Source organism: Pseudomonas sp. MM213, assembly GCF_020423045.1.
In the GTDB taxonomy this organism is placed as follows: Bacteria; Pseudomonadota; Gammaproteobacteria; order Pseudomonadales; family Pseudomonadaceae; genus Aquipseudomonas; species Aquipseudomonas migulae.
Genome location: NZ_CP081943.1, coordinates 5,959,200 through 6,072,337, shown reverse-complemented (window position 1 = coordinate 6,072,337; position 113,138 = coordinate 5,959,200). Strand labels below are relative to the sequence as shown.

Annotated in this window: 112 protein-coding genes, 2 tRNA genes and 1 pseudogene (2 of these 115 cut by a window edge); 47 read left to right on the top strand and 68 right to left on the bottom strand. The window is 58.8% G+C overall.

Annotated features, from left to right (window positions below; translation table 11 throughout):
• The 3 genes in view from K5R88_RS27615 to K5R88_RS27605 are tightly spaced (at most 13 nt apart) and all read left to right on the top strand, a layout consistent with a single transcriptional unit that may run on beyond the window.
• Positions 1 to 420 carry the 3' portion of an ABC transporter permease gene (locus K5R88_RS27615; RefSeq protein ID WP_008030066.1) on the top strand. 291 nt of this gene lie to the left of the window's left edge, so 420 of the gene's 711 nt are visible here — the last part of the coding sequence; its start codon lies off the left edge, out of view; its stop codon occupies positions 418 to 420.
• A 12-nt stretch (positions 421 to 432) separates the two neighbouring features.
• Positions 433 to 1,551: a succinylglutamate desuccinylase/aspartoacylase family protein gene (locus K5R88_RS27610; protein WP_226298729.1), complete on the top strand. Its 1,119-nt coding sequence runs from the start codon at positions 433 to 435 to the stop codon at positions 1,549 to 1,551.
• Between the two features lie 13 nt (positions 1,552 to 1,564).
• Positions 1,565 to 2,329 (top strand): ABC transporter ATP-binding protein, encoded by a 765-nt coding sequence (locus K5R88_RS27605; RefSeq protein ID WP_008030062.1) that lies wholly within the window; start codon positions 1,565 to 1,567, stop codon positions 2,327 to 2,329.
• A gap of 131 nt (positions 2,330 to 2,460) precedes the next feature.
• On the opposite strand, the gene K5R88_RS27600 is transcribed toward K5R88_RS27605, so the two are convergent.
• A complete protein-coding gene (locus K5R88_RS27600; RefSeq protein ID WP_084321795.1) occupies positions 2,461 to 2,670 on the bottom strand; it encodes a hypothetical protein in 210 nt (69 codons plus the stop codon).
• A gap of 107 nt (positions 2,671 to 2,777) precedes the next feature.
• Positions 2,778 to 3,344, bottom strand: coding sequence for a dCTP deaminase (gene dcd, locus K5R88_RS27595; RefSeq protein ID WP_008030058.1), 567 nt, complete (start codon positions 3,342 to 3,344; stop codon positions 2,778 to 2,780).
• Between the two features lie 353 nt (positions 3,345 to 3,697).
• Between dcd and K5R88_RS27590 the strand changes: the two genes are divergently transcribed.
• Complete coding sequence (locus K5R88_RS27590; protein WP_002554837.1) at positions 3,698 to 3,907, top strand: cold-shock protein; 210 nt, start codon at positions 3,698 to 3,700, stop codon at positions 3,905 to 3,907.
• A gap of 211 nt (positions 3,908 to 4,118) precedes the next feature.
• Here the strand turns inward: K5R88_RS27590 and K5R88_RS27585 are convergent, their stop codons facing one another.
• Positions 4,119 to 5,126 (bottom strand): DUF481 domain-containing protein, encoded by a 1,008-nt coding sequence (locus K5R88_RS27585; RefSeq protein ID WP_008039264.1) that lies wholly within the window; start codon positions 5,124 to 5,126, stop codon positions 4,119 to 4,121.
• 258 nt (positions 5,127 to 5,384) lie between these two features.
• Between K5R88_RS27585 and K5R88_RS27580 the strand changes: the two genes are divergently transcribed.
• The 4 genes from K5R88_RS27580 to K5R88_RS27565 all read left to right on the top strand — a co-directional run bounded on the left by K5R88_RS27580 (position 5,385) and on the right by K5R88_RS27565 (position 10,158).
• A complete protein-coding gene (locus K5R88_RS27580) occupies positions 5,385 to 5,738 on the top strand; it encodes an MGMT family protein (protein WP_008030054.1) in 354 nt (117 codons plus the stop codon).
• 43 nt (positions 5,739 to 5,781) lie between these two features.
• Positions 5,782 to 7,341 (top strand): AmpG family muropeptide MFS transporter, encoded by a 1,560-nt coding sequence (locus K5R88_RS27575; RefSeq protein ID WP_226298728.1) that lies wholly within the window; start codon positions 5,782 to 5,784, stop codon positions 7,339 to 7,341.
• Positions 7,342 to 7,471: 130 nt separating this feature from the next.
• The gene (locus K5R88_RS27570; protein WP_207285789.1) at positions 7,472 to 9,187 is read left to right on the top strand and encodes a proline--tRNA ligase; all 1,716 of its coding nucleotides are present in this window, start codon (positions 7,472 to 7,474) and stop codon (positions 9,185 to 9,187) included.
• A 17-nt stretch (positions 9,188 to 9,204) separates the two neighbouring features.
• On the top strand, positions 9,205 to 10,158 hold the full coding sequence (locus K5R88_RS27565) for a hypothetical protein (protein ID WP_008030049.1): 954 nt from the start codon (positions 9,205 to 9,207) through the stop codon (positions 10,156 to 10,158).
• 110 nt (positions 10,159 to 10,268) lie between these two features.
• Here the strand turns inward: K5R88_RS27565 and dinB are convergent, their stop codons facing one another.
• The gene (gene dinB, locus K5R88_RS27560) at positions 10,269 to 11,330 is read right to left on the bottom strand and encodes a DNA polymerase IV (protein WP_223553062.1); all 1,062 of its coding nucleotides are present in this window, start codon (positions 11,328 to 11,330) and stop codon (positions 10,269 to 10,271) included.
• Positions 11,331 to 11,631: 301 nt separating this feature from the next.
• Between dinB and K5R88_RS27555 the strand changes: the two genes are divergently transcribed.
• From K5R88_RS27555 to K5R88_RS27535, 5 genes are all read left to right on the top strand, one after another.
• Positions 11,632 to 11,708 (top strand) — tRNA-Met (locus tag K5R88_RS27555).
• Positions 11,709 to 12,117: 409 nt separating this feature from the next.
• A tRNA-Met gene (locus tag K5R88_RS27550) sits at positions 12,118 to 12,194 on the top strand.
• Between the two features lie 278 nt (positions 12,195 to 12,472).
• A complete protein-coding gene (gene mprF / locus K5R88_RS27545; protein WP_223453226.1) occupies positions 12,473 to 15,115 on the top strand; it encodes a bifunctional lysylphosphatidylglycerol flippase/synthetase MprF in 2,643 nt (880 codons plus the stop codon).
• The gene (locus tag K5R88_RS27540) at positions 15,115 to 16,410 is read left to right on the top strand and encodes a virulence factor family protein (protein WP_008030041.1); all 1,296 of its coding nucleotides are present in this window, start codon (positions 15,115 to 15,117) and stop codon (positions 16,408 to 16,410) included. Before mprF ends, K5R88_RS27540 begins: the two co-directional genes overlap by 1 nt.
• Before the next feature lie 688 nt (positions 16,411 to 17,098).
• Positions 17,099 to 17,404, top strand: a complete 306-nt coding sequence (locus K5R88_RS27535; RefSeq protein ID WP_226298727.1) for a DUF3077 domain-containing protein — start codon at positions 17,099 to 17,101, stop codon at positions 17,402 to 17,404.
• A gap of 239 nt (positions 17,405 to 17,643) precedes the next feature.
• On the opposite strand, the gene K5R88_RS27530 is transcribed toward K5R88_RS27535, so the two are convergent.
• Positions 17,644 to 19,545, bottom strand: coding sequence for a potassium transporter Kup (locus K5R88_RS27530; RefSeq protein ID WP_008030040.1), 1,902 nt, complete (start codon positions 19,543 to 19,545; stop codon positions 17,644 to 17,646).
• Positions 19,546 to 19,832: 287 nt separating this feature from the next.
• Here K5R88_RS27530 and rimO point away from each other — a divergent pair, with 287 nt between their 5' ends.
• The 6 genes from rimO to tsaA all read left to right on the top strand — a co-directional run bounded on the left by rimO (position 19,833) and on the right by tsaA (position 25,097).
• Entirely contained in the window at positions 19,833 to 21,170 is a 1,338-nt protein-coding gene (gene rimO, locus K5R88_RS27525; RefSeq protein WP_008030039.1) for a 30S ribosomal protein S12 methylthiotransferase RimO, read from the top strand.
• A 113-nt stretch (positions 21,171 to 21,283) separates the two neighbouring features.
• On the top strand, positions 21,284 to 21,757 hold the full coding sequence (locus K5R88_RS27520; protein ID WP_226298726.1) for a GNAT family N-acetyltransferase: 474 nt from the start codon (positions 21,284 to 21,286) through the stop codon (positions 21,755 to 21,757).
• A 188-nt stretch (positions 21,758 to 21,945) separates the two neighbouring features.
• On the top strand, positions 21,946 to 22,656 hold the full coding sequence (locus K5R88_RS27515; RefSeq protein ID WP_226298725.1) for an rRNA pseudouridine synthase: 711 nt from the start codon (positions 21,946 to 21,948) through the stop codon (positions 22,654 to 22,656).
• A 75-nt stretch (positions 22,657 to 22,731) separates the two neighbouring features.
• Positions 22,732 to 23,202: a DUF1456 family protein gene (locus K5R88_RS27510; protein ID WP_008030033.1), complete on the top strand. Its 471-nt coding sequence runs from the start codon at positions 22,732 to 22,734 to the stop codon at positions 23,200 to 23,202.
• Positions 23,203 to 23,411: 209 nt separating this feature from the next.
• Positions 23,412 to 24,182 (top strand): SDR family oxidoreductase, encoded by a 771-nt coding sequence (locus K5R88_RS27505; RefSeq protein WP_226298724.1) that lies wholly within the window; start codon positions 23,412 to 23,414, stop codon positions 24,180 to 24,182.
• A gap of 216 nt (positions 24,183 to 24,398) precedes the next feature.
• Entirely contained in the window at positions 24,399 to 25,097 is a 699-nt protein-coding gene (gene tsaA / locus K5R88_RS27500; RefSeq protein WP_223453222.1) for a tRNA (N6-threonylcarbamoyladenosine(37)-N6)-methyltransferase TrmO, read from the top strand.
• Positions 25,098 to 25,229: 132 nt separating this feature from the next.
• On the opposite strand, the gene fpr is transcribed toward tsaA, so the two are convergent.
• Positions 25,230 to 26,009, bottom strand: a complete 780-nt coding sequence (gene fpr, locus K5R88_RS27495; protein ID WP_003443014.1) for a ferredoxin-NADP reductase — start codon at positions 26,007 to 26,009, stop codon at positions 25,230 to 25,232.
• Between the two features lie 122 nt (positions 26,010 to 26,131).
• Between fpr and K5R88_RS27490 the strand changes: the two genes are divergently transcribed.
• Positions 26,132 to 27,058: a LysR family transcriptional regulator gene (locus tag K5R88_RS27490; protein WP_008030029.1), complete on the top strand. Its 927-nt coding sequence runs from the start codon at positions 26,132 to 26,134 to the stop codon at positions 27,056 to 27,058.
• Here K5R88_RS27490 and K5R88_RS27485 read toward each other — a convergent pair.
• The 3 genes from K5R88_RS27485 to K5R88_RS27475 form a co-directional block, all read right to left on the bottom strand.
• Positions 27,055 to 27,417 (bottom strand): diacylglycerol kinase, encoded by a 363-nt coding sequence (locus K5R88_RS27485; RefSeq protein WP_008030027.1) that lies wholly within the window; start codon positions 27,415 to 27,417, stop codon positions 27,055 to 27,057. The two genes, K5R88_RS27490 and K5R88_RS27485, sit on opposite strands and share 4 nt — an antisense overlap.
• Before the next feature lie 75 nt (positions 27,418 to 27,492).
• Entirely contained in the window at positions 27,493 to 28,143 is a 651-nt protein-coding gene (erdR, locus tag K5R88_RS27480) for a response regulator transcription factor ErdR (RefSeq protein ID WP_192228519.1), read from the bottom strand.
• A 209-nt stretch (positions 28,144 to 28,352) separates the two neighbouring features.
• A complete protein-coding gene (locus tag K5R88_RS27475; protein WP_226298723.1) occupies positions 28,353 to 29,096 on the bottom strand; it encodes a tRNA-uridine aminocarboxypropyltransferase in 744 nt (247 codons plus the stop codon).
• A 186-nt stretch (positions 29,097 to 29,282) separates the two neighbouring features.
• On the opposite strand from K5R88_RS27475, the gene K5R88_RS27470 reads away from it, so the two are divergent.
• Positions 29,283 to 29,711, top strand: a complete 429-nt coding sequence (locus K5R88_RS27470) for a PA3611 family quorum-sensing-regulated virulence factor (RefSeq protein ID WP_008030019.1) — start codon at positions 29,283 to 29,285, stop codon at positions 29,709 to 29,711.
• Here the strand turns inward: K5R88_RS27470 and K5R88_RS27465 are convergent, their stop codons facing one another.
• Both K5R88_RS27465 and K5R88_RS30745 read right to left on the bottom strand, forming a co-directional pair.
• A complete protein-coding gene (locus K5R88_RS27465; protein ID WP_008030018.1) occupies positions 29,712 to 29,906 on the bottom strand; it encodes a hypothetical protein in 195 nt (64 codons plus the stop codon).
• A 108-nt stretch (positions 29,907 to 30,014) separates the two neighbouring features.
• A complete protein-coding gene (locus K5R88_RS30745) occupies positions 30,015 to 30,140 on the bottom strand; it encodes a hypothetical protein (RefSeq protein WP_259331695.1) in 126 nt (41 codons plus the stop codon).
• A 132-nt stretch (positions 30,141 to 30,272) separates the two neighbouring features.
• Here K5R88_RS30745 and K5R88_RS27460 point away from each other — a divergent pair, with 132 nt between their 5' ends.
• Positions 30,273 to 31,391: a TIGR00730 family Rossman fold protein gene (locus tag K5R88_RS27460; protein WP_008030016.1), complete on the top strand. Its 1,119-nt coding sequence runs from the start codon at positions 30,273 to 30,275 to the stop codon at positions 31,389 to 31,391.
• A gap of 45 nt (positions 31,392 to 31,436) precedes the next feature.
• Here K5R88_RS27460 and recX read toward each other — a convergent pair whose 3' ends face one another.
• The 24 genes from recX to K5R88_RS27340 form a co-directional block, all read right to left on the bottom strand.
• Positions 31,437 to 31,904 carry a recombination regulator RecX gene (gene recX, locus K5R88_RS27455; protein ID WP_223553049.1) on the bottom strand — a complete coding sequence of 156 codons (468 nt, stop codon included), beginning with the start codon at positions 31,902 to 31,904 and terminating at the stop codon, positions 31,437 to 31,439.
• A gap of 8 nt (positions 31,905 to 31,912) precedes the next feature.
• Positions 31,913 to 32,971, bottom strand: coding sequence for a recombinase RecA (gene recA / locus K5R88_RS27450; RefSeq protein WP_008030012.1), 1,059 nt, complete (start codon positions 32,969 to 32,971; stop codon positions 31,913 to 31,915).
• An 83-nt stretch (positions 32,972 to 33,054) separates the two neighbouring features.
• Positions 33,055 to 33,555, bottom strand: coding sequence for a CinA family protein (locus K5R88_RS27445; RefSeq protein ID WP_192228516.1), 501 nt, complete (start codon positions 33,553 to 33,555; stop codon positions 33,055 to 33,057).
• 79 nt (positions 33,556 to 33,634) lie between these two features.
• Positions 33,635 to 34,171 carry a lysis system i-spanin subunit Rz gene (locus K5R88_RS27440; RefSeq protein WP_226298722.1) on the bottom strand — a complete coding sequence of 179 codons (537 nt, stop codon included), beginning with the start codon at positions 34,169 to 34,171 and terminating at the stop codon, positions 33,635 to 33,637.
• Positions 34,153 to 34,716: a glycoside hydrolase family 19 protein gene (locus K5R88_RS27435; protein WP_008039295.1), complete on the bottom strand. Its 564-nt coding sequence runs from the start codon at positions 34,714 to 34,716 to the stop codon at positions 34,153 to 34,155. The genes K5R88_RS27440 and K5R88_RS27435 overlap by 19 nt, the downstream gene beginning before the upstream one ends.
• 60 nt (positions 34,717 to 34,776) lie before the next feature.
• Positions 34,777 to 35,790, bottom strand: a complete 1,014-nt coding sequence (locus K5R88_RS27430; protein ID WP_226298721.1) for a phage late control D family protein — start codon at positions 35,788 to 35,790, stop codon at positions 34,777 to 34,779.
• A 9-nt stretch (positions 35,791 to 35,799) separates the two neighbouring features.
• On the bottom strand, positions 35,800 to 36,012 hold the full coding sequence (locus tag K5R88_RS27425; protein ID WP_207285797.1) for a tail protein X: 213 nt from the start codon (positions 36,010 to 36,012) through the stop codon (positions 35,800 to 35,802).
• The gene (locus K5R88_RS27420; RefSeq protein ID WP_207285798.1) at positions 36,005 to 36,388 is read right to left on the bottom strand and encodes a phage tail protein; all 384 of its coding nucleotides are present in this window, start codon (positions 36,386 to 36,388) and stop codon (positions 36,005 to 36,007) included. Before K5R88_RS27420 ends, K5R88_RS27425 begins: the two co-directional genes overlap by 8 nt.
• Complete coding sequence (locus K5R88_RS27415) at positions 36,388 to 37,920, bottom strand: hypothetical protein (protein WP_226298720.1); 1,533 nt, start codon at positions 37,918 to 37,920, stop codon at positions 36,388 to 36,390. The genes K5R88_RS27420 and K5R88_RS27415 overlap by 1 nt, the downstream gene beginning before the upstream one ends.
• Positions 37,921 to 38,048: 128 nt before the next feature.
• Positions 38,049 to 38,633, bottom strand: coding sequence for a phage tail assembly protein (locus K5R88_RS27410; RefSeq protein ID WP_223453215.1), 585 nt, complete (start codon positions 38,631 to 38,633; stop codon positions 38,049 to 38,051).
• A gap of 159 nt (positions 38,634 to 38,792) precedes the next feature.
• Positions 38,793 to 39,299 (bottom strand): phage major tail tube protein, encoded by a 507-nt coding sequence (locus K5R88_RS27405; protein WP_192228509.1) that lies wholly within the window; start codon positions 39,297 to 39,299, stop codon positions 38,793 to 38,795.
• Entirely contained in the window at positions 39,299 to 40,465 is a 1,167-nt protein-coding gene (locus K5R88_RS27400; protein ID WP_223414422.1) for a phage tail protein, read from the bottom strand. The genes K5R88_RS27405 and K5R88_RS27400 overlap by 1 nt, the downstream gene beginning before the upstream one ends.
• Before the next feature lie 2 nt (positions 40,466 to 40,467).
• On the bottom strand, positions 40,468 to 40,677 hold the full coding sequence (locus tag K5R88_RS27395) for a hypothetical protein (protein ID WP_008029992.1): 210 nt from the start codon (positions 40,675 to 40,677) through the stop codon (positions 40,468 to 40,470).
• 104 nt (positions 40,678 to 40,781) lie between these two features.
• On the bottom strand, positions 40,782 to 41,162 hold the full coding sequence (locus K5R88_RS27390; RefSeq protein ID WP_008039313.1) for a phage tail assembly chaperone: 381 nt from the start codon (positions 41,160 to 41,162) through the stop codon (positions 40,782 to 40,784).
• Positions 41,159 to 42,889: a phage tail-collar fiber domain-containing protein gene (locus K5R88_RS27385; protein ID WP_226298719.1), complete on the bottom strand. Its 1,731-nt coding sequence runs from the start codon at positions 42,887 to 42,889 to the stop codon at positions 41,159 to 41,161. Before K5R88_RS27385 ends, K5R88_RS27390 begins: the two co-directional genes overlap by 4 nt.
• Entirely contained in the window at positions 42,890 to 43,525 is a 636-nt protein-coding gene (locus K5R88_RS27380) for a phage tail protein I (RefSeq protein ID WP_223453212.1), read from the bottom strand.
• The gene (locus K5R88_RS27375; RefSeq protein ID WP_223453211.1) at positions 43,522 to 44,517 is read right to left on the bottom strand and encodes a baseplate J/gp47 family protein; all 996 of its coding nucleotides are present in this window, start codon (positions 44,515 to 44,517) and stop codon (positions 43,522 to 43,524) included. The genes K5R88_RS27380 and K5R88_RS27375 overlap by 4 nt, the downstream gene beginning before the upstream one ends.
• Positions 44,514 to 44,846, bottom strand: coding sequence for a hypothetical protein (locus K5R88_RS27370; RefSeq protein WP_008029983.1), 333 nt, complete (start codon positions 44,844 to 44,846; stop codon positions 44,514 to 44,516). Before K5R88_RS27370 ends, K5R88_RS27375 begins: the two co-directional genes overlap by 4 nt.
• 10 nt (positions 44,847 to 44,856) lie before the next feature.
• The gene (locus K5R88_RS27365; RefSeq protein WP_008039320.1) at positions 44,857 to 45,468 is read right to left on the bottom strand and encodes a phage baseplate assembly protein V; all 612 of its coding nucleotides are present in this window, start codon (positions 45,466 to 45,468) and stop codon (positions 44,857 to 44,859) included.
• Between the two features lie 3 nt (positions 45,469 to 45,471).
• Entirely contained in the window at positions 45,472 to 45,996 is a 525-nt protein-coding gene (locus K5R88_RS27360) for a hypothetical protein (protein ID WP_226298718.1), read from the bottom strand.
• Positions 45,997 to 46,084: 88 nt separating this feature from the next.
• On the bottom strand, positions 46,085 to 46,432 hold the full coding sequence (locus K5R88_RS27355) for a phage holin family protein (RefSeq protein WP_008039324.1): 348 nt from the start codon (positions 46,430 to 46,432) through the stop codon (positions 46,085 to 46,087).
• Positions 46,433 to 46,649: 217 nt separating this feature from the next.
• On the bottom strand, positions 46,650 to 46,838 hold the full coding sequence (locus K5R88_RS27350; RefSeq protein WP_226298717.1) for a hypothetical protein: 189 nt from the start codon (positions 46,836 to 46,838) through the stop codon (positions 46,650 to 46,652).
• A 105-nt stretch (positions 46,839 to 46,943) separates the two neighbouring features.
• Positions 46,944 to 47,126, bottom strand: coding sequence for a Com family DNA-binding transcriptional regulator (locus K5R88_RS27345; protein WP_226300290.1), 183 nt, complete (start codon positions 47,124 to 47,126; stop codon positions 46,944 to 46,946).
• A gap of 494 nt (positions 47,127 to 47,620) precedes the next feature.
• Positions 47,621 to 48,355, bottom strand: coding sequence for a LexA family transcriptional regulator (locus tag K5R88_RS27340; protein WP_226300289.1), 735 nt, complete (start codon positions 48,353 to 48,355; stop codon positions 47,621 to 47,623).
• Positions 48,356 to 48,875: 520 nt separating this feature from the next.
• Here K5R88_RS27340 and K5R88_RS27335 point away from each other — a divergent pair.
• The 7 genes from K5R88_RS27335 (at position 48,876) to fdxA (ending at position 56,198) form a co-directional block, all read left to right on the top strand.
• Positions 48,876 to 49,868 carry a glycosyltransferase family 2 protein gene (locus K5R88_RS27335; RefSeq protein ID WP_223453207.1) on the top strand — a complete coding sequence of 331 codons (993 nt, stop codon included), beginning with the start codon at positions 48,876 to 48,878 and terminating at the stop codon, positions 49,866 to 49,868.
• Between the two features lie 48 nt (positions 49,869 to 49,916).
• Positions 49,917 to 50,486, top strand: coding sequence for an acyltransferase (locus K5R88_RS27330; RefSeq protein WP_329959890.1), 570 nt, complete (start codon positions 49,917 to 49,919; stop codon positions 50,484 to 50,486).
• On the top strand, positions 50,483 to 51,469 hold the full coding sequence (locus K5R88_RS27325; RefSeq protein ID WP_226298715.1) for a class I SAM-dependent methyltransferase: 987 nt from the start codon (positions 50,483 to 50,485) through the stop codon (positions 51,467 to 51,469). The genes K5R88_RS27330 and K5R88_RS27325 overlap by 4 nt, the downstream gene beginning before the upstream one ends.
• A 38-nt stretch (positions 51,470 to 51,507) precedes the next feature.
• A complete protein-coding gene (locus tag K5R88_RS27320; RefSeq protein ID WP_226298714.1) occupies positions 51,508 to 51,948 on the top strand; it encodes a GtrA family protein in 441 nt (146 codons plus the stop codon).
• Between the two features lie 114 nt (positions 51,949 to 52,062).
• Positions 52,063 to 52,527: a class I SAM-dependent methyltransferase gene (locus tag K5R88_RS27315; protein ID WP_226298713.1), complete on the top strand. Its 465-nt coding sequence runs from the start codon at positions 52,063 to 52,065 to the stop codon at positions 52,525 to 52,527.
• Between the two features lie 637 nt (positions 52,528 to 53,164).
• Positions 53,165 to 55,732, top strand: a complete 2,568-nt coding sequence (mutS, locus tag K5R88_RS27310; protein WP_223453239.1) for a DNA mismatch repair protein MutS — start codon at positions 53,165 to 53,167, stop codon at positions 55,730 to 55,732.
• A gap of 142 nt (positions 55,733 to 55,874) precedes the next feature.
• Positions 55,875 to 56,198 carry a ferredoxin FdxA gene (gene fdxA / locus K5R88_RS27305; protein WP_007908827.1) on the top strand — a complete coding sequence of 108 codons (324 nt, stop codon included), beginning with the start codon at positions 55,875 to 55,877 and terminating at the stop codon, positions 56,196 to 56,198.
• 1,321 nt (positions 56,199 to 57,519) lie between these two features.
• Here fdxA and rpoS read toward each other — a convergent pair.
• The 8 genes from rpoS to K5R88_RS27265 form a co-directional block, all read right to left on the bottom strand.
• Positions 57,520 to 58,527 carry an RNA polymerase sigma factor RpoS gene (rpoS, locus tag K5R88_RS27300; RefSeq protein ID WP_008029016.1) on the bottom strand — a complete coding sequence of 336 codons (1,008 nt, stop codon included), beginning with the start codon at positions 58,525 to 58,527 and terminating at the stop codon, positions 57,520 to 57,522.
• Positions 58,528 to 58,632: 105 nt separating this feature from the next.
• Complete coding sequence (locus K5R88_RS27295) at positions 58,633 to 59,490, bottom strand: peptidoglycan DD-metalloendopeptidase family protein (protein ID WP_223453202.1); 858 nt, start codon at positions 59,488 to 59,490, stop codon at positions 58,633 to 58,635.
• Between the two features lie 202 nt (positions 59,491 to 59,692).
• Positions 59,693 to 60,328, bottom strand: a complete 636-nt coding sequence (locus K5R88_RS27290; RefSeq protein ID WP_226300288.1) for a protein-L-isoaspartate(D-aspartate) O-methyltransferase — start codon at positions 60,326 to 60,328, stop codon at positions 59,693 to 59,695.
• A gap of 38 nt (positions 60,329 to 60,366) precedes the next feature.
• The gene (gene surE / locus K5R88_RS27285; protein ID WP_008029009.1) at positions 60,367 to 61,116 is read right to left on the bottom strand and encodes a 5'/3'-nucleotidase SurE; all 750 of its coding nucleotides are present in this window, start codon (positions 61,114 to 61,116) and stop codon (positions 60,367 to 60,369) included.
• Positions 61,104 to 62,162, bottom strand: coding sequence for a tRNA pseudouridine(13) synthase TruD (truD, locus tag K5R88_RS27280; RefSeq protein WP_226298712.1), 1,059 nt, complete (start codon positions 62,160 to 62,162; stop codon positions 61,104 to 61,106). The genes surE and truD overlap by 13 nt, the downstream gene beginning before the upstream one ends.
• Positions 62,159 to 62,632, bottom strand: coding sequence for a 2-C-methyl-D-erythritol 2,4-cyclodiphosphate synthase (ispF, locus tag K5R88_RS27275; RefSeq protein ID WP_008029005.1), 474 nt, complete (start codon positions 62,630 to 62,632; stop codon positions 62,159 to 62,161). The genes truD and ispF overlap by 4 nt, the downstream gene beginning before the upstream one ends.
• A gap of 54 nt (positions 62,633 to 62,686) precedes the next feature.
• Positions 62,687 to 63,532 (bottom strand): S-formylglutathione hydrolase, encoded by an 846-nt coding sequence (gene fghA / locus K5R88_RS27270; RefSeq protein ID WP_008029003.1) that lies wholly within the window; start codon positions 63,530 to 63,532, stop codon positions 62,687 to 62,689.
• An 8-nt stretch (positions 63,533 to 63,540) separates the two neighbouring features.
• Positions 63,541 to 64,653, bottom strand: coding sequence for an S-(hydroxymethyl)glutathione dehydrogenase/class III alcohol dehydrogenase (locus tag K5R88_RS27265; RefSeq protein ID WP_008029001.1), 1,113 nt, complete (start codon positions 64,651 to 64,653; stop codon positions 63,541 to 63,543).
• A gap of 106 nt (positions 64,654 to 64,759) precedes the next feature.
• Here K5R88_RS27265 and K5R88_RS27260 point away from each other — a divergent pair, with 106 nt between their 5' ends.
• On the top strand, positions 64,760 to 65,656 hold the full coding sequence (locus K5R88_RS27260; protein WP_008028998.1) for a LysR substrate-binding domain-containing protein: 897 nt from the start codon (positions 64,760 to 64,762) through the stop codon (positions 65,654 to 65,656).
• A 164-nt stretch (positions 65,657 to 65,820) separates the two neighbouring features.
• On the opposite strand, the gene ispD is transcribed toward K5R88_RS27260, so the two are convergent.
• The 23 genes from ispD to rpsB all read right to left on the bottom strand — a co-directional run bounded on the left by ispD (position 65,821) and on the right by rpsB (position 91,943).
• Positions 65,821 to 66,528, bottom strand: a complete 708-nt coding sequence (ispD, locus tag K5R88_RS27255; protein ID WP_008028996.1) for a 2-C-methyl-D-erythritol 4-phosphate cytidylyltransferase — start codon at positions 66,526 to 66,528, stop codon at positions 65,821 to 65,823.
• A complete protein-coding gene (ftsB, locus tag K5R88_RS27250) occupies positions 66,525 to 66,803 on the bottom strand; it encodes a cell division protein FtsB (RefSeq protein WP_008028992.1) in 279 nt (92 codons plus the stop codon). The genes ispD and ftsB overlap by 4 nt, the downstream gene beginning before the upstream one ends.
• A gap of 171 nt (positions 66,804 to 66,974) precedes the next feature.
• Complete coding sequence (eno, locus tag K5R88_RS27245) at positions 66,975 to 68,264, bottom strand: phosphopyruvate hydratase (protein ID WP_008039408.1); 1,290 nt, start codon at positions 68,262 to 68,264, stop codon at positions 66,975 to 66,977.
• 156 nt (positions 68,265 to 68,420) lie between these two features.
• On the bottom strand, positions 68,421 to 69,266 hold the full coding sequence (kdsA, locus tag K5R88_RS27240; RefSeq protein WP_226298711.1) for a 3-deoxy-8-phosphooctulonate synthase: 846 nt from the start codon (positions 69,264 to 69,266) through the stop codon (positions 68,421 to 68,423).
• Positions 69,267 to 69,271: 5 nt separating this feature from the next.
• Entirely contained in the window at positions 69,272 to 70,903 is a 1,632-nt protein-coding gene (locus K5R88_RS27235; protein WP_008028989.1) for a CTP synthase, read from the bottom strand.
• A gap of 274 nt (positions 70,904 to 71,177) precedes the next feature.
• Positions 71,178 to 72,506, bottom strand: coding sequence for a tRNA lysidine(34) synthetase TilS (tilS, locus tag K5R88_RS27230; protein WP_226300287.1), 1,329 nt, complete (start codon positions 72,504 to 72,506; stop codon positions 71,178 to 71,180).
• 133 nt (positions 72,507 to 72,639) lie between these two features.
• Positions 72,640 to 73,587 (bottom strand): acetyl-CoA carboxylase carboxyltransferase subunit alpha, encoded by a 948-nt coding sequence (locus K5R88_RS27225; protein WP_223453197.1) that lies wholly within the window; start codon positions 73,585 to 73,587, stop codon positions 72,640 to 72,642.
• Between the two features lie 140 nt (positions 73,588 to 73,727).
• A complete protein-coding gene (dnaE, locus tag K5R88_RS27220) occupies positions 73,728 to 77,249 on the bottom strand; it encodes a DNA polymerase III subunit alpha (RefSeq protein ID WP_008028986.1) in 3,522 nt (1,173 codons plus the stop codon).
• Positions 77,250 to 77,325: 76 nt separating this feature from the next.
• On the bottom strand, positions 77,326 to 77,964 hold the full coding sequence (rnhB, locus tag K5R88_RS27215; protein ID WP_008028985.1) for a ribonuclease HII: 639 nt from the start codon (positions 77,962 to 77,964) through the stop codon (positions 77,326 to 77,328).
• Positions 77,961 to 79,091 carry a lipid-A-disaccharide synthase gene (lpxB, locus tag K5R88_RS27210; protein WP_008028984.1) on the bottom strand — a complete coding sequence of 377 codons (1,131 nt, stop codon included), beginning with the start codon at positions 79,089 to 79,091 and terminating at the stop codon, positions 77,961 to 77,963. Before lpxB ends, rnhB begins: the two co-directional genes overlap by 4 nt.
• Before the next feature lie 2 nt (positions 79,092 to 79,093).
• Entirely contained in the window at positions 79,094 to 79,870 is a 777-nt protein-coding gene (lpxA, locus tag K5R88_RS27205; RefSeq protein ID WP_008039405.1) for an acyl-ACP--UDP-N-acetylglucosamine O-acyltransferase, read from the bottom strand.
• On the bottom strand, positions 79,867 to 80,307 hold the full coding sequence (gene fabZ, locus K5R88_RS27200; protein WP_008028982.1) for a 3-hydroxyacyl-ACP dehydratase FabZ: 441 nt from the start codon (positions 80,305 to 80,307) through the stop codon (positions 79,867 to 79,869). The genes lpxA and fabZ overlap by 4 nt, the downstream gene beginning before the upstream one ends.
• A gap of 108 nt (positions 80,308 to 80,415) precedes the next feature.
• Positions 80,416 to 81,471 carry a UDP-3-O-(3-hydroxymyristoyl)glucosamine N-acyltransferase gene (gene lpxD / locus K5R88_RS27195; RefSeq protein WP_008039404.1) on the bottom strand — a complete coding sequence of 352 codons (1,056 nt, stop codon included), beginning with the start codon at positions 81,469 to 81,471 and terminating at the stop codon, positions 80,416 to 80,418.
• 3 nt (positions 81,472 to 81,474) lie between these two features.
• The gene (locus tag K5R88_RS27190; protein ID WP_226298710.1) at positions 81,475 to 81,978 is read right to left on the bottom strand and encodes an OmpH family outer membrane protein; all 504 of its coding nucleotides are present in this window, start codon (positions 81,976 to 81,978) and stop codon (positions 81,475 to 81,477) included.
• A gap of 45 nt (positions 81,979 to 82,023) precedes the next feature.
• Positions 82,024 to 84,399, bottom strand: a complete 2,376-nt coding sequence (bamA, locus tag K5R88_RS27185) for an outer membrane protein assembly factor BamA (RefSeq protein ID WP_008039402.1) — start codon at positions 84,397 to 84,399, stop codon at positions 82,024 to 82,026.
• Positions 84,400 to 84,473: 74 nt separating this feature from the next.
• A complete protein-coding gene (gene rseP, locus K5R88_RS27180) occupies positions 84,474 to 85,826 on the bottom strand; it encodes a sigma E protease regulator RseP (RefSeq protein WP_226298709.1) in 1,353 nt (450 codons plus the stop codon).
• A gap of 52 nt (positions 85,827 to 85,878) precedes the next feature.
• The gene (gene ispC / locus K5R88_RS27175; RefSeq protein ID WP_008028975.1) at positions 85,879 to 87,069 is read right to left on the bottom strand and encodes a 1-deoxy-D-xylulose-5-phosphate reductoisomerase; all 1,191 of its coding nucleotides are present in this window, start codon (positions 87,067 to 87,069) and stop codon (positions 85,879 to 85,881) included.
• Positions 87,066 to 87,872, bottom strand: coding sequence for a phosphatidate cytidylyltransferase (locus K5R88_RS27170; protein ID WP_008039396.1), 807 nt, complete (start codon positions 87,870 to 87,872; stop codon positions 87,066 to 87,068). The genes ispC and K5R88_RS27170 overlap by 4 nt, the downstream gene beginning before the upstream one ends.
• The gene (uppS, locus tag K5R88_RS27165; protein WP_008039394.1) at positions 87,872 to 88,627 is read right to left on the bottom strand and encodes a polyprenyl diphosphate synthase; all 756 of its coding nucleotides are present in this window, start codon (positions 88,625 to 88,627) and stop codon (positions 87,872 to 87,874) included. The genes K5R88_RS27170 and uppS overlap by 1 nt, the downstream gene beginning before the upstream one ends.
• A 13-nt stretch (positions 88,628 to 88,640) precedes the next feature.
• Positions 88,641 to 89,198: a ribosome recycling factor gene (frr, locus tag K5R88_RS27160; protein ID WP_008028968.1), complete on the bottom strand. Its 558-nt coding sequence runs from the start codon at positions 89,196 to 89,198 to the stop codon at positions 88,641 to 88,643.
• Positions 89,195 to 89,938, bottom strand: a complete 744-nt coding sequence (gene pyrH, locus K5R88_RS27155) for a UMP kinase (RefSeq protein ID WP_003172271.1) — start codon at positions 89,936 to 89,938, stop codon at positions 89,195 to 89,197. The genes frr and pyrH overlap by 4 nt, the downstream gene beginning before the upstream one ends.
• A gap of 210 nt (positions 89,939 to 90,148) precedes the next feature.
• On the bottom strand, positions 90,149 to 91,012 hold the full coding sequence (gene tsf, locus K5R88_RS27150) for a translation elongation factor Ts (protein WP_008028965.1): 864 nt from the start codon (positions 91,010 to 91,012) through the stop codon (positions 90,149 to 90,151).
• Between the two features lie 193 nt (positions 91,013 to 91,205).
• Positions 91,206 to 91,943, bottom strand: coding sequence for a 30S ribosomal protein S2 (rpsB, locus tag K5R88_RS27145; protein WP_008028964.1), 738 nt, complete (start codon positions 91,941 to 91,943; stop codon positions 91,206 to 91,208).
• A gap of 373 nt (positions 91,944 to 92,316) precedes the next feature.
• On the opposite strand from rpsB, the gene map reads away from it, so the two are divergent.
• From map to dapC, 3 genes are all read left to right on the top strand, one after another.
• Positions 92,317 to 93,099: a type I methionyl aminopeptidase gene (gene map, locus K5R88_RS27140; protein ID WP_008028962.1), complete on the top strand. Its 783-nt coding sequence runs from the start codon at positions 92,317 to 92,319 to the stop codon at positions 93,097 to 93,099.
• A 45-nt stretch (positions 93,100 to 93,144) separates the two neighbouring features.
• On the top strand, positions 93,145 to 95,847 hold the full coding sequence (locus K5R88_RS27135; RefSeq protein ID WP_226298708.1) for a [protein-PII] uridylyltransferase: 2,703 nt from the start codon (positions 93,145 to 93,147) through the stop codon (positions 95,845 to 95,847).
• 155 nt (positions 95,848 to 96,002) lie between these two features.
• A complete protein-coding gene (dapC, locus tag K5R88_RS27130; protein WP_008039390.1) occupies positions 96,003 to 97,202 on the top strand; it encodes a succinyldiaminopimelate transaminase in 1,200 nt (399 codons plus the stop codon).
• Positions 97,203 to 97,242: 40 nt separating this feature from the next.
• On the opposite strand, the gene K5R88_RS27125 is transcribed toward dapC, so the two are convergent.
• The gene (locus K5R88_RS27125) at positions 97,243 to 98,874 is read right to left on the bottom strand and encodes a Na+/H+ antiporter (protein ID WP_008039389.1); all 1,632 of its coding nucleotides are present in this window, start codon (positions 98,872 to 98,874) and stop codon (positions 97,243 to 97,245) included.
• Between the two features lie 628 nt (positions 98,875 to 99,502).
• On the opposite strand from K5R88_RS27125, the gene K5R88_RS31100 reads away from it, so the two are divergent.
• The 10 genes and pseudogenes from K5R88_RS31100 (at position 99,503) to K5R88_RS27075 (ending at position 107,119) form a co-directional block, all read left to right on the top strand.
• Positions 99,503 to 99,886, top strand: a complete 384-nt coding sequence (locus K5R88_RS31100) for a phage protein NinX family protein (RefSeq protein WP_226298707.1) — start codon at positions 99,503 to 99,505, stop codon at positions 99,884 to 99,886.
• A gap of 275 nt (positions 99,887 to 100,161) precedes the next feature.
• A complete protein-coding gene (locus K5R88_RS27115) occupies positions 100,162 to 100,980 on the top strand; it encodes a hypothetical protein (RefSeq protein WP_226298706.1) in 819 nt (272 codons plus the stop codon).
• Positions 100,981 to 100,982: 2 nt separating this feature from the next.
• A complete protein-coding gene (locus K5R88_RS27110) occupies positions 100,983 to 102,011 on the top strand; it encodes an acyltransferase family protein (protein ID WP_226298705.1) in 1,029 nt (342 codons plus the stop codon).
• Positions 102,012 to 102,860: 849 nt separating this feature from the next.
• Positions 102,861 to 103,306 (top strand): annotated as a pseudogene (locus K5R88_RS27105) (hypothetical protein).
• An 83-nt stretch (positions 103,307 to 103,389) separates the two neighbouring features.
• Positions 103,390 to 103,632 (top strand): excisionase, encoded by a 243-nt coding sequence (locus K5R88_RS27100; protein ID WP_226298704.1) that lies wholly within the window; start codon positions 103,390 to 103,392, stop codon positions 103,630 to 103,632.
• A complete protein-coding gene (locus tag K5R88_RS27095; RefSeq protein ID WP_226298703.1) occupies positions 103,613 to 103,810 on the top strand; it encodes a phage integrase Arm DNA-binding domain-containing protein in 198 nt (65 codons plus the stop codon). The genes K5R88_RS27100 and K5R88_RS27095 overlap by 20 nt, the downstream gene beginning before the upstream one ends.
• Positions 103,811 to 103,910: 100 nt before the next feature.
• Positions 103,911 to 104,273, top strand: a complete 363-nt coding sequence (locus tag K5R88_RS27090; RefSeq protein ID WP_226298702.1) for an ArsC family reductase — start codon at positions 103,911 to 103,913, stop codon at positions 104,271 to 104,273.
• Positions 104,274 to 104,306: 33 nt separating this feature from the next.
• Entirely contained in the window at positions 104,307 to 105,341 is a 1,035-nt protein-coding gene (gene dapD / locus K5R88_RS27085) for a 2,3,4,5-tetrahydropyridine-2,6-dicarboxylate N-succinyltransferase (protein WP_008039387.1), read from the top strand.
• Positions 105,342 to 105,506: 165 nt separating this feature from the next.
• Positions 105,507 to 106,712: a cysteine desulfurase gene (locus K5R88_RS27080; RefSeq protein ID WP_226298701.1), complete on the top strand. Its 1,206-nt coding sequence runs from the start codon at positions 105,507 to 105,509 to the stop codon at positions 106,710 to 106,712.
• The gene (locus K5R88_RS27075) at positions 106,709 to 107,119 is read left to right on the top strand and encodes a SufE family protein (RefSeq protein WP_226298700.1); all 411 of its coding nucleotides are present in this window, start codon (positions 106,709 to 106,711) and stop codon (positions 107,117 to 107,119) included. The genes K5R88_RS27080 and K5R88_RS27075 overlap by 4 nt, the downstream gene beginning before the upstream one ends.
• 94 nt (positions 107,120 to 107,213) lie before the next feature.
• Here K5R88_RS27075 and tcdA read toward each other — a convergent pair whose 3' ends face one another.
• Entirely contained in the window at positions 107,214 to 108,026 is an 813-nt protein-coding gene (gene tcdA / locus K5R88_RS27070; protein WP_226298699.1) for a tRNA cyclic N6-threonylcarbamoyladenosine(37) synthase TcdA, read from the bottom strand.
• Positions 108,027 to 108,243: 217 nt separating this feature from the next.
• On the opposite strand from tcdA, the gene K5R88_RS27065 reads away from it, so the two are divergent.
• The 4 genes from K5R88_RS27065 to K5R88_RS27050 form a co-directional block, all read left to right on the top strand.
• Entirely contained in the window at positions 108,244 to 110,835 is a 2,592-nt protein-coding gene (locus K5R88_RS27065) for a glycosyltransferase (protein ID WP_032829235.1), read from the top strand.
• A gap of 198 nt (positions 110,836 to 111,033) precedes the next feature.
• Positions 111,034 to 112,185: a succinyl-diaminopimelate desuccinylase gene (dapE, locus tag K5R88_RS27060; RefSeq protein WP_226298698.1), complete on the top strand. Its 1,152-nt coding sequence runs from the start codon at positions 111,034 to 111,036 to the stop codon at positions 112,183 to 112,185.
• Positions 112,185 to 112,997 (top strand): putative RNA methyltransferase, encoded by an 813-nt coding sequence (locus tag K5R88_RS27055; protein ID WP_226298697.1) that lies wholly within the window; start codon positions 112,185 to 112,187, stop codon positions 112,995 to 112,997. Before dapE ends, K5R88_RS27055 begins: the two co-directional genes overlap by 1 nt.
• 75 nt (positions 112,998 to 113,072) lie before the next feature.
• Positions 113,073 to 113,138: the 5' end (the start) of a hypothetical protein gene (locus K5R88_RS27050; protein WP_008035469.1), read on the top strand. 312 nt of this gene lie beyond the right edge of the window; only the first 66 of its 378 coding nucleotides appear in the window; its start codon is at positions 113,073 to 113,075; its stop codon lies off the right edge, out of view.

Here is a 113,138-nt window from a genome sequence, read left to right as displayed (position 1 = left end):
TTTCGCGACGCGATGAACTGCACCATCCTCGCCTTCGCCCTGAACACCTGCGCCTACACCACGGAGATTTTCGCCGGGGCGATTCGCAGCATGGCCCACGGTGAAGTCGAAGCGGCCAAAGCCTACGGCCTGACCGGCTGGAAGCTGTATGCCTACGTGATCATGCCGTCAGCCCTGCGTCGCTCGCTGCCTTATTACAGCAACGAAGTGATCCTGATGCTGCACTCGACCACCGTGGCGTTCACCGCGACCATCCCGGACATCCTGAAAGTCGCGCGGGACGCCAACTCGGCGACCTTCCTGACCTTCCAGTCGTTCGGCATCGCCGCGCTGATCTATCTGACCGTCACCTTTGCGCTGGTCGGCCTGTTCCGCCTCGCCGAACGCCGATGGCTGGCGTTCCTCGGGCCGACCCACTAGGACTTTTCGCACATGCGCCACCAGATACATGACTTGCTGGCCCCCCTGCCGGGGACCGCACGACAGATTCACAGTTTCCACTTCGGCCCGACGTCGGCCCAGGGCAAGATCTACATCCAGGCGTCCCTGCACGCCGATGAAATGCCCGGCATGCTGGTCGCCTGGCACCTCAAACAACGCCTGGCCGAGCTGGAAGCCGCCGGCCACCTGCGCAGCGAAATCGTGCTGGTGCCGATTGCCAACCCGGTCGGCCTCGAACAAGTGCTGATGGATGTACCGCTGGGCCGCTACGAGCTCGAAAGCGGGCAGAACTTCAATCGCTGGTTCGTCGATTTGAGCGAGGAAGTCGGCAATGAGATCGAAGGCCAGCTCGGCGACAATCCGCAGCACAACCTCGAACTGATCCGCAACAGCCTGCGCCAGGCTCTGGCGCGACAGACTGCCAGCACTCAACTGCAATCCCAGCGCCTGGTCCTGCAACGACTGGCCTGTGACGCGGACATGGTGCTGGACCTGCATTGCGATTTCGAAGCGGTCGCGCACCTCTACACCACGCCCGAGGCCTGGCCACAGGTCGAGCCGCTGGCCCGCTACATCGGCGCCGAAGCGAGTCTGCTGGCCACCGATTCCGGCGGTCAGTCGTTCGACGAATGTTTCACCCTGCTCTGGTGGCAGTTGAAAGAGCGCTTCGGCGAACACTTCGACATTCCGCTCGGCAGCTTCTCGGTCACCGTCGAATTGCGTGGCCAGGGCGACGTCAATCACCCGTTGGCCAGCCTCGACTGCCAGGCGTTGATCGATTACCTGATTTACTTCGGCGCGATTGCCGGCGAACCGGCGCCACTGCCGGAACTGCCGTATCCCGCCACGCCGCTGGCGGCCGTCGAACCGGTGGCCACGCCCGTGGGCGGTTTGCTGGTGTTCACGGCGCTGCCGGGGGAATACCTGGAGGCCGGGCAACTGATCGCCGAAATCGTCGACCCGATCAACGATCTCGTCACCCCCGTTCACTGCACTGTCGCCGGGCTGATGTACGCCCGCTCGCTACGGCGCATGGCCACTGCCGGCATGGTGATCGCCCACGTCGCGGGCACCGAAGCCTATCGCAGCGGCTACCTACTTTCGCCTTGAGGATGCATGCCCCATGTACAAACTGACCATCGAAGGCCTGCATAAAAGCTATGGCGATCATCATGTGCTCAAAGGCGTTTCACTCAAGGCCAACACCGGCGACGTCATCAGCCTGATCGGCGCCAGCGGCTCGGGCAAAAGTACCTTTCTGCGCTGCATCAACTTTCTCGAACAGCCCAACGACGGCGCCATGAGCCTGGACGGCCAGAACATCCGCATGATCAAGGATCGCCACGGCATGCACGTGGCCGACGCCGATGAACTGCAACGGATCCGCACCCGCCTGGCCATGGTGTTCCAGCACTTCAACCTGTGGAGCCACATGACCGTGCTGGAAAACATCACCATGGCTCCGCGCCGGGTGCTGGGTTGCAGCAAGCAGGAAGCCGAGGACCGCGCACGTCGTTACCTCGACAAGGTTGGCCTGGCCGCACGCGTGGCCGACCAGTACCCGGCGTTTCTTTCCGGGGGCCAGCAACAACGGGTCGCCATTGCCCGCGCATTGGCCATGGAGCCGGAAGTCATGCTGTTCGACGAACCGACCTCGGCGCTCGACCCGGAGCTGGTGGGTGAAGTGCTTCGAGTGATCCAGGGCCTCGCCGAAGAAGGCCGGACCATGATCATGGTGACCCACGAAATGAGCTTCGCCCGCAAAGTGTCGAGTCAGGTGCTGTTTCTGCACCAGGGCCTGGTCGAGGAAGAAGGCGCGCCGGAAGACGTGCTGGGCAATCCGAAGAGTGAGCGGCTGAAGCAGTTCCTCAGCGGCAACCTCAAGTAACACGCAGCCCTTGTAGGAGCGAAGCTTGCTCGCGAAGGCGGTGGGTCAGGAGAGAAAGATGTCGGCTGACCCACCGTCTTCGCGAGCAAGCTTCGCTCCTACCAATACAAGCCATTCATTCGCGTGGTTGATCACACAACCGGCGCGGGAGGCGGCTCATCCGGCAGGGTCGGCTCACCGGGTTCGGTCGGTTGTTCGTTGGGGGTATCGGGATCAGGCTGGCCGGGGATGCCCCCCGCCATGCTGATGGGCGGATGTGCCAGCAACGACCAGGCCAAAACGCCAACCTGATTGGGCTCAAGCCTTGCCAGTTCGGCACTTATACGCGGGTCGATCTTCATATAGCACTCCTGAGCGATGGCCCGATCCGCCTTGCGCAGATCGGAGCAGTACACCCCATAGAGTGTACGCTCGCCCAGGAATTCCCACGGTTTGTCAGACGGTTGACTCAGGTGCGTGGCAGCGTCACGCCGCGTTGGCCCTGATACTTGCCGCCACGGTCCTTGTAGGACACTTCGCACTCTTCGTCGGACTCAAGGAACAGCATCTGCGCCACGCCTTCGTTGGCGTAGATCTTCGCCGGCAGGTTGGTGGTGTTCGAGAATTCCAGGGTCACGTGGCCCTCCCACTCAGGCTCAAGCGGGGTGACGTTGACGATGATGCCGCAGCGGGCATAGGTGCTTTTGCCCAGGCAAATGGTCAATACGTTGCGCGGAATACGGAAGTATTCGACGGTGCTGGCCAGGGCGAAGGAGTTCGGCGGGATGATGCAGACGTCGCTGTGGATATCGACGAAGCTGCCGGCATCGAAGTTTTTCGGGTCGACGATGGCCGAATTGATGTTGGTGAACACTTTGAAGTGATTGGTGCAGCGAACGTCGTAGCCGTAACTCGACACGCCGTAGGAGATCACTCGGCTATCGTCGCTGCCGCGCACCTGGCGCTCGACGAACGGTTCGATCATGCCCTGCTCTTGCGCCATGCGGCGAATCCACTTGTCCGATTTGATGCTCATGGCGGGTGTCCTGAATAGCGAGGTGGAAAAAATCTGTCCGGCATCTTACCGGGGCGCGCCGCCGGTTCAAAGTCCGGGGCACAATTCTTGGCGATCCCCCTTAAATTCCGGACCTCGACGGCAATACAATGCACCGTCAGTCACGAAAACAGAGAAACCTTCGCAGGAAGCATTGGCACGTTCCGGAAAAAGGGTTAAGGTGGCGCCACTGTGCTGCTTGTGTCACTGAGAATCTCTACACGATATGTTGAATTTCGATCCAACCATCTACAAGAATTTTTCCTGCTCTTTGCACTCAGTCTCGGCCAGGGTTCTTCCTGAGTCGCAGTTATCTTTGTTCAAGGAGTTACACCATGTCTAATCGCCAAACTGGTACCGTTAAGTGGTTCAACGATGAAAAAGGCTTCGGCTTCATCACTCCACAATCCGGTGACGACCTGTTCGTTCACTTCAAAGCTATCCAATCCGACGGCTTCAAAAGCCTGAAAGAAGGCCAACAGGTTTCTTTCATCGCTACCCGCGGTCAGAAAGGCATGCAAGCTGAAGAAGTTCAAGTTATCTAACTTGTACTTGCTTTAGTAAAAAGCCCCGCCCTTAAAAGCGGGGCTTTTTTGTGGGCGGGTGTTTTGTAGTGATCCAAACGCTATGGACAGTACTGACGCCTTCGCGGGCAAGCCTCGCTCCTACAGGTTTTGCGTCGATCGCGATTTCCGATACCGACGCAAAACCTGTAGGAGCGAGCGGTGCGGCGATCCGACTTGCCCGCGAATGGTTTTACCAGGCCACGCCGAACCCAGCGGTGTAACGGGTCTTGTCCAGATCGGCATCGTCTGTACCGCTGATGATGTCTCGCTCGGCCTTCAGGTTAAGCGACGCCCACTCGGTCACTTTGTAGCGCAAGCCCATTTCGGCATCGAGCGCATAATCCGCCACACCCGACAACGGCTTGCCCACTTCGCCATTGGTGAAGAACTCCACCTTCTTGCCGATCAGGTAGCGGTTGTAATCCCACTTCATCGCCAGGGAATAGAAGTTGTCCTTGCTGCCGTCGGAGAACTGGTAGTCCGTGTGATTGAACAGCGAGCCGAGCGAGAATGCGCCTAGCTCGTCATCCCAAAACTGGTAACCCGGACCGGTACCGACGGTGCGCTGACGGGAGAGCTCTTCAACCTTGTCGCGCTTATAAACCGCACGGCCCTGCCAGAACCACTTCTCGGTCAGGAAGCGGTCGAGCGAGTACTCGCCCCGCCAGTTGTCGGTGGTGACCACGTCATCCTGGAATTCACGGTTGTACTCGCCTTCGGCGATATGCCGCCATCTGCCATGGCGCGCAGTGGTCTTGAAGTCGACATCGTAGTCGTCGGTATCCTTTTCCGCCCGCTGGTAATCCAGCGCCGCATCGATATTGCCTTTCCAGACCAGATCTTCGACCACCGGCTTGGGCTTGAGAATCTGCTGGATACTCGCCAGCTCGACGGTCTTCGGTGCCTCGCCGTTTTCCAGCGTCACCTTGCCGTCGTCCGCCGCGTGCAGCGACTTGGCCTTCTCGCCACTGTAGGCATCCTGCTTGACCAGCAACTCCTGATCGCTCTCCAGGGTTTTGACCTGCTTCCAGTCGATCGGAACCGAACCGGCGTATTCGGTCTGGATCACCAGCTTGCCGCCGTCGAACAGAGTGATCTTGCCACTCAGCTTGTCACCGTTCTTTAACCACACGGTATCGGCGAGCAAGGGCGTGGAAGCACTCAGGACAGCGAGGCACAACAGGGTTCTGGACACCATAAGCAAAGACAGGCTCAAGTTTGCGAAAAAAGTCGGCATTATCCATAGGAATAAGGCCCTAACAAGGACTGACCCGCCCATCTCTATGGAGTTCATTTCTCAATTACTGATCGAGGATTAACCCTACAGACGGTCAGCCACTGTAGGTGCGAGCCTGCTCGCGATAAACTCAAGATCGACACGTTTTCCCAGACAGCTCGCGTTATCGTTAACGACCATCGCCGGCAAGCCGGCCTCGCTCCTACAGGGATCCCGGATGTGACCGACGCCGATGCAGAAACCGAAAGCCCTGCGCAAATCCGACGCACGGCGCTGTACCTCACTCTGGCGCAGGTGCCCGAGGGCAAAGTCGTGAGTTATGGTCAACTTGCCGAACTCGCAGGACTGGGTCGCGCCGCGCGCTGGGTCGGTCGTACGCTCAGCCAGTTGCCCGGCGACACCAAACTGCCCTGGCACCGGGTGCTCGGTGCCGGCGGTCGGATCAGCCTGCCCGTGGGCAGTCCTTCAGGGGACGAGCAACGCGCACGATTGCGCTCCGAAGGCGTCAGTGTCCTGAACAATCGTGTTGATATTCAGCGCCATGGCTGGCGCCCGGTAGAGCACAGCGGTTAGAGTGCGCGCTTTGTTTCCGTAATCTTGAGGCAGACTTCAGCCCATGCCCCGTAAAACCTGGCGCGCCGCGCTCGCCGCCTATGCCAGCCCATCGACACTTGTGCTGTTGTTGCTTGGTTTCGCCGCCGGCCTGCCCTACATGCTGGTGTTTTCGACACTGTCAGTCTGGTTGCGTGAAGCCGGTGTGGCTCGCGAAACCATTGGCTATGCAAGCCTGATCGGTCTGGCCTACGCCTTTAAATGGGTCTGGTCACCGTTGCTGGACCAATGGCGCCTGCCATTACTCGGCAAGCTCGGTCGCCGTCGATCGTGGCTGGTACTTTCCCAGGCACTGGTAATCCTCGGCTTGATCGGGATGGGTTTCTGCGACCCGCAAAAACACCTGTCCTGGCTGATCGCCATCGCCGTAGTCGTGGCCTTCGCCTCGGCGACGCAAGACATCGCGGTCGACGCCTATCGCCTGGAAATCGCCGAAGACAGCCGCCAGGCTGCCCTGGCCGCCAGCTACATGTCCGGCTATCGGATCGCGGCACTGCTGGCCACTGCCGGCGCCCTGTTCTTTGCCGAAGGTTTTGGCTCCACCGGTTTCAACTACAAGCATTCGGCATGGGCCGGCACTTACCTGCTGTTCGGCGCCCTGATGGTTCCGGCGCTGCTGACCTCTTTCTTCATGCGCGAACCGCCGGTGCCATTGCGCACGCAACTGCAGGCCGGGCGCTACAGCTTCGTGCATCAACTGGCCTCGGTGTTCGTACTGATCGTGCTGCTGGTTTCCGTGCCGGCCATGTTCACCCAGCTCTACAACACCGACTTCGCCAGCGTGCTGTTTGACGGCGTCAGCCTGCTCGACCTGCTGCTCCAGGACCGCGCATTCCTGCGGGCGATCCTCTACACCTCGCTCACCGCGATGTGCCTGTCGGCCATAGGCCGTCGTGGCCTGGCGCCGGTGCTGACACCGGTCAACGACTTCATTCTGCGTTACCGCTGGCAAGCGCTGCTGCTGCTCGGACTGATCGCCACGTATCGGATGTCGGATACGGTGATGGGCGTGATGGCCAACGTGTTCTATATCGACCAGGGCTTCACCAAGGATCAGATTGCCAGCGTCAGCAAAATCTTCGGCCTGATCATGACGCTGGTCGGCGCCGGCATGGGCGGCCTGCTGATCGTGCGATTCGGCATCCTGCCGATCCTGTTCATCGGCGGCGTGGCGTCAGCGGGCACCAATTTGCTGTTCCTGATGCTCGCCGACATGGGCGCCAATCTGAACATGCTGATCCTGACCATATCCCTGGACAACTTCAGCTCGGGCCTGGCGACCTCCGCGTTCGTCGCCTACCTGTCGAGCCTGACCAACCTCAAGTTCTCCGCCACCCAATACGCCCTGCTCAGCTCGATCATGCTCCTGCTGCCGCGCCTGATCGGTGGCTATTCCGGGGTCATGGTGGAAAAATTCGGCTACCATGATTTCTTCCTGATCACCGCGCTGCTGGGTGTTCCGACGCTGGTGTTGATCGCCTTGCACTGGTTCCAGGAGAGCCGCCGCGAAGGCCCAACCCCAAAGCCTGAGCCGGTTCCAGCCCAGGTCGCGGAAGAATCGTAGGAAGCATCGCAAAGGGCGTGGAGAATCCCGCCCTCCTGCCACACCACCGACCGCGCGCCTGTACGCCAGCAGATCTCGCCCGTACAATGCTCCGTCATTTCTCGTCATCAGCAACCGACAACGGCCAACCATGCGCACCAGTCAATTTTTGCTCGCCACACAGAAAGAAACGCCTTCCGACGCGGTCGTCATCAGCCATCAGCTGATGCTGCGCGCCGGCATGATCCGCAAACTCGCCTCGGGCCTGTACACCTGGCTGCCGATGGGCTTGCGAGTAATGCGCAAGGTCGAAGCCATCGTTCGTGAAGAAATGAACGCCGCAGGCTCTCTTGAAGTGTTGATGCCGAGTACACAACCGGCTGAGCTGTGGCAGGAATCCGGTCGCTGGGAAGAATACGGCCCTGAATTGCTGCGCTTCAAGGATCGCCACGGTCGCGACTTCTGCGCCGGCCCGACCCACGAAGAAGTGATCACCGACCTGATGCGCAACGAGTTGAGCAGCTACAAACAGCTGCCGATCAACCTGTATCAGATCCAGACCAAATTCCGTGACGAAATCCGCCCACGCTTCGGTTTGATGCGCGGCCGCGAATTCATCATGAAGGACGCCTACTCGTTCCACGCGGACCAGCCTTCGCTGCAGGTCACCTACGACCGCATGCACCAGGCGTACTGCAACGTGTTCACCCGCCTGGGCCTGAAGTTCCGCCCTGTCGAAGCCGATAACGGCTCCATCGGCGGCGCCGGCTCCCACGAATTCCACGTACTGGCCGAATCCGGCGAAGACGATATCGTCTTCAGCAACGGTTCCGACTACGCAGCGAACATCGAAAAAGCCGAAGCGGTACCGCGTGAAACCTCCCGCGCCGCACCGACTGAAGAGATGCGCCTGGTCGACACGCCAGATACCAAGACCATCGCCGCGCTGGTGGAAAAATTCAATCTGCCGATTGAAAAGACCATCAAGACCCTCGTGGTTCACGCTGAAGAGAAAGGCAAGCTGATTGCCCTGATCATCCGTGGCGACCACGAGCTGAACGAAATCAAGGCCGCCAACCAGCCTGGCGTTGCCAGCCCGCTGGTCATGGCGTCCGAAAGCGAACTGCGCGACGCCATTGGCGCCGGCGCCGGTTCCCTCGGCCCGTTGAACCTGCCGCTGCCGATCATCATCGACCGTTCCGTCGAGCTGATGAGCGACTTCGGTATCGGTGCAAACATCGACGACAAGCACTACTTCGGCGTGAACTGGGAGCGTGACCTGCCGGTTCCGACCGTTGCCGACCTGCGTAACGTCGTGGCCGGTGATCCGAGCCCGGACGGCAAAGGCACCCTGGAAATCAAGCGCGGCATCGAAGTCGGGCACATCTTCCAGCTGGGCAACAAGTACAGCAAAGCGATGAAGTGCGAAGTGCTGGGCGAGAACGGCAAGCCGGTCACCCTGGAAATGGGTTGCTACGGCATCGGCGTTTCCCGCGTGGTAGCGGCGGCCATCGAGCAGAACAACGACGCCAACGGGATCATCTGGAGCGACACACTGGCGCCATTCCAGATCGCGCTGGTGCCGCTGCGCTACGAAACCGAACAGGTTCGCGAAGCGACCGACAAGCTGTACGCCGAGTTGACTGCGGCCGGCTTCGAAGTGCTGCTGGACGATCGCGACAAGAAAACCAGCCCGGGCATCAAGTTCGCGGACATGGAGCTGATCGGCATTCCTCACCGGATCGTGGTCAGTGACCGCGGCCTCGCCGAAGGCAATCTGGAATACAAGAGCCGCACCGAGCCCGAGGCGCAAGCGCTGCCGGTCGCTGACGTGCTGTCCTTCCTCCAGGCCCGTATCCGCCGCTGACACCAGATAGAGAAGTCATGTTCAAGCGAAACACCTTAGGCCTCGGTGGTGCCGCCCTGTGCGGCACCCTGCTGGTCAGCGGCTGCGCCAATCACATGTCGCAACGCAGCGAGCACGAGGCTCGTGTCGAGCGCAAATTGCTCGATCACAGCCTGCAGATCGATGTCGGTGAGCCCAAGGTGCTTGAGCTGCCGCAACGTCGGGTGAAGATCCACGAGCAGAAGACCTTCGAAGTCACCGAGTTCGAAGTCACCCGTCATTACGATCGCTACACGCCTTACCAACCCTGGCGGGAGGTCTACGAGATCCCGCTGGGTGCGGTGGCCGTGGTGGCCGGTGTCGGCGCGAACGTGGTCAACGTGTTCGCCCTCGGCAACCTGCCGGATAGCGTGACCAAGGACTGGTTCAGCTACGGTTTCGCCGGGCTCAACCCGTTCATGAACGCGCCGTCCCACGGTCGTGCACAGCAGAACCTCGCCGGCATCGACGAAGTCCAGCTCGACAAGCGCACCGAATACTCGAGCCTGCCCTGGAGCGAGCGCCCGGTGGAGGTCAAGGCCGGCAAGGAAACGTTCGAGCTGAGCACCGACAAAAACGGTGTGTTGCGCTTGAACCTGCTGGATAGCCCGTTCGCTGAACATGACATCAATCACCTGAGTCGCCTGCTGATCAAGGTCGAAGATAGTCAGGACGATGTGCACACGGACTCGACCCTGGCGGTCAGCAGCTCGTTACGCGGCAAATTGCTCGAAGCCCACGGGCTGATTTACGACGATCTTGAAGACGACGAAGTGAGCCAGTGGGTACACCGGGTCAAGCGCCTGTCGGAGCTGGGTCTGGAAGAAGAAGCCAGTGAGCTTGAACAGAGTTTGATTGAGCTGACGCGTAACGATCCTGAGTTGCAGACCGAATTCCTCAAGTCGTTGACCAAGGATGCCGGGCGGCTCGTCGCGGATCCGGGACCGAACTAAAAGCTTCGCGGGCAAGTCGGATCGCCGCACCGCTCGCTCCTACAGGTCTCGCATAGTCCCTGTAGGAGCGAGGCTTGCCCGCGAAGAGGCTCTGATAGTCACCGCAAAAACTACCGCTCAAACAACTCCATCTGCTCAAACCCTCCGCGCAAATCCTCCAGCCTCACCCCGACCCCCAACAACCGCACCGGTTTCCCGCCGCGATTGAACGCCTGGGTCAGCAGCAACTGATAACTCCCCAGATCCCGCCCTGCCCCGGCCTGCTCCAGCGTGGTCTGGGTAAAGTCATGGAATTTCACTTTGACGAACGGCTTGCCCGGCCGATAGCTGTTGTCGATTCGCGCCATGCGGCCCGCCAGGGTTTCCAGCAACTCGGGCAATTTATCCAGACAGCTCACCAGATCCGGTAGATCCACGTCATAGGTGTTTTCGACACTGATCGATTGCCGCCGACTGTCGTTGTGCACCAACCGATCATCGATCCCACGGGCCAGACTCCACAATCGCTCGCCAAAGCTGCCGAATTCACGCACCAGCGCCAACTTGTCCCATTCGCGCAAATGCGAACAATCGACAATGCCGAGCCTGCCCAGCTTGTCGGCAGTCACTTTGCCAACGCCGTGGAGCTTGCTGACGGGCAAACCGCTGACGAAATCCTCGACCTGATCCGGCGTAATGACAAACAAGCCATTGGGCTTCTTCCAGTCGCTGGCAATCTTGGCCAGGAACTTGTTCGGCGCCACGCCGGCGGAAACCGTGATGTGCAACTGATTGGACACCCGACGACGGATGTCCTGGGCAATTCGCGTGGCGCTGCCGCCGAAGTGCGCACTGTCCGACACATCGAGGTAAGCCTCATCGAGGGAAAGCGGCTCGATCAGGTCGGTGTAATCGCGAAAGATCGTGTGAATTTCCTTCGAGGCTTCCCGGTAGGCGTCCATGCGCGGCTTGACGATGGTCAGGTCAGGGCACAACTTCAAGGCGTGCCCCGACGACATCGCCGAACGCACGCCATACGCCCGCGCTTCATAGTTACAGGTGGCAATCACCCCGCGCCGATCCGCCGAACCACCCACCGCCAGGGGTTTACCGGCGAGGCGCGGGTCGTCGCGCATCTCGATGGCAGCGTAGAAGCAGTCACAATCGACGTGGATGATTTTTCGCTGGCTCATATAAAAGCGGTGTTCATGGCGTAGAATTGGAGTCAAGGCGTGCCGGATCTGCAGTATCTCACCGACACCTGTATATAGCACCAGTAGTCTGAATGTTCTTACCCAATGGTAGGAAAAGTTACAGATGAATTTATTTTCTCAATCGAAAGTGCCCCTGCGATAGAGCTGCAAGCCTTGCCAGGCCTGACTCACAGCCGATCACACCGCCCTCTTTCAGAGCTAAGCGATTGAACCAGAACAGGTTTTATCTGGATTGAAGGTTGACAGCCCGGCGATCCTCTGTAGAATGCCGACACACAGACGCGGGATGGAGCAGTCTGGTAGCTCGTCGGGCTCATAACCCGAAGGTCGTCGGTTCAAATCCGGCTCCCGCAACCAAACATCAAAAAAGGCTACTCGAAAGAGTGGCCTTTTTTGTGCGCGCGTGTTTTGCCATGCGATTCGATTTCAATTCATGCACGCTTTCCTGTAGGAGCCGGCTTGTCTGCGGGCGGCGCTCCGACGATGGTCGTTAACGATAACGCGTGCTGCCTGAATCAACGCGGCGCACTCGAGTCCATCGTCGGAACGCCGCCCGCAGACAAGCCGGCTCCTACAGGTAATGCGCATCGGTGCGTCCCCCAACATTCCGTGAGTAATTTGTTTTTTGACAGCACGGAGAAATCGTTCTGATTCCGAAACTTAACGCTCCCCTGCGACCGTTCGCCGCTTATTTACGCTTATTTGACCCGGCGCCGGATTAACGGTTGACACACTGGCGTATCTCTATAGAATGCCGCCACACAGACGCGGGATGGAGCAGTCTGGTAGCTCGTCGGGCTCATAACCCGAAGGTCGTCGGTTCAAATCCGGCTCCCGCAACCAAACATCAAAAAAGGCTACTCGAAAGAGTGGCCTTTTTTGTATCTGTTGAAAAAGTCCTTTCGCAACAATGACCTGTCACTGTGTAGGGAAGCGTTCGGGATCACCTGAGTTCTGAGTTCAGACTATGCTGAATCGCAGACCGCCCCCCCTACGACGGATGCCATGCCATCGCCGCTGATCGGTGAGAGGCGTTAATATTTGTGATTATTTTTTTCTACAGGGATTGGTAACTTGGCTGGATACCCCCATCCTGTCGCGCACAATCCAAGAGGTGATTGATGCGCGCCAACTCGTCTGATTCACAAGACACCGTCACAGCGACACAACCGATCAAAGCCGAGCGTCTGCGCTTGCTTGATCTGGTCAGCAAGTACCGTCAGCCCATTGGCCTGGCGGTCACCCTGCTGTTGTTCGCTATCGCGCTGATTGCCTGTCGCCACCTGTTGAGCGAACTCGATCTGTACGCTCTGCACGACTCCATTCTCGACGTACCGAAACCGGCACTGCTCGGCGCATTGGCCGCAACCGTGGTCGGCTTCATCATCTTGCTTGGCTACGAATGGTCGGCCAGCCGCTATGCCGGCGTGACCCTGGCGCCGCGGATTCTTGCCCTGGGCGGGTTCACAGCATTTGCCATCGGTAATGCCATTGGCCTGTCGATGCTCTCGGGAGGCTCGGTTCGCTACCGTTTATATGCGCGTCATGGCCTGGGGGCTTCCGATGTCGCGCACATGACGCTGTTTGCCAGCCTCTCGCTCGGCTGCGCCCTGCCCCCGCTGGCCGCCCTCGCCACGCTCAGCAACCTGCCTGCCGCCTCTGCCGCCCTGGGCCTCTCTCAGATGCTGCTGGGTGCGATTGCCGCCGCTGTATTGCTGTTGTTTACCGTATTGGCCGTCGGTATCTATCGCCGGCGCCTGCCAGAGCAGCCTTATGCAGACAACCTGTTGGTCAAGGTCGGCCGTCGCACCCTGCGCCTTCCGGGCCGTCGCCTGACGTTCCTGCAACTGGTCATTACCGCCCTCGACGTAGCCGCCGCCGCGACCGTGCTATATCTGTTGCTGCCGGAAGCACCGCCCTTCGGCGCATTCCTGCTGGTGTACTTGCTGGCGTTGGCCGCAGGTGTGCTCAGCCATGTTCCCGGTGGCGTCGGCGTATTCGAAGCCATTCTTTTGGCCGCCTTCGCCGACAAACTTGGCGCCGCGCCGCTGGCCGCCGCGTTGCTGCTCTATCGCCTGATCTACGTGGTGCTGCCGCTGCTGGTCGCGTGCTTGCTGCTGTTGGTCAATGAAGGCCAGCGTTTGTTTCAGACGCGTCAATCCTTGCGTGCAGCCTCTGGCCTGGCCGCTCCGATTCTGGCGGTGCTGGTGTTTCTGTCCGGCGTGGTGCTGCTGTTCTCCGGCGTGACCCCGGAAATCGATACGCGCCTGGAACACATCGGTTTCCTGATTCCTCATCGACTGGTCGACGCTTCACACTTCGGCGCCAGCCTGGTCGGCGTGCTTTGCCTGCTGCTGGCCCAAGGCCTGCGTCGACGCCTGTCGGCCGCGTGGATGCTGACCACCATTCTGTTGCTGGTCGGTGCCGTGCTTTCTCTGCTCAAGGGTTTCGACTGGGAAGAAGCCTGCCTGATGACCCTGACCGCGAGCCTGCTGGGGGTTTTCCGGCGCTCGTTCTATCGCCCGAGCCGCCTGACCGAACTGCCGTTTTCGCCGCTGTATCTGGTGTCGAGCCTTTGTGTACTCGGTGCGTCGATCTGGCTGCTGCTGTTCGCTTATCAGGACGTTCCCTACAGCCATCAACTCTGGTGGCAGTTCACCCTCGACGCCGACGCCCCGCGTGGCTTGCGCTCGCTGCTCGGCGCCGCCGTGCTGCTGGTTGTGGTGTCCCTGACCTGGCTGCTGCGCACCGCACGCCCGGTGATCCACCTGCCCACGCCGGACGAACTGGACCGCGCGGTAAAAATCCTGATGGCTTCCGCCCAACCGGACGGTGGCCTCGCCCTGACCGGTGACAAGGCGCTGCTGTTTCACCCTAACGACGAAGCGTTCCTGATGTACGCCCGCCGTGGACGCAGCCTGGTGGCCTTGTATGACCCGATCGGCCCGACCCAGCAACGGGCGGAAATGATCTGGCAGTTCCGCGACCTCTGTGACATCCACCACGCCCGCCCCGTGTTCTACCAAGTACGCGCCGAGAACCTGCCGTACTACATGGACATCGGCCTGACTGCGATCAAGCTCGGCGAAGAAGCCCGGGTCGATCTGCAGCGCTTTGATCTCGAAGCCAAGGGCAAAGAGATGAAAGACCTGCGCTACACCTGGAACCGTGGCACCCGTGATGGCCTGTCGCTGGAGATCCATGAGCCAGGGCATGCGCCGATGGATGAGCTCAAGGTGATTTCCGATGCCTGGCTGACCGGCAAGAACGTGCGCGAGAAAGGCTTCTCCCTCGGTCGTTTCGGTGATGACTACCTCAAGCATTTCCGCATCGCTGTCATCCGTTTCGAAGGGCGCCCGGTGGCGTTCGCCAATTTGCTCGAGACTTTCGGCCATGACCTGGCCAGCCTCGACCTGATGCGCGCACACCCGGACGCCCCCAAACTGACCATGGAATTCATGATGGTCGGCCTGATTCAACATTATAAAAATCATGGATACGCGCGTTTCAGCCTGGGCATGGTGCCGCTGTCGGGGTTGCAACCCCGTCGTGGCGCACCACTGACCCAGCGTCTGGGCTCGATGGTTTTCCGCCGTGGTGAGCAGCTGTACAACTTCCAAGGCTTGCGCCGCTTCAAAGACAAGTTCCAGCCTGACTGGGAACCCCGTTATATGGCTGTGCCCGCCGGACTCGATCCGCTGGTTGCCCTGGCCGACACTGCTGCCCTGATTGCGGGCGGCTTGACTGGATTGGTGAAACGCTGATGATTCAACGCTCCTTGCGGTACGTACTGGGCACACTGGTAGTGCTGGCCCTGATTCTCGGTGGCGGTTACTGGTACCTCAAACGCCCGGCGCCAGAACCGACGCTCGAACGGCTGACACCGGCCGACGGCGCCGCGATGACCCGCGTCATCCCCGGCAACACGCCGCGCGCCCAGGTGCTGGTGGCGGTCAATGACGACCAGAAGCTCAGCGACAAACAATTGATGACCCTGAGCCGCAGCGGCTCGGCGCAGATCGTTCAGGTGATCCTGCCCAAGGACTGCCTGTTGCAAAGCCGCGCCCTGCAATCCGGCCTGAGAGAACTCAAAGGCCCGGCGACGCTGGTCAGCGGCATCGGCCCTGGCGCCGTACTGGCATGGCGCTGGTTGTCCGAGCAGAAGGACGACAAGTCCCAGGCCGTGTCGGTGGACCTGGCCCTGGAAAAACCCGGCTGCACCCACCTGCTGCCGAAAAGCGCCGCTCACGGTCACTGGCTGGTGGCATGGAACGACAACCCGGACGACACCAGCGCCGGCTTCGTGCGCGACCAACCCAACGCCGAAACCAGCATCAGCGACTACGACATCAACCTGCCGCAAGTGCTGAACAACGAACTGCGCAAGCTCCTCGTCGGTGGCGACAAAGCCGCTGGCGGCCTGCAAATCCCAGTGGTTGAAGTCCCGGCCGGCCAGGCCAAGGACACCGTCACCCTGTTCCTCTCCGGTGACGGCGGCTGGCGCGACCTCGACCGCGACGTAGCGGGCGAAATGGCCAAGATCGGCTACCCGGTCGTCGGCATCGACACCCTGCGCTACTACTGGCAGCACAAAAGCCCGGAGCAAAGTGCCCTGGACCTCGCTGAACTGATGCAGCACTACCGGCAGAAATGGGGCACCAAGCGCTTCATCCTGACGGGCTACTCATTCGGCGCCGACGTCCTGCCGGCGATCTACAACCGCCTGGAAGCCTCGGAACAGCAACGCGTCGACGCAATCATCCTGCTGGCCTTCGCCCGCACCGGCAGCTTCGAAATCGAAGTCGAAGGCTGGCTCGGCAACGCCGGCAAAGAAGCCGCCACCGGCCCGGAAATGGCCAAGCTGCCGCCGGAGAAAGTGGTGTGCATCTTCGGTGAAGAAGAAATCGACGAAAGTGGCTGCACCGACAAAACCGCCGTAGGCGAAGCCATCAAACTGCCCGGCGGCCACCACTTCGACGAGAACTACCCGAAACTGGCCCAACGGTTGGTGGATGTGATCGAGAAGCGCCAGGCGAAGGAGACGGCGGCTCAGGAGTGACCTGAACCCGCCCACAAAAAAGCCCCCGCTGCCTTACGGTAGCGGGGGCTTTTTTATGGTTCTTCACGGATTACCGGGAAACACAGAACCTGTAGGAGCCAGCTTGCTGGCGATGGTCGTTAACGATTACGCGTACGGACTGGTTCACCGCGGTGCACTTGAGTCCATCGCCAGCAAGCCGGCTCCTACAATGGACCGTGTAAACGTTGAAAATGAATTGCTCTTCAAGTCAAAGAAAGTTGGATGCTCCTTAGAAACACGTCATACCCTGCTCCTTCAGCCTTTCCTGGCGTGCCGTACCCGCATATCGTCGTGGCCCGCTCGCGGCGTTTAGTTTTTGTTTGTTTCAGACGGCGCGATATCGGATGACGCCCGCAGACCTTGTAGGCAAACTCCGAATCGTGTTTTTTGGGCACTTTGATGCCTTGTTGCGCTTTTCTTTGACGGGATAGTCTCCGGACGTCGCTGACCATTCAGCGATCGGGCTTGGAAACCCGTCGAATCGAACGCTACGCCATCCTTCATGAATGCAGCGGATTTCACGGCAGTATTCTTGAGTAATGGCGGCTGTGCGTGGGACGCCCTCGGGCGTGCCGGTTCCATGGTTCCCGGTTTCCAACCTGCGCATAGCTGCCACCCATTCGCTTGGAAACGAATGTGGCAGCTCCTCGAACCCTGGAGTAAAACCATGACAAATACAAAACAGTCCGAAGCCTCAGAACTAAAAACCATCGGCCTCACCCCCGTCCTCTACTGCTCAAACCAACCCCTATTCCATGTCACGCGAGACGTTCCCCTCAGCGATGCGTTAGCCATGGCCTCCGATTTCCTGTACCTGGCCAAGGAGCTGACCAAAGATGCTGCCTACGCCCGAGACACCGACCGACACGCCTGGGCCGCGCATTATTTGACGGCGATGAGCAAGGCAGTGGTTGATGATGCAGTGAAGGTGCTGGAGCGGCCGGTTTGGTCAAAAACCGAATCAAAAAAATAATGACCTGAGCGCAACTAAAAACGACGGGCCACACTCACAAAAAAGCCAGCAACACGGTCCCTGTAGGAGCAAGCTTGCTCGCGATAGCGGTCTGTCAGGCAACATTAATGGTGCATGTCAGTCCGCCATCGCGAGCAGGCTCGCTCCCACAGGGGATCGTTGTTAGCCAGCGTCAGGCGTCGGGCAATAAAAAGCCCCCGCTGCCTTCACGGCAACGGGGGCTTTTTGATGTCGCGGGCTTACATCTCGACCTGCGTCCCCAACTCAATCACCCGGTTCAGCGGCAGATTAAAGAACCGCAAATTGCCATTCGCATTCTTCAACATGAACGCAAACAACGCCTCGCGCCAGCGCGCCATCCCCTCAAGTTTGGAGGCGATGACCGTCTCGCGACTGAGGAAGTAGGTGGTGCGCATCGGGCTGAAGTCGAGGTCATCGAGGTGACACAACTTCAGCGCTTGCGGCACGTCCGGTTCGTCGATAAAGCCAAAGTGCAGGATCACCCGGAAGAACCCTTCGCCGTGGGATTCCACCTCGAAGCGCCGTGTCGTCGGTACTCGCGGGATGTCTTCGTACACCACCGTCAGCAGCACCACTTGCTCGTGCAGCACCTGGTTATGCAGCAAGTTGTGCAACAACGCGTGGGGTACGGCGTCTGGCCGCGCGGTGAGGAACACGGCGGTGCCCTGGACGCGATGCGGCGGTTGCACGGCAATACTGCTGATAAAAATCGGCAGCGGCAGCCCGCCTTCGTCCATGCGCTCCACCAGCAGTTGTTTGCCGCGCTTCCAGGTAGTCATCAGCACGAACAGCGCAATACCGGCGATCACCGGGAAGGCCCCGCCCTGTACGATTTTCGGCACGTTGGCGGCGAAGTACACGCCATCGACCAGCAAAAATCCCAACAGGACCGGCACCGCAAGGACCGGCGGCCATTTCCATAGCAGCAGTATCACTGCCGACACCAGAATGCTGGTCATCAACATGGTCCCGGTCACCGCAACGCCGTAAGCCGAGGCCAGGGCGCCGGAAGATTCGAAACCCAGCACCAGCAGCACAACGCCGACCATCAGCGCCCAGTTCACCGCACCGATGTAGATCTGGCCTTGCTCGGCGCTGGAGGTGTGCTGGATGTGCATGCGCGGAATGTAGCCGAGCTGGATCGCCTGGCGGGTCAGGGAGAACGCGCCGGAAATCACCGCTTGCGAAGCAATCACCGTGGCCAGGGTCGACAGGCCGACCAGGGGAATCAACGCCCAGCTTGGCGCCAACAGATAGAACGGGTTGCGCGCCGCTTCCGGGTCACCGAGCAGCAAGGCGCCCTGGCCGAAGTAGTTCAGCACCAGCGCCGGCAGCACGAGGATGAACCAGGCGCGGGCAATCGGCTTGCGTCCGAAGTGGCCCATGTCGGCGTACAGCGCTTCGGCACCGGTCAACGCCAGCACCACCGCGCCGAGGATCGCCACGCCCATGCCCGGGTGAACGATGAAGAAGCGCACGCCCCAGACCGGGTTCATCGCTTGCAACACTTCCGGATGCTGCATGATGCCGTAGACGCCCAGTGCGCCCAGGACCAGGAACCAGGTGACCATGATCGGCCCGAACAGGATGCCGATTCGCGCGGTGCCGTGGCTCTGGATCAAAAACAGCGCCACCAGCACGATCAACGACAGCGGCACCACCCAATGGTCGATGCCTTCGAAGGCCAGCCCGAGACCTTCAATCGCCGAAAGCACGGAGATCGCCGGAGTGATCATGCTGTCGCCATAGAACAGCGCCGCGCCGATCAGCCCGCAGACCACCAGCAACGTGCGCAACTTCTTGTGCCCCGCCGCTGCCCGCCGCGCCAGCGCGGTCAACGCCATGATCCCGCCTTCGCCCTGGTTGTCGGCGCGCAGGACAAACATCATGTACTTGATCGAGACGACCCAGATCAGCGACCAGAAGATCAGCGCCAGGATGCCCAACACGCCGTCATGGTTGACCGGTACGCCGTAACCACCGGAAAACACTTCTTTGAGGGTGTACAGCGGGCTCGTGCCGATATCGCCGTAAACCACCCCGACCGCCGCGACCAGCATACCGATCGGCTTCGCCGCCGAATGCTCGGCACCCGCCGCCTGACTACTTGCCTGACCCATCCAACACTCCTACTACCCAGACCGGACTTCTTGGAAGAAGCACTATGCTTTGTCACGCAGCATGCGCTGTTTTACATGACGTTACAGACGTTTTGTTGACTGTAAAAAATCGGTAACGCGTAACGGCGCGAAGCATAGCGCAGCACTCGTCGTATTTCCCTCCATAAAGCTGGTCAAGTGCGTCTCTCATCGCTAGAATTGCGCACTTTTTGATCAGAGGCGCAACAAGCGCCCGTCTGTCGCCTTGCCGTCTTCGGCTGGAGGCGTCACAAATACCGAGGTTAGACATGTCCACCACTCCTGCGCCGGCCAATCCAAAGGTTGGCTTCGTATCCCTGGGTTGCCCCAAAGCACTGGTCGACTCCGAGCGCATCCTTACCCAGCTGCGCATGGAAGGTTATGACGTTGTGTCCACTTATCAGGACGCCGATGTCGTGGTGGTCAACACCTGCGGTTTCATCGACTCGGCCAAGGCAGAATCTTTGGAAGTGATCGGCGAAGCCATCAAGGAAAACGGCAAGGTCATCGTGACCGGCTGCATGGGCGTCGAAGAAGGCAACATCCGCAACGTACACCCGAGCGTGCTGGCCGTGACCGGTCCGCAGCAGTACGAGCAAGTGGTCAACGCCGTGCACGACGTCGTGCCGCCGCGTCAGGATCACAACCCGCTGATCGACCTGGTGCCGCCGCAAGGCATCAAGCTGACCCCGCGCCACTACGCGTACCTGAAGATTTCCGAAGGCTGCAACCACAGCTGCAGCTTCTGCATCATCCCGTCGATGCGCGGCAAGCTGGTCAGCCGTCCGGTCGGTGACGTGCTCGACGAGGCCCAGCGCCTGGTCAAGGCCGGCGTCAAAGAGCTGTTGGTGATTTCGCAAGACACCAGCGCCTACGGCGTCGACGTGAAGTACCGCACCGGTTTCTGGAATGGCGCGCCGGTGAAAACCCGCATGACCGAACTCTGCGAAGCCCTGAGCACCCTCGGCGTCTGGGTTCGCTTGCACTACGTTTACCCGTACCCGCACGTCGACGAGCTGATCCCGCTGATGGCCGCCGGCAAGATCCTGCCGTACCTGGACATCCCGTTCCAGCACGCCAGCCCGAAAGTCCTGAAATCGATGAAACGCCCGGCGTTCGAAGACAAGACCCTGGCGCGCATCAAGAACTGGCGCGAGATCTGCCCGGACCTGATCATCCGTTCGACCTTCATCGTCGGCTTCCCGGGCGAAACCGAAGAAGACTTCCAGTACCTGCTGAACTGGCTGACCGAAGCCCAGCTCGACCGCGTCGGCTGCTTCCAGTACTCGCCGGTCGAAGGCGCACCGGCCAACGACCTGGACCTGGACATCGTCCCGGACGACGTCAAGCAAGACCGTTGGGACCGCTTCATGGCGCACCAGCAAGCCATCAGCTCGGCACGTCTGCAAATGCGCGTCGGCCGTGAAATCGAAGTGCTGGTCGATGAAGTCGACGAGCAAGGCGCGGTTGGCCGCTGCTTCTTCGACGCCCCGGAAATCGACGGTAACGTGTTCATCGACAACGGCAGCAACCTGAAACCGGGCGACAAAGTCTGGTGCAAGGTTACCGACGCCGACGAATACGACTTGTGGGCTGAACAGATCTAAACGCAAAAAATACGCAAAGCCCCGCTCTCTTGACGAGATGCGGGGCTTTTTTACGTCTATCGTTTTGTGGGAGAAAGGACTCGCGCCATCCACTGCAAAAGGGGCATTCGGCCATGCGCCAACATTCGGTCATCCACACGCCGAAACAGAGCGACTACCAGGAACTGACTCGGATCTGGGAAGACTCGGTGCGCGCCACCCATGACTTTCTGCCGGACAGTTACATCGAACTGCTGAAGAATCTGGTGCTGACGCGCTACCTCGACGCGGTGATGCTGATCTGCACCAAAGACTCGCGCCAGCGCATCACCGGGTTCGCCGGCGTGGCAGCGGGCAAAGTTGAAATGCTCTTCATCGACCCGGCCCACCGTGGCCAGGGCCTGGGCAAGCAGTTGCTGCGTTATGCCATGGAACACCTGAACGCCGATGAACTGGACGTCAATGAACAGAACCCGCAGGCGCTGGGGTTCTACTTCAAACAGGGCTTCGAGGTGATCGGCCGCACCGAGCATGACGGCATGGGGCAGCCTTATCCGTTGTTGCATATGCGGCTGCGCCAAACCCGGCAACAGTCGAGCAACGGCTGACCTGTGTAGGAGCCGGCTTGCTGCGGGCGGCGCTCCGACGATGGCATCACCTCGGTACAAATGACACACCGCATCGCCTGCATCGCCAGCAAGCCGGCTCCTACAAAAAGCCCAACGGTGAAATGGAGCCGGGATTAACCGGCGCCCAGCAGGTACAATGCCCACCCCTTTTTTGTTACGGCCCTGTCATGACTGACCCGATACGTCTCTCCAAACGCCTCATCGAACTCGTCGGCTGTTCCCGTCGGGAGGCTGAGCTGTTCATCGAGGGCGGCTGGGTCACCGTGGACGGCGAAGTCATCGACGAGCCGCAGTTCAAGGTCGACACTCAGAAAGTCGAGCTCGACCCGGAGGCCAAGGCCACCGCACCAGAGCCGGTAACCATCCTGTTCAACGTGCCGGCTGGCATGGACGCGGACACCGCGATGGCCACCATCAGCGCCGAAACCCTGAGCGAAGAACATCGCTTCAGCAAACGTCCACTCAAGGGCCATTTCCAGCGCCTGACCGCCAGCACCGACCTGCAGGCCAACGCCAGCGGTCTGCTGGTGTTCACCCAGGACTGGAAGATCCTGCGCAAACTCACCGCCGACTCCGCGAAAATCGAACAAGAGTATGTGGTCGAGGTTGAAGGCGAGATGGTGGCTCACGGCCTCAACCGCCTGAACCATGGCCTCACCTACAAGGGCAAGGAACTGCCGCCGGTCAAGGCCAGCTGGCAGAACGAAAACCGCCTGCGTTTTGCGATGAAGAACCCACAACCGGGCGTGATTGCCCTGTTCTGCCAGGCCGTCGGCCTGAAGGTCGTCGCTATCCGCCGCATCCGCATCGGCGGCGTGTCCATCGGCAAAGTGCCGTTGGGCCAATGGCGCTACCTGTCCGGCAAAGAGAAGTTCTAAGACTTTTCACGCCGCCACACATTCTGGCGCCGCGGCTTATGCGGCGCCCACTGCCGACTATCAGGATTGCACACCATGATTCATAACGACGTACTGCGCAGCGTGCGCTACATGCTCGACATCAGCGACAAGAAAGTCATCGAGATCATCAAGCTCGGCGGCATGGACGTGTCCCTGGAAGCCCTGCTGACCTACCTCGACAAGAAAGAAGAGGACGAGGAAGGCTTCGTACGCTGCCCGGACGAGGTCATGGCGCATTTCCTCGACGGCCTGGTGATCTTCAAGCGCGGCAAGGACGAAAGCCGTCCGCCGCAGCCAATCGAAGTGCCGGTGACCAACAACATCATCTTGAAAAAACTGCGCGTGGCCTTCGAGCTGAAAGAAGACGACATGCACGCGATCCTCAAGGCCGCCGAGTTCCCGGTGTCCAAGCCTGAGCTGAGCGCGCTGTTCCGCAAGTTCGGCCACACCAATTATCGCCCGTGCGGCGACCAGTTGCTGCGCAACTTCCTCAAGGGCCTGACCCTGCGCGTTCGCCCGCAGTAACCCCCACAGACCTTGGGCCACCACCGCCCCCTGTAGGAGCCAGCTTGCTGGCGATGGCGATTTTGAGGACGCCATCGCCGGCAAGCCGGCTCCTACAGGTCGGGGTGGCAGGTCTGGCTGTATGAATCCCCATTCCGCACAAAAATAGTGGCTCCGCTTCCAGCGGCTGACGACTAGGGTGTATGCACCCTCAGCTCTCAGGATTCGCCATGCACCCGTACTTTTCCCTGCAAGGCCGCACCGCTCTGGTGACCGGCGGCACCCGTGGTATCGGCAAAATGATCGCCAAGGCCTATATCGAGGCCGGCGCCACCGTGTACGTCTGCGCGCGCGATGCCGAAGCGTGTCAGCAAACGGCTGACGAGTTGAGCGCCTTCGGAACGTGCCACGCGGTGGCCGCCAACCTGGCCACTGAAGAAGGTGTACTGCAACTGGTCACGGGGTTGGCCGAGCAGATCACCCATCTGGATATCCTGGTGAACAACGCCGGCACCACGTGGGGCGCGCCGTTGGAGAGCTATCCGGTCAAGGGCTGGGAAAAGGTCATGCAGCTCAACGTGACGTCCGTGTTCAACTGCATCCAGCAGTTCTTGCCGCTGCTGCGCAAGGCCGGGTCAGAAGCCAATCCGGCGCGGATCATCAACATCGGCTCGGTGGCGGGGATTTCTTCCTTCGGCGAGCAGGCTTATGCCTACGGGCCGAGCAAGGCTGCCCTGCATCAACTGTCGCGGATTCTGGCGCGGGAACTGGTGAGCCAGCACATCAACGTCAATGTGATCGCGCCGGGGCGCTTTCCGAGCAAGATGACCCAGCACATCGGGAACGATGAGCAGGCGTTGGCGGAGGATACGGCGTTGATTCCGATGAAGCGCTGGGGCCGGGAGGAAGAGATGGCGGCGTTGGCGATCAGCCTGGCGAGTACGGCCGGGGCGTATATGACCGGGAATATCATTCCTCTTGATGGTGGCTTCAGTCTCTAGATCGGTGGTGCGGCCTTCGCGGGCAAGTCGGACTGCCGCACCACTCGCTCCTACAGGTTCTTTGGCGTACACAAACTCTGTGTTCGCTCGAGAACCCTTTAGGAGCGAGTGGTGCGGCAGTCCGACTTGCCCGCGAATAGGCCCGCTCAGCCACCACCAGTCTTGAGGCCCGTCGGGGTATCATGCCCGCCTCAATCCTGCTTCGACCCTAAACCAATGACCTACAGCGTTTCCCCCATCGGCTTCGTGCGCTCCTGTTTCAAGGAGAAGTTCGCCATCCCGCGCCAGCCGCAACTGGCACCCGCCGCTCGCGGCGTGCTGGAACTGGTGGCGCCGTTCGATCAGGGCGACGCAGTGCAGGGTCTGGAGCAGGTCAGCCACGTCTGGCTGCTGTTCCTGTTCCATCAGGCCCTGGAAGAAAAACCACGCCTGAAAGTCCGCCCGCCTCGCCTCGGCGGCAACAAATCCATGGGCGTGTTCGCCACCCGCGCGACGCACCGGCCCAACGGCATCGGCCAATCCGTGGTGAAGCTGGACAAGGTCGAGGCCAATCGCCTGTGGATATCCGGCATCGACTTGCTGGATGGCACACCGATTCTCGACATCAAACCTTACGTGCCTTATGCCGACATCATCGACACGGCGTCCAATAGCATCGCCAGCGCTGCGCCGCAGCTGATTCCCGTGCAGTGGACGGACTCGGCGTTGCAACAGGCGCATGGGCACGCTCAGCGTCTTGAAGAGCCTTTGGTAGAGCTGGTTGAACAGTGTTTGGCGCAAGATCCGCGGCCGGCTTATCAGACGCCCGCGCCTGAGCGGGAATATGGCGCGCAATTCTGGGATGTGGATGTGCGCTGGCACTATCCCGAAGCAGGCATGATCCGCGTTCTCGAAGTCATTTCGGCGAAGGTCTGAACACCAAAAACAACTGTGGGAGCGAGCCTGCTCGCGATGGCGGTGTGACAGTCAACATTGATGTCGACTGACACTCCCCAATCGCGAGCAGGCTCGCTCCCACAGGTAGAGCAGAGCGGTTGAGCGGTATTCTTATTTCTCGACGAACGCACGCTCGATCAGGTAATCACCCGGCTCGCGCATCCGCGGCGAAACTTTCAGGCCGAAGCTGTTCAGCACTTCGCTGGTTTCGTCGAGCATGCTCGGGCTGCCGCACAGCATGGCGCGGTCGTCCTGCGGGTTGATCGGTGGCAGACCGATGTCGCTGAACAGCTTGCCGCTGCGCATCAGGTCGGTCAGGCGGCCTTCGTTCTCGAACGGCTCGCGGGTCACGGTCGGGTAGTAGATCAACTTGTCACGCAGGGCCTCGCCGAAGAATTCGTTCTGCGGCAGGTGCTCGGTGATGAATTCGCGGTAGGCGACTTCGTTGACGTAACGTACGCCGTGGCACAGGATCACTTTTTCGAAACGCTCGTAGGTTTCCGGGTCCTGGATGACGCTCATGAACGGCGCCAGACCGGTACCGGTGCTGAGCAGGTACAAATGTTTGCCAGGCTTCAAGTCGTCCAGTACCAGCGTGCCGGTAGGCTTCTTGCTGATGATGATCTCGTCGCCTTCCTTCAGGTGCTGCAACTGGGAAGTCAGCGGGCCATCAGGCACCTTGATGCTGAAGAACTCGAGATGCTCTTCCCAGTTCGGGCTGGCAATCGAGTAAGCGCGCATGAGAGGCCGGCCGTTGGGCTGTTGCAGGCCGATCATCACGAACTGACCGTTCTCGAAGCGCAGGCCCGGATCGCGGGTGCACTTGAAGCTGAACAGAGTGTCGTTCCAGTGGTGAACACTGAGGACACGCTCGTGGTTCATGTTGCTCATGTACGTGGGACTCCTGGAGATTTTGCCTGCGCCTGTGGTCTGCGCAATTGCATCGCATTCTAATGGCAGCGACAATATCTGTTAAATGGATTATTAAGATAAGGGTTATCGGTTATATCGATATGCGATTTACTCTCCGTCAACTTCAAGTCTTCGTCGCCGTCGCCCAGCAGGAAAGCGTATCCCGTGCTGCGGGCCTGCTCAACCTGTCGCAATCGGCGGCAAGCACCTCGATCACCGAACTGGAGCGCCAGTCCAGCTGCCAGCTGTTCGACCGCGCCGGTAAACGGCTGAGCCTCAACGCCCTCGGCAAGCAATTGTTGCCGCAAGCGGTGGCGTTGCTCGACCAGGCCAAGGAAATCGAAGACCTGCTCAACGGCAAATCCGGTTTCGGCTCGCTGGCGGTCGGCGCGACCCTCACGATCGGCAACTACCTGGCCACGCTGCTGATCGGCAGCTTCATGCAGCGCCACCCGGAAAGCCAGGTGAAGCTGCACGTGCAAAACACTGCCAACATCGTGCAACAAGTTGCGCATTATGAAATTGATCTGGGTCTAATCGAAGGCGACTGCAGCCATCCGGACATCGAAGTGCAGAGTTGGGTCGAGGATGAGCTGGTGGTGTTCTGCGCGCCACAGCATCCGCTGGCCCTGCGCGGCACGGCGACCATGGAAGAACTGAGCCACGAGGCGTGGATTCTGCGTGAGCAAGGCTCGGGCACGCGCCTGACCTTTGACCAGGCCATGCGTCATCATCGCAGCGCGTTGAATATCCGCCTGGAGCTGGAACACACCGAAGCGATCAAGCGCGCGGTGGAATCAGGATTGGGGATTGGCTGCATTTCACGGCTGGCACTGCGCGACGCGTTTCGCCGCGGCAGCCTGGTGCCGGTAGAGACGCCGGATCTCGATCTGGCGCGGCAGTTCTATTTCATCTGGCACAAACAGAAATTTCAGACTCCGGCGATGCGCGAATTCCTCGACCTGTGCCGCGCTTTCACCGCCGGGGTTCAGCGCAGCGACGAGATCGTGCTGCCCACCATCGCTTAAAGCAGGATCACCGCCCACACCAGCGCGATCATGGTCAACGCCACCAGCTGCGCGGCGCTGCCCATGTCCTTGGCGTTCTTGGACAGTGGGTGCAGTTCCAGGGAGATGCGGTCGATGGCCGCTTCCACCGCTGAATTGAGCAACTCGACGATCAACGCCAACAAGCAGACGGCTATCAACAGCGCCTGCTCGACGCGGCTGACGTTCAAAAAGAACGAAATCGGAATCAGGATGACATTGAGCAACACCAGTTGCCGAAAGGCCGCTTCGCCGGTGAAGGCTGCGCGCAGGCCGTCCAGCGAGTAACCGGAGGCGTTGAGGATGCGTTTCAGGCCGGTCTGGCCTTTGAAAGGGGACATAAGCGTGGCAACTGACCAAAAAGGAGTGGGAAAGCTAGATCAACCAAAGTCAAAAAAGCGTGAAGACGCCAACCTTCAGTGGCTTGAAATTGACTCAAGTTGTTGCAGGAGCAACGCCGCCTGGGTTCGGGTCCGTACATTCAGCTTACGGAAAATCGCCGTGACGTGGGCTTTGATCGTCGCTTCGGACACGCTCAGTTCGTAGGCAATTTGCTTATTCAGCAACCCTTCGCAGACCATGGTCAGCACCCGGAACTGCTGCGGTGTCAGGCTGGCGAGGCCTTCACTGGCGGCCTTGGCTTCATCGGAAACGCTGACCGCCTCGAACGCCTGAGGCGGCCAGAACACATCGCCATCCAGTACCGAACGCACGGCTTTCTGGATCACGCTCAGGTCACTCGATTTAGGAATGAAGCCGCTGGCACCGAACTCACGGGACTTGACCATGATCGAGGCTTCTTCCTGGGCCGACACCATCACCACCGGAATTTGCGGGTACTGACCACGCAGCAGCACCAGCCCGGAAAAACCGTAGGCACCCGGCATGTTCAGGTCCAGTAACACCAGGTCCCAGTCGGATTTTTCGTCGAGGCGGGTTTCCAGCTCGGCGATGCTCGCCACTTCCACCAGACGGACTTCCGGGCCAAGGCCCAGGGTCAACGCTTGATGCAAGGCGCTACGAAAGAGTGGGTGGTCATCGGCAATCAGGATTTCGTATGTGGCCATTTTTCAAATGATCCTGTTCTTCTAACAGCTCAAGGCGCAGCCACGGAGCTGCACCAACAGGGCACGTTCAACGCCAACGACGTGGCAATCACGTAAAGAATACGGCGTCTGAAACTACAGCCGCGCCCCAATCGGCGCCAAGCATGCCCAGCGAAACCGGGGTGGTCAAGGTGCCTGGCCGCTACAGTTCTTTGCAGTATGGGCGACAATCAGGCCGTGACGACGGCCGTTTTCGGTACGAAAGGCATCAGCTCGGCATGTGCCGGTGTTGCGACGTTCATTTCCAGCTGATGCTTGGCGTCGAGGTAATGTTGGCTGAACACGTCGAAATAAGCGTCCAGTGCCGATGCAGCTTCGACATCGCCTGCCAGATCAAGGCAAAGCGCCGCCACTTCCGCCGTGCACAAATGCTCGCTGCGGGTCGAGCGGCGCAGACGATAGCGCGACAGTTTCTCGGGCAGCAGGCTCAGGATCGGCAATGTTTCAAAATACGGGCTTTTGCGGAAAATCTTCCGGGCTTCGGTCCAGGTCGCGTCCAGCAGAATGAACAGCGGTCGCTTGCTGCTATCCACCTCGACGGTGTTGGTCACGCGCTCAGGCGCGACGTACTCGCCCGGAAACACCAGATACGGTTGCCATTGCGGGTCGGCGAGCAACGCCAGCAGCTGCGGGTCGGTTTCCGTGCGCGACCAGATGAACGCATGGTTGTCGCGCACTACGTCAGCGATCAGCCACCCCGTGTTACTCGGCTTGAACACTTCCTTGTTGGTCATGATCAGGCACACGCCCGAGCGGGTCTCGACCTGCGGACGCCAGGCACACAGGCAATGGCTCTCGATCACGCGGCAGGCACGGCAACGCGTCGCCCTCCAGCCTCGGGCCTGAATCGGCTTGATGCCCTCCTCTTCGCGCTGGTCGCGCAAGCGGGCTACGGCGTTGGGGGCGTGGTTCATCGTGGGCAACACCGGCAGACAGGAAAACTCGACACGAACGGCACTCAGGGCGATAAAGGCCGGCAGTTTACCAGAGCGGCCGGCACAAGCCTGTACCGTCCAGACGGGCTCCCCTATAATTCGCCGCCAATGAACGCACAGCCCTGTGGCTGGTCGAACCACCAGTCACCGAACCAGGAGAGTTTCATGCTGCGCCTTATCGTTCCCACCGCTGCCATCCTGCTGGCGTCGTCCTTCAGCGCTCAGGCTGCGTCCTTGAGTGAGCAGAATCTCAACAGAGAGCTGCGAAACGTCGCCGCACAAAGCAGCGTCGGCACGCCACGGGCGATCAACGAAGACATTCTCGATCAGGGCTACACCGCCGAAGGCAATGTTCTGATCAACCACTTGAGCGTGCAAAGCAGCCACGCCAACAAGATGCGGGCAGATCCGAAAGCGGTGTACTTCCAGCTTGGCGCCTCCGTCTGCAGAAACGAGGGGTTCCGCAAGCTGATGAAGAAGGGCGCGATCATGCGTTACGACTTTACCGAGGTGAAAACCAATCGCGCGGTCGGCTCCGCCAGCTTCGAGGAATCGGATTGCCCGAAAGCCACGCCGCCGGCAAAGAAAAAGTAATCAATGGGAATTGGCGCGCCGCTGTTCATCCTCGGCGCGCAGTTCGGCCAACAACGCCTGTAAATAGCGCGAGCGCCGCTCGGCTCCCTCCAGACGCCGGCAACACTCCTCTTCGAGACTCAAATGATTGGTCTCGGCCGATGACTTCAATAATCGATACAGTTGCGTATCGATCTCCAGAATGACTCTGGCCATAGCATCCCGCCTCCTTGCACTTCGCCCTTGCTTGAGCGACAAAATCCTTGAACCGCTTGTACCGTGCGCCCTGCCTTTGACGCAAAGCTGTCGTGTCACGTCTGTAATTTAGTAAATCAGAGTGCCGGACACTTGGCGCAGGTTCAGACGAGCGGTGAAATCACCTTGCAAATCGTCAATAAGCGGTTGCCAGGAAAGACTTTGCAGCGCAATGATCAAGTCAGCGAAAACCATCTAGAGGGTCTAGATTCATAGTGTTCCCGTTCACTTTTCAGGGCAGAAAAGGGGCTGCCTGGTTTGCGTTTTCCGATGCGAATGTTTCTTTCATCCAAAGGAACAACAGAGCCTGTACGGAAGGAGAAGTTGATGCCTTACCAACCGAATGACCTCCTCAGCCGTCATTTCGAAGAAAGCGGCCACGACCTCATCAGCAAGGTCGAAGAGCAACTCAACCTGGTTTCACCCAACAGCCCGAATATCCCGATCTACCGCGACATGATTCTGACCGTGCTGCGCATGGCCCAGGACGATCACAACCGCTGGAATGCCAAGATCACCCTGCAAGCCCTGCGCGAACTCGAACACGCCTTCCGTGTGCTCGAACAGTTCCGGGGCCGGCGCAAAGTCACGGTATTCGGCTCGGCCCGCACACCGATAGAACACCCGTTGTATGGCCTGGCCAGAGAACTCGGCGCCGCACTGGCACGCTCCGACCTGATGGTGATCACCGGCGCAGGCGGCGGCATCATGGCGGCCGCCCACGAAGGTGCCGGCCTTGAACACAGCCTGGGATTCAACATCACCCTGCCCTTCGAGCAGCATGCGAATCCCACCGTGAACGGCACCACCAACTTGCTGCCGTTCCACTTTTTCTTTACCCGCAAGCTGTTCTTCGTCAAGGAAGCCGATGCGCTGGTCTTGTGCCCTGGCGGTTTCGGCACCCTTGATGAAGCGCTGGAAGTGCTGACACTGATTCAAACCGGTAAAAGCCCGCTGGTACCGGTGGTGTTGCTGGACGCTCCAGGTGGCACGTTCTGGCAAGGCGCACTGGACTTCATCCGCAATCAACTGGAGGAGAACCGCTACATCCTGCCGACCGACATGAAGCTGGTGAGCCTGGTCTACAGCGCCGAGGAAGCGGTGGAGCAGATCAATCAGTTCTACAGCAACTTCCACTCCAGCCGCTGGCTCAAGCATCAATTCGTGATCCGCATGAACCACAAGCTCAGTGACGCGGCGCTCGAACACATGCAACAAGCGTTCGCCGACCTGTGCCTGAGCGATCACTTCCATCAGCATGCCTACAGCGGCGAGGAGCACGACGAACCGCAGTTCAGCCACCTCGCTCGCCTGGCCTTCACCTTTAACGCCCGTGATCATGGACGACTGCGCGAACTGGTGGACTACATCAACCTGCCGGAAAACTGGGCGCAGTCCAAACCCCAGGCGCAACAACGCACGCGGGAACCGTCAAAGGTTACGTGAGGCAAAAAAAAACGGCCCGCTATCGAAATAGCGGGCCGTTTTTGTTTAATCATCCATTCCTCGACCGCTGAACAAGCGGCTGATCATTTCCATGGAGTAGCCCCGATAACTCAGGAACCGCCCTTGCTTGGCGCGTTCCCGTGCGTCTATCGGTAAATGCCCGGCAAACTTGCGCCGCCAGGTATCTTCCAGTTGTTCCTGCCAGTTGATACCGCTCTCACGCAGTGCGAGTTCGATGTCATTGCGTTGCAGGCCACGCTGGCTCAACTCTTCGCGAATACGCAAAGGGCCATAGCCGGAACGGGAACGGTAGGAAACGAAGCTTTCGAGGTAACGGGATTCGGACAACAGGCCCTCTTCCGTCAAGCGGTCGAGTGCTGTGTCGATCATTTCAGGGAGAGCGCCGCGCTGACGCAGTTTACGCGTCAGCTCGACTCGACCGTGCTCGCGTCGCGCGAGCAGGTCCATTGCGGTTCGCCGCACCGCGACGAGTGTATCGAGTACGGCAGTCATCGGATCAATCAGATATCAGCGTCAGCCAGGTCATCTTCAGTCTCTTTGACCGCAGAGGCTTTGGATTCCGCTACCGATGACGGAGACAGCAACTTGTCACGCAATTGCTTCTCAAGTTTCGCCGCGATTTCCGGGTTGTCCGCCAGGAACTTGGCCGAGTTGGCCTTGCCCTGACCGATCTTGGTGCCTTCGTAGGCATACCAGGCACCGGACTTCTCGACGAAACCGTGCAGAACACCCAGGTCGATCATCTCACCGTTCAGGTAGATGCCCTTGCCGTAAAGAATCTGGAACTCGGCCTGACGGAACGGCGAAGCAACCTTGTTCTTCACAACCTTGACGCGGGTTTCGCTACCGACGACTTCATCACCTTCTTTCACCGCGCCAGTACGACGGATGTCCAGACGAACCGAAGCGTAGAACTTCAGCGCGTTACCACCGGTGGTGGTTTCCGGGCTGCCGAACATCACGCCGATTTTCATACGGATCTGGTTGATGAAGATCACCAGGCAGTTGGCGTTCTTGATGTTACCGGTGATTTTACGCAGCGCCTGGGACATCAGACGGGCTTGCAGGCCCACGTGCATGTCACCCATTTCGCCTTCGATTTCAGCCTTTGGAACCAGGGCGGCTACGGAGTCGACGATGATCACGTCAACCGCGTTGGAACGCACCAGCATGTCGGTGATTTCCAGGGCCTGCTCACCGGTGTCCGGCTGGGAAACCAGCAGGTCGTCGACGTTGACGCCAAGCTTGCCGGCGTATTCAGGATCGAGGGCGTGTTCGGCGTCGACGAATGCGCAGGTCGCGCCGGCTTTTTGAGCCTGAGCGATCACCGACAGTGTCAGCGTAGTTTTACCGGAGGATTCAGGACCGTAGATTTCAACGATACGGCCTTTTGGCAGACCGCCAATGCCGAGCGCGATGTCCAGACCCAGAGAGCCAGTGGAAATAGCCGGGATCGCCTGACGGTCCTGATCGCCCATACGCATTACGGCACCCTTGCCGAATTGACGTTCGATCTGACCCAGGGCCGCAGCCAAGGCTTTCTTCTTGTTGTCGTCCATTAAAGTCCTCACGTAATCAATAAGGCCTGACGGCCAACACCTGTATAAGTAGCCAGTATTATTCCACAGCGATTCAGGATCGCCTACCCCTGATTTGAGATTTCTCCCGAGGCATGGCGCAGCAGCCCCTCTAGCGCGGCCTTCACCGTTTGTCGGCGAACCTCATCGCGGTTGCCGGGGAAGTGCTGCACCTCGCTGAACACCCGCTCCCCCACACCCCAGGCCAGCCAGACCGTGCCGACCGGCTTGTTCGGCGAACCGCCATCCGGCCCCGCCACACCGCTGACCGCCACGGCAAAATACGCCCGGCTTTTTTCCTGCGCGCCACGGACCATGGCCTCGACCACTTCGCGACTGACCGCCCCCACCGTCGCAAACAACCCGACCGGGACATTCAATTGCTCGGTCTTCTGCCGGTTGGAATACGTCACATAACCGGCCTCGAACCACGCCGAACTCCCCGGAATCCGGGTGATCGCCTCGCAAATGCCGCCGCCGGTACAGGATTCGGCTGCGGTGACGTGAGCATTGAGAACCTGCAGGCGTCTGCCCAGTTCAGCGGCCAGTTGGGTGATTTCTTTCACGGTCATCTCCTGAGCGGGCGGAATGGGACTACCGTACACGAGCGGATCACGCTTGCAAGTTACAGGATCGATCAAAATGTTAGCGACCGAGCGCCCTGATATAGGCCTGACAGGCCTGCAACGCAATCAGTGCACGGTCGCCGGCGTCGGTGATGGCGATAATTCGTTGAGCATGCGCCGGGTCAAGTCGGGCTCGAACGGCGCCATGATCCACGCTGCCGGTGCTGGCGGCGGTTGGCACTGCACAGGCTGAGGCAGCGTCATGGGCATCGAGGAGGACTGACAGCCGCACATCAGCAGTGGCAAGACGATCGCGCAAGCGACCTTGATCACGTTGGGCATCGCTCAGCGCTCGATAATGGGTGTGTTCGCTGGCCGATAGCCGCTGTTCCAGCGCCAGCCGTTTATCCTGCTCGGTCTGTTGTCGAGTGGCGGCCGCCAGGGTCAGTTGGTTGAGCATCTCGGCGTGCGCCCTGGCCTGTTCCGCCAGTTGCCGCCCATAACGCCCATCCTGAAATCGCCAGGTCAGCGTTGCCGAGCCACCAGCCAACACAGCCAGCAACACAACAACGCCAACCACCCGCCACGACCCCGGGATCAAACCGAAGGCTGGCATAACACCGCCCTCGCCCGCGCCCAGAGCTGCAAACGATCCTGCAACCCGTTCAGCCCCCCGTTGATCCGGCGGGTGATGCTGTTGAACTGGTCACGATCAGCCAGCTCGTTGAGGCCGTTTTGCCGCCAGAACCAGGCGGCGGATTCGGCGGCCCATTGCGGTTGCTCCAACAGTTCCGGCAACTGCAACAGACGCTCGTCGCCGAACAATCCGAGGCTGCACTGCTGGTAGTTATGGCGGCCGGTAATCTGGATCAGGCCACGGCCTCGGTACCTTTGGCCATCACCGTCGGGCATGGGTGTATTGCCCAAACGAGCGGCCAGGGTGCCGGTGTCGTACTTGCTCAAATACTGATCACCGCCGAGTTCGCGCACGTAGTGCAACTGCCCGGATTCGTGACCGACTTGCGCAAGGAAAGCGGCGCTGCGTTTGGGCGTGTTGATGTCATGGCCATCCATGGCGCTATTGAGAGCAGAAATGAAAACGCCCGCTTGGCTGCGGGCGTTGGGAAGTATTTGCTGTAATTGCAGGACAGTAAGCGGCATGAGTGATGTTCCGTTCGCCATTGATCCGCCAGACCGGCGCCAGTGCATTTGATTGCGTTATTACGTGGCATCCGGACACTTCGCCTCGATCATGCAGCGATAGCTTTGATATTTGTCACCGCTGGCAATGACCTTTTCGATCGACCAGTACCCGCGCAGGAAATCCGGCCAGGACTGGTCGAGCAACAAGACACCCTCGGCGGACAGCGCCGGATTACCCGGGCAACTGATTTTCACCTTGAGCTTTTCACGCAGCAATTTGCGCACTTCACCCTCGCCGATATCCCTGGCCTCCGCTTCATTCTGGCAGAGCCGACCGATGACCTTGAACGGCGCGCTACCGGTTTCAATCACCCGCACCACCCCCGCTGCCGCGTCCCACCAACTCGTCTTGCAGCCCTGGTTTTTCGCCCGGACGGAGTCATCGAGCGTGGCGGAAATGAAGGCGCGATCGCCGGGTCGATTGTTGGTGGTCACCGACAGTTTCACCTGGGGCAACACCTTGCCCGACAGTGACTTGGTCTGACTTGGGAGCGCCAGCACATACAGCTCATTTATCGGTTTGGCGATGGCCTTGTATATGCCGGCGAGGCGAGTCAAAAACGCCATGTCACTTTCGTTGGACTGATCGATGTGGTCGATTTTTTTCAGTGCCAGTTGGGGTGCCACCCGTGGCGAAAAACCGTGCCGCTCAGCGATCTCGCGAAACAACGCACCCAGGGTGGTCGGCCCATGACTGGCCGATCGACGCTGCAGGAAGCCGGTCTTGTCATCGGCACTGAACGGCGCTGCGGTTGCCACCAGCGTCAAGCGCAGCGGGAACAACGTCGGCGTCAGGCGAGACACCGTGAACTGGCCCTTATCCACCAGACTGGACTCCGCGTAACCGACCTTCAGGCCAATCTTGCCGCCCAGGATCGGCAGCCCCTCAAGCCCTTCCAGATCGAGCGTCAATGTCAATTGATCGGACTCGGTACCGGCGGCATCAATGTGCTCCCAACTGATCAGGCGCTTGTTGATCAAGTCCTTATTGGCCCCATAAATCTCTACCTCTGGCGTGAAACCCAATGTCATGGAACCTCCTTAATCCCACGCGGTAACCAGCGTGGTCACCACAGGTTGTGAGTCAATTTCCGGCAGGACTACCCAGATACCCGCAGGTAATACCGCCCCCTGTTCTGCCAGCGTGGGGTTGAGCCGCCACAGTGCCTCTTCGACGGCATCGTCACAGCGACCCAGTTCGCGGTACAGCAACAGGTTCACCGAATCACCGGCCACACTTCGAACTCTACGCATGGATGAACTCCGACAGGTCTATTGCCCAACCGACGACCATCGCCGTGCCGTCATCGATGATCACGCTTTGGGTTTCCGTCACCGTGTTGATTCGCCAAAGCCCCCAGTTGCGTCCGATGCCATCCACCAACGGCACCGGCTTGCGCTGTTCCTGCAACGTGCGCAGTTCATCGAGCCGCTCCATGGCCACCGCGTACATCGACGTCCCTGTAATCTTCATCGTTTGGGCTTTCTGCCCGGTCTGACTGGATTTCGGCTTGCCGGTCACAATGTCCAGTTCCACCCAGCCACCGTCCGATGTGTGCACGATGTTGTGGTAGGCGAAGTTGCGGGACAGGCCGAAAATGAAACTGCCCAGGATCATTTGCTGGCGCATTACCTGCCTCCATCGGTCAGGGCCGCACCACGTCGGGTGGCGAGGGCGTTGGTGGACATCAGTGGAACAAACTCGCCGTGGAACTGCGTTTGCAGCTGCTGCGCCACGATCGTCCGGATGTGCTCGGAGCTCTCCCCACCGGTGCAGGTGACCTGAATCGACGGTGAGTAATTGATCTGCTGGTTTTGTGTCGGCGCGCTGGTCAGTTCCTTGTTGATCTGCTCTGGCGAGGCCAAACGATCGGCTGTCGGAGCGGCCAGCTTGTCGCCCAGTGCCGCACCCGATTCACTGCCCAGCCAGCCACCAATCAGGCCACCGAGAACACCGCCAATGGCGGTGCCGATCACTGGAACAACACTGCCTAACGTGGCACCCACCGCAGAACCGGCGGTCGCACCCGCCCAGCCGCCACCTGCTGCACCAAGACCGGCACCGAGCATGCGGCGATTGCCGGTCATTACGCCGCCGACGACGTCCATCGCCGCACCGACGGCTTTCAGCGGCCCGGGTGCGCGGCGGGTCAGCGAGCGCATCGAGGCCCCCATCGCCATCAGACGTGAAGCTCCGCGCGAGCCTCGTGGACTGACACGCACGGTCGGGCCATCTCTAGGTCCAGGACGCGAGACTGCCTCGCTTGTGTCCGCTTTCTCCGCTTTCTCCGCTTTGTTCGCTCGATTCTTTTCTCTGAAATCTTCGGAAAACACCTGACCGAACTGTTTTGGAAGCCGGGCAGATACCGCTCCCAAAAGCCGCTTGGCCATCTGATTTTTCATCTCGTCGAGTACGGGTGTGAACAGGGCTACCAAATACGGAAAGACTGCCGTGGCAGTGTCCTTCAGACCACTGAGCCGAGGGCTGAGGGAGGCAGGTGTGCTTTCTGCCGCCACGGGCGGTGTATTGCCGGTGGCCACGGGTAAATGATTGTCGCGAACGCTGTCGATGTTCGACTGTTGCTCGCCGGGTATTTTCCCAGGGCGATTGATGATCTGCGGCTGATCAATTACCTCGTGACTGTCGAGCCTCAAAGGTATCCGCCAGCCGGTCTGCTTCTCTGCCTCCATCATGGCCGGCGTTCTGAACGCCGACGCAGAGATTGCGGCAGCCATCAGCGGGACACTGGCGACGCTCTGGTTTGACTCCATCACCGTCTCGCGCCGACGCTCGGGTGAACGATCAGCCTCACCAGTGCTCTTCACGCCGACCGACTTGAGCAGCGATGGCCGCTCTATGGCACCACCCGCTTCGCCCACATTGTTTTGCCCGCTGGCCAACGCAGTCTTCGCGCTGGAACCTGTTGCCGGCATCAACGAGCGCGGCGAGGAAAACGTCAGGTTCAACGATTCCAGTGCCGTGGTCAGCAGACTGATTTTGAGACTCAGTGTGGCCAGCACCTGGCTGAAACCGGGCGCCAGATCCTCTGTGCCCTCCCCCGTCACCAGCGATGACACGGCACTGCTCAGGCCCACCTCGCGAAACTTCAGCCAGTCTTCATTGATGGCTGTGTTCTTGAGCGAATATTTATCGTCCGCCATCCCCCTCTACTCCTGTTTGACGCCAAGGCGATTGATCGCAATGTCGTAGCGGCGCAAGGCCTTGCCGACGTCCCATTCCAGAATGTCCGCTTCACTTATCGGATAAATGAGCGGCACCACATCGAGGATTACTTCGATGTCGCGCTCCGAAAGAAGGCCGCCGGTTTGTTTAAAAAATCGTCGATTCGCACCTGCAATTGTGTCCAGTCAGGCACGGTCAAACTGGCCAGATCGGGCAGCATCAGGCCGGTGCAATGGGCCGTGATGAATTCGGCGCGTTCCTTGGCGGTCTTGAGTTTTTTCATCGCCTTGGTCGCACGCAGCACCGGCATTTCCAGGGTCAGCGTGGTCAGGGCTCGACCCGCCACGGTGAGCGGTTGCAGCAAGCTCACTTCGTCGGGATCGGCCGACGGTTGTTCACTCTCGTCCGCTTGTTCAAGGAAATGCGACGTCGGCAAGGTCGACATCTCATGCACGTACTGCGCGATGCTCACGTAGTCCGGGCGTTTGAGTTGATCGAGTTCCTTGACCGACAAACCGGTGGCCAGCAGCGCCAGCTCGAAGAACTGATCGTCCTCATCATCACCAGCACGGGCAAGGGCCTCTTTCTGTGCGGCGTAGTACAACGGTTTGAGTTGAATCTGTTCGATCTCCGACTGATCGTCAGCAGTAATCGGCGACAACAAGGCGTGAACGGGTGGAGTCCAGGACATGAAATGAATTCCTTGATGAATCATGAAAAGGGATTGAGCAATGCTCCTTGTGGGAGCGAGCCTGCTCGCGATAGCGGGTTCACATTCAAAAGTGATGTCGACTGACACAATGCAATCGCGAGCAGGCTCGCTCCCACAGTTCGGTGCTCGCAGTGCGACTTAAGGGATCAGCACCGCGCGACGGGCGCCGCCGAGAATGTCGACGCCGTTGAGCACGAACTTCTGGGTGCGCACGTCGATGTCGATCACCGGGATGCCGTTTTCCAGGCGGTTGTAGGTGCGGCAGGACAGCTCAAGCGTGGTGAGGGGTTTTTCGCCCATCTTCAGCTTGGCCTCGGTCAGCGATTTGAGCTTGCCGCCGACGGTGTGGTAGGTGAACCAGGTGTTGCCATCCTGATCCTGACCGGCTTCACGGACGTTCAACAAAATGTCGTCGCCCAGCTTCACGCCGAGGGAGAGCATCACTTCGGCGCCAACGCCTTGCAAAATGAGGGTCGCGCCCAGCACTTTGCCGCTCTTGATCATTTCTTCGGCGATGAAGCGCCCGCCCGCCATCGCTTCCATATCGAATTCGATCTTCGGCGGGGTGAACTCTTCCACGGTCGCCGACAACGGCAAGCCTTGCAGGGTGGCCGCGATGGCCTGTCTTACGCGGTTGGTAAACATTAGAGAACGTCCTCCAGGAACTGCTCGATGATTTCATCGCGGGCATTGAGTTGATAAACCATGTGTTCGTTCGGCGCGTAGCGGCCGTAGTCGATGACCACGTACCAGGTGCCGTTCTTGTACTTCTCGACGCTGTTCAATTCCGGGTGCAGGTACACGCTGCCGCCGGGGATGGTTTCGTCGGCGACCAGGGTTTGCAGCCAGTCGTTGATGCGCTTGACCTCCTGGTCCATGAACGACTTGGTGAGGTTCTTGGCCATGGCTTTCTGGCCGGCCTTGACCAGCTTGCGGCTGATCGCATCTTCCAGGCCGACGTAGCTGATGAACTTGCCGGTGATGGAACGGTTACCCAGCAGCGAGAAGCCGCCGAGAATGGTGCGGGCGTAGTAGCTGATGCCGTAGCGGTTGAGCAGATCGCCTTCGGTGGATTTGTCGAGAATGTTGTATTCCACGACGCGCGAAACGTCCTCGGCAAAGGTCACCTGATTGCCCGGGCTCTCCCATTGCTTGACCTTGGCCAGGGCCGCGATGGCCAGGCTCGAAGGCGACAGGAACACGTTTTTCTTCGCTGCCTTGGAGTACACCGACGGCATGTTGTGCACCAGCAGGCAGCGGTCGAAACCCAGTTCCGCGCCGCCCAGTTCCTGGCTGTAAGTCACCTGGTCGGCGACCGCGGCATCCTTGCCGTCGAGCACCACACGGGCCTTGATGCGCTTGCCGAACGAGGCGAACTCACCGGCCACGGCTTTGGTGCTGGTGAAGCCCGGCGCGCCGATGATGGTCAGGTCTTCGGGCACGCTGCCCAGTGCCGCGAGGCCGAGTTTGCGGCCGGTCAGCGGATCGACGCCGCCGATGACGTTGTTCAGCGTGTCCGCCGGGGTCGCGCCCTCTTCGACGATGACCACGTAGACCGGCACCTTGACCACTTTCAGGATCTGGAAGACCGCGTGATACAGCGTGCCTGCCTCGGTGCCGGTCGGGTCGAGCAGCGCCTGGGTGGTGAAGCTGTTGATGCGGAATGGCGCATTGCGTGGAATCAACGGGTCTGCCTTCGGCGCGGTGCCGATCAGACCGATGACGTTGTCACCCAGGCCACCCATGGCCTCGGGGGATTCGGTGGCATTGACGGTGATGCCGTTGTGCTCGAAGTTCAAAACCTCAGCCATGGTTATTCAGCCTTCTTGGCAGCAGCTTTTTTCGCTGCGGTGGATGGAGAGGCCGAATCGGCAGCCTCGGCTTTTTTCAGCTCCAGACGACCAGCGCTGCGTAGCGCACTGGCCTCCACATCGAGCAGTTGCAGTTCCTGGCCGATGCTCGACCAGTGACCACCCCCGGTAGGGAATGGAAGGAGCACGGTGTACGTTTGGCGTTCTGCCATTTCTGTTTCTCCATAAACGAAAAAGCCCCTTGGGTAAGGGGCTGTCGGGTGTTGTGTGTGTGTTTGTGTTGCGGATAAGAAAACGCCCCGGCGGTGCGGGGCGTTTATTGGGTGTGCTCGGCGATCCAGGACGGAGCGACCGGGCGATGCTGGGTATCGGGGAAGTCCGGTGATTGAGGCCAGTCGCGCAGTGCCTGGATGTACACGAGCAACTCACCGAACTGCTCTGCGGTCAGCGTGGTATGCCCTCCGATTTCACGCTGATCGCGATGACGCTCACGTAACCACATCAGCGAAACCAGTTCGGCATCGCGCCACTTTCGCTCATCGTCCGCTTTCGTGGTCGTGGGCGCTGTTGCGCTCTGGATGTACGCCTGAACCTCTTCATCAGACATAGGCACCAACCCGGCAGAGATGAAGTGCGCGGGAGCGTCATCTTCGTAAGCATTGACGTTACCGGTCTGTGGATTGTGGAAATACTTCATGGGCGCAGCTCCGACCAGACAGCATTGACAGGGCTTGAGAGAGTCACGGAGTAGGTTGTTCCGACCGGGACAACGAAGGCGGCGTGAAAGCCCGAGGTCGTGAGAGTTACACCACCACAGGTGGCTGTGACCGAGCCGGACTGGATTGCAACTTGAACCTGAATCGGTCGACCAGTGGTGTTGGTGTAGACGGTGCCACTCACGCGACTGGCGGTGACGTTCTGCCAGGTCTGGCCATCACCTACGCCGCGTGGTCTGGCTTCCAGGCCTCCCACTTGTGCCGCCAGGCCCGCCACGTCGATGGTTCCCTGATTGACCGGGGCGTTCCAGGCCTTGATGCACCACATCACGGCAAGGTTTCGTGGCCGGGTCTCACTTCCTCCATATTTGGAAACCGCACCGGTCGACAGCGAGCTACCGACGGAAGTATTTGCGAACGCTACGAGTGCATTGCTTCCTGTTCCGGTAATCCCCAAGCCGGACCTTGCCCCGTGCTCGTGCTCTTCCAGTTGACCAAGCTGGCCGCTACCCAAGACACGACCAACGTCCACCCCGCGTCCATGGTCCCAACCGCGCAAAAACTCGCCACGCGATTCAGGAAGGCGAAAATTCCCTGCACCTTCGTTGCCCTGGTTGAACGCCGTCCCAAGGAACGCGGCCAAGTCAGGAAAGGTCGCAATGCTCCGAACACTGCCGTCAAGCTCAAGAAAGCCGGGCGGAACCTTGTTCACCGGCAACCCGAGCATACTCCCGACCGGCAGCGCCGAGACCTGCGCAATCAGCGCTTCGACTTCAGGCTTGGTGTAAGTGTCCTTGATCCCAAAACCGGCCAGCGTTTCTGGATTGGTACCACCCGTGGCGCGGCCGTACTTATCGACCGTCAGACTCTTGTAAGTCCCCGCCTGAATCCCCGTCCGCCCCGCAAGCATTTCAAAGCTCAGCGCCGTAGTGCCCAGCGTGATCGGCCCATTCGTGATCAGGTGCCAAAGCGAATCACCATTCGCCGTGCCCTCCTCGACCATCACGGTCAGGCTTGGCGTCACCTTGGCGCTGGCATTGGCATCCGCCGCTCGCACCCAGGCACCGTTGGCCGCAACATAAATGCCGTTGTCCTTCGCCAGCGTTTGCGCTGTCACCAGCACTCGCTGCCCGGAAAGCACCGCGACGCCGTCGATTTGCTGCGCACTACTGAGCACGATGTTTTCAGTGGTGGCCACGCGAACTGATTGCTTGCCATCCAGCTTCGCCAGTTCGTCGGCGAGATACCCCATCACCCACGCCCGCGTCGCTTTGACCACGGTGTCGTCGATCAACAGCGTCACGAGCGACGCGTTGCTGGTCTCGAAAATCGAGCGAATGTAGAACTCTTTGCCCGAGCCCGACGTCGCCAGCACCGGCTTGAACGACTCCGGGTATTTGACGATGGCGTAGAGGATGCCGGTGTCGGTCCAGAGCCCGGCTTCACGCACATACCAACCGCCCTCTTCTGGCGGGATGGTCACTTCGGCGAGCAGCCAGCTCGGATTTTTCTCGTCCTGGAACAGCGCATTCAGTGGCCCGCGCCACACTTCTCGTTTAAGCGCCGTGGCGGTTGCCGCCGGGTTGTAAACCGCGCCGCCGCCGTCACCGACCGAAATCTGCGACAGTTTGATCGGCACGCCCGCCGCCTTGCAGGCAGTTTCGTAGGCGATCCCCGCATTGGTAAGCAGGGTGTAATAGTCGGCCATTTAGGACCCCTGAGGATAAATAGTGGATGTTTCAACGGCGTAGAGCCCGGCGGCCATGAAGGCCTGCCCCGAGGCTTCAAGCCCTTCGATGACAATCGGATACACCGTGGTGAGTTCGCCGCACACCGTCGCCGCGCCAATGACGTGACTGCCGAATGCGCTCAAGCCGACGGACACCGACAGAACGTCGCGCTCGCTTTTGGCGTCCGCCAGACGCCGGTCGAGACGAGCGTCGATTTCTTCGCTGTAGGGTTGCTCGGTAAATGCCCTGACGGAAAAGCTGTAAGGCGCGCCCGGCGGTGTCTGCTCGTACCAGGCACGCACCTCAGGCATTAGCCGCAATCCTTTCGCGGCGTTTTCCAGGGCCTGGCGTGTCCCGGCCTGCCGTGCGGTGGGCCAGGCCAGTTCAACGGTCAAACGCTTTTCCGCCTCGGCGGCCTCGGTGCTCCATTCGCTGACACCACGATCCGCGGCGAGATAAGGCAGAAATACCTGAGGCGTCGAGGTCGGGTTCATCAGCTCGGGGAACGGCGGCGCGATGCGGTCAAGCAATGCACCGAAGCCGATATCGAGGGCTTTTTCCAACGGTGAGCTGTTGGCTGGCAACAGGCTCGGGCGCGGCCTCTGGTCACTCATAGCGTGAGCACCTCGACCTCGACCCCGGTGCAGTAAGGCGCTTCAAACGCCGTCGTCACAATCGGCTCGACCGGTTCGAGAATGTCCAGTTGAACCGCGCCGGCACTATGCAGCGTGTAGTCGATCCAGCTCGGATCGATCCGCCCTTCCAGTCGATGACAGCTCTGGGCATACGCTTGCAGTTGCTGTTGCGCGGCAACCTTGGTCAGCCCCGAATCAGGGCCGGCGTTGATTCGGGCGACGACGCGGATTTTGTAGTTTTTGATATGGGCGCTTTGCACTGTGACCCGATCCGTTTCCGGTCGGACGTCGGGCCGGGCGAAGTGCCGCCGCACGCCGTCGAGCAGGTCATCGGACGCAGTGCCATCGCCCTCCCGAGCCAGCACCGTGACCATCACTTCACCGGGCGCCGTGCGGCGTCCATTGCCGTCCTTGACCTGCGCCGCGTAGCCGTCCGGATCGAAGGTGTACGTGACCGTCACCTCGCCCGGTGCATGAGTGTCCACCTTCACCACAGGACGCTCGCCGAGGGTGAAGACCTCGCGGCGATATTGCATGCGTGAACCGGCGGCCGGTGCGTGTGGCGCCAGGTAATAACGCAACCGGGCGTCGTCGTCGCTTTCGTACACGGGCGCAATCGGCGGGAATGCCGCCGGGTCGCCAGGGTCCAGCAACTGACGCTCAAGCCCCATGTCCGCAAGGCGGGCATCGAGGTTGCTGCCAGTCGCCCACCAGGCCAGCATCTGCTTAATGCGGGCGTTGTATTTGCGTTCGTGGATTTGCAGGCGCACACAAAAGGCCTCGAGGGCCAGGGTCAGCAACTCGCTTTCGTTTTCGAGGCTGACCTTGATCTTTGCCGCCGACTCGGGAGCGCGGGCGCCAACGTACTCGACGACAAACGTCTTGAACTCGGCGAGCAAATCCTCGAACGCTTCGACGGTGACGATCGAAGGTTCGGCCAACTGGTTCTGGCCGGGTATCAACATGCTCATGTCACCACCTCGAAAGTCTGTTTGCGGTTTTGCCAGGTGCCGGCGAATCGCAGGACCAACCCGGCGCCTTGCCGGCTGGCCACAATGACCTGCGGCTGGAAATCATCGATGCCGTTCTGCGGGTTGTAGAACGCCTGCGCCGCGTGGCTCTGGGCAAGCATCAGCAAGTCGTCCCCGAGGTTGCGGCCCAGCAGTTCCGGGATCAGCGAGCCATACAAAGGACGCTTCTGCCGGGTACCCAACGGCGTGGTCAGCGCTCGGGTTGCGCGCTGTACAAACTGCGGCCAGTCATCGACCGCCGCCCCGGTGTTTCTTTCGATTCCGATCATGGGAAACTCTTTATGCGGTACTGATGACGCGTCCCTGGTGATCCACCACCGGGCCGCTCAGGTGCACACCGGAAGCGTCGAGTCGCAAGCCGACCGCGCCCAGTTGCAGTTCGATGGCCTCAGGCGTGATCGCAAGCCTCGCCGGGCCGAGATTCAACTCGAGCGCTTCGCGAGAGCCATTGAACGCCGCCGGGCCGTTCTTCCAGTGCAAGGCATGGAGGGCGTCGTCGTAACCGCTTTCCGTACCGTCCAGATAGAGGCGACGCGTCAGCGAAGCCTGGGTCGAGGCGGGTGGAAACCGATTACCGTTAAGCCCGAACAACGCCACGGATTGAGCGCCGCCCTCGCCGCCGCCATGGTTCAGCAACAGGCATTGCTCGCCGACCGAGGGGATCCGCGACTCGCTTTGCGCCCCGGCGCTGGGGTTGAAAAAACGGATGGCCGGCGTCAGCAATCCTGAGTGGCTGACGCGGCAGGTATTGCTGGCCGCATCGACTTCCTGGCACACGCCGATACGACACAGGCTGTCGCTGCGCCGGTGCACGTCTTCAAGTTCGGCCTCCATCTCGGCCAGCCGCTCAATGATCGGGCCGAGCTGCTGACGTAAAAGCGCATCGAACATGGCTCAGCCCTCAAGTGCGGTGTATTGGTCCGGGTCGTCGATGTTCGAGACTTCCCAGGTTTTGGCGAATTTCGGGATGCCCAGCGGGTCCTCCAGCAGCAATGCGCCGAGGTAAATCGTCTGGGTAAAGGAGAGGGTCCAGGCGAGGTACTCCTGCGAACCGCTGATGAGCGTCGACGGCAAGGCATCGATATTCATGGGCAGGTCACATTGACTACCCGGCAGGCCCCAGCGGTTATCCGTGGCCAATCCCTTGAGTACGCTCGCCAGATCGCCTGCGGCCAATCCCGGATTACTCAGCGTCGGCGGCACAATGATTTGCAGCGAGATCGACAAAACATGGGCGATGCGCCCGTCATGGGCGCGGTCGCCGGCTGCATTGCGTTCGATGGCGATCAGGACCCACGCCTGATCGAACGTGCCGTCGAAGTCCTGACGGCCTCCGACCTTCAAACCCGGGCCAACCGCACGCAGCGCGTCGGCAATGGCAAAAAACAGACGCGACGGCTTATCGATGTCGAGGGACATAAGTGGCTTCCATTCAAATTTCGAGGCGTCCGGCTGCGTGGGTTCATGCAGCGGACCGGGGATGCCAGAACGGCAAAGGGACCTGGCTTTATTGATCCGGGCGGGAATCACGCGGCGGCACTTCACACACGCCGATCCGCTTGGCCGCCCAGCGCTCATAAAGGCCAATGGCGACATCGGCGCCGGCCATCGCCGTGAGGCAGCCAAACGCGCCGGCAGCCCAGATCGACAGGCCGGCGGCGTACAGCAGCATGATGGCCGACACCCCGCAAATCATGCAGGCCCCGGAACGCAAGGCCAGACGCCGCAGCAATGACCAGCCGCGAGCGCCCTCCTTGTCGGCACGCCACATTTCGCCGGTTACCCCGCCCACCAGGGCGAGCACGATGACTAGCCAGATCGGCATGTCCAGCAACGCTTGTTGCTCGTTTGTCATGTCACGCCTCCTGGGGTGAATTGCGTAACGAAAAGGCCCCGCGAATACGAGGCCATAAATAGGGGGCGCGTGTCTTTCCACGCTACCTGTCGAAGACCATCGTCCTGATTTTGCTTCGGATAGCAGGCCTGCCCATCGACAAGCCTGCCCTTCAACCACGTTACCGGGCGCAGAACTCAGGCAATGCCGGTGAGTTGCCCCCATCGCATACCCGCTATCAAACGTTTTCGTTACGGCGCATAGCCTGCAGCAACGCATAACCCTTCCACGTCAGTTGATAAAGTGGCGTGCCCTTCGGGCCAACGCCTTCGTTGGAGAAATAACCTCCGTCCATCAACAATTTGAATTGGAACATCTCCTCTGCCTGCGCTGGACGATTGAAGGTTTTCTTGACCAGATCCTCCATCTCCCACCAGCAACGGGTGCGATCGCTTCGCACGCATTCATGAACGATTGGGCTACACCTGTAAAACGTTGCATATGTTTCTCCTGAACGATTAACCCAACAGCTCTATGCCAATTGGGAAGTTGCGGCATGCGTCGCTTCTTTGTCGCTCAATGGCGATCGCTCAAGGCTCGCGGCCTTCACGTGATTCAATGTTCCGCAGCGGGAGCATTTGATCTGGAGCTCGGTGAACTCACCCACCCGGGCGAGCAGTCTTTTGCACTGCCCACACCTGCAATCTTTCAACATCACGACGCCTCCTGGCTTGTGCCGAATCCTTTCTGTGGATGAGGTTGATCGACCTCGTACGAGGTAGGCATTCCAAAAAGCCCGGCGCTTGCCGGGCTTTTCAGTAATGCGGTCCTTCGCGTTGACCTTTCGGCGCTACTGGCGCGGTACGGGTCCATTCAGATTGTTTTTCCGACCGCGGTCCCTGCCCGCCGGATAACTGCTTTCGGTGCTTTACGCTGCACACCCGGGTCAGTTGCCAACCCTCTGAACCGTTGAGGCCGGTTCATCGCTGCCTTTGTCGTGGAACTAAAGAACTTCGTTTCGAGCTGCTTTGTTGAGCGGCTTGAGACAAAGAATATGCATGGATGCATATACAGTCAATGCATAAATGCATTTATTTATGCATTGCTAATGCACTGACGCATGAAAGCCCCGCAGACAAAGGCGTTGGCGGTTTTCAGCAGGCGAAAAAAAACCCGCACGATGGCGGGTTTTATCTGACAGCGACGAGGTTAGCGGGCGTACATGCCCCACCAGAAGACGTGGCCGAGGATGACAATCTGCTCTTCCTGGATCTCCTGGAAGGTGTAGTCCTCGTCCGGATGTTCATCGCGATTGAAGCTGCGCAGGCGAATCCCCGTAGGCAAGCGATAAAGCTGTTTAACCCGCAGCTGACCGTTGTGGTTGATCGCATAAAGGTCGCCATCGACGATATCGCCGATCCCGCACTTGCCGGCATTGACCCCCACGGTGGCGCCGTCACGCAGTACCGGCAGCATGCTGTTACCACGCACCGTCACGCATTTGGCCTGGTCGAACTGCACACCATTGTGGCGCAAACTGCGCTTGCCGAAGCGCAAGCTAGAGCGCTCGCTTTCTTCGATGACGAATCTTCCTGATCCAGCAGCCAATTCAACCTCGCGAAGAAAGGGGACCGACACCTCGTCGTCATCGACAGGCGTATCGTCGTCCCACAGGCTTATGTCCTTGAGTTCGGAATGCAATTCATCGCGACCGGAATTGACGGCAGGCGCGACATCCGCGCGGCCACGCAACTGATCGGTGCTCACGGCGAAGTACTCGGCGATCTTCGAAATGTGCTTATCCGAAGGATCGACAATCTTCCCGCTGAGGATCCGCGAGAGAGTGGATTGAGGCACGCCGGTGCGACGGTGAAGCTCCGTGGGGGAGATCCCGTGCTGATCGAGCAGCGCTCTTAAGACGGAAGAAACATTGCGTTTTTGCATAACGCGCATAGTGCTTGATCTTTTTTTGGGAAGCAAATGCGTATTTGCATAATACATTGCATAGATCGAGCACAATCAGTAGAGAAGCCTCAGTTGCTCACCGTCCTCAAACCTCATTAACAGGAACGGCACTGTATGGCCATTTGGCACGTAGATCTGGCGAGCATTCACTCCAAAAATAGGTACCTGGTTTCACTGCTCCATTACAGCCCGCAATTGCAACACGTTCGGCATCAGTCAGACAGTTCGTCAAACAGGAGAAAACTGACCGGCTAAACGGAGGCTGCCAGATGACAGAGCCCACCTGTTACCCGTAAAATCACCAGCTTTCCAGCGCAGCCCACGTGAAGGCAATCGTGCAATCCGCTGAATTCGACAAAAAATTAAAAAATGCAAAGTAGTCGCCCCCATCGGCCAGACGACATTCGATGGAATGGCCACTTCGCCCTCCTGGGTGAGTTGATCCTCATACAGTACACGCGTCGCTTCTGTCACAGCCGCGACCGAAACAAAGCCCGCAATGGACGTGCGTTATCGTTGCGCACATTATTTGGAACGTAAACGCATGACATCCCCGCAGATTTCCGTCGTTATCCCTGTGTACAAGGCCGAAAGCTGCCTTGATGAACTTTATCTGCGTTTGAAGGCTGCACTTGAAACGATATCGGAAAACTTTGAAATTGTGCTGGTCGAAGACTGCGGTGGTGATACTTCCTGGGATGTGATCGAGCGGCTGGCAGCAGCAGATCCGCGAGTGCGGGGCATGCAATTCAGCCGCAACTTCGGTCAGCACTATGGCATCACCGCAGGGCTGGATATTTGTCAGGGAGATTGGGTAGTCGTGATGGATTGCGACCTACAGGATCGTCCTGAGGAAATTCCGCGCCTGTACGCCAAAGCACAAGAAGGCTATGACATCGTCTTGGCCAGGCGCGGCGAACGATGCGATCCACCACTGAAACGTATTTCCTCTTGGTTCTTTTACAAAGTATTTAGCTATTTGACCGACACTGAATACGATGGAGAGACCGGTAATTTTCGCATCATGTCACGCAAGGTGGTGGAGAACTTTCGCCGCATGGGAGAACAACTACGATTCTTTGGCGGGCTAGTGCAATGGATTGGTTTTCCCACTGCCAGCATAGATGTAGAGCATGCTGAACGCTTTGAGGGTAAGTCGACTTACACTATCGCAAAGCTTTGGAAGTTGGCGTCTGAAACCATCATCGCCCACTCTGACAAACCACTGCGATTGGCTACACGTTTTGGCTTTTTGATGGCATTTTTCTCCTTTTGCTATGGAACGTATATTCTTAGCCACGCGCTGATATATGGCTCATCTATTCCTGGCTGGAACAGCTTGTTTGTTTCACTGTATTTTATCGGCGGAATAATCATCGCTATTCTTGGAATTCTCGGAATCTATCTTGGCAAGACCTTCGATGAAAGCAAGAAGCGCCCTCTATACATTGTAAGGCGCATAACCTTTAGCGAGCAAAAACCTGACAATTAAACATGCCTGTCGTCCACAAAAAGCGAAACATATATATAATTAAGGAGGGTGGCTTTGGCATTTTTAAATGAGGAATCTCTGAATGCTCTAGGCTTTAAACACCTAGGCTCAAATGTCAAAATCAGCGATAAGGCTTCGATTTATAATCCGGAGCTTATGGAGATAGGCGACAACTCGCGCATTGATGACTTTTGTGTCATTTCTGGAAAAGTAACTATTGGTAAAAACGTCCATATTGCCGTCTTCTGTAACGTTGGGGGCGGTGAGGTCGGGGTTACACTTGATGACTTTTGTGGCTTGGCATACGGCTGTCACGTCTTTGCTCAGTCCGATGACTATTCTGGTCGAACGCTGACCAACCCTACTGTTCCAGACAAATTCAAAAAAGAAATCAAATCACCGGTTTACATTAAACGCCACTCCATTGTTGGAGTCAGTTCAGTTGTTTTCCCTGGCGTCACCCTGGAAGAAGGAACTTCGATCGGCGCAATGAGCTTGGTCACCAAGTCAACAGAAGCATGGACTGTTTACTTTGGAATTCCAGCCAAACGTTTGAAAACACGTAAGCGAGACCTTCTCGAGCTTGAGAAAGAATACAATTTGGAGCAAAAGGCATGACACAAAAAAATCTGAAGGCTACTTTATTCCACCAGTCAGCTCATTTGTCAGAACAGGATTTATTGGCGCCTAGTGTCTCTTGCCCTTTTTGTAGTGCAACTGAAAGAAAAAAAGTAGCAGTATTGCAGGACGCGCCGGATGTAGCCCTTTTGCACTGCAAAAACTGCAATGCGGCGTCCGCATCAAGAATGCCAAAACCAGAAACACTGAGCAAATATTACTCTCGCTATTACGATACTTTTGATGACACTGAGGACAAAATCACTTTAGATGCACCAGACCGTATGGCCTCTCATATAGTACGGTGCGCTGCTCCAACTCTGGGCAGTTTGTCTGGACGAGATATTTCTATTCTGGATTATGGCGGCGGTGACGGATCAATTTCAGCTCGAGTTGCACAGGAGTTAATTGGCCTCGGCGCTGCAAAAGTCAACATTGCACTTGTTGATTACAACAAAAGCACAATAGCAACATCGGACAACCGCATACAATTTTACCGCCCGAGCGACCTGACAGACATTCAGGAAAAAACAATGCATCTGGTTATTGCCAGTGCAATTATAGAACACATACCCGAGCCTCGTGAAGTTCTGGCTCAACTATTGACATCACTTAAAAAAGATGGGGTTTTTTACGCCAGAACACCTTATGTCACCCCCCTGTCAAAAATAACCAAAGCGATTAATATAAAGTTTGATTTCACCTACCCTGCACATGTTCACGATCTGGGAGCAAAGTTCTGGAACAATGTCATTGATGTTCTGCCGCTAGAGGGAGAGTTCAGCGTATTCCACTCCACCCCCTCAATCGTCGAAACGTCATTCAAGCAGCACTTTTTTCGCACATTAATAGCTCATACACTCAAGCTACCCGGATATGTGTTCAAGGAAGCCTACGGATTAGTGGGGGGTGGGAAATTTGTATCCGCCGTCACTCCTGATGCGCGAGCAGAACATCGCCTTGAGAGCCTTTTTATATTCTGATCACGATTCTGCTAACGCATTCGGTCAGATCACTACAAATGAGTCTTGATTTGCATATGAACCAGGTAGCACGAAAAAAGTCTTTAAGGCAGGTGTTCAGTTACGTATTAATCGGCTTACTGATCAATCTTACAGGCTATACGCTGTATCTTCTTCTGACATACTTTGGAAACACCCCAAAATCAACCATGACCGCACTGTACTTCATCGGTGCGTTAATTGGGTTCTTTGCCAACCGGAGCTTCACCTTTCGCCATGACGGGCATGTTGGCAAGGCTGGAGTCCGCTACCTGCTGGCGCAGCTCCTGGGCTATTTATTAAATCTATTACTGTTGTCGCTATTTGTAGACTGGTTGGACTTTCCACATCAAATCGTTCAGGCGATAGCAATCGTCGTGGTAGCAATTTTCTTGTTTGTTCTATCACGGTTTTTTGTATTCGCGCCGCTCTCCGCCACAAATAAAGGAGCACGATCATGAGAGCCTGCCTTCAGTGCGCAAGTAGTTTTTCTTCAGACGGCTGGGTTTGTCCAGCGTGTGGGTATGAACCCGTCCGATTGAATGGCGTCGAGGCTCACGCAGCAGAGTTCACGAATGGGGGGGGGCAATCCTGAATATTTTGAGGAACTAGCCCAGTTGGAGGCTGCCAACTTTTGGTTCCGGGCGCGTAACGAACTAATCCTCTGGGCGCTGCAAACCTATAAGCAAAATGCTTCTACCTTTCTAGAGGTGGGCTGCGGAACTGGTTTTGTTCTGTCTGGCATCGCCAAAATGGATGCAGAAATGGCACTAAGCGGGAGTGAAATATTCCTTGCTGGTTTGTCATATGCAGCCGCTCGAGCACCTTCTGCTCAGATCATGCAGATGGATGCGCGACATGTACCGTTTGTAGACGAATTCGATGCAATTGGTGCCTTTGATATACTTGAGCACATCGAGGAATATGAAGCCGTCCTTACTCAACTACATAAAGCCCTAAAACCAGGAAGGGTATTGTTACTAACCATACCGCAGCATCCTTGGTTGTGGAGTGCTAACGATGACTATGCTGCCATGTAAGGCGATACACGCCTCAAGAACTGCATAAAAAGGCCGTGGACGCAGACTTCTGCATCGAGAGAAGCACTTCGTTCGTAAGTCTATTGTTACCTGCGATGTTGTTCTCACGTAGAAAGCCGAATATGGCATCTACCGAGATCGATGCAACGACCGAACTACATCTCCCGAAATTATTAAATAATGTGCTATTCCACGTAATGCGTATCGAACAAAGGTTGATTAAATTCGGGGTGAATTTTTCGCACGGCGGCTCCAGACTAATTATGGCTAGTAAGAAGGCTTGATTCCATGCTTAAAATTAACTTTTGGCGGAAGTATGCTCCGATGCTAAGGCGCTACGTTTCCAACACAAAATCGTCCAGCCAAAATTAATCTCGCAGCTCTTCACTCGCAACGAGAAATGACCAGAAAAACAGCCCACATGCCCGTATCCATCAATACACTGATGGCGCATTAACACTATGCACAATTGCGCCACCTGATACGCGCAGTGCGCGGAATGCTCTTGACCACCAACGTGATACCCTTGAATACACCTGCGAACGCGGGGGAGCGTGAAGAAAAACGCACGCCAAATACCCCTGAAGTTGCCCCACAAATTCAGATAAAAAATTGTAACCCACTGATGAATAAAGCTATTTCCGATCTGTCCTCTCACACGCCAATGATGCAGCAGTACTGGCGCCTGAAGAACCAGCACCCCGACCAGTTGATGTTCTACCGCATGGGTGACTTCTACGAGATCTTCTATGAAGACGCGAAGAAGGCCGCCAAGTTGCTGGACATCACCCTGACCGCCCGTGGGCAGTCGGCTGGCCAGGCGATTCCGATGTGTGGGATTCCTTACCACGCCGCGGAAGGTTACCTGGCGAAACTGGTGAAGCTCGGCGAATCGGTGGTGATCTGTGAACAGGTCGGCGACCCGGCGACCAGCAAAGGGCCGGTGGATCGGCAAGTAGTGCGGATCATCACGCCGGGCACGGTCAGTGATGAAGCGCTGCTGGATGAGCGTCGGGACAACCTGATTGCGGCGGTGCTGGGTGACGAGCGTCTGTTCGGTCTGGCGGTGCTGGATATCACCAGCGGCAACTTCTCCGTGCTGGAGATCAAGGGCTGGGAAAACCTGCTGGCGGAACTGGAGCGGGTCAATCCGGTGGAGCTGATGATCCCGGATGACTGGCCGAAGGATTTGCCGGCGGAGAAACGCCGTGGGGTTCGTCGTCGTGCGCCGTGGGATTTCGAGCGCGACTCGGCGCTGAAAAGTCTGTGCCAGCAGTTTTCGACCCAGGATCTGAAAGGGTTTGGCTGCGAGAACCTGACCCTGGCCATCGGCGCTGCCGGCTGCCTGCTCAGCTACGCCAAGGAAACCCAACGCACCGCCCTGCCCCATTTGCGCAGCCTGCGCCATGAGCGCCTGGACGACACCGTGGTGCTGGATGGCGCAAGCCGTCGCAACCTGGAACTGGACACCAACCTGGCCGGTGGCCGCGACAACACGCTGCAATCGGTGGTCGATCGCTGCCAGACCGCCATGGGCAGCCGCTTGCTGACCCGCTGGTTGAATCGTCCGCTGCGGGACCTGAACGTTTTACTGGCGCGCCAGACCTCGATCACCTGCCTGCTCGACGGTTACCGTTTCGAAAAGCTGCAACCGCAGCTCAAGGAAATCGGTGACATCGAGCGGATTCTCGCGCGGATCGGTTTGCGTAATGCGCGTCCTCGCGACCTGGCGCGCCTGCGCGATGCCCTCGGTGCATTACCCGAGCTGCAAGTGGCGATGGCCGAGCTGGAAGCACCGCACATTATTCAACTGGCGAAAACCACCAGCACCTACCCGGAACTGGCGGCCCTGCTGGAAAAAGCCATCATCGACAACCCGCCTGCGGTGATCCGTGACGGCGGCGTGTTGAAAACCGGTTACGACAGCGAACTCGATGACCTGCAATCGCTCAGCGAAAACGCCGGGCAGTTCCTGATTGATCTGGAAGCACGCGAGAAGGCCCGTACCGGTCTGTCGCACCTGAAAGTCGGTTACAACCGCATTCACGGCTACTTTATCGAGCTGCCGAGCAAGCAGGCTGAATCGGCGCCGGCCGACTATATCCGTCGCCAGACGCTCAAAGGCGCCGAACGCTTTATCACGCCGGAACTGAAGGCGTTCGAGGACAAGGCGCTGTCGGCCAAGAGCCGCGCCCTCGCCCGCGAGAAGATGCTCTACGAAGCGCTGCTCGAAGACTTGATCAGCCAATTGCCGCCGCTGCAAGACACCGCTGCAGCCCTGGCCGAGCTGGACGTGCTGAGCAACCTCGCCGAACGCGCGCTGAATCTCGACCTGAACTGCCCGCGCTTCGTCGACGAGCCGTGCATGCGCATCAGCCAGGGTCGTCACCCGGTGGTCGAGCAAGTGCTGACCACGCCGTTCGTGGCAAACGACCTGAGCCTCGACGACAACACGCGCATGCTGGTGATCACCGGTCCGAACATGGGCGGTAAATCCACCTACATGCGCCAGACCGCGTTGATCGTACTGCTGGCGCACATCGGCAGCTTCGTGCCGGCGGCCAGTTGCGAATTGTCGCTGGTGGACCGGATCTTTACCCGGATCGGTTCCAGCGATGATCTGGCCGGTGGGCGTTCGACCTTCATGGTCGAAATGAGCGAAACCGCCAACATTTTGCACAACGCCACCGAGCGCAGCCTGGTGCTGATGGACGAAGTCGGTCGCGGCACCAGCACCTTCGACGGCCTGTCCCTGGCATGGGCGGCGGCTGAGCGCCTGGCACAGCTGCGGGCTTACACGCTGTTCGCCACGCACTATTTTGAACTGACGGTGCTACCGGAAGCGCAACCGCTGGTGGCCAACGTGCACCTCAATGCCACTGAGCACAACGAGCGCATCGTGTTCCTGCACCACGTGCTGCCCGGGCCTGCCAGCCAGAGTTATGGCCTGGCCGTTGCACAACTGGCCGGCGTGCCGAGCGAAGTGATCGTGCGCGCTCGCGAGCACCTGGGTCGCCTGGAAGCCACCGCGCTGCCGCATGAAGTGCCCAAGGCAGCCAAAGGTAAATCGGCCGCGCCACAGCAAAGCGACATGTTCGCCAGCCTGCCGCATCCGGTACTCGAAGAACTGGCCAAACTGGATCTGGACGACCTGACACCGCGTCGTGCACTAGAAATGCTCTATACACTAAAGACACGGATCTAACGCACTTGCCTGCAAGCTGTTAGAATCTCGCGCGGTTTGGGATGCTGCAGGCTAATAGCCTGGCCTGCAGACTATCGCTCCCAAACCTGGCGACCCCAACGTGAAGGGGCTCCGCTGCCGCCGCCTGAGGAGAAAATTAGAAATGACCTTCGTCGTCACCGACAACTGCATCAAGTGCAAGTACACCGACTGCGTAGAAGTCTGTCCGGTGGACTGCTTTTACGAAGGCCCGAATTTCCTGGTGATTCACCCGGATGAGTGCATCGACTGCGCACTGTGCGAACCAGAATGCCCTGCCGTGGCCATCTTCTCCGAAGATGAAGTCCCGGAAGAGATGCAGGAATTCATTCAGCTGAACGTTGAGTTGGCCGAAATCTGGCCGAACATCACCGAGAAGAAAGAATCGTTGCCCGATGCCGAAGAGTGGGATGGCGTCAAAGGCAAGATCAAAGACCTCGAACGCTGATTGACCCTGCGTTCCCGAAAAGGCCCCTTGCGGGCCTTTTTTGCTTTTCTGCAGGCAAAAAAGTTGATAACGCAAAAACCTGTAGGAGCCGGCTTGCTGGCGATGGATTCAAGTGCGCCGCGTCTATCCAGACAGCACGCGTTATCGTTGACCACCATCGCTGGCAAGCCAGCTCCTACAGATTCTGTGTCGTGTGAGAGAACCGGGATCACGCCACTCCTGTAGGAGCCAGCCTGCTGGCGATGGATTCAAGTACGCCGCGTTGAAGCAGGTTTCACGCGTTATCGTTAACGACCATCGCCAGCAAGCCGGCTCCTACAAATTTTGTATCGTGAGACAGAACCGGGATCACGCCACTCCTGTAGGAGCCAGCTTGCTGGCGATGGATTCAAGTGCGCCGCGTCTATCCAGACAGCACGCGTTGTCCGGTCGTTTTTCGCGGGCAAGCCTCGCTCCTACAGGGAATCGCGTTTGCTTTTGATTTTCACCACTCATCAGGCCGAGCGTTAGCTCGCCTTCAGCTTTTGATCTTGAGGTACCCGCCCCCTCGAGAGGCCGAGTGGAGGTTCTGCGCAGTGGGCAACCCGGCATGGATGCCGGGTTAGCCGCCCCCGGCCATGGATGGCCGATGGCGGCGGGCCCACGGAGCAGGACCGGAGCGAGGGCATGCCGAGCATTAGCGAGGCACCGAACGAAAGGGGCAAGAGCCCTTGGTTACTTGGGGCTTTTCCAAGTGACTCGCTGTAAGAGCGAAACCAATAGAAGCCGTTACCGCAGAAACGGATATGTACACCAGGAAGAAAACGGTCGGCTATCAAGCCGCCATCGCTAGCAAGCCAGCTCCTACAGGGGAGACCACGCAAAACTCGAAAATAAAGTGACATCCAAACCAAAAAAAAGACAAAAAAAGGGGCGGTTTGACCCGCCCACATTTTTTCCCTATTCCCTGTGTTCCTTTTCATCGTCCTGATGAATCGCATCCTGCAATGTCCTTTCCCCTCATCCTTGAAGGGCGTGTCTGTCCGTCGACACAACCTGAATACTAGAGAATTCCCGAGCAAGAGCAATTGCCCTCCGCGGCAAAAATCCGCTGTCACATGCTCCTGATTTTTATAAATACCTATAAAAATCAAAGCATTAAAAAAATCATCGGCAAACAGTAGTCGTCTTCCAGGGTGTAAAAATAGCGAACACTTACGCAAGAGTAAGCCAAGACTTACACCGCAAAACTACAAACATATCGTCATTGCAGGCGCGTCAGCCAGACAACAAAAAGCCCCGAACCAGTCGGGGCTTTTTGCATGCCGCTCAAGCGATTGGCTTATTGGAACAGCGACTCACTCGACAGGCCATTTTTCTCCAGAATCTCCCGAAGACGCTTCAGGCCTTCAACCTGAATCTGTCTGACGCGTTCCCGGGTCAGGCCAATTTCCAGGCCTACATCTTCCAGTGTGCTGCTCTCATGACCGCGCAGACCGAAGCGGCGTATCACCACCTCGCGCTGCTTGTCGGTCAGTTCCGAGAGCCATTGATCGATGCTCTGGGACAGGTCGTCATCCTGCAGCAGTTCGCATGGATCGGTCGGACGGTCGTCGGTAAGGGTGTCCAGCAGGGTTTTATCCGAATCCGGACCCAGTGAGACATCGACCGAAGAAACCCGCTCGTTCAGGCCCAGCATGCGCTTGACCTCGCCCACCGGTTTTTCCAGCAGGTTGGCGATTTCTTCGGGTGAGGGTTCATGATCGAGTTTTTGCGTCAGCTCCCGTGCGGCCCTCAGGTACACGTTAAGCTCTTTGACCACATGGATCGGCAACCGGATGGTCCGGGTCTGATTCATGATCGCGCGCTCGATGGTCTGACGAATCCACCAGGTTGCGTAGGTCGAAAAGCGGAAGCCACGTTCGGGGTCGAACTTTTCTACCGCCCGAATCAGTCCGAGGTTGCCCTCTTCGATCAGGTCCAGCAGCGACAAGCCACGATTGACATAGCGTCGGGCGATTTTCACCACCAGCCGCAGGTTGCTTTCAATCATGCGTTTGCGCCCGGCCGGATCGCCACTTTGCGACAAGCGTGCAAAGTGAACTTCTTCTTCGGGGGACAGCAGAGGGGAAAAGCCGATTTCATTGAGGTACAGCTGCGTGGCATCGAGCGCACGCGTGTAATCGATGTACTTGTGTTGCTTTAACGAGGCGGAGTGTCTGGATTTGGCACGAACGGAAGGTGGAGCAGCCCCTTCATCATTCGACATCGAATCCGTACCGATGCCGGTCTCCATCAGGAGAACCTCATCGTCGATGTCAAACTCCGGCACTTCTTTACTGAGAGCCATTGTTATAGTCCTTTGGTGAGTTCGACCTCAGGCTCAAGCGGCGCCTTTATCCTTGGCAACGCTGGAGCCTGTTCCCTCTACGTGACGGAACAGGCTGGTAACAAATCAACGACGTGGCAGGAACTGCAGCGGATCTACAGGTTTACCTTGTCGGCGAATCTCAAAATGCAGTTTCACCCGGTCTGTACCCGTTGACCCCATTTCGGCAATTGTCTGTCCGACCTTGACCTGCTGCCCCTCCCGAACCAACAGCCTGCGGTTGTGACCGTAGGCACTGACGTAGGTGTCGCTGTGTTTGATGATGACCAATTCGCCGTAGCCCCTTAAGCCACTCCCGGCGTATACCACCGTCCCATCAGACGCAGCTAAAACAGGCTGTCCCAAATCCCCGGCGATATCAATTCCTTTATTCAAACTACCGTTTGAAGAGAATTTTCCAATGAGAATGCCATTAGAAGGCCACCCCCAGCCGGTCGGGGCCGGGCCTGCAGGAGGCATCGGAGCGGGTGCTGGCTTGTTGGCGACGGACGGTGCAACCACCGTTGTCGTCGTAGTTGCGCCATTTGGCTGGCGCCGGATTACTGTGGTTTTACTCGACGATGAAGGCGCCGAATCGGCCGGGCTGGCCACCGCCGCCGGCGTTGAACCGGTGCGACCGTCAAAGCGAATCGTCTGACCCGGATGTATCGTGTAAGGCGCAGGAATGTTGTTGCGTGCGGCGAGGGCTTTGTAGTCCCAGCCGTAGCGAAAGGCGATGGAGAACAAGGTGTCTTTAGGTCGAACCACATACTGACCCGTGGTCACTGCCGGACGCTGGGCCACGGCATTGTTGCGATCGACGACGCGTACGTCGCTCGACTTGTTGCTGGAACAACCGACCAGCAAGGTACTCAAGACTAGGCCAGTCACCAGGCGCTGAAAGCTCGTTATACCCATTCGCTGCGCAATGACTGTGAGACTCACCCGCCGCTCCCTTTGTGGTGGCTGAAATATTGAATTGCCGTGCTCCCGGCATGAAGTGTCACCAGTATAACGGGCTGTGCAGGCTTTACCTTTAATGAAGCGAAGCACACGTTTGCTACCTGACGATGAAACCCGTTTAACCGATCGACGCCGCTGTAAGACAGAGGTAATCGAAGAGAATTCACAGCGCCCGGACAAATGCTCAGGCCAGGGGGCCGTTGAGCAATGGAACGAAACGCACCGGCCCCAGAACACGCCTGGAAAACCCGTGTTCTTCGCGGATGATCAGCATCAACTGTTGCACTTCACCCGAACCGACCGGTATGACCAGTCGCCCTCCAGGTGCCAACTGATCGAGCAAGGCCTGAGGTACATCGGTCGCCACCGCCGTCACGATAATGCCGTTGTACGGCGCCAGCGCAGGCCAGCCTTCCCAACCATCGCCCCAGCGGAAAACCACATTGCGCAAGTTCAGATCAACCAGGCGTTCCTTGGCCCGGTCCTGCAGAACCTTGATGCGTTCGACGGAAAAAACCCGCTCGACCAGTTGCGACAGGATTGCGGTCTGATAACCCGACCCTGTGCCGATTTCCATTACCTTGTCCAGAGGCCCCGCCTCCAGCAGCAGCTCGCTCATGCGGGCCACCATGTAAGGCTGGGAGATCGTCTGGTTGTTACCGATCGGCAACGCCGTGTCTTCGTAGGCACGGTGCGCCAGCGCTTCGTCGACAAACAGGTGTCGTGGCGTAAGGCGGATCACTTCCAGCACCTTGGTGTTGGAAATGCCTTCCTCGTACAACCGCTGAATCAGACGCTCGCGGGTACGTTGCGAGGTCATCCCGATACCGCGATGCATCGGGTCTTGTTCACGAGCCATCAGCGCAGTCCCTCCAGCCAGCCGTCGAGACTTGCGAAAGCATCATTGAAGGTGCGATCCAGTTGCAGCGGCGTGATGGATACATAGCCTTGCATCACCGCATGGAAGTCGGTGCCCGGGCCGCCGTCTTCGGCGTCCCCGGCGGCGGCGATCCAGTAACCGGACTTGCCGCGCGGGTCGACCACTTTCATCGGTGCCGCGGCGCGGGCGCGATGGCCGAGGCGCGTCAGCTGGATTCCGCGGATGTGGTCCAGCGGCAAATTGGGAATGTTCACGTTCAGCACCGTGCGCGGTGGCAGGTCAAGGTCAGCGTGGGCTTCCACCAGTTTGCGCGCAAAGTAAGCGGCTGTGGGAAGGTTCTCGACCTGCCGTGAGACCAACGAAAAGGCAAACGATGGCCGCTTCAGGAAACGCCCCTCGAGGGCCGCTGCCACGGTACCGGAATACAACACATCGTCCCCCAGGTTGGCGCCCAGGTTAATGCCGGAAACCACCATGTCCGCTTCGCGCTCCAGCAAGCCGTTGAGGCCCAGGTGCACGCAATCGGTCGGTGTGCCATTAAGGCTGATAAAGCCGTTGGCCAGGGTTTGCGGGTGCAACGGACGGTCGAGCGTCAGCGAACTGCTGGCGCCGCTTTTGTCCTGGTCCGGGGCGATAACCACGCATTCGGTGTAATCCGCCAGCGCAGCATAAAGCGCGGCGAGACCGGGTGCGGTTACCCCATCGTCGTTAGAAATCAGAATACGCATGGGCTGTCCGTCTGCCCCACCGGCACCAGATCAACAAGCTCGCGCACCAATACAGTGGCAAAGCATCCGGCCGGCAGGACGAATTCCAGTTGCAGAATGTCAGGCTCGGGATAATGCCACGTCAACCCACCAATGGGCAGCCGCAGGATGCGACGTTCGTGGCTCATTCCGGCATTAATCAACCAATCGCGAAGGTCTGCTTCGCGGGCGGCGATTGCCTGCTCCAGTTCATGGACAGCGCCCATCGCCGGCGAGTCACCTTCACCCCACTGCGGGCCGGTCGGGTGCAGGTCTAGAATCGCCAGTCGCGGGTCGCTGCACTCGGCCTCACCGGCCGGAAAAAAACTGCGGCTGTCGGTAAACGCCAACAGATCGCCAACCTGCGCTTGCTGCCAGGTGCCATCAGCAACGCGCGCCGCCAACACTTGGTTAAACAGAAAACTGCGGGCGGTGGAAAGCAGACGCGAACGCACGTTGCGCTGCTCCGGCAAGGCCTTGCGCGCGGCCCAGCTACGGGCATCGACCACGTTGCCACCGTCAAAGCCGAAACGCTGGGCGCCGAAATAATTCGGAATACCTTGTTTGGCGATCAGTTGCAGACGCGCATCGATCGCCGCTTTGTCGCCAGCGAATTGCGTGAGACGCAAGGTGAAACCGTTGGCCGAGTGGGCACCGCGTTGCAGCTTGCGTTTGTGCCGACCGGTCTTGAGGATTTTCAGCGTATCGTTTTCCGCCGCCGACAGATCAGGGTCAGCCTTGCCCGGCAGTTGCACGCTGAACCACTGACGCGTCAACGCCTGACGATCCTTGAGACCGGCGTAACTGACGGTGCGCAACGGCACGCCCGCCGCCTTGGCGATTCGACGTGCTGCCTCTTCGGTATTCAGGCCGCGTTTTTCCACCCAGATCCACAGGTGCTCGCCGTCGCCGCTGAGAGGAATATTGAGGACTTCATCGACCTGGAAATCTTCCGCCGTAGCTTTCAGTACAGCGGTGCCGAGGGCTTCACCATAGGCACGCGGGCCAAGCAATTGCAGTTCGTTCATGCGCGCAGCAACAAGGCAACGGAGTGCACGGCAATACCTTCTTCGCGACCGACAAAGCCGAGCTTTTCGGTGGTGGTAGCTTTCACGTTCACTTGATCCAACTCAACTTGAAGATCCGCGGCAATCAGCGCACGCATCGATTCGATATGCGGGGCCATTTTTGGCGCCTGGGCGACGATGGTGTTATCGACGTTGCCGACCTTCCAGCCCTTGGCGTGGACCAGTGCGACGACATGACGCAACAGCACACGGCTGTCGGCACCCTTGAATGTCGGGTCGGTGTCCGGGAAATGCTTGCCGATATCACCCAGCGCAGCAGCGCCGAGCAAGGCATCGCTCAAGGCGTGCAGCAGGACGTCACCGTCGGAATGAGCGAGCAGCCCGAAGCCGTGTGCAATGCGCACGCCGCCCAGAGTAATGAAATCGCCTTCAGCGAAACGGTGCACATCATAGCCGTGGCCAATACGCATAAAAAAAACGCCCCGATTTTTGTCAGGGCGTGATTCTACCTGCTTTGTCAGTCATTAGGCGCTTAGAGCACGTCCATGATGCTGCAAGTGTTCATCGATGAAGCTGGCGATGAAGAAATAGCTGTGGTCGTAGCCCGGTTGCAAGCGCAACGTCAGCGGATGACCGGCCAGTTTGGCCGCCTGTTGCAGGGCTTCAGGCTTGAGCTGGGTGGCGAGAAAATCATCTCGATCACCTTGGTCGACCAACAGCGGCAGCTTCTCGTCAGCCTCGGCAATCAGCGCACAGGCATCCCACTCGCGCCACTTCGAACGGTCTTCGCCCAGGTAACGGGAAAAGGCTTTCTGACCCCACGGGCAATCCATCGGATTGTTGATCGGCGAGAACGCCGACACCGACTGATAACGCCCCGGATTGCGCAACGCACAGACCAGCGCGCCGTGACCGCCCATGGAGTGGCCGCTGATACCGCGCTTGTCCGAAGCCGGGAAATGGGCTTCGACCAATGCCGGCAATTCCTGCACGACATAGTCATGCATCCGATAGTGCCGCGACCAGGGTTCCTGCGTGGCATTCAGATAAAACCCGGCGCCGAGGCCGAAGTCCCAGGCACCGTCCGGATCACCCGGCACATCGGGACCGCGCGGGCTGGTGTCCGGGGCAACGATGATCAACCCAAGCTCGGCGGCCATGCGCATGGCGCCGGCCTTTTGCATGAAGTTTTCGTCGGTGCAGGTCAGGCCGGACAACCAGTACAGCACCGGCAGTTTGCCGCCCTGCTCCGCTTGCGGCGGCAGGTACACGGCAAACACCATGTCGCAACCGAGCACGTCGGAGCGGTGCCGGTAGCGTTTGTGCCAGCCGCCGAAGCTTTTCTGGCAGGAGATATTTTCCAGGCTCATGACCGACCTCAGAAATGAATGACGGAACGGATGCTTTTTCCTTCATGCATCAGGTCGAAAGCCTTGTTGATATCTTCCAGGCCCATGGTGTGGGTGATGAACGTATCCAGCGGGATTTCGCCGGTCTCGGCCATTTCGACATAGCTCGGCAATTCGGTACGACCGCGCACACCGCCGAACGCCGAACCGCGCCAGACGCGACCGGTGACCAACTGGAATGGGCGGGTAGCGATTTCCTGACCGGCACCGGCGACGCCGATGATCACCGACTCGCCCCAGCCTTTGTGGCAGCACTCAAGTGCGGCGCGCATCAATTGGACATTGCCGATGCACTCGAAGGAAAAGTCGACGCCGCCATCGGTCATGTCGACGATGACTTCCTGGATCGGACGGTCGAAGTCTTTCGGGTTCACGCAGTCGGTTGCACCCAACTGTTTGGCGATCTCGAATTTGGCCGGGTTGATGTCGATGGCGATGATGCGCGCAGCCTTGGCTTTTACCGCGCCAATGACCGCCGACAGACCAATACCGCCAAGACCGAAAATCGCCACGGTATCACCCGGTTTCACCTTGGCTGTATTGAGTACCGCGCCAATGCCGGTGGTGACGCCGCAGCCCAGCAGGCAGACTTTTTCCAGCGGCGCTTCTTTAGGAATCTTGGCGACGGAAATTTCCGGCAGCACGGTGTATTCGGAGAACGTCGAGGTGCCCATGTAGTGGAAAATCGGCTGGCCCTTGTAGGAAAAACGCGTGGTGCCATCTGGCATCAGGCCTTTGCCCTGGGTCGCACGAATCGCCTGGCACAGGTTGGTCTTGCCCGACAGGCAGAATTTGCACTGGCGGCATTCCGGGGTGTACAGCGGGATCACATGATCGCCGACAGCGACCGAGGTCACGCCCTCGCCGATCGCTTCAACCACCGCGCCACCTTCATGACCGAGGATCGACGGGAAGATACCTTCCGGGTCAGCGCCCGACAGGGTGTAGGCATCGGTATGACAGACACCGGAGGCAACCACACGCAACAGAACTTCACCGGCCTTGGGCAGGGCGACATCGACTTCAACGATCTCGAGGGGTTTCTTGGCCTCGAAGGCAACGGCGGCGCGCGACTTGATCATGTTGGTTCTCCAGTGAATAAAACGAGACAGTGAGTGTAATACAGCGCCTTACGGTGAATAATCCGGACAAAAGCAAAACATTATTGCCACACAGGGATAATCGTTAATGTCCGAGAACCGCTGGGAAGGTATCGACGAGTTCGTCGCCGTGGCCGAGTGCAGCCAGTTTACGGCGGCGGCGGAGCGTCTTGGGGTGTCTTCCTCCCACATCAGTCGCCAAATAGTACGCCTCGAAGAACGCCTTCAGACGCGCCTGCTTTATCGCAGCACCCGGCGAGTCACGCTGACCGAAGCCGGGCAAACGTTTTTGCAGCATTGCCAACGGTTGCAGGACGGTCGTGAAGAGGCACTCAGAGCTGTCGGCGACCTGACCAGCGAGCCCAAAGGCATGTTGCGCATGACCTGCGCGGTGGCCTACGGCGAGCGCTTTATCGTGCCGCTGGTGACGCGATTCATGGGGCTTTATCCGCAACTGCGGATTGATATCGAGCTGAGCAACCGTCAACTCGACCTGGTGCATGAAGGCCTGGACCTGGCGATCCGCCTCGGCCGCCTTCAGGACTCGCGACTGGTCGCCACGCGACTGGCACCGCGACGCATGTATTTGTGCGCGTCTCCGTCCTACCTGGAACGGTATGGTCGCCCACATAGCTTGTCGGAATTGAGCCGCCACAACTGCCTCATCGGTAGTTCGGACCTGTGGCAACTGGAACAGAACGGGCGGGAATTTTCCCAGCGGGTGCAGGGAAACTGGCGTTGCAACAGTGGGCAAGCGGTGCTGGATGCGGCGTTACAGGGCGTCGGGCTCTGTCAGCTGCCGGATTACTACGTGCTGGAGCATCTGAAAACCGGGGATTTGATTTCGCTGCTGGAGGCTCATCAGCCGCCGAATACTGCCGTTTGGGCGCTTTATCCACAGCAGCGGCATCTGTCGCCGAAGGTGCGCAAGTTGGTGGATTATTTGAAGGAAGGGCTGGCTGAGCGGCCGGAGTATCGAAGCTAGACGGTTGCTGGTGTGCCAGGAAGAAATCGAGTGCCTGGACTACCGCTATCGCGAGCAGGCTCACTCCTACAGTGGACGGGGACGAACACACATCTTGTGTACACCGTTGAACCCTGTAGGAGTGAGCCTGCTCGCGATCGGGGATAACACTGACCCCAAGTCAATCAGCGGCGGTTAGCCCAGCGCTGTCTCAACCATTCAAGATCTTCGGGACGTGTGACCTTGAGATTGTCGGAACGCCCTTCGATAAGGCGTGGCGATGAACCAGCCCACTCCATCGCCGACGCTTCATCAGTGATCACCGCATCCGCCACCAGACTGTCCGCCAACGCCCGATGCAACGCGCCAAGTCGAAACATCTGCGGCGTATACGCCTGCCAGATCACGCTGCGGTCCACGGTTTCAACGACACGACCGTGCTTGTCGACCCGCTTCAGGGTATCGCGTGCCGGAACCGCCAGCAGCCCGCCGACCGGATCGTCAGCCAGTTCAACCAGCAACTTGTCCAGATCATCGCGGCTCAGATTCGGCCGCGCCGCATCGTGGACCAACACCCAATCCTCATCGTCCGCACCCAACGCATGCAAGTGCAGCAAGGCATTGAGCACCGACCCGGAACGCTCGGCGCCACCGTCAACGCGTTGAATACGCGAATCGCCAGCGCATGCCAGATTGGGCCAATAAGGATCATCAACAGCCAGACTGACCACCAGTCCCTTCAGGGAAGGATGATCAAGGAAACAGCCAAGGCTGTGTTCAAGAATAGTGCGCCCGCCCAGGTGCAAATATTGCTTGGGACGGTCTGCGGCCATACGGGCACCGACGCCCGCGGCAGGGATAACGGCCCAGAAGGCCGGTAACGAGGAATTCATTGAGCCAACTGGTAAAGGGTTTCACCGTCCTTGACCATGCCCAACTCATGGCGAGCCCGCTCTTCAACGGTCTCCATGCCTTTTTTCAACTCACTGACTTCGGCGTCCATGACCCGATTGCGCTCCAGCAAGCCTTCGTTCTCTGCGTGTTGATCCGCGATCTGCTGAGTCAGCTCGGCCACTTGCGCCAGACTGCCATTACCCACCCACAGGCGGTATTGCAGGCCAGCCAGCAACAAGAGCAAGACGAGGAACAACCAATTGGGACTGCGCATCGAATATCAGGTATCCAGTGAAAAAAGACAGCCATGCCAAAACTTTGAAGCTTCTGATAGCACGAAGCCTGGAAAATCCAGGCTTGTGCTCTTAAGGCATCAGATTAGTGGCAAAAACGTCGCTGTCGCGATTTTTCCGACACAATCCGGTGTCTTTTTACCTTCTACAGCTTAACCGCGGAACTCGCTGCGGCCGTTGTACTTGGCTTTGCCGTTCAACTGCTCTTCGATACGCAGCAGTTGGTTGTACTTGGAAACGCGATCGGAACGGCACAGGGAGCCGGTCTTGATCTGGCCAGCCGAAGTGCCCACAGCCAGGTCGGCAATGGTCGAATCTTCGGTTTCGCCGGAGCGGTGCGAGATCACGGCGGTGTAACCGGCGGCCTTGGCCATCTGGATGGCTTCCAGGGTTTCGGTCAGGGTGCCGATCTGGTTGAACTTGATCAGGATCGAGTTGGCGATCTTTTTATCGATACCTTCTTTCAGGATCTTGGTGTTGGTTACGAACAGGTCGTCGCCTACCAGCTGGGTTTTCTCGCCGATCTTGTCGGTGAGGATTTTCCAGCCAGCCCAGTCGGACTCGTCCAGGCCATCTTCGATGGAGATGATCGGGTAACGCTCGGTCAGGCCTTTCAGGTAATCGGCGAAACCTTCAGCGGTGAACACCTGGCCTTCGCCGGACAGGTTGTACTTGCCGTCTTCGTAGAACTCGCTGGCCGCGCAGTCCAGTGCCAGGGTCACGTCGGTGCCCAGCTTGTAACCAGCGTTGGCCACGGCTTCGGAGATCACTTTCAAAGCGTCTTCGTTGGAAGCCAGGTTCGGTGCGAAACCACCTTCGTCACCGACGGCAGTGCTCAGGCCACGGGCCTTCAACACAGCTTTGAGGTGATGGAAAATCTCGGTGCCCATGCGCAGACCTTCCGAGAAAGACTTGGCGCCAACCGGCTGAACCATGAATTCCTGGATGTCGACGTTGTTATCGGCGTGCTCGCCACCGTTGATGATGTTCATCATCGGAACCGGCATCGAGTAAACACCCGGGGTACCGTTCAGGTTGGCGATGTGTGCGTACAGCGGCAGGTCCTGGTCCTGAGCTGCTGCCTTGGCCGCGGCCAGGGAAACGGCGAGGATCGCGTTGGCGCCCAGGGAGCCTTTGTTTTCAGTACCGTCCAGCTTGATCATCGCGTGATCCAGCGCTTTCTGGTCGCTTGGATCTGTACCTTTCAACAGGTCGCGGATCGGACCGTTGATGTTGGCGACGGCTTTCAGAACGCCTTTGCCCAGGTAACGGCTCTTGTCGCCATCACGCAGCTCGAGCGCTTCACGCGAGCCAGTGGAAGCACCGGACGGCGCGCAAGCGCTGCCGATGATGCCGTTATCGAGAAGCACGTCCGCTTCCACGGTGGGGTTGCCACGGGAGTCGAGAACTTCACGACCTTTGATGTCGACGATTTTTGCCATTGTTGTAAACACTCCAAAGTTGACGAAAACGACGCAGCTGAAGGAAATCTTTTATCGCCGGCAAGTGATGTGCAACGGGCAGACTTGCGGACGATAAGGCTCAGGCCCGAGGGCCTGAGCAACAAATCGTGCGGTACTTTACCGGAGAAATGAGGATTACGCGGTTTCTACCGTCGGAAAACTCTTCACCAGTTCGTCCAAAGCTTTGAGCTGGGCCAGGAATGGCTCCAGTTTGTCCAGACGCAAGGCGCAAGGGCCGTCGCATTTGGCGTTGTCCGGGTCCGGGTGTGCTTCGAGGAACAGACCGGCCAGTGACTGGCTGATCCCGGCTTTCGCCAGATCGAGGACCTGGGCGCGACGACCGCCGGCGGAATCGGCACGACCGCCAGGCATTTGCAGCGCGTGGGTCACGTCGAAGAACACCGGGTACTCGAACTGCTTCATGATGCCGAAGCCGAGCATGTCGACCACCAGGTTGTTGTAGCCGAAGCTCGAACCACGCTCGCAGAGGATCAACTGATCGTTACCCGCTTCCACGCACTTGTTCAGGATGTGTTTCATTTCCTGAGGTGCGAGGAACTGGGCTTTCTTGATGTTGATCACCGCACCGGTCTTGGCCATCGCGACCACGAGGTCGGTCTGGCGCGACAGGAAGGCCGGCAGCTGGATGATGTCGCAGATTTCAGCGACGACCGCGGCCTGTTCAGGCTCGTGGACGTCGGTGATGATCGGCACGCCGAAGGCTTGCTTGATGTCCTGGAAAATCCGCATGCCCTCTTCCAGGCCGGGGCCACGGTAAGAGGTCACGGAGGAACGGTTGGCCTTGTCGAAGCTGGCCTTGAACACGTAAGGGATACCGAGTTTCTCGGTAACCTTCACGTACTCTTCGCAGACCTGCATCGCCATGTCGCGGCTTTCCAGCACGTTCATGCCACCGAAAAGCACCATTGGCTTGTCGTTGGCAATCTCGATATCGCCTACGCGGATGATCTTCTGCGCCATAAGGTTCAAGCCTTCTTCTGGTGTTGAGCCAAAGCTGCTTTGACGAAGCCGCTGAACAACGGGTGACCGTCGCGTGGCGTCGAGGTGAACTCAGGGTGGAACTGGCAAGCGACGAACCATGGATGATCCGGGGCTTCGACCACTTCAACCAGCGCGCCATCACCGGAGCGACCGGAGATTTTCAGACCGGCTTCCATGATTTTCGGCAGCAGGTTGTTGTTCACTTCGTAGCGGTGACGGTGACGCTCGACGATCACGTCCTTGCCGTAGCAGCCGTGGACCAGGGAACCCGGCTCCAGCAGGCAATCCTGCGCGCCGAGACGCATGGTGCCGCCCAGATCGGAGGTTTCGGTACGGGTTTCGACGGCGCCGGTGGCGTCTTCCCACTCGGTGATCAGACCCACGACCGGGTGACCGCTTGCACGATCGAACTCGGTGGAGTTGGCGTCTTTCCAGCCCATGACGTTACGAGCGAACTCGATGACCGCTACTTGCATGCCCAGGCAGATGCCGAGGTACGGAACCTTGTTTTCGCGAGCGTACTGGACGGCGGTGATCTTGCCTTCCACGCCACGCAGACCGAAGCCGCCAGGCACCAGAATCGCGTCGACGCCTTCCAGCAGCGCGGTGCCCTGGTTTTCGATGTCTTCGGAATCGATGTAGCGCAGGTTGACCTTGGTACGGTTGCTGATGCCGGCGTGACTCATCGCTTCGATCAGCGACTTGTAGGCGTCCAGCAATTCCATGTACTTGCCGACCATGGCGATGGTGACTTCGTGCTCAGGATTGAGCTTGGCGTCAACCACGGCTTCCCACTCGGACAGATCGGCACCGCCGCATTGCAGGCCGAAACGCTCGACCACAAAATCATCCAGGCCTTGCGAATGCAGGATGCCCGGGATCTTGTAGATGGTGTCGGCGTCTTCCAGCGCGATTACCGCACGTTCTTCAACGTTGGTGAATTGCGCGATCTTGCGACGCGAGGAGATGTCGATCGGGTGATCGGAGCGGCACACCAGCACGTCAGGTTGCAGGCCGATGGAGCGCAGCTCCTTGACCGAGTGCTGGGTTGGCTTGGTTTTGGTTTCGCCGGCAGTGGCGATGTACGGCACCAGTGTCAGGTGCATCAGCATCGCGCGCTTGGCGCCGACTTCGAAACGCAGCTGGCGGATGGCTTCGAGGAACGGTTGGGATTCGATGTCACCCACGGTGCCACCGATCTCGACCATGGCCACGTCGGCATCGCCGGCGCCCTTGATGATCCGGCGCTTGATTTCGTCGGTGATGTGCGGGATCACCTGGATGGTCGCGCCCAGGTAATCACCACGGCGCTCTTTGCGCAGGACGTGTTCGTAGACACGGCCGGTGGTGAAGTTGTTGTTCTGGGTCATGGTCGTGCGGATGAACCGCTCGTAGTGACCCAGGTCCAGGTCGGTCTCGGCGCCGTCGTGGGTGACGAACACTTCACCGTGCTGGAACGGGCTCATGGTGCCCGGATCGACGTTGATGTACGGATCCAGCTTCAGCATGGTGACCTTAAGTCCCCGCGCCTCCAGGATGGCCGCCAATGAAGCCGATGCAATGCCTTTCCCCAATGAAGAAACAACACCGCCCGTGACGAATATGTAGCGCGTCATGAAAAACCCTAGAAGTCTGCGTTAAAGCGGTCCGAGCCGCCGGGGAAAGCGAAGGAAGGCCGAAGCCCCCGATCACCTGCATTAATCACAGTGCACCTTTCAAAAAAACCGCCGCGTTGGGACAGACCGGAAGATGAAACACCGGTACGTTGCTCGCTACACATTTTTTGGAATCGCCCAGCAAAGACTGCTTGGTAATCGGCAACTCCTGCAATTCAGGCGAATCCACAGAAGTTGTATCAAGAAGGGAGCGTAGTCTACCGGAAAGCCCCTTTCAGCTCAAACCTTGATCTTCGTTCGGTGGCTGCCAATGCAAATTCCAGCCGTCCTGCTCACTGCCATTCAAACCTTGCAGCCTCGCCACCGCCAACAATTGCTCGCCCTGATAGAGCAGCGGCAATCTGCCACGGACGAAGCCCGGGACCCCACGTTCGTTGAGCAAACGCTTCAGATCACGATGGCCGCGCTCGGGCAGACTCATGACCTCACCCCCTTCACGATAGCGGATATGCAGCGGGCCATCGGGGGTTTGACCGGTGAGCGAGAGCACGCCGTTATCTGGCAACGCCAGTGATCTCGAGGGATAAGGCCAATCAGGCGCGGGCGGCGGCGTTCGCAGCCAGCAGCCCGACAACCACCAGATCCGCCCGTTCGCCCGATGCAATTCCCCATCGGCCAAGCGCCAGACCGGAGAGGCATCCGCGGCAGCATCACGAAAATCTTCCCAACCCGACCAATGGTCGCTATCCGGTAAACGGGTCAATGCCGAGAGCCAGTGACTCACTGCATTTCGCTGGCGAGCGGCGGACAGGCTGACAAGCGTAGAAAGCTCAAGTGACGGCACACCCAGCCAATCGAATTCACTGATGGAGCCGGCCTGGGCCAGATCGATTTGCGCCAACTCATCGAGCAATTCCTGCGCTTCGCTCAGATGCGCGGCGCTGCGAGCCATAGTCGCCATCGCTTGAGGCCAGCGTTCGGTCAGCACCGGGAACACCTGATTGCGCAAGTAATTACGCGAGAAACGTCGATCCTCATTGGAAGGATCCTCGATCCAGCTCAATGAGTACTCGTTCGCGTACCCCTCCAACTCTGCTCGCGTGACATCGAGCAAGGGTCGCAGCAGATGCCCTTTGCCCAACACACGTTGACGTGGCATCCCTGACAACCCTCTCACCCCTGCCCCACGCAGCAATCGGAACAACAGGGTTTCCGCCTGATCATCACGATGCTGGGCGGTCAACAGCACTTCATTGGCTTGAGTAGCCTCGATGAACGCGCCATAGCGCGCGTCACGGGCTGCACGCTCAAGGCTGGCGCCGGGCTGAACCTGGACGTGAACGACCTGTAGCGGTATTCCCAGCGCATCACAGACTGACTGGCAATGCTCCGGCCACGCATCGGCCACAGACTGGAGGCCGTGATGAATGTGGATAGCTTTCAGCTCAGGGAGGTGTTCGGTTTTGGCGAGATGGGCGAGAAGGTGCAAAAGGACCGTGGAGTCGAGTCCACCGGAGAAGGCGATGAGCCATTTCGCAGCATTGCGCCACGGGTTCAGATTCATCAAAAGCCGGGAAGGCAAATCAATCGTGGGCCGATCCATATCTTTCCCTTTGCACAAATCAAATGTGGGAGCGAGCCTGCTCGCGATTGCGGTCAAACAGCCAACCGATTAGTTGAATGTTAAACCGCAATCGCGAGCAGGCTCGCTCCCACAGGGGTATTGCGCGCCCGGCTTAGAGACCGTAGCTCATCAGTCGCTCGTAACGGCGCTTGAGCAGCGCGTCGTTATCGAACTTCTTCAGCATCGCCAGTTGCGAGGTCAGCTCGGCACGGATCGATGCAGCGGCCGCCACCGGGTCGCGATGAGCGCCGCCCAGAGGCTCGCCGATCACTTTGTCAACGATGCCCAGGCCTTTCAGGCGCTCGGCGGTGATGCCCATGGCTTCAGCGGCATCCGGCGCTTTTTCGGCGGTTTTCCACAGAATCGACGCACAACCTTCCGGCGAGATCACCGCGTAGGTCGAGTACTGCAGCATGTTCAACTGATCGCACACGCCGATTGCCAGTGCACCACCGGAACCACCTTCACCGATGACGGTGGCGATGATCGGGGTTTTCAGGCGAGCCATGACACGCAGGTTCCAGGCAATCGCTTCGCTCTGGTTGCGCTCTTCAGCGTCGATGCCCGGGTAAGCACCCGGCGTGTCGATGAAGGTCAGGATCGGCATTTTGAAGCGCTCGGCCATTTCCATCAGGCGGCACGCCTTGCGGTAGCCTTCCGGACGCGGCATGCCGAAGTTGCGGCGAACCTTCTCGCGCACTTCGCGGCCTTTCTGGTGACCGATGATCATCACCGGCTGGTCGTCCAGACGGGCCACGCCGCCAACGATGGCAGCGTCGTCAGAGAAGTGACGGTCGCCGTGCAGCTCGTCGAACTCGGTGAAGATGTGTTCGATGTAGTCCAGGGTATATGGACGTTTCGGGTGACGCGCCAGACGCGCGATCTGCCAGCTGGTCAGCTTGCCGAAGATGTCTTCGGTCAGCGTGCTGCTTTTGTCCTGCAGGCGGGAGATCTCATCGCCGATATTCAGCGAATTGTCGTTACCGACCAAGCGCAACTCTTCGATCTTGGCTTGCAGGTCGGCGATCGGCTGTTCGAAATCTAGAAAATTCGGGTTCATAGGCGTCCGTCTTGGGTCGACGTCCAAGAGAGCTTGGGCCGGCCGGTTGTCTATTCGCGCCCTACCTTAAGGGAGAGGCGCGTTCAGGTCGAGATTAAAAATTCAGGTCGAGATCAGGGCGTTCAGTTGCTACCTGACCGTCAACGGTATTGGAGGAAGACGTTGTCTCGCCCGAACTGGTCACGCAAGGCTTGAATCAACGCATCCGCCGGGTCGATTCGCCAGGTCTCGCCGAACTGCAGCAAGGCCTTCGCATCGGGGCTCGTGTACTCCATGGTGATCGGGCACGCACCTCGGTGACGCTTGAACAGCTCACCCAGCCAGCGTAGCTGATCGCCTTTCAAATCCTTGGTCTGCAGCTTCAAGCGCAGACTTTCGGCCAGGTTGGTGCGCGCATCTTCCATGCTCATCACCCGCTTGACCCGCAGGCGCAAACCGCCGGAGAAATCGTCGTTGCTGACTTCGCCCTCGACAACAACCATCGCATCAGTCTGCAACAGCGACTGCGCCGAATGGAACGCATCGGCAAACAACGAAGCTTCGATCCGCCCAGAACGATCGTCAAGGGTGATGAACCCCATCTTGTCGCCCTTTTTGTTCTTCATCACACGCAGGGCGATGATCATGCCCGCGACGGTCTGTGTATCGCGAGCCGGCTTCAGGTCGATGATGCGCTGACGGGCAAAACGGCGGATTTCACCTTCGTATTCGTCGATCGGGTGACCGGTCAGGTACAGGCCCAGGGTGTCTTTCTCCCCTTTCAGGCGCTCCTTCAGGGTCAACTCTTTCGCCTTGCGGTGATTGGCGTAGACGTCGGCGTCTGCCTCGACGAACAGCCCGCCAAACAGATCGGCGTGACCACTGTCGTGGGTACGAGCGGTTTGTTCGGCGGCCTTGATCGCCCCTTCCATCGCATTCAGCAGCACTGCGCGGTTTTGGTCGATGCTCGCTTGATAGGCTTTAGGTTCGTCATGGAAATACGGGCCCAGACGATCCAGTGCACCGCTGCGGATCAAACCGTCGAGGGTGCGCTTGTTGATGCGCTTGAGGTCGACACGGGCGCAGAAATCGAACAGATCCTTGAACGGACCGTCCTGACGCGCCTCGGTGATCGCCTCTACCGGGCCTTCGCCCACACCCTTGATCGCGCCGAGGCCGTAAATGATGCGGCCTTCGTCGTTCACCGTGAACTTGAACTCCGAAGTATTCACATCCGGCGCGTCGAGACGCAGCTTCATGGTGCGAATTTCTTCGATCAAGGTCACGACCTTGTCGGTGTTGTGCATATCCGCCGACAGTACCGCGGCCATGAACGGCGCCGGGTAGTGCGTTTTCAGCCACGCGGTCTGGTACGACACCAGCCCGTAGGCGGCGGAGTGGGATTTGTTGAAGCCGTAACCGGCGAATTTCTCTACCAGGTCGAAAATGTTACCGGCCAGGTCGGCTTCGATATTGTTGGTCTTGCAACCTTCAATGAAACCGCCGCGCTGCTTGGCCATTTCTTCGGGCTTTTTCTTACCCATGGCCCGCCGCAGCATGTCCGCACCGCCGAGGGTGTAACCGGCCATGACCTGGGCGATCTGCATCACCTGTTCCTGATACAGGATGATGCCGTAAGTCGGCGCCAGTACCGGCTTCAGGCCTTCGTACTGGTAATCCGAGTGCGGGTACGCGAGTTCGGCGCGACCGTGCTTACGGTTGATAAAGTCGTCAACCATGCCGGATTGCAAGGGGCCCGGACGGAACAGGGCCACCAGTGCGATCAAGTCTTCCAGGCAGTCGGGCTTGAGCTTTTTGATCAGCTCTTTCATGCCGCGCGACTCGAGCTGGAACACCGCGGTGGTTTCCGCTTTTTGCAGCAGCGTGTAGGTCGGCTTGTCGTCCAGCGGGATGAACGCGATGTCCAGCGGCGGTTCGTTGACCTTGGCGCGGTCGCGGTTGATGGTTTTCAGCGCCCAGTCGATGACCGTCAGGGTCCGCAGACCGAGGAAGTCGAACTTCACCAGACCGGCGGCTTCAACGTCGTCCTTGTCGAACTGGGTTACCAGGCCGTCACCGGCCTCATCGCAATAGATCGGCGAGAAATCGGTCAGCTTGGTCGGCGCGATTACCACGCCACCGGCGTGTTTACCGACGTTACGCACGACGCCTTCAAGCTTGCGCGCCATTTCCCAGATTTCCGCGGCTTCTTCATCGACCTTGATGAAGTCACGCAGGATTTCTTCCTGTTCGTAGGCTTTTTCCAGGGTCATGCCGACTTCGAACGGAATCATCTTCGACAGACGATCCGCCAGGCCGTAGGACTTGCCTTGGACCCGCGCCACGTCACGGACCACAGCCTTGGCAGCCATGGAACCGAAAGTGATGATCTGGCTTACCGCGTTGCGCCCGTATTTCTCGGCCACGTAGTCGATCACGCGGTCACGACCGTCCATACAGAAGTCAACGTCGAAGTCGGGCATGGAGACCCGTTCCGGGTTAAGGAACCGTTCGAACAGCAGGTCATATTCCAGCGGGTCGAGGTCGGTGATCTTCTGTACATAGGCCACCAGCGATCCGGCACCCGATCCACGGCCAGGGCCTACCGGCACACCGTTGCTCTTGGCCCACTGGATAAAGTCCATAACGATCAGGAAGTAACCGGGGAAGCCCATCTGGATGATGATATCCAGCTCGAAATTCAACCGGTCGACGTAGACCTGGCGCTTGGCTTCATAGTCTTCGGTGGTGTCCTTGGGCAGCAGAACGGTCAGCCGTTCTTCCAGGCCATCGAAGGACACCTTGCGGAAATATTCGTCGATGGTCATGCCATCGGGAATCGGGAAGTTGGGCAGGAAGTGCGTGCCCAGCTTCACTTCGATGTTGCAGCGCTTGGCGATCTCGACGGTGTTTTCCAGCGCCTCGGGAATGTCGCTGAACAGCTCGGCCATTTCCTCGGCGCTTTTGAGGTATTGCTGATCGCTGTAATTCTTCGACCGCCGCGGATCGTCGAGGGCACGGCCCTCACCGATGCAGACGCGGGTTTCGTGAGCGGCGAAGTCTTCCTGCTTGATGAAGCGCACGTCGTTGGTCGCTACCAGTGGCGCGCCGATTTTCTCGGCCAGGGCCACGGCGCCGTGCAGTTGTTCTTCATCGTTAGGGCGGTTGGTGCGCTGGATTTCCAGATAGAAACGATCCGGGAACACCGCCATCCATTCGCGTGCCAGTTTTTCCGCTTCCGCCGGATTGCCGCTGAGCATGGCCAGGCCGATTTCGCCTTCCTTCGCCGCCGACAGCATGATCAAGCCTTCGCTGGCCTCGGCCACCCACTCACGCTCGATGATGATCGAGCCATTACGCTGGCCGTCGATGAAACCGCGGGAGATCAGCTCAGTCAGGTTGCGATAGCCGACAGCGTTCATCGCCAGCAGGCTGATCCGGCTCAGGGCGTTGTCCGGGTCCTTGTTCGACAGCCACAAGTCGGCGCCGCAGATCGGCTTGATGCCTGCGCCCATCGAGGCTTTATAGAATTTGACCAGGGAACACATGTTGTTCTGGTCAGTGACCGCTACGGCAGGCATGTTCATGCCGACCAGGGTCTTGACCAGCGGTTTGATCCGCACCAGACCGTCGACCAGGGAGTATTCAGTGTGCAGGCGTAGGTGAACGAATGAAGCCGGCATAGTGATCCTGCGTTATGTCATGAAAACAACAAGGCCCGGATTGTACCGGGCCTTGGCGAAAACATCAGCCTCGCGACTAACTCTCGATGAGGCTTTCCCGCGCCTCATACGCCAACCGCACCGGTGCGAACGAGCGGCGGTGAATCGGCGTCGGCCCCAAGCGTGCCAGCGCTTCCAGATGAACGGGCGTCGGGTAGCCTTTGTGACCGCCGATGCCGTAACCCGGGTAAATCAGTTCAAATGCCGCCATTTCACGGTCGCGGCTGACCTTGGCCAGAATCGAGGCCGCGGCGATGGCAGGGACCTTGCTGTCGCCCTTGACCACGGCTTCAGCGCGCATGGCCAGTTTCGGGCAGCGGTTACCGTCGATCATCGCCAGTTTTGGCTGAATGTGCAGGCCTTCGATCGCACGCTGCATGGCCAGCATGGTGGCATGCAGGATGTTCAGCTCGTCGATTTCTTCGACTTCCGCGCGAGCGATGCACCAGCTCAGGGCTTTTTCGCAGATTTCGTCGAAGAGTTTTTCGCGGCGGGCTTCGGTGAGCTTCTTCGAATCGTTGAGGCCAAGGATCGGACGATTCGGATCGAGGATCACCGCTGCCGTCACCACAGCGCCACAGAGCGGGCCGCGACCGACTTCATCCACACCGGCAACCAGCTCTTCGACTTCGGCGACCAGGGTGAAATCGAGGCCCATCTGTTGTGCTTTTGTCATTGTGTTTTGCCGATCAGATTCAGTACCGCGTCCGCCGCCTGATTGGAGGCATCCAGGCGCAAGGTCCGGTGGATTTCGTCGAAGCCGCGGGTCTGCTCTTCGCCACCTTCGATCAGGGGCGACAGCGTCTGGGCCAAGGCTTCAACCGTTGCATCGTCCTGTAACAATTCAGGTACCAAGAGGCGCTGAGCGAGCAGGTTCGGCAACGAGACGTAAGGGCTTTTCACCATGCGCTTGAGGATCCAGAACGTCAGCGGTGCCAGGCGATAAGCCACCACCATCGGACGCTTGTACAGCAAGGCTTCGAGGGTCGCCGTTCCGGAGGCAATCAACACTGCGTCGCAGGCGGCCAGTGCCAGATGGGACTTGCCGTCGAGCAGGGTCAGCGGCAGATCGCGACCGGCCAGCAGCTCTTCAAGCTGCGCGCGGCGCTGAGGGCTGGCGCAAGGAATAATGAAACGCACGCCAGGGCGCATGGCACGCAAACGCTCGGCGGCATCGAGGAACAAAGCGCCCAGACGCCCGACTTCGCCACCGCGACTGCCCGGCATCAGCGCGACCAATGGGCCATCAGGCAAACCGAGCTCGGCGCGTGCGGCGCGACGATCAGCCTCAAGGGGTATCGCATCGGCCAAGGTGTGACCGACAAACCGCACCGGCACGCCCTTCTCTTCATAGAATTTCGCTTCGAACGGGAACAGCGTCAGCATCAGGTCGCAACCTTCGCGAATCTTCAGCACCCGCTTCTGCCGCCACGCCCACACCGACGGACTAACGTAATGCACGGTCTTGATCCCGGCCTGACGCAGCTTCAGTTCGATATTGAGGTTGAAATCCGGCGCATCGATACCGATGAACACGTCCGGTTTCTCGGCGATCAGGTCTGCGATCAGCTTCTTGCGGCGTTTCAACAACTCGCGCAGCCGACCGAGCACTTCCACCAGCCCCATGACCGAGAGACGTTCCATCGGAAAATACGAGGTCAGGCCTTCGGCCTGCATCAGCGGGCCACCGACACCGATGAACTCGACCGCCGGATGCTGAGCCTTGAGCGCACGCATGAGACCGGCGCCCAGAATGTCACCGGAAGCCTCACCCGCCACCAGCGCAATACGCAGATTAGCCATGATTAACGTGTGATGCCGCGGGTCGAAGACTGGATGGAGTCACGGAACACCGCAACTTCCGGAAACTGCTCCGAAGGTTCGGCCAGCTCCGCGAGTGCCTGCTCAACCGTGAGGCCCTGGCGATAAACCACCTTGTAGGCACGGCGCAGGGCGTGGATCGCGTCTTCGCTGAAACCACGACGGCGCATGCCTTCGAAGTTCATGCTGCGCGCTTCGGCCGGGTTGCCGAACACCGTGACGTACGCTGGAACGTCCTTGCCAATGGCGGTACCCATACCGGAAAAGCTGTGGGCGCCGATGTGGCAATACTGGTGAACCAGGGTAAAACCGGACAGGATCGCCCAGTCTTCAACATGCACATGGCCCGCCAACGCGGTGTTGTTGACCAGGATGCAATGGTTGCCGATGACGCTGTCGTGGCCGATGTGAGCGTAGGCCATGATCAGGTTGTGATCGCCCAGGGTCGTTTCGGAACGGTCCTGAATGGTCCCGCGGTGAATGGTCACGCCTTCACGGATGACGTTGTGGTCACCGATGACCAGACGGGTTTCTTCACCCTTGTATTTCAGATCGGGCGTGTCTTCGCCTACCGAAGAAAACTGGTAGATGCGGTTGTGCTTACCGATTCGGGTCGGGCCTTTGAGAATCACATGCGGCCCAATCACTGTCCCCTCGCCGATTTCCACACCAGCGCCGACGATCGACCAAGGGCCGACCTCGACGTCGTCGGCCAGGATGGCCGTCGGATCGATGATTGCGCGAGGGTCAATCAAACTCATACTTTTTGTTCCGCACAGATGATCTCGGCCGAGCAGACCGGCTTGCCATCTACCGATGCCTGGCATTCGAACTTCCAGATCTTGCGTTTGCAGCTGATGAACGTGGCTTCAAGGATTAACTGGTCGCCAGGCTTGACCGGCTGACGGAAACGCAGTTTGTCGGAGCCTACGAAGTAGTACAGGGTGCCATCAGCCGGCTTCACGTCCAGCATCTTGAAACCAAGGATCCCGGCAGCCTGAGCCATCGCTTCGATGATCAGTACGCCCGGCATGATTGGATGCGCAGGGAAGTGACCATTGAAGAACGGTTCGTTGATGCTGACATTCTTGTAGGCGCGAATGCGCTTGCCTTCCACATCCAGATCCACGACCCGGTCCACCAGCAGGAACGGGTAACGGTGAGGCAGGTATTCGCGAATCTCGTTGATGTCCATCATTTCGGGGGGAAGCCTATGTAAAGATTGGGAACGCGCGACTGACGCGCGCTCCTCTAGCAAATCAAGGAGGCAGTCTAGCGGCTGTGCACACTTGATATGGAAATGGTATCAGCCATCTGATGAAGCAATACCGTCAGGGGTCACTTCCCCTACTCGCTTTTCCAGCTGTCGCAGCCGCCGCGCGATGTCATCGAGCTGACGGATACGTGCCGCGCTTTTGCGCCATTCGGCAGCCGGTTGCATGGCCGTACCGGAAGAATAGGAACCCGGCTCGGTAATCGAGTGGGTCACCATGGTCATCCCGGTAATGAAAACCTTGTCACAAATTTCGATATGTCCCACCAGCCCTACGCCACCGGCGAGCATGCAATGCTTGCCGATTTTGGTGCTGCCGGAAATCCCCACGCACGCCGCCATGGCAGTGTGATCACCAACTTGAACGTTGTGGGCGATCTGAATCTGATTGTCGAGCTTGACGCCATTACCAAGAATGGTATCGGCCAGTGCACCGCGGTCGATGGCGGTATTCACGCCGATCTCCACATCGTCACCGACCAGAACGCCACCGATCTGGGCGATTTTCTGCCAGATGCCTTTCTCGTTGGCAAAGCCGAAGCCTTCGCCACCCAATACTGCACCGGACTGAATCACCACCCGCTTGCCGATACGCACGTCGTGATACAGCGTGACGCGCGGTGCGAGCCAGCCACCTTCGCCGATAACGCTACGAGCGCCGATGAAGCAATGCGCGCCAATGGTCGTACCTGCATCAACTCGCGCCCCGCTCTCGATGACCACAAAGGCACCGATGCTCGCCGCTGGATCAACCACCGCGTCCGCCGCAATCACTGCGGTCGGATGAATGCCGGCAGCCGCCTTGGGCTTGGGATCGAACAGGTGGGAAACACGAGCGTAGGCAGCGTACGGATCAGGTACGACCAATGCATTCCCGGCAAAACCTTCAGCGTCAGCGGCTTTCAGCAACAGTGCTGCAGCCCGGCTGTCAGCCAGGTATTTGCGGTACTGAGGATTTGCCAGAAAGCTCAACTGAGCTGGGCCAGCCTCTTGCAAAGTGGCTAGCCCAGTAATTTCCTTCTCTGGGTCGCCACGTAGGGTGGCGCCGAGGAACTCGGCCAACTGGCCGAGTTTTATGGTCGCTGTCATGGATTACTTCAGCTGATTCATGCGCTCGATAACCTGGCGAGTGATGTCGTACTGAGGTTTGACATCAATCACTGCGCCACGCTCGAAGACCAGGTCAAAAGCACCTTTCTTGATGACTTCTTCCACAGCGCTGTCCAGTTTCGGCTTGAGCTGCTTCAGCATTTCACGGTCGGCAACGGCTTTGGCTTCGTTCAATTCCTTGGACTGGAACTGGAAGTCACGGGCCTTTTGCTTGAATTCAAGCTCCAGACGCTCACGCTCGCCTTGCTGCATCTTGTCGCCGCCAGTCATCAGACGGTCCTGAATACCCTTGGCACTGCTTTCCAGCGTCTTGAGCTTGGTCAGTTGCGGGCCGAACTTCTTCTCGGCATCCACGGCGTACTTCTTGGCCGCATCGGATTCCAGCAAAGCCATTTGATAGTTCAGAACGGCAATTTTCATGTCGGCAAAAGCCGGGCCTGCTACCAGTACGGTCGCCAGGAGAACCAATTGAGTCAACTTACGCACGATGCACTCCTACAAAATCCATTGTCGTTATCTTGGGTCAGACGCTTAGAACGTCTGGCCGAGGGAGAATTGGAACACTTGAGTTTCAGCCTCATCCGGTTTCTTGATCGGCATGGCCAACGCGAAACTCAGAGGACCCAGTGCGGTAACCCATGTCACGCCTACACCGACAGAGCTGGCCATGTTGCTCAGGCTGATGTCGTTGCACTGTGTATTGGACTTCGAACCATCGGCATTGGTGGTCGACTTGCACTGCGAGTCGAACACGTTACCCACGTCCCAGAATACCGAGGTGCGCAGGGAACGCTGATCCTTGACGAACGGCAGAGGGAAAAGAACCTCCACACCGCCCTGGATCAGGACGTTACCACCGAACGGCAGCGGATCCTGGTCCGGATCGAGCGCAGTGCCAGGGTTCTTGCCGGTACTTGGAGTACTGCGAGGCCCCAGGGTGCTGTCCTTGAAGCCACGAACCGAGTTGAAACCACCAGCATAGTAGTTTTCATAGAACGGCAAGCCATCGGTCGAACCGTAGCCATCGCCATAACCCAGTTCGGTATGCAGGCGCATGGTGTAGTTTTCGGTCAACGGCTGGAACAACTGGCCACGGTAGTCGAGTTTGAAGAACGACAGGTCGCTGCCAGGGGTCGTGGTTTCCAGCACAAGGCTTTGCGAATGACCACGGGTCGCCAGTACGCCTTTGTTCAGGGTCGACTCGGACCAACCGGCCGAAGCCTTGAAGTTCAGGTAGCTGTCGCCTTCCTTGTTAACGAAGTCGAAGATTTCGTCAACGGTGTACAGGCCAGTCTTGATCTTGTCCTGTTGTGCAGTCAGGCCGAACGTCAGACGCGAAGTCTCGCTGATCGGATAACCAACGCTCGCGCCGGCACCGTAGCTGTCTACCGCATAGCTGGCAACGTCGACGTCGAGGTCTTTGTAGTCAGTGGTGCGATAGAACGCGTTGTAACCCAGGCTCACACCGTCTGCAGTCCAGTACGGGTCGACATAACCGAAGTTATAGCGGCTCTGGTATTCACTGCGGGTCAAGCCAACGCTGACCTTGTTACCGGTACCGAGGAAGTTGTTCTGGGTGATCGAACCACCGAGGATCAGACCGGCACTCTGTGCAAAGCCGACACTGGCGGTAATCGAACCGGACGCTTGCTCTTCAACGCTGTAGTTCACGTCAACCTGGTCATCGACACCCGGTACAGCCGGGGTTTCGACGTTGACTTCCTTGAAGAAGCCCAGACGCTCAAGACGGGTCTTGGATTGGTCGATCAGGTAAGTCGAAGCCCAGCCGCCTTCCATCTGACGCATTTCACGGCGCAGCACTTCGTCTTCGGACTTGGTGTTGCCACGGAAGTTGATGCGGTTAACGTAAGCACGCTTGCCCGGATCGACCGCGAAAGTGATATCTACGGTGTGGTCTTCATCGTGCGGCTGAGGTACGCCGTTGACGTTGGCGAAGGTGTAACCCTCGTTACCCAGGCGACGGGTGATCAGTTCGGACGTAGTGGTCATCAGCTTGCGCGAGAACACCTGGCCTTTCTGCACCAGCAGCAGGGACTTGACCTGGTCTTCAGGAACTTTCAGGTCGCCGCTCAGCTTGACGTCACGAACGGTGTACTTCTCGCCTTCGTTGACGTTGACGGTGATGTAGACGTGCTTCTTGTCCGGGGTGATGGACACCTGGGTCGAAGCGATATCCATGTTGATATAGCCACGGTCCAGGTAGTAGGAACGCAGACGCTCCAGGTCACCGGACAGTTTTTCACGAGCGTACTTGTCGTCGTTCTTGAAGAACGACAACCAGTTGGTGGTCTTGAGTTCGAACAGGTCGATCAGGTCTTCATCAGGAAAGACCGTGTTACCCACCACGTTGATGTGCTGGATAGCTGCAACGGTGCCTTCGTTGATATTGACCTTGAGGCCGACGCGGTTACGCGGCTGCGGCACCACTTCGGTGTCAACGGTAGCCGAGTAGCGGCCCTGAGCGACGTACTGGCGCTGCAGCTCGTTACGAACACCTTCGAGGGTGGCGCGCTGGAAGATCTCGCCTTCGGCCAGACCGGACTGTTTGAGGCCCTTCATCAGGTCTTCAGTGGAGATCGCCTTGTTACCCTCGATCTCGATACTGGCGACGGACGGACGCTCGACTACAGTAATGACCAGGACGTTGCCATCACGGCCCAGCTGGATATCTTGAAAGAACCCGGTTTTGAACAGCGCACGAGTGGATTCCACCAGGCGACGATCATCCGCCTGTTCACCGACGTTCAACGGCAAGGCACCAAAGACGCTACCCGCGGAGACCCGCTGGAGGCCATTGACGCGAATATCAGAGATAGTGAAGGACTCGGCGTGAACTTCGGCGATCATCAATACGGTGAGAACCGCAGTTAGCAGCAGACGTTTCATGAAGTCCTTTCTTATTCCAACTGGCAATAAACAAACTGCCGCAAAATGCGGCAGATTCGCAATTCAGCGAAGTGTTACAGACGACCCAAATCATTGACCAGAGCGAGCAACATCACCCCGACCACCAAACTGATGCCGATCTGTATCCCCCAACCCTGCACCCGATCCGACAAGGGGCGACCACGCGCCCACTCAATCAGATAAAACAACAAATGCCCCCCATCCAGTACCGGAATGGGCAACAAATTCAGAACACCCAGGCTAATACTCAGATAAGCAAGGAAATTCAGGAAATCAGCGACGCCCGACTGGGCAGAAGCGCCCGCCACTTTAGCAATGGTTATCGGTCCACTCAAGTTTTTTACCGAGAGCTCACCGAACAACATTTTCTTGAGCGAATCGAGGGTCAGTATGCTCATGGTCCAGGTGCGTCGAGCCCCCTCGCCAATCGCGGCCAAAGGACCGTAACTGACCTCGCGAATCATCTCCGGCGGCCAATCGATCGCTTTCACCCCGGCACCGAGATAACCACTGGGCGACTTTTTCTCGCCGCGAGAAGCCAGCGTCACAGGGACGTCGATTTGAGCACCATCGCGCTCGACGCGCAGCATGATTTTGGTATCAGGATGAATACGGACGATATCGACCACTTGTTGCCAGTCATCGAGCGCCTTGCCATCCAGGGTCAACAATCGGTCACCGGTTTTCAGACCGGCAGCCTGCGCCGGGCCTTTCGGATCGAGTTCCGCCAGCACCGGCGGCAACGCCGGACGCCATGGGCGAATACCCAGCGAGCGAATCGGATCCGGCTCGTCAGCGCCCTTGAGCCATTTATCCAGCACCAGCTCACGCGGCGAATCCGCTGTGGAACCCTGCTCACGAACCAGCAACTGAAGGGAACCGCTTTCACCAAGACGGCGAACCAGTTGCAGATTTACTGCACCCCAGCCCGAAGTCGGCTCACCATCAATGGCAACAATTTCCTGACCTGCACTCAAACCCGCCCTGGCGGCGATACTGCCGGACTCAACGGCACCAATGACTGGCCGCACCTGCTCGCTGCCAAGCATGGCGAGCACCCAGAAAAAAATCATCGCCAGCAAGAAGTTGGCAATCGGCCCCGCCGACACGATAGCAATGCGCTGACGGACGGATTTGCGATTGAAGGATTGATCGAGCTGATCGGCCGGCACTTCACCTTCGCGCTCGTCGAGCATTTTCACGTAGCCACCCAGCGGGATGGCGGCAATCACGAATTCAGTGCCTTTCTTGTCGTGCCAGCGCAGCAACGGCATACCGAAGCCCACGGAGAAACGCAGCACTTTGACTCCACAGCGACGTGCGACCCAGAAATGGCCGAATTCGTGGAAAGTGACCAGCACGCCCAGGGCTACCAGGGTGCCGACAATCATATAGAGCGCGCTCATCTACTTTCTCCGCAACTTATCCGGTGCTGCATGGGCCAACGTATTGCAGCACTTACCGCCCGTGACGACTCAACCACTGCCCGGCCAGTACTCGCGCTTTCGCGTCAGCCGTGAACACCGCCTCGAGATCATCCACCGCAACCACGGGCTCGAGATTTAACACTTCTTCGATGATACTCGCGATTTCCAGATAGCGAACCCGCCCGTCGAGAAAGGCCGCGACAGCCACTTCATTCGCCGCATTGAGCATGGCTGGCGCGCTATTGCCAGCCTCTGCGGCCTGACGCGCCAGGCGCAGGCATGGGAAACGCTCTTCATCGGGAGCCTGGAAATCCAGGCGCGCAATGGCAAACAGATCCAGCGGTGCGACACCCGAATCAATACGCTCCGGCCAGGCGAGCGCATTGGCAATAGGCGTGCGCATGTCGGGATTACCCAACTGAGCCAGGACCGAACCATCGATGTAATCGACAAGCGAATGAATCACGCTCTGCGGGTGAATCACCACTTCGACCTGGGACGGCTTGGCATCAAACAGCCAGCAGGCTTCGATCAGCTCGAGGCCTTTGTTCATCATGCTGGCCGAATCTACCGAAATCTTGCGCCCCATGGACCAGTTCGGATGGGCACACGCCTGATCAGGGGTTACATGCACCAGCTCAGCCATGGGCGTCTGACGGAAAGGACCACCGGAAGCTGTCAGCAAGATCCGACGGACACCGACCGCACCCAGCCCACGAGCAAAATCCTGCGGCATGCACTGGAAAATCGCGTTGTGCTCGCTGTCGATCGGCAGCAGCACCGAACCGCTTTTACGCACGGCCTGCATGAATAACGCACCGGACATCACCAGTGCTTCTTTGTTGGCCAGGAGTATTTTCTTGCCAGCCTCGACCGCCGCCAGCGTCGGGCGCAGGCCCGCCGCGCCAACAATGGCGGCCATGACGGCATCGACCTCAGGATCGGCAGCGACCTGACACAGCCCCTCCTCCCCCACCAGAACGCGGGTCGACAACCCGGCCGCACGCAAGTCGTCCTGCAAGCCTCGGGCAGCGCCCTGCTCTGGCACAACGGCAAACCGTGGCGTATGACGGACGCACAACGCGAACAACTCACTCAGGCGAGTGAAACCGCTCAAGGCGAACACCTGATAACGCTCAGGATGACGAGCGATGACGTCGAGCGTACTCAGACCGATCGAGCCGGTAGCCCCCAGAACGGTAATCTGTTGAGGGCGGCTCACGGTGCAGCCATCCACAACAACACCGCGAACACCGGGATCGCTGCCGTCAGGCTGTCGATGCGATCGAGTACACCACCGTGGCCGGGCAGCAGATTGCTGCTGTCCTTGACCCCGGACTGGCGCTTGAACATGCTTTCGGTGAGGTCACCCACTACCGAGATGAACACGATAATTGCGGCACCGATCAACCCTTTGAAAAGCTCGGCAACCGTCCAGTCGCGAACCAGGCCGACAATGACGGTGATGACCAGGCTCAGCGCCAGACCGCCATACACGCCTTCCCAGCTCTTGCCGGGACTGACCTGCGGTGCCAGCTTGCGCTTGCCGAAGGCCCGACCGGAAAAGTAAGCACCGATGTCGGCACCCCAGACCAGCACCATGACGGCCATGATCAACCAGTTGCCCAATGGGTATTGTTTGATCTGCACCAGACCTTGCCAGGCCGGCAGGAGAATCAACAGACCGATCACCAGTTTGGTCGCCGCACTGGACCAACGCTCGCTCGAACGCGGATACGTCAACACCAGGTACGTCGCCACGCCCCACCACAGCACCGAAGCGCCCAACACCCAAGGTGCCAGGCCCGGCAGGATATGCATGACAAACAGCATCAACGCGACGACTGCAGCATAGGCAACGCGGATCGGCTGCTCAGTGAAGCCCGCCAGACGCGCCCATTCCCAGGCACCGAGGGTCACGACCAGCCCGATGAACAGCGCGAAACCGGAGCCTTCGAGCAGGAAAAACCCGCACAAGGCGATCGGCAACAGGATCAGCGCGGTGATGATTCGTTGTTTGAGCATTAAACCCGGGCCCCAGCCTCGACCTGCTCGCTCGTTTTACCGAAGCGGCGCTGGCGAGAAGCGAAATCGGCCAGCGCGGTGCGCATGGCGTCGTGTTTGAAGTCCGGCCAGAACAGGTCGGAGAAGTACAACTCGGCGTAGGCCAGTTGCCACAGCAGGAAGTTGCTGATGCGGTGCTCGCCACCGGTACGGATGCACAAGTCCGGCAACGGCAGATCGCCAGTGGCCAGGCAGGTTTGCAACAGTTCCGGGGTGATGTCTTCCGGACGCAGATGCCCGGCCTGAACTTCCCGCGCCAGACGCTGTGCGGCTTGCGCGATGTCCCACTGACCGCCGTAGTTGGCGGCGATCTGCAGAACGAAGCGATTGGTGCCCGCGGTCATCGCTTCCGCTTCACGCATCGCAGCCTGAAGCTCTGGATGGAAACGCGAACGGTCGCCAATGATGCGCAGACTGATGTTGTTGTCGTTGAGGCGCTTGGCCTCACGACGCAACGCCTTGAAGAACAGATCCATCAAGGCACTGACTTCATCGGCCGGACGCTGCCAGTTCTCGCTGGAGAAGGCGAACAGGGTCAATACCTCGACCTTGGCCTCGGCACACACCTCGATCACTGCACGAACCGCGTCCACGCCCGCTTTATGCCCGGCGACACCCGGCATAAAGCGTTTTTTCGCCCAGCGATTATTGCCATCCATGATGATCGCGACATGACGCGGCACCGCGGACGGCACTGACTGCTTGGTCTTTTCCATGAAAACGCGACCCTTATACGGCCATCAGGTCTTTTTCTTTCTGCGCCAAATTCGCGTCGATTTCAGCCACGTACTTTTTGGTCAGATCATCAATTTCGCCAGTGGCGCGACGTTCTTCGTCTTCACTGATTTCCTTTTCCTTGACCAGATCCTTGAGCTGGCTGTTCGCATCACGACGGATGTTGCGCACGGCAACACGGGCATCTTCAGCGACATCGCGAGCCTGCTTGGTGAAGCCCTTGCGGGTTTCTTCGGTCAGAGCCGGCATGGAGATCAGCAGCAACTCACCCAGGTTGGTCGGGTTGAGGTTCAGACCAGCACTGCCGATGGCCTTGTCGACGGCGCCCAGCATGTTGCGCTCGAAAGCGACCACTTGCAGGGTACGGGCGTCTTTGACGGTGATGTTGGCGACTTGCTTGATCGGGGTGTCGGAACCGTAGTACGGCACCATCACGCCTTCGAGAATGCTTGGGTGCGCCTGGCCAGTACGAATACGGCCGAAGTTGTGCATCAGCGACTCGACGGATTTCTGCATACGCTCTTTAGCGTCTTTCTTGATTTCGTTGATCATTGTTGGCCTTCCTCGATCAGGGTCCCTTCAGCGCCGCCATGCACGATGTTCAGCAGGGCGCCGGGTTTGTTCATGTTAAATACGCGCAACGGCATCTTGTGGTCGCGGCACAGGCAAATGGCGGTCAGATCCATAACACCCAACTTGCGATCCAGCACTTCATCGTAGGTCAGATGATCGAACTTCTCGGCATGCGGGTCTTTGAATGGATCAGCGGTGTAGACGCCATCGACCTTGGTCGCTTTCAGCACGACATCGGCATCGATTTCGATTGCTCGCAGGCAGGCAGCCGAATCCGTGGTGAAGAACGGATTGCCGGTACCGGCCGCGAAGATCACGACTTCCTTGGCGTTCAGGTGGCGCATGGCTTTGCGACGATCGTAGTGATCAGTCACGCCAACCATGGAAATCGCCGACATCACGATGGCCGAGATATTGGCACGTTCCAGCGCGTCGCGCATGGCCAAGGCATTCATCACGGTGGCCAGCATGCCCATGTGGTCGCCGGTGACCCGATCCATGCCGGCCGCGCTCAGCGCTGCACCGCGGAACAGGTTGCCGCCGCCGATCACCAGGCCGACCTGGACGCCGATGCCGACCAGTTGGCCGACTTCCAGCGCCATGCGGTCCAGAACTTTCGGATCGATCCCGAACTCTTCCGAGCCCATCAGGGCCTCGCCGCTAAGCTTGAGTAGAATGCGTTTATAGCGAGCCTGATAACCACTGCCCTGCTGAGCCATTGCGAATCTCTCCTGCGGCGTATTTTAAAAATTCTTTGCGAGCTGTTTACAGCTGGCGTTCACTCTAGCTTGGCGCTGCTTCAGCGCCATCGGAACATGGCTTTGTAAGCCAGTTCCAAAAGGAAACCAATTAAAAATTGGTGCCCCATCTGAAAAGAGGCTGCGCGCGTAAGCGGGCAGCCTCTTCAGGGCGACAGTTAAAAAACCGTCTTATTGCTTGGCGGCAGCCAGCTGGGCAGCAACTTCTTCAGCGAAGTTGTCGACCGGCTTCTCGATGCCTTCGCCTACTTTGAAGTAGGTGAAAGAAACGATTTCTGCACCGGCTTTCTTGGCCAGTTCGCCAACCTTGATTTCAGGGTTCTTGACGAACGCCTGCTCAACCAGGCTTGCTTCAGCCAGGAACTTGCTGATACGGCCTTTGACCATGTTCTCAACAATGTTTTCTGGCTTGCCTTTGATTTTTTCTTCGTTCAGCTGCAGGAACACGGCTTTTTCGCGCTCGATAGCTTCAGCAGAAACTTCCGATGGCAGCAGGAACTCAGGGTTGCTGGCCGCTACGTGCATAGCGATGTCTTTGGCCAGCTCAACGTCGCCGCCCTTCAGAACAACCGCAACACCGATTTTGTTGCCGTGCAGGTAACCACCAACAACATCACCTTCAACGCGAACCAGGCGACGGATGTTGACGTTTTCGCCAACCTTGCCGACCAGTACCAGGCGAGCAGCTTCTTGAGCTTCGATCAGCGGAGCGACGTCAGTCAGCTTGTCGGCGAACGCTTTTTCAACGCTGGCAGCAACAAATGCCTTGAAGTCGTCCTGCAGAGCCAGGAAGTCGGTCTGCGAGTTCACTTCCAGCAGAACGGCGGATTTACCGTCTTCTTTCAGAGCGATAGCGCCTTCAGCAGCCACGTTGCCTGCTTTCTTGGCAGCCTTGATGGCGCCCGAAGCACGCATGTCATCAATGGCTTTTTCGATGTCGCCGCCAGCCTTGGTCAAGGCCTTTTTGCAGTCCATCATGCCTTCGCCAGTACGCTCGCGCAGTTCTTTGACCAACGCTGCAGTAATCTCTGCCATTTCAAAATTCCTCTTGGATAGGTTTTCAACCATTCCACCCGATCGAACGGGCGTTCAATTCTTCCCGAACCACCCTTGTTAGCAGCTGCAAGTTACAAATGATGTAAATGCGCCACCGGACAAATGGTTTTCGAGGTGGCAAAAAAGGGGCCAAGCCCCTTTTTTGCTTACTGAGTCAACGCCAAGGCGTCAGTTACTCAGCTGCAGCTGCCGGAGCTTCTTCAACGAACTGCTCGGTGCCGCCAGCAACGTGGTTGCGACCGCGGATTACTGCGTCAGCCATCGAACCCATGTACAGCTGGATAGCGCGGATTGCGTCATCGTTGCCTGGGATGATGTAGTCAACGCCTTCCGGGCTGCTGTTGGTATCGACTACGCCGATAACCGGGATGCCCAGCTTGTTGGCTTCGGTGATCGCGATGCGCTCGTGATCAACGTCGATAACGAACAGAGCGTCTGGCAGACCGCCCATGTCCTTGATACCACCCAGGGAACGATCCAGCTTTTCCAGGTCACGGGAGCGCATCAGCGCTTCTTTCTTGGTCAGCTTGGCGAAAGTACCGTCTTCGGCTTGTACTTCAAGGTCACGCAGACGCTTGATGGAAGCACGGATGGTTTTGAAGTTGGTCAGCATGCCGCCCAACCAGCGGTGATCGACGTACGGCGAACCGCAACGTGCTGCTTCTTCAGCAACGATCTTGCCAGCGGAACGCTTGGTGCCGACGAACAGAATCTTGTTTTTGCCCTGGGCCAGACGCTCTACGAAAGTCAGAGCTTCGTTGAACATTGGCAGGGTTTTTTCAAGGTTGATGATGTGGATCTTGTTACGCGCGCCGAAAATGTATTTACCCATTTTCGGGTTCCAGTAACGGGTCTGGTGACCGAAGTGCACACCGGCCTTCAGCATATCGCGCATGTTGACTTGGGACATGATAGTTCCTTAATAAGTCGGGTTTGGCCTCCACGTATCCCAATGACCAACCAGCAGCATCAGCTGAAGGCACCCAGGTCATCGTGTCGACACGTGTGTGGATTTAAGCCTTTCGGGGTATCCCCGGAAAGCGGCGCATTTTATATCACAAGGCTCGCAAAAACGGAACCCGGATTCTCAATTCCTGACGCGCGCCTTTATCCGCGCCCTTGGAATCGCTCAAGAATGCGCCTATCTATAGAGAGAAGCGATGTACAGAGGCTCAGATTTGCGCTGTTCGTCTGTTAGAATCGCGTTTTTCAGGGCGGTAAAGATTGATCGCACACTGCCCATTCCGTTTTGACAAGCGCCATCGAGCGTAGAGAGAGCCTGTATGACCGTCACCCTCAAAACCCCGGAGGACATCGCAAAAATGCGTGTCGCCGGCAAACTGGCCGCCGATGTGCTGGAAATGATTGCTGAACATGTCAAGCCGGGCGTCACCACTGAAGAACTGGACCGCATCTGCCACGACTACATCGTCAACGTGCAGCAAGCCATCCCTGCCCCGCTCAATTACAAAGGCTATCCGAAGTCGATCTGCACCTCGATCAACCACGTGGTCTGCCACGGCATCCCGAACGAGAAGCCATTGAAGGACGGCGACACGCTGAACATCGACGTCACCGTCATCAAGGACGGCTACCACGGCGACACCAGCCGCATGTTCCACGTCGGCACCGTGCCGGTCTGGGCCGAGCGCTTGTCGCAAGTGACCCAGGAATGCATGTACAAGGCCATCGAAATCGTCAAACCCGGCTGCCGCCTGGGCGACATCGGTGAAGTGATCCAGAAGCACGCCGAAAAGAACGGCTTCTCGGTGGTTCGCGAGTTCTGCGGCCACGGCATTGGCAAGGTGTTCCACGAAGAACCACAGATCCTGCATTACGGCCGAGCCGGCACCGGCATGGAACTGAAAGCGGGCATGACCTTCACCATCGAGCCGATGATCAACCAGGGCAAGGCCGACACCAAGGTATTGGGCGATGGCTGGACCGCGATCACCAAAGACCGCAAGCTCTCGGCCCAGTGGGAACACACCCTGGCAGTGACCGAAACCGGTTACGAGATCTTCACCCTGCGCAGCGACGACACCATCCCGCGCGTTTCGGCCTGATCCGGTCCGCACAGCTCTCAGCCTTATAGATAGGAAAGCCAATCGATGCCGCAGGTGGATCCCGAACTCTTCGACCGTGGCCAGTTCCAGGCTGAACTGGCCCTGAAGGCCAGCCCGATCGCGGCCTTCAAGAAGGCGATCCGCCAGGCGCGCGAGGTGCTCGACGAGCGCTTTCGCAACGGCCGGGAGATTCGCCGGCTGATCGAGGATCGTGCGTGGTTCGTCGACAACATCCTGCAAAAGGCCTGGGAGCAGTTCAACTGGAGTGAAGATGCCGACATCGCGCTGGTCGCGGTCGGCGGCTACGGTCGCGGGGAATTGCACCCTTATTCCGATATCGATTTGCTGATCCTGCTGGACAGCGCCGACCACGAAGTTTTCCGCGATTCCATCGAGCGTTTTCTGACGTTGTTGTGGGACATCGGCCTGGAAGTCGGTCAGAGCGTTCGCTCGGTTGAAGAATGCGCCGTTGAAGCCCGCGCCGACCTGACGGTTGTCACCAACCTGATGGAAAGCCGCACCATCTGCGGCCCCGAGCACTTGCGCCAGCGCATGCTCGACGTCACCAGCACTGCGCACATGTGGCCGAGCAAGGAGTTCTTCCTGGCCAAGCGCGCCGAGCAAAAGGCCCGTCATCACAAGTACAACGACACCGAATACAACCTGGAACCCAACGTCAAAGGCTCGCCCGGCGGACTACGGGATATTCAGACGATTCTGTGGGTCGCCCGTCGCGAATACGGCACCCTGAACCTGCGGGCATTGGCCGGGGAAGGGTTTCTGGTCGAGAGCGAAAACGCCTTGCTGGCTTCATCCCAGGAATTCCTGTGGAAAGTCCGCTACGCACTGCACATGCTCGCCGGCCGCTCGGAAGACCGCTTGCTGTTCGACCACCAGCGTTCGATTGCCGGCCTGCTGGGGTTCAAGGGTGATGACGCCAAGCAAGCCATCGAAAACTTCATGCAGCAGTATTACCGGGTGGTCATGAGCATCGCCCAGCTCAGCGACCTGATCATCCAGCACTTCGAGGAAGTCATCCTCGCGCCCGAAGACGAAGCGCCACCGCAGCCGATCAACTCGCGGTTCCAGTTGCACGATGGCTACATCGAGGCGCGCAACGACAACGTGTTCCGCCGCACGCCGTTCGCCATGCTCGAAATCTTCGTGCTGATGGCCCAGCAGCCGGAAATCAAAGGCGTGCGCGCCGACACCATTCGTCTGCTGCGGGAAAACCGGCACCTGATCGACGACGATTTCCGCAACGACATTCGCAATACCAGCCTGTTCATCGAACTGTTCAAGTGCAAGATCGGCATCCACCGCAACCTGCGACGGATGAACCGTTACGGCATCCTCGGGCGCTATTTGCCGGAGTTCGGCTTCATTGTCGGGCAGATGCAGCACGACCTGTTTCACATCTATACGGTCGACGCGCACACCCTGAATCTGATCAAGCACCTGCGTAAGTTGCAGTACACGCAAGTGTCGGAAAAATTCCCGCTGGCCAGCAAGCTCATGGGCAAGCTGCCCAAGCCCGAGCTGATCTACCTGGCCGGCCTGTACCACGACATCGGCAAGGGCCGGCATGGCGATCACTCGGAAATCGGCGCAGTGGACGCCGAAGCCTTTTGCCAGCGCCATCAATTGCCGATCTGGGACAGCCGCCTGATCGTGTGGCTGGTGCAGAACCACCTGGTGATGTCGACCACCGCCCAGCGCAAGGACTTATCCGACCCGCAAGTGATCCATGATTTCGCGCAGATCGTCGGTGACGAAACCCGCCTGGATTACCTGTACGTGCTGACCGTCGCCGACATCAACGCCACCAACCCGACGCTGTGGAATTCCTGGCGCGCCAGCCTGCTGCGCCAGCTCTACACCGAGACCAAGCGTGCGTTGCGTCGCGGCCTGGAAAACCCGGTGGATCGCGAAATGCAGATCCGCCAGACCCAGAGCGCCGCCCTGGACATTCTGGTACGCGGCGGCAACGACCCCGACGACGTCGAGCAGTTGTGGTCGCAACTGGGCGATGACTATTTCCTGCGTCACACCGCCGGCGATGTGGCCTGGCACACTGACGCGATCCTGCAGCAGCCGGCCGATGGCGGCCCGCTGGTGCTGATCAAGGAAACCACCCAGCGCGAGTTCGAGGGCGGCACGCAGATCTTCATCTACGCGCCGGACCAGCACGACTTCTTCGCCGTGACCGTGGCCGCGATGGACCAGCTCAACCTGAACATTCACGACGCCCGGGTCATCACCTCCAGCAGCCAGTTCACCCTCGACACCTACATCGTGCTCGACACCGACGGCGACTCGATCGGCGATAACCCGGCCCGGGTCAAACAGATCCGCGAAGGCCTGACTGAAGCCCTGCGCAACCCCGACGACTACCCGACGATCATCCAGCGTCGCGTACCGCGCCAGCTCAAGCATTTTGCGTTCGCGCCTCAGGTGACGATCCACAACGACGCCCAGCGCCCGGTGACGGTGCTGGAGCTCAGCGCACCGGATCGCCCAGGGTTGCTGGCGCGGATTGGCACGATTTTTCTGGAATTCGACCTGTCACTGCAGAACGCCAAGATCGCCACGCTCGGCGAGCGTGTGGAGGACGTGTTCTTCATTACCGACGCCAACAACCAACCGTTGTCTGACCCACTGTTGTGCAGCCGTTTGCAGGATGCGATCGTCGAACAGCTCAGTGTCAGCCAGGAACCCGATATCAAACTGTCGCGAATCAGTATCTGACCCAACAAATTTCCCCCTGTGGAGACCTGTCCTTTGTAGGAGCCGGCTTGCTGGCGATAGCATCGCCTCGGTGTGTCAGTCGTACCGGAGTGATGCAATCGCCAGCAAGCCGGCTCCTACAGAGGGCAGGCCTCCACATTGAACGAGATCTACCGATGAACAACGCTCTGTCCCAGTTGCAGCCTTACCCGTTCGAGAAGCTCCGCGCCCTGCTCGGCAGCGTCACGCCAAACCCGGACAAGCGCCCTATCGCGCTGTCCATCGGCGAGCCGAAGCACCGTTCGCCAAGCTTTGTCGCCGAAGCCCTGGCAAGCAATCTGGACCAGATGGCCGTGTATCCGACCACCCTCGGCATTGCGGCCCTGCGTGAAGCCATCGCCGCGTGGTGCGAACGCCGCTTCAACGTGCCGAACGGCTGGCTCGACCCGGCGCGCAACGTGCTGCCGGTGAACGGCACCCGCGAAGCGCTGTTCGCGTTCACCCAGACCGTAGTCAACCGTGGCGACGACGCCCTGGTGGTCAGCCCGAACCCGTTCTATCAGATCTATGAAGGTGCCGCGTTCCTCGCCGGCGCCAAGCCGCATTACCTGCCGTGCCTGGACGAGAATGGCTTCAACCCGGATTTCGATGCCGTTTCCCCGGACATCTGGAAGCGTTGCCAGATCCTGTTCCTGTGCTCGCCGGGCAACCCGACCGGTGCGCTGATCCCGGTCGAAACCCTGAAAAAGCTGATCGCCCTGGCCGATGAGTACGACTTCGTGATCGCTGCGGACGAGTGCTACAGCGAACTGTATTTCAACGAACAAACCCCGCCCGCCGGCCTGCTCAGCGCCTGCGCGGAACTGGGCCGCAAGGACTTCAAACGCTGCGTGGTGTTCCACAGCCTGTCCAAGCGCTCCAACCTGCCGGGCCTGCGTTCGGGTTTCGTGGCCGGTGATGCCGACATTCTCAAAGGCTTCCTGCTGTACCGCACCTACCACGGCTGCGCGATGCCGGTTCAGACTCAACTGGCCAGCGTTGCTGCGTGGAATGACGAAGTGCATGTGCGCGCCAACCGTGCGTTGTATCGCGAGAAGTACGACGCGGTGCTGGAAATCCTCGGCCCGGTGATGGACGTGCAGCGCCCGGATGGCGGTTTTTACCTGTGGCCGAATGTTGAAGGTGATGACGAGGCGTTCTGCCGCGATCTGTTCGTCGAAGAACACGTGACCGTGGTACCTGGCTCTTATCTGTCCCGTGACGTTGACGGTGCGAATCCGGGTGCCGGTCGGGTGCGTATGGCGCTGGTTGCGCCACTGGCCGAGTGTGTGGAAGCCGCTGAACGCATCCGCGCCTTCATCCAGCGCCGCAAATAACCACAAACCTTTAGGTGCCGGCTTGCCGGCACGAGCGACGCTATTTCACCTGCCCCAGATTGGCTTCGCTCAAGTCCAGCTCCCCCAGCACCTCGCGCAATACGTCATCACCAATCTGGTGGTGACGGCTGAGCTTATACAACTCCAGGCGTTGCGCCCGCAGCGCCTTCAAGCGCAGACGCCGTTCCAGCAGGTCCATCTGAAACGCCAGCGCCTGGGCTTCCGCCGAATCGTTGAACACCTCCAGTTGATGCCGATACTCGGACATGATCCGTGCCTTGAGTTCGACAGCGAGCGCTGCCTGGGCGGCGTCCTGCGGATTGGCCTCTTCGGTTTCGAGCGCATGAATGGCGGCTTCGGCGGTCTTGCGCCAGGCATCGCGCACTTCACTGCGACGCTTGTCGTCAGGGCTCTTCTCGATGCCGCGAAGCAACAATGGCAATGCAATACACGCGGCAATCAGCGACAGCAGAATGACCCCGGCCGCGATGAAAATCAGCAGATCGCGCTCAGGAAACGCCTCATTCCCCATCAGTATCGGCACTGACAACACACCCGCCAGCGTCACCGCACCGCGCACCCCGCCGACGGTCAACAACCAGCAAGAGCGCGCCGTCGGCACTTGCGTCATTTCGCCCTTGCCGCGCCAACGACGCAGCAGCCCCGACAATCGCCAGATGCTCTGCACCCAGACAAACCGCAACACCACCAGCACCAGGAAAATAGCCACCACGTCGAGGCAGCGATACAGCAGCGTTGGCCACAACGACGTTTCGTGGCTGGCCACGGCTTTGATGATGTCCGGCAACTGCAAACCCAGCAGCAGGAAGATCAGCCCGTTAAACGCGAACTCCAGCAGTGACCAGACGCTGCGGTTGAGCAGTCGGGTGCTGGTCTGGCGCGGCAGCAGATCGAGCCAGCTCTGCATCATCCCGGCCGCCACGGCAGACAGAATCCCCGAGCCCCCCAGGCGTTCGGCCAGCACGTATGCCGCAAACGGCAGCAACAACATGAAGACCACGTGAGTCGCCGGATCATCCCAACCGCGAGCGATCATCCACGAGCGCAAACGCCCGACCAGCCAGCTCAACGCAACACCGACCGCCAGGCCACCAACCGCCACCAACACGAACGTCAGGCTGGCGTTGGCCAGCGAGAACACCCCGGTCACCGCCGCGACCAGGGCGAACTTGAAGGTCACCAGGCCCGACGCGTCATTCATCAGCGCCTCGCCCTGCAGCATGTGCATCAGTGGTGTCGGCAGTCGGTTTTGAGAAATCGCCGAGACGGCCACGGCATCCGTCGGCGACAACACCGCCGCCAGGGCAAAGGCCACCGGTAGCGGAATGCTCGGCAACAACCAATGAATGAAGTAACCCGCACCGACGACGGTAAACAGCACCAGGCCGACCGCCAAGGTCAGGATCGGCCCCCGCAGTCGCCAAAGCTCGCGCTTGGGCATGCGCCAGCCGTCGGAGAACAGCAGCGGTGGCAGAAACAAAAACAGAAACAATTCCGGGTCCAGGGCGACGTGCAAACCGAGCGTCGGCCAGGCCAGCAAGGCGCCGGCACCGATTTGCACCAGCGGCAATGGCAACGGGATCACGCGTCCGACCAGGCGCGAAACACTGACCAGCATCAACAGGATCAGGACGGTGTAGGCGGTTTGCATAAAGCGCGGTTCCCGGACAATCGACAGCATTGAAGTGCCATATTAGCCGCTTAGACTGCGGGTTGACCGTTGTACCAATGTCGCAGGCTGTCGCCAGCCTCGAAAAAACCCCAAACCCTGCAGGAGCCGAGCTTGCTCGCGAAAGCGGCCTGACATTCAACATTGATAGTGGCTGACCTGCCGCTTTCGCGAGCAAGCTCGGCTCCTACAGGGTTTTGCGTTTTAACCGGACGGTCATGGCATAATCCGTCACCTTTTTTTCCAGCACCTGTAAAGGGGGCAATTCCTTGACCGATTCAAGCAAAACGTTGCACCTTTTCGGCATCAAAGCCTGCGACACCATAAGCATTGATTAAAACCCTTTTGCATCAATACGATAGGTGCAAAATCCCCCTAAAACCCCCGCCCCAACCCCCCCTTGTGACGCCAATAAAATCAAATGCTTGTGGTTGCATTTTGGGGGAGATTTTTCCGCCTTAAACAACGATGTGCGGATTTGCTGGTGTATGCCAGACGCGCCTTAATTTCTGAATATTGATCACATTTCCGCCGCGCTCATTTTTGCGAGTCAAGACCATAAGTCTTAGGTCACGTTGAGCGCGCATGGCACCGACTTGGAGAGGTCGTAGTGAAGTTACAGGTCTCAGATGTAATAGGACCCGCACTGGATTGGGCTGTGGCAAAGGCCGCATTCAATTGTTCCCCGACTGACGTTTCCGACGATATCTGCGGGACTTGGTATGAAGGCGAGAATGTTGGGGGCGTCTATGGGTGGGGGCCATCCACGAATTGGTTTCAATGCGGGCCACTGCTTGAGAGGTTTCGACTTGGAATTTACCAGGCCGCCAAGTGGGCAGCCTCTGCGGATGGCACTCCCAATTACAGCTCAAGCTTCGATGAAGAGTCTTGCGGATCGACGGCACCGATTGCAGTGTGTCGTGCAATAGTTCGCGAAAAGCTGGGTGATGTCGTCGACGCTCCAGAAAATGTCGCTGCAGCGGTACGCCAATAAAACGCTATCCGCACCAAACGGGCAGGACGGCGGTTCAAATCCCTCCCAGCCCCCACCATTTGACCCAATGAAACCCGGTGTTTCTGAGTGGTAAGTTGTTGGAGGTTGCTGTGGACTCATGTGAATCCATGCTGCCTTCAGCGACTTTTCAGCAACATCCATCTACGGCGTTCTGCCGACGTTCACCCTCTCCCTATTACGCAATTCGTCATCCTGACTGGTCTTCGAACGGCTTTCTCGATTGCCGTATGTCCAAACAGTATTTGAGCTTGACCATGCCTGTACACACCCGAGATGAAATGTTGGCCGAGTGGCACAAACGGCTGAACAACCATGAGGACTGGAAGAACCAGAGCAGCCAGTACAGCTGCTTGATGAGCTCCGCCTACTACATGCTGTGCGTCGGCATGATCGATGCCTTTGAACGTTTCGAGCTCGTCGAACTGCTGACCGGTGCCTACTGTCATTTCGCCGGGGAGTATCCACAGGAGTGGATGCACCCAGCCTCTGACTACGACGTCTACAACCAGGCTGCCAGCTTCGTCGGCTACATCAACGGGAACCGGTATTTTCTCGGCACACCAGAAAAGAACTTCGGGCCGAGCCACTTCTTCGCGCAGTTCAGCCGTGACGACCCTGAACGCCGCATCAGAACGGCGGCCTATCAGAACTACGGCGTGATCCGCGACCGCTACATCTACATCTACATCTACATCTACATCTACATCTACATCTACACCGAGACGGGGCAGAAGCTGGCCATTGTAGAAAGGAATCGGAACTTCGAAGATGGGATACGCCAACGACTGGATGATCCGGATGTCTACCGCGCGCTGCTGGACGCTTCGATTCTAGCGCTTGAGTCAGGCGACATGCCGACCTTCGTGGCGTTACGGGAAAAGGAACTGTTTTCCATTTTCACCCTGTGCCTGTCGTGCTGCGATCGGTTCGACCTGTTCGAGGATTGCACAGCATGCTCGGGTCGCGGCTTCATTGAGGACCCGAACTGCCCGAACAGAATACTTCCAGGCTTTGCTGAATTCGAAAAATCAACGACAATCACCGCCCCACAAAAATCTATCATTAAGAATTAATCATGCTCAATTCGATTCAAACGTTAAGAGCTTTTGCTGCATGGCTGGTGGTATTCCATCATTACATGCAGGTTGTGTACAACTTCAAACTGCAAGACCCTATATCTGTGTTTTTATTTAGATATGGAGCAATCGGCGTAGATATATTCTTTATAATTAGCGGATTTGTAATTTACACCTCCACCCAAGCACAAAATCTATCACCAAAAAACTTTGCCATACACAGGATAGCGAGGATCGCGCCAGTGTATTGGTTTTTCACCATAATCACTGCTGTATCGCTATTGGCAATACCGAACTCAATAATGTCAACGACATATGATTCGGCCTTTATGTTAAAAAGCCTATTCTTCATACCAGCGCAAAACCCATCTGGGATAGGTCTATTCCCACTAGTAACTGTCGGATGGACACTTAACTTTGAAATGGTCTTCTATCTTATATTCCTTCTATGTCTGTTCCTTCCATCGAGAGCTAGGGCACTAGCTATAGTGGCAGGCATTATTGTGCTTAACAAAGCATCACAATTGGTAGGGGGTGATCTTTCTTTTTACAACAACAGCATCATGTATGAATTCCTGTTCGGCATCATGATAGCCATATTGCACCAGCGGAATATCACAAGCCGGGTGCCGACCTACGCCTCAGCGATTGGGATTATTTTATCTTTGCTGACAATCTCACACTACGGAGAGGTGACCCACAGTCCGTGGAAGCAGGGCATCCCCTGCGCCGTTATAGTTTTTTCGTTCCTAGCTCAGGAAAAGCTGTTCAGGCACGCTGGTTTATTCAACCGTTTGGCCGACTGGTCCTACTCGACATACCTCTGCCATGTAATTGTTATTTGCTACGTAGCAATTCTTAAGGTGGCATTTGATATGAGCGGCACACTTACTCTTGCATTAGCCGTGTCCCTGATTGTAGTCGTATCGAGCCTTAGTTTTTATTTGGTAGAAAGACCAATCCTGACATACGCAAAAAAAGTGACGCGACCGGTTAAGGCGCATCAGCCATTGAGTTCAGCGCCGTGAGAATCGAGCATATCAAGCCAACGCTCTCTGCCCCCCTCGGCGATGACGGAAGCAGCGTAGGGAACAGACCCGTTTTCGTGCGGGATGATTCCAGTAGTCAGCGCGATCAGGGTGCGGAAGTTACGAAGATCAATCGTCTGATTGGCCTCGGTCCCTACGCGCGAAGCAACAGCCTTGATGTACGACTCGGTGTCGTTTTCGACGCCAGGCGCCCAACGGTTGATTACCTCCCGCACCGTATCGATGCCGCTCCCGCCAATGCCTGGCATGCCGTCTTTGCCACGGTAAGCCAGGATCAGCTTCGCTATGGCGCGGATACCGCTTTCCGGGTCGATGAATTCAGCGAACCGAGGCTTGGTTACGCCTCTCTCTATACCGAATGGGACTGTGTCGTCGGTATCCGCTACGACGAGCCGAAACGTTATCACCGCATGATGGCCGCCAATGATCGAGGCGGCACCCGCTGGGACAACCTCTGCCCCTCGTACACCGCAGGCATCACCAATGAATATGTCGCCACCTTCTGGAAGGATCAGCCTTTCGATCTGGGCATGAGCTCTGATTTCGGAAACTGCGACCTGTGCTGGAAGAAGAACGAAGGCAAGTTGCTGAAAACAATTATGGAAGACCCCACTCGGGTCATCTGGTGGTCCGGCACTGAAGAGCGCTTCGGCCAGGTGTTCCGACAGGATCGCGCCGATTACAAAACGCTGGGCTGGTCAGCCGAACAGCGCTCCCGACAAACCGATTTCGATTTCGACTATCTCGTCGAAGACATCGACTGCTTCTGTGGCGACTCCCCCTCTTCCACCTACCAGCCTGCTGATGAACGGCAGGCGAGGAATCCGCATGTCTGCATTAAACCGTTTTCACAAAACCGCAGGCTGGCGCTGGAGAAGATCAGCGCCAGCCTGCCGCCCGGCGCAAAAATCTGTTTGGCTATCTACACACCTGAAAAACCAGAGCTCGACATTGTCCTGCAGGACAAAAGCCTTGACCTCAATGAGGTGGTTTCAACTCTTCGCCGGCGCGGCCTGAGCATCGACGGTGACAACGCCTACAAGCGCGACTTGCTCGATTCAGCCGTGGGAGCGATGACATTCGGCGTGCAAAACCGTAACCCGCCACCGGCAGGGCACTGGGGTCAGCGCTTCTGGGACATCGGCCGGGAAGAACGTGCGCCGTGCGAAGAGCTCGTCGCAGCGCTGAAGCTCACTCGCGAAAACCTCCGGGCCTGCCAAGCAACCATCCACCTGTGCGGAGGATTCGATCCTGCCTATGCCACCGAAGCCTAGGCCGCGATGAAGGTCGCAGACGCCGCGCTCGCCAAATTCGCCCAATAACCACCTTCTGCCGCCACGCGCGGCATGGAGTATTCATGAGCAAAGTAACCCTAGACGAATGGGCGGTGGCCGTGTTCAAGACCCCGCCCAGCCCCAACACCCTGCGTAAATGGGCGCGAGAGGGCCGGATCGCTCCGGTACCGGTCAAGCACGGGCGCAACTACTATGTAGAGTCCGACGCCCACTACCAAAACCCTGGCCAGCAGCCCGTCCGGATTGTCGGAGGCAGCCTGATTAGCAGAATACAGAGAGCACGCAATGGCGCCCAGGCCGCGTAATACCGGGTCAAAGGATCTTCCGCCCAATCTCTACCGCAAGACCGACGCCCGCAATGGCGTCACTTACTACACGTACCGCGACCCGATCAGTGGTCGCGTGTTCGGCTTGCCGCACGTCTGCACGAAGTCGAAGGCCGCGATGCCCAGAAACTGCTCGGTCACCGTTCGGCCACAATGACCGATCTGTACCGCGACAGTCGAGGCGCAGAATGGATCGACGTGGCATAATTGACGGCTGAATTTTTGGGCGGTATTGGGGAAGTTTTGGGGAAGAATTTATGCCCAATGAAAACAAGCACTTACAGCTTTTCGGCATCAAAGCCTGCGACACCATGAAAAAGGCGCGCACCTGGCTCGATGAACACGCTGTCAGCTATGACTTTCATGATTACAAAGCGGTCGGAATCGACCGCGAACACCTGAGCCAATGGTGCGACGAGCACGGCTGGCAAGTGGTGTTGAACCGTGCAGGCACGACCTTTCGCAAGCTCGACGACGAACGCAAAGCCGATCTCGACCAGCCGAAAGCCATCGAACTGATGCTCGCACAACCCTCGATGATCAAGCGCCCGGTGCTCGATCTCGGTGACCGAACCCTGATTGGCTTCAAGCCAGATATCTACGCGGCAGCGCTCAAGTAAGCCAGCCCGTTCAATTTTGTTAGAGGTATTTACATGTCCACTTCCGTATTCAGCCTGGCCTTTGGTGTCGGCACTCAAAATCGTCAGGGCGCATGGCTCGAAGTGTTTTACGCTCAGCCGCTGCTCAACCCGTCGGCCGATCTGGTCGCGGCCATCGCGCCGGTTCTGGGTTACACCGAAGGCAATCAGGCCATCGCGTTCAGCACCGCCCAGGCTTCGCAACTGGCTGAAGCACTGAAAGGTGTCGACGCAGCCCAGGCCGCCCTGCTGACCCGTCTGGCCGAAAGCCACAAGCCGCTGGTCGCCACCATTCTGGCCGAAGATGCACCGCTGACTTCCACGCCTGAGGCTTACCTCAAGCTGCACCTGCTGTCCCATCGTCTGGTCAAGCCGCACGGCCTGAACCTGGCCGGCGTGTTCCCGCTGCTGCCGAACGTCGCATGGACCAGCCAGGGCGCGATTGACCTCGCCGAACTGGCCGAACATCAACTGGAAGCCCGTCTGCGCGGCGAGCTGCTGGAAGTGTTCTCGGTAGACAAATTCCCGAAAATGACCGACTACGTCGTGCCGGCCGGCGTGCGTATCGCTGATGCCGCCCGTATCCGTCTGGGCGCTTACGTCGGCGAAGGCACCACCGTGATGCACGAAGGTTTCGTCAACTTCAACGCCGGTACCGAAGGCCCGGGCATGATCGAAGGCCGCGTTTCCGCTGGCGTGTTCGTCGGCAAGGGTTCGGACCTGGGCGGCGGTTGCTCGACCATGGGCACCCTGTCGGGCGGCGGCAACATCGTGATCAAGGTTGGCGAAGGCTGCCTGATCGGCGCGAACGCCGGTATCGGTATCCCGTTGGGCGACCGCAACACCGTTGAATCGGGCCTGTACGTGACTGCCGGCACCAAAGTGGCGCTGCTGGACGAAAACAACAAGCTGGTCAAAGTTGTGAAGGCTCGTGAACTGGCCGGTCAGCCGGACCTGCTGTTCCGCCGCAATTCGGAAACCGGTGCCGTGGAATGCAAAACCCACAAATCGGCGATCGAACTGAACGAAGCGCTGCACGCTCACAACTAAGCAGAGCGTCACGACCACCTGTTCTTGTAGGAGCGAGGCTTGCCCGCGAAGCTTTTGGGGATCTCACCGGTCCCTTCGCGAGCAAGCTTCGCTCCTACAGGTCCGGCGTAGCCCAGACCATCAGGTCAGGCGTACGTCCGCCCATGTTTAGCAGGGCCCGATAGCATGATGATTCTCTCTCCCTGGCGCGCCGATTTTCCGGCCATCGCCGCCCTGCAACGGCAAGACCAGACCTATCTGGACAACGCCGCCACCACGCAAAAACCTCAAGCCCTGCTGGATGCCCTGGCGCATTACTACGCCAATGGCGCAGCCAACGTGCATCGGGCGCAACACTTGCCCGGCGCGCATGCCACCCAGGCGTTCGAGGACAGCCGCAACAAAGTCGCGCAATGGCTGAATGCCGGTGATTGCGGGCAGATCATCTTCACCCACGGCGCGACCTCTGCGCTGAACCTCCTCGCCTATGGCCTGGAACATCTTTTCAATCCGGGCGATGAAATTGTCATCAGCGCCCTGGAGCACCACGCCAACCTGCTGCCATGGCAGCAACTGGCCCACCGTCGCGATCTCAAACTGGTGATCCTGCCGCTGGACGCCGACGGCTTGATCGACCTCGACACCGCCGCCGCGTTGATCGGCCCGCGAACCCGCTTGCTGGCGGTCAGTCAGCTGTCCAATGTGCTCGGCGCCTGGCAGCCATTGCCCGCGCTGCTGGCGCTGGCCAAGGCACACAACGCGTTGACCGTGGTCGATGGCGCCCAAGGCGTGGTCCATGGCCGGCACGATGTGCAGGTGCTGGGTTGCGACTTTTATGTGTTTTCCAGCCATAAGCTCTATGGCCCGGATGGCCTGGGGGTGTTGTTCGGCCGCCATGAGGCGCTCAAGCAACTGCGCCATTGGCAGTTCGGCGGCGAAATGGTGCTGGATGCGGATTACCAGCACGCGCGCTTTCGTCCTGCTCCGCTCGGTTTCGAGGCAGGAACGCCGCCGATCTCCAGCGTGATTGGTCTCGGGGCGACGCTCGATTACCTCGCCGGCCTCGATCAGGATGCGGTTTCGGCCCATGAAGCCGCGCTGCATGACTATTTGTTGAAAGGTCTTGAGGCGCGCGACGGCATTCGCTTGCTGGGCAAACCGCAACTGGCCCTGGCGAGTTTTGTCGTCGAGGGTGTGCATAACTCTGATCTGGCGCACTTGCTGACAGAACAGGGGATCGCGGTGCGCGCCGGTCATCATTGCGCGATGCCGCTGCTGAAAAGCTTAGAACTGGCCGGGGCGATTCGGGTGTCGTTGGCGCTTTACAACGACTCCGAGGACCTGCAACGGTTCTTTGATGCGCTGGATCAAGCGCTGGAGTTGTTGCGATGAACCTCCCCGCTGATGCCGAAATGGCGCTCGAAACTTTTCAGGCCGCCGCAGGCTGGGAGCAACGCGCGCGACTGCTGATGCAATGGGGCGACCGGCTACCGGTGTTGAGCGATGTGGATAAAGTCGACGCCAACCGCGTGCATGGCTGTGAAAGTCAGGTGTGGTTGGTGGGATCGTTGCAGGACGGCCACTGGCAGTTTGCCGCGAGCAGCGATGCGCGGTTGATCCGCGGGTTGGTGGCGTTGTTGCTGGCGCGGGTTAACGGGTTGTCGGCGGTCGAGTTGCAGCAGGTGGATTTGCCGGACTGGTTCAATCAGCTTGGACTCAGCCGACAGTTGTCGCCTTCGCGTAGCAATGGCCTCAATGCCGTGCTCCAGCGGATGAATGAGTTGGCCGCGCCCCTGTAGGAGCGAGCGGTGCGGCGATCCGACTTGCCCGCGAAGGCGCCGTACCTGACATACCGCTTTCGCGGGCAAGCCTCGCTCCTACAGGGGTGGTGTTTCAAACCTCGGGTTTGATGCGATCTGCCGGGCGCCGGACACCCGCCACAATCTTGTCCACAGCCTTGGTCGCCGCGACCATGCCAAACGTCGCCGTCACCATCATCACCGCACCAAACCCGCCCGCGCAGTCCAGCTTCACGCCATCCCCGACAAAACTCTTCTGCAGGCAAATGCTGCCGTCCGGTTTCGGATAACGCAGCTGCTCGGTGGAAAACACGCACGGCACGCTGTAATGGCGGGTCACGGTGCGGGAGAAGTTGTAATCGCGGCGCAGGGTCGAGCGCACTTTCGAGGCCAACGGGTCGTTGAATGTGCGGTTCAGGTCGCAGACCTGGATCAACGTCGGGTCGATCTGCCCGCCCGCACCGCCCGTGGTGATGATCTGGATCTTGCGGCGTTTGCACCAGGCAATCAGCGCAGCCTTGGCGTTGACGCTGTCGATGCAGTCGATCACACAGTCGATGTTCGGCGTGATGTATTCGGCCATGGTGTCGCGGGTAACGAAATCCGCCACCGCATGCACCGTGCAATCCGGGTTGATCCCGCGCAGGCGCTCAGCCATCACCTCGACCTTGGGCTTGCCGACGGTGCTGTCCAGCGCATGCAACTGACGGTTGGCATTGCTGACGCAGACGTCGTCGAGGTCGAACAGCGAAATCTCGCCCACGCCACACCGCGCCACCGCTTCCGCAGCCCAGGAGCCGACGCCACCGACGCCGACGATCGCCACGTGCGCCGCGCGCAAGCGCTCTAGCCCTTCGATGCCATACAAACGGGCGATGCCTGCAAACCGCGGATCTTCTGTACTCATGACCATTACCCCAAAAACCGGCGCGCATTATAGGGCCACACGCCAAAAGATCTAAGCCACAAGCGACAAGTGTAAGAACTTATGTGAAAGCCGATTGCCCAATGTCGTGCAATTCCCTGTCCGATGTACGTTCAGTGAACTGCCGGTGTAGGATGCGCGCCCCTTGGCGATCGCCAACCGTTCCTTCGTTCCACAGCCTTTGGAACCCGAAATAGCTATGTCATCGCGTAAATTTGGACTCAACCTGGTCGTGGTGCTCGCCATCGCAGCCTTGTTTACCGGCTTCTGGGCGCTGATCAATCGCCCGGTCACCGCCCCCAACTGGCCTGAACAGATCTCCGGTTTCTCGTACTCGCCGTTCCAGCAAGGCCAGTATCCGCAGAAAGAGCAGTACCCGACCGACGATCAAATGCGTCGCGATCTGGAGATCATGAGCAAGCTGACGGATAACATCCGTACCTACTCGGTCGATGGCACCCTGGGAGACATTCCCAAACTGGCAGAGGAATTCGGCCTGCGGGTCACCCTGGGGATCTGGATCAGCCCGGACCTGGAACGCAACGAGCGGGAAATCACCCGGGCCATCGAAATCGCCAACTCCTCACGCAGCGTGGTTCGTGTGGTCGTAGGCAACGAGGCCATCTTCCGTAAGGAAATTACCGCTGCCGAACTGAGCGTGCTCCTTGATCGCGTTCGCGCAGCCGTGAAGGTGCCGGTCACCACGTCCGAGCAATGGCACGTCTGGGAAGAACACCCGGAACTGGCCAAGCACGTCGACCTGATTGCCGCGCACGTCCTGCCTTACTGGGAATACATCCCGGTGGACAAGGCCGGCCAGTTCGTCCTCGACCGCGCTCGCGATCTGAAAAAGATGTTCCCGAAAAAACCGCTGCTGCTCTCGGAGGTTGGCTGGCCGAGCAACGGCCGCATGCGTGGCGGCACCGATGCGAGCCCGGCAGATCAGGCGATCTACCTGCGTACGCTGGTGAACAAGCTTAACCGCCAGGGTTTCAACTACTTCGTGATCGAAGCGTTCGACCAGCCGTGGAAGGCCAGTGACGAAGGTTCGGTGGGCGCGTATTGGGGCGTGTTCAACGCCGCGCGCCAGCAGAAATTCAACTTCGAAGGCCCGGTCGTCGCGATCCCGCAATGGCGCGTGCTGGCCATCGGCTCGGCGGTGTTGGCCCTGCTGTCCTTGACCTTGCTGATGATTGACGGCTCGGCGCTGCGTCAACGTGGCCGCACCTTCCTGACTTTTATCGCCTTCTTGTGCGGTTCGGTGCTGGTGTGGATCGGCTACGACTACAGCCAGCAATACAGCACCTGGTTCAGCCTGACCGTAGGATTTCTCCTCGCACTCGGCGCACTCGGGGTCTTTATCGTACTGCTGACCGAGGCGCATGAACTGGCCGAAGCGGTCTGGACCCACAAACGCCGGCGTGAATTCCTGCCGGTGGTGGGCGATTCGGACTACAGGCCGAAAGTGTCGATTCATGTGCCGTGCTACAACGAGCCGCCGGAGATGGTCAAACAGACCCTCAACGCCCTGGCCAACCTCGACTATCCGGACTTCGAAGTCCTGATCATCGACAACAACACCAAGGACCCGGCCGTCTGGGAGCCGGTGCGCGATTACTGCGCAACCCTCGGTCCGCGCTTCAAGTTCTTCCACGTCGCACCGCTGGCCGGCTTCAAGGGCGGCGCGCTGAACTACCTGATTCCGCACACCGCCAAAGATGCCGAAGTGATTGCGGTGATCGACTCCGATTACTGCGTCGACCCGAACTGGCTCAAGCACATGGTGCCGCACTTCGCCGATCCGAAAATCGCCGTGGTGCAGTCGCCGCAGGATTATCGCGACCAGAACGAAAGCACCTTCAAGAAGCTCTGCTACGCGGAATACAAAGGCTTCTTCCACATCGGCATGGTCACCCGTAACGACCGCGACGCGATCATCCAGCACGGCACCATGACCATGACCCGGCGCTCGGTGCTCGAGGAACTCGGCTGGGCCGACTGGTGCATCTGCGAAGATGCCGAGTTGGGTCTGCGCGTGTTCGAGAAAGGCTTGTCGGCGGCGTACTACCACACCAGCTACGGCAAAGGCCTGATGCCCGATACCTTTATCGACTTCAAGAAACAGCGTTTCCGCTGGGCCTACGGTGCGATTCAGATCATCAAGCGTCACACCGCCAGCCTGCTGCGCGGCAAGGACACCGAGCTGACCCGTGGCCAGCGCTACCACTTCCTCGCGGGCTGGTTGCCGTGGGTGGCGGATGGCATGAACATCTTCTTCACCGTGGGCGCACTGTTGTGGTCGGCGGCGATGATCATCGTGCCGCAGCGGGTCGATCCGCCGTTGCTGATTTTCGCGATCCCGCCATTGGCGTTGTTCGTGTTCAAGGTCGGCAAGATCATCTTCCTCTACCGTCGCGCCGTTGGCGTGAACCTCAAGGACGCGTTCTGCGCGGCGCTGGCCGGGCTGGCGTTGTCGCACACCATCGCCAAAGCGGTGCTGTACGGCTTCTTCACCAGCAGCATTCCGTTCTTCCGCACGCCGAAAAATGCCGACAACCACGGCTTCTGGGTGGCGATTTCGGAAGCGCGTGAAGAGATGTTCATCATGCTGCTGTTGTGGGGCGCGGCGCTGGGGATCTTCCTGGTGAACGGGCTGCCGAGCAACGACATGCGCTTCTGGGTGATCATGTTGCTGGTGCAGTCGCTGCCGTACCTGGCGGCGCTGATCATGGCGTTCCTGTCCTCGCTGCCGAAACCGGCCGTCGAGGCCGAAACGGCACCGGCAGTCTAAATCTTTGCAGATGCACTAAACGGCGGCCAATGGCCGCCGTTTTGCTTTAAGATAACCGCCATTTTCCAGGCCTTGCCCCCCATTTCCCGTAGGAGCGAGGCTTGCCCGCGAACGAAGCGACTCGGTGTAACAGATACACCTCATTATCGTTCTTCGCGGGCAAGCCTCGCTCCTACAGATAAAGCACCGGAGTTTTCCATGACGGCCCACGCCGACCTTTCGCCGACCCTTCAACTCGCCATCGACCTGATCCGCCGTCCGTCCGTGACGCCGGTCGACGCCGATTGCCAGAAGCAGATGATGCAGCGCCTGGGCGATGCCGGTTTTATGCTTGAGCCAATGCGCATCGAAGATGTGGATAACTTCTGGGCCACCCACGGCAAGCACGACGGCCCGGTGCTGTGTTTCGCCGGCCACACCGACGTGGTCCCGACCGGCCCGGTGACCGCCTGGCAGATCGACCCGTTCAACGCGCTGATCGACGAACACGGCATGCTCTGCGGTCGTGGCGCAGCGGACATGAAAGGCAGCCTGGCGTCCATGACCGTGGCCGCCGAGCGCTTCGTCGCCGATTACCCGGATCACAAGGGCAAAGTCGCGTTTCTGATCACCAGCGATGAAGAAGGCCCGGCGCACCACGGCACCAAAGCGGTGGTTGAACGTCTGGCGGCGCGCAAGGAGCGTCTGGACTGGTGCATCGTTGGCGAACCGTCGAGCACCACGCTGGTCGGTGACGTGGTCAAGAACGGCCGTCGCGGTTCCCTCGGCGCCAAGCTGACCGTACGCGGTGTGCAAGGTCACGTCGCTTATCCGCACCTCGCCAAGAACCCGATCCACCTCGCCGCCCCGGCGCTGGCCGAACTGGCCGCCGAGCATTGGGACCACGGCAACGATTTCTTCCCGCCGACCAGTTTCCAGATTTCCAATGTGAATTCCGGCACTGGTGCGACCAACGTGATCCCCGGTGATCTGATAGCGGTGTTCAATTTCCGCTTCTCCACCGAGTCCACTGTTGAAGGCTTGCAGAAGCGCGTCGCCGATATCCTCGACAAGCATGGCCTGGACTGGCACATCGACTGGGCGCTGTCCGGTCTGCCGTTCCTCACCGAACCGGGTGCGTTGCTGGACGCCGTCGCGTCGAGCATCAAGGACATCACCGGTCGCGAAACCAAAGCCTCCACCAGCGGTGGCACCTCCGATGGGCGCTTTATCGCGACCATGGGTACACAGGTGGTTGAACTGGGCCCGGTCAACGCGACGATCCACCAGGTCAACGAGCGCGTGCTGGCCGCCGACCTCGACGTGCTGACCGAAATCTACTACCAGACCCTGATCAAGTTGCTCGCCTGATGCTTGCCTGCCCGATCTGCAGCGAACCGCTGAACGCGGTGGACAACGGCGTGGCCTGCCCCGCCGGGCATCGTTTCGACCGCGCGCGCCAGGGTTACCTGAACCTGTTGCCGGTGCAGCACAAGAACAGCCGCGACCCTGGGGATAACCTGGCGATGGTCGAAGCCCGGCGCGACTTCCTGAACGCCGGCCATTACGCGCCGGTGGCCAGGCGTCTCGCTGAGCTGGCGGCGCAATACGCGCCGCAGCGCTGGCTCGACATCGGTTGTGGCGAGGGTTACTACACCGCGCAAATTGCCGAGGCGTTGCCGAACGCTGACGGTTACGCGCTGGACATCTCCCGGGAAGCGGTCAAACGCGCCTGCAAACGCAACCCGCAGCTGACCTGGTTGATCGCCAGCATGGCGCGGGTGCCGTTGGCGTCCGGCAGTTGTCAGTTTCTCGCCAGCGTCTTCAGCCCGCTGGACTGGGAAGAAGCCAAACGCCTGCTCAGCCCCGGCGGCGGCTTGATGAAAGTCGGGCCGACCAGCGGCCACCTGATGGAATTGCGCGAGCGGCTGTACGACGAAGTGCGTGAGTACACCGACGACAAGCATCTGGCCTTGGTGCCGGAAGGTATGGCTTTGCAACACAGCGAAACCCTGGAATTCCAGCTGACGCTTGCAAGTGGGCAGGATCGCGCCAACCTGTTGGCCATGACGCCTCATGGCTGGCGCGCCAGTGCCGAACGCCGGGCGGCGGTCATCGAGCAGACCGAGCCGTTCGAGGTCACTGTTTCGATGCGCTACGATTACTTTGTTCTTCAATCTTAATTTTTGGTCTTGAGCAGCAGCTTGAGGCCGGCTAAATCCGCGAATGGATTTTTCAGACCCGCAGTGAGGACATCCATGCGCCAACCCGATATCGAGATTTACCTGAAAGACGCCGACGTCGACCACAAGGCCGTATCCGCC

Excerpts from the sequence above, each read along its gene's own strand:
- map (WP_008028962.1), top strand. The coding sequence starts at position 92,317 with ATGACCGTCACCCTCAAAACCCCGGAGGACATCGCAAAAATGCGTGTC.
- K5R88_RS27395 (WP_008029992.1), bottom strand. The coding sequence starts at position 40,677 with ATGGCAGAACGCCAAACGTACACCGTGCTCCTTCCATTCCCTACCGGG.
- bamA (WP_008039402.1), bottom strand. The coding sequence starts at position 84,399 with ATGAAACGTCTGCTGCTAACTGCGGTTCTCACCGTATTGATGATCGCC.
- K5R88_RS27365 (WP_008039320.1), bottom strand. The coding sequence starts at position 45,468 with ATGTTCGATGCGCTTTTACGTCAGCAGCTCGGCCCGATCATTGAGCGG.
- K5R88_RS27355 (WP_008039324.1), bottom strand. The coding sequence starts at position 46,432 with ATGACAAACGAGCAACAAGCGTTGCTGGACATGCCGATCTGGCTAGTC.
- K5R88_RS27465 (WP_008030018.1), bottom strand. The coding sequence starts at position 29,906 with ATGGCCAGAGTCATTCTGGAGATCGATACGCAACTGTATCGATTATTG.
- recX (WP_223553049.1), bottom strand. The coding sequence starts at position 31,904 with ATGACTGCCGTACTCGATACACTCGTCGCGGTGCGGCGAACCGCAATG.
- K5R88_RS27095 (WP_226298703.1), top strand. The coding sequence starts at position 103,613 with ATGGCGCCCAGGCCGCGTAATACCGGGTCAAAGGATCTTCCGCCCAAT.
- fghA (WP_008029003.1), bottom strand. The coding sequence starts at position 63,532 with ATGAGCCTGGAAAATATCTCCTGCCAGAAAAGCTTCGGCGGCTGGCAC.
- K5R88_RS27335 (WP_223453207.1), top strand. The coding sequence starts at position 48,876 with ATGGACGTGCGTTATCGTTGCGCACATTATTTGGAACGTAAACGCATG.
- K5R88_RS27520 (WP_226298726.1), top strand. The coding sequence starts at position 21,284 with ATGCGCCAACATTCGGTCATCCACACGCCGAAACAGAGCGACTACCAG.
- K5R88_RS27135 (WP_226298708.1), top strand. The coding sequence starts at position 93,145 with ATGCCGCAGGTGGATCCCGAACTCTTCGACCGTGGCCAGTTCCAGGCT.
- K5R88_RS27575 (WP_226298728.1), top strand. The coding sequence starts at position 5,782 with ATGCCCCGTAAAACCTGGCGCGCCGCGCTCGCCGCCTATGCCAGCCCA.
- frr (WP_008028968.1), bottom strand. The coding sequence starts at position 89,198 with ATGATCAACGAAATCAAGAAAGACGCTAAAGAGCGTATGCAGAAATCC.
- uppS (WP_008039394.1), bottom strand. The coding sequence starts at position 88,627 with ATGGAAAAGACCAAGCAGTCAGTGCCGTCCGCGGTGCCGCGTCATGTC.
- K5R88_RS27420 (WP_207285798.1), bottom strand. The coding sequence starts at position 36,388 with ATGCGCCAGCAAATGATCCTGGGCAGTTTCATTTTCGGCCTGTCCCGC.
- K5R88_RS27385 (WP_226298719.1), bottom strand. The coding sequence starts at position 42,889 with ATGGCCGACTATTACACCCTGCTTACCAATGCGGGGATCGCCTACGAA.
- K5R88_RS27225 (WP_223453197.1), bottom strand. The coding sequence starts at position 73,587 with ATGAACCCGAATTTTCTAGATTTCGAACAGCCGATCGCCGACCTGCAA.
- K5R88_RS27510 (WP_008030033.1), top strand. The coding sequence starts at position 22,732 with ATGATTCATAACGACGTACTGCGCAGCGTGCGCTACATGCTCGACATC.
- K5R88_RS27440 (WP_226298722.1), bottom strand. The coding sequence starts at position 34,171 with ATGCCAGCCTTCGGTTTGATCCCGGGGTCGTGGCGGGTGGTTGGCGTT.
- K5R88_RS27405 (WP_192228509.1), bottom strand. The coding sequence starts at position 39,299 with ATGTTTACCAACCGCGTAAGACAGGCCATCGCGGCCACCCTGCAAGGC.
- tsf (WP_008028965.1), bottom strand. The coding sequence starts at position 91,012 with ATGGCAGAGATTACTGCAGCGTTGGTCAAAGAACTGCGCGAGCGTACT.
- K5R88_RS27350 (WP_226298717.1), bottom strand. The coding sequence starts at position 46,838 with ATGGAGGATCTGGTCAAGAAAACCTTCAATCGTCCAGCGCAGGCAGAG.
- K5R88_RS27590 (WP_002554837.1), top strand. The coding sequence starts at position 3,698 with ATGTCTAATCGCCAAACTGGTACCGTTAAGTGGTTCAACGATGAAAAA.
- K5R88_RS27475 (WP_226298723.1), bottom strand. The coding sequence starts at position 29,096 with ATGAACCACGCCCCCAACGCCGTAGCCCGCTTGCGCGACCAGCGCGAA.
- dapE (WP_226298698.1), top strand. The coding sequence starts at position 111,034 with ATGACGGCCCACGCCGACCTTTCGCCGACCCTTCAACTCGCCATCGAC.
- K5R88_RS27290 (WP_226300288.1), bottom strand. The coding sequence starts at position 60,328 with ATGACCTCGCAACGTACCCGCGAGCGTCTGATTCAGCGGTTGTACGAG.
- pyrH (WP_003172271.1), bottom strand. The coding sequence starts at position 89,938 with ATGGCTCAGCAGGGCAGTGGTTATCAGGCTCGCTATAAACGCATTCTA.
- K5R88_RS27400 (WP_223414422.1), bottom strand. The coding sequence starts at position 40,465 with ATGGCTGAGGTTTTGAACTTCGAGCACAACGGCATCACCGTCAATGCC.
- lpxA (WP_008039405.1), bottom strand. The coding sequence starts at position 79,870 with ATGAGTTTGATTGACCCTCGCGCAATCATCGATCCGACGGCCATCCTG.
- K5R88_RS27235 (WP_008028989.1), bottom strand. The coding sequence starts at position 70,903 with ATGACGCGCTACATATTCGTCACGGGCGGTGTTGTTTCTTCATTGGGG.
- eno (WP_008039408.1), bottom strand. The coding sequence starts at position 68,264 with ATGGCAAAAATCGTCGACATCAAAGGTCGTGAAGTTCTCGACTCCCGT.
- K5R88_RS27430 (WP_226298721.1), bottom strand. The coding sequence starts at position 35,790 with ATGACATTGGGTTTCACGCCAGAGGTAGAGATTTATGGGGCCAATAAG.
- K5R88_RS27540 (WP_008030041.1), top strand. The coding sequence starts at position 15,115 with ATGATTCAACGCTCCTTGCGGTACGTACTGGGCACACTGGTAGTGCTG.
- K5R88_RS27325 (WP_226298715.1), top strand. The coding sequence starts at position 50,483 with ATGACACAAAAAAATCTGAAGGCTACTTTATTCCACCAGTCAGCTCAT.
- dinB (WP_223553062.1), bottom strand. The coding sequence starts at position 11,330 with ATGAGCCAGCGAAAAATCATCCACGTCGATTGTGACTGCTTCTACGCT.
- K5R88_RS27340 (WP_226300289.1), bottom strand. The coding sequence starts at position 48,355 with ATGCAAAAACGCAATGTTTCTTCCGTCTTAAGAGCGCTGCTCGATCAG.
- dapD (WP_008039387.1), top strand. The coding sequence starts at position 104,307 with ATGTCCACTTCCGTATTCAGCCTGGCCTTTGGTGTCGGCACTCAAAAT.
- dapC (WP_008039390.1), top strand. The coding sequence starts at position 96,003 with ATGAACAACGCTCTGTCCCAGTTGCAGCCTTACCCGTTCGAGAAGCTC.
- ftsB (WP_008028992.1), bottom strand. The coding sequence starts at position 66,803 with ATGCGCAGTCCCAATTGGTTGTTCCTCGTCTTGCTCTTGTTGCTGGCT.
- K5R88_RS30745 (WP_259331695.1), bottom strand. The coding sequence starts at position 30,140 with ATGGTTTTCGCTGACTTGATCATTGCGCTGCAAAGTCTTTCCTGGCAA.
- K5R88_RS27090 (WP_226298702.1), top strand. The coding sequence starts at position 103,911 with ATGCCCAATGAAAACAAGCACTTACAGCTTTTCGGCATCAAAGCCTGC.
- K5R88_RS27585 (WP_008039264.1), bottom strand. The coding sequence starts at position 5,126 with ATGGTGTCCAGAACCCTGTTGTGCCTCGCTGTCCTGAGTGCTTCCACG.
- rseP (WP_226298709.1), bottom strand. The coding sequence starts at position 85,826 with ATGAGCGCGCTCTATATGATTGTCGGCACCCTGGTAGCCCTGGGCGTG.
- K5R88_RS27460 (WP_008030016.1), top strand. The coding sequence starts at position 30,273 with ATGCCTTACCAACCGAATGACCTCCTCAGCCGTCATTTCGAAGAAAGC.
- tcdA (WP_226298699.1), bottom strand. The coding sequence starts at position 108,026 with ATGAGTACAGAAGATCCGCGGTTTGCAGGCATCGCCCGTTTGTATGGC.
- K5R88_RS27115 (WP_226298706.1), top strand. The coding sequence starts at position 100,162 with ATGCCTGTACACACCCGAGATGAAATGTTGGCCGAGTGGCACAAACGG.
- K5R88_RS27360 (WP_226298718.1), bottom strand. The coding sequence starts at position 45,996 with ATGTCCCTCGACATCGATAAGCCGTCGCGTCTGTTTTTTGCCATTGCC.
- K5R88_RS27425 (WP_207285797.1), bottom strand. The coding sequence starts at position 36,012 with ATGCGTAGAGTTCGAAGTGTGGCCGGTGATTCGGTGAACCTGTTGCTG.
- recA (WP_008030012.1), bottom strand. The coding sequence starts at position 32,971 with ATGGACGACAACAAGAAGAAAGCCTTGGCTGCGGCCCTGGGTCAGATC.
- K5R88_RS27375 (WP_223453211.1), bottom strand. The coding sequence starts at position 44,517 with ATGAGCATGTTGATACCCGGCCAGAACCAGTTGGCCGAACCTTCGATC.
- K5R88_RS27490 (WP_008030029.1), top strand. The coding sequence starts at position 26,132 with ATGCGATTTACTCTCCGTCAACTTCAAGTCTTCGTCGCCGTCGCCCAG.
- K5R88_RS27600 (WP_084321795.1), bottom strand. The coding sequence starts at position 2,670 with ATGAAGATCGACCCGCGTATAAGTGCCGAACTGGCAAGGCTTGAGCCC.
- lpxD (WP_008039404.1), bottom strand. The coding sequence starts at position 81,471 with ATGACAGCGACCATAAAACTCGGCCAGTTGGCCGAGTTCCTCGGCGCC.
- rpsB (WP_008028964.1), bottom strand. The coding sequence starts at position 91,943 with ATGTCCCAAGTCAACATGCGCGATATGCTGAAGGCCGGTGTGCACTTC.
- K5R88_RS27065 (WP_032829235.1), top strand. The coding sequence starts at position 108,244 with ATGTCATCGCGTAAATTTGGACTCAACCTGGTCGTGGTGCTCGCCATC.
- truD (WP_226298712.1), bottom strand. The coding sequence starts at position 62,162 with ATGAACGAACTGCAATTGCTTGGCCCGCGTGCCTATGGTGAAGCCCTC.
- K5R88_RS27610 (WP_226298729.1), top strand. The coding sequence starts at position 433 with ATGCGCCACCAGATACATGACTTGCTGGCCCCCCTGCCGGGGACCGCA.
- K5R88_RS27265 (WP_008029001.1), bottom strand. The coding sequence starts at position 64,653 with ATGATCAAGTCGCGCGCCGCCGTTGCCTTCGAGGCCAAGAAACCCCTC.
- ispD (WP_008028996.1), bottom strand. The coding sequence starts at position 66,528 with ATGAATTCCTCGTTACCGGCCTTCTGGGCCGTTATCCCTGCCGCGGGC.
- K5R88_RS27410 (WP_223453215.1), bottom strand. The coding sequence starts at position 38,633 with ATGTCCTGGACTCCACCCGTTCACGCCTTGTTGTCGCCGATTACTGCT.
- kdsA (WP_226298711.1), bottom strand. The coding sequence starts at position 69,266 with ATGGCGCAGAAGATCATCCGCGTAGGCGATATCGAGATTGCCAACGAC.
- K5R88_RS27075 (WP_226298700.1), top strand. The coding sequence starts at position 106,709 with ATGAACCTCCCCGCTGATGCCGAAATGGCGCTCGAAACTTTTCAGGCC.
- dnaE (WP_008028986.1), bottom strand. The coding sequence starts at position 77,249 with ATGCCGGCTTCATTCGTTCACCTACGCCTGCACACTGAATACTCCCTG.
- rnhB (WP_008028985.1), bottom strand. The coding sequence starts at position 77,964 with ATGACAAAAGCACAACAGATGGGCCTCGATTTCACCCTGGTCGCCGAA.
- rpoS (WP_008029016.1), bottom strand. The coding sequence starts at position 58,527 with ATGGCTCTCAGTAAAGAAGTGCCGGAGTTTGACATCGACGATGAGGTT.
- K5R88_RS27435 (WP_008039295.1), bottom strand. The coding sequence starts at position 34,716 with ATGCCGCTTACTGTCCTGCAATTACAGCAAATACTTCCCAACGCCCGC.
- surE (WP_008029009.1), bottom strand. The coding sequence starts at position 61,116 with ATGCGTATTCTGATTTCTAACGACGATGGGGTAACCGCACCCGGTCTC.
- mprF (WP_223453226.1), top strand. The coding sequence starts at position 12,473 with ATGCGCGCCAACTCGTCTGATTCACAAGACACCGTCACAGCGACACAA.
- fpr (WP_003443014.1), bottom strand. The coding sequence starts at position 26,009 with ATGAGCAACATGAACCACGAGCGTGTCCTCAGTGTTCACCACTGGAAC.
- K5R88_RS27125 (WP_008039389.1), bottom strand. The coding sequence starts at position 98,874 with ATGCAAACCGCCTACACCGTCCTGATCCTGTTGATGCTGGTCAGTGTT.
- K5R88_RS27380 (WP_223453212.1), bottom strand. The coding sequence starts at position 43,525 with ATGAGTGACCAGAGGCCGCGCCCGAGCCTGTTGCCAGCCAACAGCTCA.
- K5R88_RS27315 (WP_226298713.1), top strand. The coding sequence starts at position 52,063 with ATGGGGGGGGGCAATCCTGAATATTTTGAGGAACTAGCCCAGTTGGAG.
- ispF (WP_008029005.1), bottom strand. The coding sequence starts at position 62,632 with ATGCGTATTGGCCACGGCTATGATGTGCACCGTTTCGCTGAAGGCGAT.
- K5R88_RS27485 (WP_008030027.1), bottom strand. The coding sequence starts at position 27,417 with ATGTCCCCTTTCAAAGGCCAGACCGGCCTGAAACGCATCCTCAACGCC.
- lpxB (WP_008028984.1), bottom strand. The coding sequence starts at position 79,091 with ATGGCTAATCTGCGTATTGCGCTGGTGGCGGGTGAGGCTTCCGGTGAC.
- K5R88_RS27565 (WP_008030049.1), top strand. The coding sequence starts at position 9,205 with ATGTTCAAGCGAAACACCTTAGGCCTCGGTGGTGCCGCCCTGTGCGGC.
- fdxA (WP_007908827.1), top strand. The coding sequence starts at position 55,875 with ATGACCTTCGTCGTCACCGACAACTGCATCAAGTGCAAGTACACCGAC.
- K5R88_RS27390 (WP_008039313.1), bottom strand. The coding sequence starts at position 41,162 with ATGAAGTATTTCCACAATCCACAGACCGGTAACGTCAATGCTTACGAA.
- K5R88_RS27055 (WP_226298697.1), top strand. The coding sequence starts at position 112,185 with ATGCTTGCCTGCCCGATCTGCAGCGAACCGCTGAACGCGGTGGACAAC.
- K5R88_RS27080 (WP_226298701.1), top strand. The coding sequence starts at position 105,507 with ATGATGATTCTCTCTCCCTGGCGCGCCGATTTTCCGGCCATCGCCGCC.
- K5R88_RS27505 (WP_226298724.1), top strand. The coding sequence starts at position 23,412 with ATGCACCCGTACTTTTCCCTGCAAGGCCGCACCGCTCTGGTGACCGGC.
- K5R88_RS27470 (WP_008030019.1), top strand. The coding sequence starts at position 29,283 with ATGCTGCGCCTTATCGTTCCCACCGCTGCCATCCTGCTGGCGTCGTCC.
- K5R88_RS27370 (WP_008029983.1), bottom strand. The coding sequence starts at position 44,846 with ATGATCGGAATCGAAAGAAACACCGGGGCGGCGGTCGATGACTGGCCG.
- rimO (WP_008030039.1), top strand. The coding sequence starts at position 19,833 with ATGTCCACCACTCCTGCGCCGGCCAATCCAAAGGTTGGCTTCGTATCC.
- K5R88_RS27260 (WP_008028998.1), top strand. The coding sequence starts at position 64,760 with ATGTCCGAGAACCGCTGGGAAGGTATCGACGAGTTCGTCGCCGTGGCC.
- K5R88_RS27530 (WP_008030040.1), bottom strand. The coding sequence starts at position 19,545 with ATGGGTCAGGCAAGTAGTCAGGCGGCGGGTGCCGAGCATTCGGCGGCG.
- erdR (WP_192228519.1), bottom strand. The coding sequence starts at position 28,143 with ATGGCCACATACGAAATCCTGATTGCCGATGACCACCCACTCTTTCGT.
- K5R88_RS27415 (WP_226298720.1), bottom strand. The coding sequence starts at position 37,920 with ATGGCGGACGATAAATATTCGCTCAAGAACACAGCCATCAATGAAGAC.
- K5R88_RS27170 (WP_008039396.1), bottom strand. The coding sequence starts at position 87,872 with ATGCTCAAACAACGAATCATCACCGCGCTGATCCTGTTGCCGATCGCC.
- K5R88_RS27110 (WP_226298705.1), top strand. The coding sequence starts at position 100,983 with ATGCTCAATTCGATTCAAACGTTAAGAGCTTTTGCTGCATGGCTGGTG.
- K5R88_RS27570 (WP_207285789.1), top strand. The coding sequence starts at position 7,472 with ATGCGCACCAGTCAATTTTTGCTCGCCACACAGAAAGAAACGCCTTCC.
- fabZ (WP_008028982.1), bottom strand. The coding sequence starts at position 80,307 with ATGATGGACATCAACGAGATTCGCGAATACCTGCCTCACCGTTACCCG.
- K5R88_RS27605 (WP_008030062.1), top strand. The coding sequence starts at position 1,565 with ATGTACAAACTGACCATCGAAGGCCTGCATAAAAGCTATGGCGATCAT.
- K5R88_RS27100 (WP_226298704.1), top strand. The coding sequence starts at position 103,390 with ATGAGCAAAGTAACCCTAGACGAATGGGCGGTGGCCGTGTTCAAGACC.
- tsaA (WP_223453222.1), top strand. The coding sequence starts at position 24,399 with ATGACCTACAGCGTTTCCCCCATCGGCTTCGTGCGCTCCTGTTTCAAG.
- K5R88_RS27535 (WP_226298727.1), top strand. The coding sequence starts at position 17,099 with ATGACAAATACAAAACAGTCCGAAGCCTCAGAACTAAAAACCATCGGC.
- K5R88_RS27345 (WP_226300290.1), bottom strand. The coding sequence starts at position 47,126 with ATGTTGAAAGATTGCAGGTGTGGGCAGTGCAAAAGACTGCTCGCCCGG.
- dcd (WP_008030058.1), bottom strand. The coding sequence starts at position 3,344 with ATGAGCATCAAATCGGACAAGTGGATTCGCCGCATGGCGCAAGAGCAG.
- K5R88_RS27320 (WP_226298714.1), top strand. The coding sequence starts at position 51,508 with ATGAGTCTTGATTTGCATATGAACCAGGTAGCACGAAAAAAGTCTTTA.
- tilS (WP_226300287.1), bottom strand. The coding sequence starts at position 72,506 with ATGGATCGGCCCACGATTGATTTGCCTTCCCGGCTTTTGATGAATCTG.
- K5R88_RS27515 (WP_226298725.1), top strand. The coding sequence starts at position 21,946 with ATGACTGACCCGATACGTCTCTCCAAACGCCTCATCGAACTCGTCGGC.